This window comes from Kitasatospora sp. NPDC087315 (assembly GCF_044744345.1).
In the GTDB taxonomy this organism is placed as follows: Bacteria; Actinomycetota; Actinomycetes; order Streptomycetales; family Streptomycetaceae; genus Kitasatospora.
Genome location: NZ_JBIUYD010000007.1, coordinates 59696 through 173344, shown reverse-complemented (window position 1 = coordinate 173344; position 113649 = coordinate 59696). Strand labels below are relative to the sequence as shown.

Sequence of the window (113649 nt, the reverse complement as noted above, 5' to 3'; positions counted from 1 at the left end):
GCCTCGACGCTGATCGACAAGTGCCTTCAGCTGCACGGCGGTTACGGCTACATCCTGGAGTACCCGATCGCCCGCCTCTACACCGACAACCGGGTGTTCCGGATCTACGGCGGCACGAGCGAGGTCATGCGCAGCATCATCGCCAAGTCGCTTGGTCTGTAGGTACGTTCGGACCGGCGGCGGGCCGCACCCCCATGGCGGCCCGCCGCTGCCGTCGCACGGGCCGCCATGGGGCCGCCTGGCCGCCCGGTCGGACGCGCGGCTCAACCGGGCGCGCTGCTCAGTCGGGTGAGCGACTCAGCCCGGGTGAACGGCTCAGTTGGGTGAACCGTGCTCGGCCCGCCAGGCCTCCCAGCCCGCCGAGGACGCCGCCTTCGCGCCGTGCAGCGCACGCTGCGCCAGCTCGACGGGCGGGGTCTCCAGCCGCTGCAGCCAGCTCCGGCCGGCCGTGGCCACCGCCGCGCACACCATCACCGCACCGGCCAGCCCCAGCACCGCCCCGACACCTGTGAGGATGGCACCGCCGGCCAGCAGCGGGCGGTTGACCTGGAATCCGCTGAAGAAACTCTCGTTCGCCATGCCTCCACCATGGAGGGCGTCGGCGGCCTCCGCACGCCGAGCGGCTCCGGGCGGCCCCGAGCGGCTCCGGGCGGCTCCGGGCGGCTCCGGGCGGCTCCGGGCGGCTCCGGGCGGCTCCGGGTGCGCGAGCGCACCGTGTCCGCGACGCTGGGCCGGAGGGCCCGCCGCGACGGGCGGCCCCCGCCCCGGACGCCCCGCCGGGCCGGCGCAGGAGGACACGCGATGGTCGATCTCGAACAGCTCGTCGTGGAGCACGCCGCCAAGGCCGCCGAGAGCCCGCACGGGCGCAGTGCCCATCTGGCGCTCCACGACGGCGTCCTGCGGCAGACCGTGATCGCGCTGACCGCCGGCACCGCGCTGGACGAACACAACGCGCCGACCGCGGCCAGCCTCCAGGTGCTGCGCGGCCGGGTGTCGCTGACCATCGCCGGCCGCCTGCAGGAGCTGTCGGCGGGCCAGCTGTACCCGATCCCGCAGGAGCGGCACGGGCTGCTGGCCCACGTCGACTCGGTGGTGCTGCTGACCGCCGTCACCGTGTAGCCGGTTTCGGCGCCTACCGCGCGGCCGGCTTCAGCACCGCGTCGCCGACCAGTCGCAGGCCGCGCAGGAAGTCCCGCCCGGTCGGCGCCTGTTCGGGCGCGGCCAGCCACTGGGCGGCCATCCCGGCCAGCAGCGCCTGGTAGAACATCCCGCGCGCGAGCTCCTCCTCGGTGTCGGGCACCTCGGGCAGGCCCTGGAACAGCGCCGCGAGCCCGAGTCGCCCCTCCTTCTGGCTGTCCGCGAGGGCCTTCTCCAGCTCCGGGGCGTGCCCGGTCTGCGCGATCGCCTCGAACTGGGCGGCCCACAGGCCCCGGTGCTCGGCGAAGGCCTCCTTCACGCCCTCCCAGACCGCGACGAAACGCTCCTCGGCGTCGCCCGAGACCTGGTCGGCGACGGCCACCACCTTGGCGAGCCCGCCGCCCCACTCCCCGACGGCCTCGATCAGCGCCGCGTTGAGCAGCGCCTCCTTCGACCCGAAGTGGTAGCCGATGGCCGCCAGGCTGACCCCGGAGGCGGAGGCGATGTCGCGGGCGGTGGTGCGGCCGTAGCCCTTCTCGTACAGGCAGCGCTTGGCCCCGGCCATCAGTTCTTCGCGGTTTCCCATGCCCCGATGCTACGGAAGGACTGGACGGATGTCTTGCACAACCGAGCAAGACGAATGTTTTAGACGTTTGTACTAGACGTTCGTCTGACACGTCCGTACTGTCTTCCCCATGACCGCAACCACCGGCCGCGCAGGCCGTCGCGAATGGATCGGCCTGGCCGTCCTCCTGTTGCCGACCCTCGTCCTGACCATGGACATGGGCGTGCTCTTCTTCGCCGTCCCGTACATCTCCACCACGCTGGCGCCGAGCGGCACCGAGCAGCTGTGGATCATGGACATGTACTCGTTCCTGCTGGCCGGGCTGCTGATCACGATGGGCTCGCTGGGCGACCGGATCGGCCGCCGCCGGCTGCTGATGATCGGCGCCGCCGGCTTCATCGGCGCCTCGCTGCTCGCCGCCCGCGCGGACGGCGCCGGACAGCTGATCGCCGCCCGCGCGCTGCTCGGCGTCGCCGGGGCCACCGTGATGCCCTCGACCCTCGCGCTGATCCGCACCATGTTCCACGACCCCGGGCAGCGGCAGCTCGCGCTCGGCGCCTGGGGCGGCGTCCTCACCGCCGGGGCCACCCTCGGCCCGGTCGTCGGCGGCCTGCTGCTGAACCACTTCTGGTGGGGCTCGGCCTTCCTGCCCGCCGTCCCGGTGATGGCGCTGGTCCTGCTCACCGGCCCCGCGCTGCTGCCCGAGTACCGCTCCCCGCAGGCCGGCCGCTTCGACCTGCCCGGCGCCGCGCTCTCGCTGGCCGCGATCCTGCCGCTCGTCTACGGCATCAAGACCCTCGCGGTGGACGGCTGGAGCCCGCTCCCCGCACTCGCCGTCCCGGCCGGGCTGCTGATCGGCGCCGCGTTCGTCCGGCGCCAGCGCACCGCCGCCAACCCGCTGCTCGACCTGGGCCTGTTCCGGATCCGCGCCTTCAGCGGCGCGATCAGCGTCAACACGGTGGCGATGTTCGCGATGATGGGCTTCACCCTCTTCACCTCCCAGTACCTGCAACTGGTCAAGGGCATGAGCCCGTTGACGGCGTCGCTCTGGTCGCTCGTGCCCAGTGTGGGCGTCGGCGCGGCGGTCGGCGCGGGCGCCGCCCTCGCCGGGAAGGTCCGCCCGGCGGTCCTGATGGCGGGCGGTTTCCTGATCGGCGCGGCCGGCTTCGCCCTGATGACCCGGGTCGGCGCGGACTCCCCGCTCGCGCTCGTCCTCACCGCGGCGGGCATCCTGGCGGCCGGCACCGTCGGCACCATGACCCTGACCGCCGAGATGGTGGTCTCCGCCGCCCCGGTCGAGCGGGCCGGCGCCGCCTCCGCCACCTCCGAGACCGCCGTCGAACTCGGCAGTTCCCTCGGCATCGCCCTGCTCGGCGCGGCCGGCGCCGCCGTCTACCGCTCACACCTGGACGGCGCCCTCCCCGCGGGCCTGGACGGCGAAGCCGCCGGCGCCGCCCGGGACACCCTCGGCGGCGCCGTCACCGTCGCCGCCCACCTCCCCGGACAACTCGGCACGGACCTCCTCGGCACCGCCCGCGCCGCCTTCACCGACGGCCTGCACGTCGCCGCCGTCGTCGGCCTGGTCTTCGCCGTCGGCGCCGCCGCCCTCGCCTACCGCCTGATGAACCACCTCCCCGCCGCCCGCCCCACCGAGCCGGCCACCACCTGACCCCCGCCCTGCCCCGACCGGTCCGGCCCGCCCCCGCGCGTCATCAGGAGCCCCCGCCCGGGCCTCGGCCCGGGCGGGGGCTCTCGCGCCGCTCCCGGCCGAGGACGAGCGCGGCCATCCCGTCGAGGCAGAGCGCGCCTTCGAAGCCCTCGGCCTCCGCCTCATCGGCGATCCTGTTGAGCCAGGCATCCTCGGCAACGGTCTCGGCGGCGGTCTGGGGCACGGGCTTCTCCTGTCCGGCATGGCACGGAGTACGAGGCTGATGCCATGTCAACGACTGGCGGGCACGGACGAATCCGGGCGCCCTGCGAAGCCGCGGGCGGTCCACCCGGGGGTGGAGGTGGCGGTGTCCACCCCCGGGCGGGTGTGTTCCGGGCGGGGGTGCGGGAGCTTGGTGGGGTACCCGGATCCGGCGTCGAGCGTCAGGAGTGCCCCCCATGTCCCTGCCGAGCCTGCTCGCCCTTCTCGGCATCCTCTGCTGGGTGGGCTACGAGCTGCTGCTGCGCCGCCGCGAGGATGCCGCCGCCGGCACCTAGCGGGCGGACGGCCGCGACCGGGGTTCCACCCGGCTGCTGCTCTCCTGCTACGCCGCCTCGGTGGCCGTCGTGGTGCTCTTCGGCCGGGCGTCGATCGGCGAACTCCCCGGGTGGGCGCGCTGGTTCGGGGTGGTCCTGCTCGCCGCCGGGCTCGCCCTGCGGGCCTGGGGGATGCACACCCTCGGCCGCTACTACACCCGCACCCTGCGGACCGTCGACGCCCAGCGGGTCGTCCGGGAGGGCCCGTACCGGCTGATCCGGCACCCCGGCTACTGCGGCAGCCTGCTGGTCTGGACGGGCTACGCACTCGGCCTGGGCAGCTGGCCGGCGACGCTGATCGTCGCCGCGCTGCTGCTGGTCGCGTACACCTGGCGGATCGGCGCCGAGGAGCGGCTGCTGCTGACCGCGTTCGGCGACGAGTACGCGGCCTACCGGCGGGGCTCGAAGCGGCTGATCCCGTTCGTCTATTAGGACGGGCCCGGCGGGTCGCCGACGACTCGGGACAGGACGCGCACGTGGCCGCGGGTGCCGTCCGGCCGGGGGCGATCATGTGGTCCAGACCACTGCTCGGGATCCGCTTGAGCAACACCTGGTTTTTGACCAGCGTTTCCCAGCCGGTGTATACGTTCGTCGCCGCGGACAGGCATACTGGCGAGGTCGGGCGGTTTGCCCTGCTGAGACTCTAGACAAGAAGGGACCGGTGGCCAGGGATGCTGCGGAACGGTCTTGAGCCCTGGCACCTCCTCGTGGTGCTGGCTGTCGTTGTCCTGCTGTTCGGATCGAAGAAGCTGCCGGAGATGGCCCGCGGCCTCGGCAAGTCGATGCGCATCCTCAAGGCGGAGACCAAGGCTCTGCGCGAGGACGACGCCCCGGCCGACGCCGCCGCCGCTGCCGCCGCTCCGGGTACGGCGCAGAGCACCGCCGCCCCCCAGCCGCCGGCCGCCGAGCAGCCCCGCCCGGCCGCCGTCAACCCGACCACCGTGACCAAGGCCACCGAGACCACCCGGTCCGCGACCAGCGCCTGAGCACCCGGTCCTCCGAAGGCCCCCGGCTCCCGTCCTCGACGGAACCGGGGGCCTTCGTCGTGCCTGCGCGGCCGCCGCTCCCGGGCGCTTCCCGACTGGCCGTCCTCTTTGATCCGTTATCTCCTGGTATGCACCGACCGGAGGAACGGAGTTGAGGCATGTCAGCCAGCGAGCCCACCGAGCCCGGCGAACCCGCCCGGCCCACCGGCGCCACCGGCCCTGCCGCCTCCGCCGACGAACTGGCCGAGCTGCGCGCCCGCCTCAGCGCCGTCGAGGCGCACGCCCGGCAGCCTCCCCGACACCGGACCCGGTCCTTCTTCGCCGTCCTGCTGGTCCTGCTGGCCTGCGTGCTGACCCCGGTCAGCGAGGTCGCGGTCTGGACGAAGTCCCAGGTCACCGACACCGACCGGTACGTGGCCACGATGGCTCCGCTCGCCCGGGACCCGGCCGTCCGGGCCGCCGTCACCAACCGGGTGACCGACGAGATCGTGAAGTACATCCCGGTCGACTCGCTGCTGGACAGCGTCGCCCCCGCCGACCGGCCCCAGCTGGGCGCCCTGCTCGGCACCATCGGCCAGGCGCTCACCAGCGGGCTCACCGGCTTCGTCCACACCCAGGTCGAGCGGGTGGTGGACAGCGACGCCTTCGCCGGGATCTGGACGGAGGTCAACCGGACCGCGCACGCCGCCGTCGACAAGATGCTGACCGGGGAGGGCGGCGGCGCCGTCCAGATCAAGAACGACACCGTGGTGCTCGACCTCGCCCCGCTGATCGCCCAGGTCAAGACCCGGCTGGTGGACAACGGGCTGTCGATCGCCTCGAAGATCCCCGAGATCCACACCCAGTTCACGCTCTTCCAGTCCGACGCCATCCCCAAGGTCCGCACCGGCTTCCGGCTGCTGGACCTGGCCGGCTTCTGGCTGCCCGTGCTGACCGTGGCCTGTGCGGTCGGCGGGGTGCTGCTCGCCGAACGGCGGCGGCGGGCGGTCGTCACCGTCGCCCTGGGCATGGCCGGCGGGGCGCTGCTGCTGGGCCTCGGACTGAGCGTCTTCCGGGTCCTCTATCTGGACCGGCTCCCGGCCGGGGTGGACCAGGCGGCGGCCCAGGCGGTGTACGACACCCTGATTCGCTATCTGCGCTCGGCCGTCCGGGTGGTGATCACGCTGGGTCTGCTGATCGCCCTCGGCGCCTGGATCAGCGGCGCCGGCGCGCACGCCGGAACGGTCCGGGGCCTGTGGCGGTCCGGGATCGGCGGGGTGCGGCACACCGCCGAGCGGGGCGGGGTGCGGCTCGGGCCGGTCGGCCGGTTCGTGCACCGCTGGAAGGGGTGGCTCGGCTGGGTGGCCGCCGCGGGCGCGGGGCTGGCATTCCTGCTCTGGAGCTATCCGACCGTACTGGTGACGCTCTGCCTGGCGCTGGTGCTGCTGGCGGCGCTGGCGGTGCTGGAATTCCTGGACGAGCCGGACGGGGGCGGCGGCGAGCACGTACCCCGACCGGCCTGAAGGAGGAGGCGGGGTCCCTTCCTGAGGGACGATCAGCCACGAGCGGTGCCGGCGTGGGGAGCGGTACGGGGTGAGGCGCGCGGGGCGCCCTCAGTCCCTGATGACGCAGCGGAAGCCCAGGTGGCAGGTGGTGGTGTCCTCGGACTGCGGCATCCGGGCCGGCGGGCGGTAGCGGCGGCAGTAGGTGGGCGCGCAGAGGAACGAGCCGCCCTTGATCACCCGGCGCGGGATGCCGGGCGCCGCCGCGGCGGGGTCGACGCTCGCGGCGCGGGCGTCCCCCGCGCGGCCGTTTCCGCCGCAGCAGCTCGGTGTGGTGCCGCGGTGGCGCCCGGTGTAGTGGTCGGCGGTCCACTCCCAGACGTTGCCGATCATGTCGTACAGCCCGAAGCCGTTGGCCGGGTAGCTGCCGACGGGTGCGGTGGCCCGGTAGCCGTCCGGTGAGCGGTTGGTGAGCGGGAAGTCGCCGTGCCAGGTGTTGGCCATCAGCCGCCCGCCCGGAACGAGTTCGTCGCCCCGCTCCCGGCCCCAGGCGAACTCGGTACCCTCCGAGCCGCCGCGCGCCGCGTACTCCCACTCGGCCTCGGTCGGCAGCTCCTTGCCCGCCCAGGCCGCGTACGCCCGTGCGTCGGCGAGACCGATGTGGACGGCCGGGTGGTCGCCGAGCCCGTCGATCGAGCTGTCCGGCCCGTACGGGTGGCGCCAGTCCGCACCGGGGACGAAGAACCACCAGTTGTACGCGTTGCCCAGGTCCACCGGGCGGTCCGGGCTGCGGAACACCGAGGAGCCGGCCACCAGGAGGTCGGGCAGCGCGTCCGGGTACTCCGCGGCGGTCGGCGCGATCTCGGCGGCCGTGACATGGCCGGTGGCGGCGACGAAGGCGGCGAAGTCGTCGTTGGTGACGGCGTACCGGTCGATCCGGAAGCCGCGGACCACCGCCCGGTGGGCGGGCGCCTCGTCGGGGTAGTGGTGGTCCGAGCCCATGGTGAAGGCCCCGCCGGGCAGGTGCACCATCTCCGGCCGCTGGTCCGGCATCGTCTCCCCTGCTCCCGTTTCCCGCCTTCTGCGCTGTGCCGCTGGACGTTACGGCACGCCCGGACGGAGCAGTCCGGCGGGCGGGCCGACAGCTGCGCGGCGCAGGCTGAGCAGGATGTCCGAGAACCCGTCACCAGAGCCGCGCGACCGCATCGACGTGCGGGCCTGGTTCTGGCTGTTCGGATCGTTCGCGGTGCAGATGGTCGCGTACTTCAATCTTCCGCTGCGCTTCTTCGGAGACCACCGGCCGGTGGTCAGCTGGCTGGCCTTCGCGGTCATCCTCACCGGCCTGAGCGGGCTGCTGCTGGCCCGGATCACGGACGTCCTGCGCGGCACCGGCAAGCGGCCCGGGGTGTGGCTGGTCTTCCTGATCTGCCTGTCGCTCACCTGCTTCGCCGGTGCGTACTACGTGCTGGCCGGCCACCCTGGCGAGTTCGCGGGCCTGTACACCCGGCTGGACGCGCTGTACTTCACGGTGGTCACCATGGCCACGGTCGGGTACGGCGACATCACCGCGGTCGGGCAGTCGCCCCGGCTGGTGGTGGTCCTGCAGATCGCGTACAACTTCGTCTTCCTCGCGGCCGCCGCGGGGACGCTGAGCAGGACGATCCGCAGCGGCCTGGAGCACCGGGTCCACCGGCACGACCAGGGCGTCCAGCCGACCGACCAGGGCCAGGACGGGTAGAAACCGTCCGCACCCGGATATCCGCACAGTTCCCTCGACCCGCCCGGATCCCGGCCGGTAGCGTCCCGTTCGCCGTTCGGTCGTTGCCCGGGCCCTGTCACCGGTGCGGCGGCAGGACCCGGACGACGGCGCCGGTCAGCCCATGCTCTTGGCGCCGTCCAGGGACTCCCGGACGATGTCGGCGTGGCCGGAGTGCTGGGCGGTCTCGGCGATGACGTGCAGCAGCACCCTGCGGGCCGACCACCGCGCGCCGGGCTCGAACCACGGGGCCTTGGGCAGCGGGTGGCCGGCGTCCAGGTCGGGCAGCGCGGCGACCAGTTCGTCGGTACGGCGGGCCACCTCGGCGTAGTCGGCCAGCACACCGGCCAGCGTCTCCTCGGGAAGAAGCCGGAACTCGTCCGCCCGCCGGGCCCAGTCGGCCTCGGTCATGGCGGTGAAGTCCGGCATCGCCGAGGGGCCCTCCAGAATAAAGCCCGCCCAGTTCCGCTCGACGTCGGCGACATGCTTGATGAGGCCGCCCAGGCACAGTTCGCCGGCGGTGGTCCGCAGCCCGGCCTGCTCGTCGGTGAGGTCGCGGGTGGTGAAGCGCAGGAAGTGCCGCTGCTTGGCCAGCGCCGACAGCAGATCGGCACGCTCGCCGGTCACGACCGGGGCGTCGGCCTGCTCGGGAGTGGCCAGTTCGTTGACGGTCATGATGGCTGCCTTCCGTTGTTCCTGTTCGTCGTCAAGAAGAACGCTAGAAGGGATCTAGGTCAGTTCCTGACCTCCATGACGGACGAATCGAGGGCCGATCCGAAAAAGCCCCAGCGCCCGGCGCCGGTCAGCCGCGGGCGCAGCCTCTACCGGGCAGACGACCAGGTACTGGTGAACGCGCATGTGTGGGGGGCCAACGCCTTCGGAGCCCCGGTATGGCACCTACGCCGGACCAGGGCCGGGGCGCTGTTCGACACCTGTGCTGCGAGCTTCGACGCGGTGTGGAACACCGCCCTACCGGTTGAGGAGAGCTGATCACGTGGCACGATTCGACAGCAGTTCGACGTCTGCTTCACCGCGCGCATCACGGGCGGGGAATTGCGGATCTCCGATGAGTCCACCGACCTTCAGTTCGTGAATCCGAGCGACATTGAAGGGCTGCCGATGCACCACACTCAGCGCCTCCGGCTGCAGCACTTCCTAGAGCACGGGACGACCCCCTACCTCGGCTAGGAGCTGTCCGGCCGGTCATGCGACTCGCTGGACTGCAGCCCCGTTCGAAGAGTGGGTGCGGGCCTGAGCGGACGGTGGCGGAAGTGGCTGATCGGGCTCTGGCCTATCAGCCCTTCGCGCCGTGAAGGAGCCTCAAACCCTCATCGGCCACACCCACCCGGACCAGGGCAATCAGGACTGGCACAGCGTCAAACTCGTGGCTGTCCACGATATCCGGGGCTCCAGGAGGCGAAGAGGATGTGTCGCGGGGCGCCCTCCCCCAACGTCACCCCTTCGAACCTGGAGCGTACTTATGAGCCCTACCCGTCGTGACGTCCTGAGGTGGGGAGCCGGAGCAGGCGGTGTGGCAGCCGCCGCCGCGTTCGGTCTTCCGAGCGTGGCCGGCGCCGCAAGCTGGTCCAGCCGGAACTGGATGAGCAACCTGCCCGACAGCCTCCCGCTGACCAGGATGACGATCCCCGGCACCCACGACACCTGTGCCAACAACGCCAACAACGGCACCATGTGGGCCAAATGCCAGAACTGGAGCATCTGGGACCAGTTCGAGAAGGGCATCCGCTTTGTCGACATCCGCCTGAACGGCCTGCAGGGCACCGCGAACGAAATGGGTGTCTACCACGCCAGTTTCTACCAGGACATCCGCTACCAGGACGTGCTCAACGCCTGCGACAACCACCTTCGGAACAATCCGAAGGAGGTCGTCATCATGCGGGTCAAGAACGAGAACTCGGGCGGCCAGGCGCTCGGCGCGGCGGAGTTCCGACGCCGGTTCAACTTCTACCTGGACGACCCGTCGATGAACTTCCGTCCGCGGTTCTGGACCAACCCCTACTGGCCCACCCTGGGGCAGGCTCGCGGCAAGATCGTGCTGGTCGCCGACTTCGACAACCCGTGGACCGTACTCCAGTGGTCCAGTGGCTCGAACAGCTTCTTCCGGACGCAGGACATCTGGGACGGGAACGGCCAGGGCATCGAATACAAGAAGAACAAGATCATCGAGTGGTTCGACGAGGCCTACTTCCACCAGAACGCCGCCGAGATGTACGTGAACCACACCAGCTACGCCAACGGCGTCTGGCCCAGCACCAACGCGGGCAACATCTTCCCGGTGGTCCGCTACTACCTGGACCAGCGGAAGACCGAGCGAATCCACTTCGGCATCGTCCCGATGGACTTCCCCGACTACGACACCGAGGTCCTGCGGCTCTTGATCGACAAGAACTTCATCTAGCCACCCTGCGGGACGCCGGCGCCCGATCCCGGCACCTTCCGGCGAGTGCCCTCGTGTGCGGCCGTTCCTGCCGGCGAGCAACGGCCGGCACGGGCGGTGACGTGATCACCGCCAGGTGATCGCGCCAACACCCGTACCGATTACCGGACTTCGGAAGATGCGGCAGGAGCCGCGTCCACTCGTCGTTCGTCAGATCGCCTCGCCCCGCGACCAGAACGAAGATCCCGGGGCGAGGCGGTCACATGATCCGCCGGACAGTCTGCGGTCAGCGGCGTTGCAACGGACACTGCGGGGGTGTCTCGCCGGTCGGGTTGAAGGTTCGGGGGCACGACACGGCCGAGACCGATCGGAGCTGCCGGCCGGGAGTCCAGTACGTCCACATCACGTCGTGCGGGAAGGTGCCGAGGAAAGTCCGGGCGTGCTCCAGCCGGATCGCCGGATCGAGGTCGGTCTCCAGCGCCGGGGAGTCGGCGAGTTGCTTGCCCAGCCACTCCAGTGTCCCGGCCGGGTCGTTCGTGGTGAGCTTGATCTGCGCCGCCGGCTTGGCGAGCCAGTGCATGACCTCCAGCGGTGGAACCGGGCTCGACCACGCGGGCCGTGCGCCGTTCTGCGTCTCGGGAGGCCGTCGCTCGACATCGTCGGGACGCTTGTTGCCCGACCAGGCGTAGCAGTGCCAGTGCAGGCCGGGCCTGTTCCAGTGATCCATGAGCGCTCCACCCTGGTCGGGGGCGGGCCCCGCTCCCAGTTGCGCTGGGAACGGGTCCCGCCTTTCCGGTGTGCGTCAGACGGTAGTGGCGAAGCGGGCCGGGTCGATGCCCGACGCGCCCAACTCCGCCGTGTCGAACCGCAGTTCACGGCCGGGGCCCTTGACCTCGCCCATGACCCACAGGCCGCCGGCCACGCCGGGCACCTCGCGCAGGGTCGCACCCTCAGGTGCTCAGGTGCGGGGAACGCCCCAGTCGTCGAGGATGCGGCCCGCCTCGCCGCCCAGCTCGGGGTGGTGCAGCAAGGTGCGGACCAGGTCGGCCCGTTGGGCGGACGGGCCGGCCTGCCGGACGGCGAACAGGGCGTTGTCGGGGACGAGCGGGTCGCCCTCGTGCTCACCGAGGGCGGCGGCCAGCGCCCGGTGGACGGCCGGGTCGTCGGCGTAGGGGCCGAACGCCATGGCCACGTGCTGCCGCACCAGGTCCTCGTCGCGATCGGCGAAGGCGGCGAGCAGGGCGTCGGCCACCTCCCGTTTCGCGGCGGGGTCGGCCGGCGGCGAGAGGCGGAGGACGGTCGCGCACTCGACGCGGGCGAGTTCGTCCTCGGCCGGGTCCGCGACGACGGAGGCGAGGAAGGCCGCGACGGCGGGGTCGGCCACCGCGTCTTCGAGCGCGGCGACGATCCGGACCTTGTCGTCGCTCCCCGACGGCAGCGAGCGGAACCGCGCGACGAGACGCTCGGCGGGCGAGAACGGCGAGTGACCCTCCCGACGGGTCGGCCCCCGGGAGCCGCGGCGCCCTCCGGGCCAGGACGGGCCCTTGGCCTTGGGGGTCGGAATGTCGCTCACCGGCTCAGCGTAGTGCGGCTCGCCCCGGTCCCCTCGCCGGATCGACGAGGGGACCGCGGGATTCGGCCGTCAGGCGGGTATGCGGTGACGCCCCTGGGGGGTGGGGTTGTGGGTTTCGGGGCCGTAGTGGCCGGCCTGGCGGGCGATCCAGGCGTATTCGGTGGTGCCGTCGGGGAGTTGGCGCAGTTCCCAGCGGCCGTGGCGGGTGATCGGGGGCGGTGGCGGGGTGGCTGCCCGTTCGCTGGGGTGCGGCATCCTCAGGGTCGCGAGGACGCCGAGGGCGACGGTGGCGATCGCGAGGGCGAGGAGGGCCACGAACGCCGCGCCGATCAGGAAGTTGACGGTGCCGGGTGTCATCGGCGGATCCCGGTCACGCGGGTGCCGAGGTGGGCGGCGAGGCCGTGGAGGAGTTCCTCGGCCTGGTCGCGGGTGAGGGGGAAGGCGAGCTGTTCGCCGGGGCCGGCGGCCACGTCGAGGTCGACGGCGAGGCGGAGCTGGACGGTGGCGTCGGGGACGTGTTCGACGGTGAGGTAGGGGACGGTGGTGCGCTCGACGTGCACGGCCTGGGTGGAGCTGGTGGCGAGGGGGATCACGACTCCCACGGGTCACCGCCCCGCCCGGCTTCGCGGAGCAGGTGGAGGAGGTTGAGGAGCGTGCTGACGGGCGCGTTGCCGAAGTCGATCAGGACGCGGCCGTCGACGGTGCCGTTGTGGGTGGTGGCGGAGCCCCAGAGGATGCCGTGGAGGCGGCCTCGCTCGCGGAGTTCGCCGAGGAGGGCGGTGACCTGGGCGTCGGTGTAGTCGCGCATCCGGGGGTCGTCCGGGGCGAGGGGCTGGTGGCGGGCGTTCACGCGGCGGCGTCCAGCTCGAACCATACGATTTTACCGTTCTTGCGGGGCGTGGTGCCGAAGCGGTGGGTGAGCTCGCGGACCAGGTGCAGGCCCCGGCCGGACTGCGCGTAGGGGTCGGCGCACTCGCGCGGCTCGGGCAGCACGGGGTTGTCGTCGCTGACGCAGACGCGCAGGCTGCGGCCTTCGAGGAGGAGGATGACGACGGTCGGCGCGGGGCTCCCGCCGTGCTTCCACGCGTTGAAGTACAGCTCGTGGAGGGCGAGTTCGGCGTCGTGGATGGCGTCGTCCGGCCATCCGGCGAGGGACATCGCGTCACTCAGCTCCGCACGGGCGGCGGACCAGTCGGGGATTTCGGGCAGGCTGAAGGCACACATGAGGGGAACCTCCGTGAGGGTGCGGGTGTGGGGTTCGTCGTTCACCGGCGGAAACATCGCCGTGAGCCAGGCCAGAACGGGACTGGTGACGCCACGCATGGCTGCTCTGCGGTGCGGGGGCAGCAGGCGCCTACTGCCCTGATAAAAGGCATTACTGACGATCCGTCGGACCGACCGTGAGATAGACCATAGCGCACCCCTGACTCCAAATTGAGGCAAATCTCAGAGGTTCACTCGCAAGTGGACCCACCCCCGACAAGCACGGCAGACTGGTCTCACGTCACGCCGAAAGGACCGCTATGCCCCTCCGACGCAACCCGACTCTTCGTCAGCGTCGACTGGGTGCAGAGATGCGAAAGATGCGCGAGCAGGCAGGCCTCGGCGGCAGCCAACTCGCCCGAGCACTCGGCATGGACCCCGCGCAGGTAACCCAGATGGAGACCGGCCGGATCGGCGTAAGCTCCGATCGGCTGCGCACGGTCGCCGCAGCCTGCAGCTGTGCCAACCAGCCCCTCATCGACGCACTCGCAGACATGATCGCCGAACGGAACAAGGGCTGGTGGGAGGAGTATCGCGGAACCCTGGGAACAGACTTTCTTGAGGTGGCGGAGATGGAAGGCAATGCACGGAAGCTTGCCACTTGCACGAGCACATACATTCCGGGACTACTGCAAACCAGGGCCTACGCCACGGCGGTTTTCGCTCGAATCTACCCACCTCTCCCCGCCCACGATGTCGAGGTGAGAACCACCTTTCGGATGCGGCGACAACAGGTTGTCCGCTCCGGCAGGGTGCCCTACCGTGCGTTCATCCACGAGGCTGCGCTCCGCATGCAGTTCGGCGGCCCCAAGGTACTCGCTGAACAACTCGATAGCCTCAGCGAAGCCTCCGAAGTCCCAGGAATCTCAGTGCGAGTAGTACCGTTCGAGACCGAAACCTTCCCAGGCTCCAGCGAGAACCTGACCTTCGCGGAGGGGCCCGCCCCCGAGCTGGATACCGTACAGATGGATGTCCCTCACGGCGGCCAGTTCTTCGACTCCCTCGCTCACCTCGAAAGTTACCGGGTGATTTTCAAGCGAATTGATTCAACTGCGCTCTCGGATGATGAATCACGAGACTTCATCCGGCAGATCAAGAAAGAAAAGGAAAACAAGGATGACTGATTTCGGCTGGCAGAAGTCCAGTTACTCCGCTGCGACCAACGAATGCGTCGAGGTGCGTACCGCCAACGGCCTGGTCGAACTCCGCGAGTCCGACACCGGCGACATCATCGTCCGCACCACCCCCACCAAGTTCGCCAAGTTCCTCCAAGGCGCCAAGGCCGGCGAGTTCGACCACCACGCCAACCACATCGCCTGACCCCACAACCACCAGCCGCCCCTCGCTCACCCGAGCGAGGGGCGGCCGCAGAACGGGTCAGCACAGCCAGCCGATCCGGGCCCGAAACGACGAGGCCTGAACCCCGGTCGGCAGGATTCCCGATCTCCTTCATGAAGAGCCGCCAACCGCAGCGCGACTCCTTCGGCCGGACCGAAAGGGAGAAGCAGGACCCACCCTGGCGGACGACCGTTTCCAGAATCATCGCCGAGGGCTCAGTCCCCGAACTAGATACCATCGCAATAGACTTATCCCAGGGCGCACTCTTCTTTGACTCGCCAGCTGACCTGGCCAAGCATCAGGCCACCTTCTCGCGCCTGGACTCCACCGCGCTCTCCGAAGAAAGCTCGCGCGAGTTCATCCGATCAATCATGAAAGAAGTGGAAGCCGCGAATGCCTAACTCAGAGTGGCAGAAGTCGAGCTTCAGCGCCTCAAACAACGAGTGCGTCGAGGTGCGTACCGTCGACGGGCTGGTCGAGCTCCGCGAGTCCGACACCGGCGACATCATCGTCCGCACCACCCCCGTCAAGTTCGCCAAGTTCCTCCAAGGCGCCAAGGCCGGCGAGTTCGACCACCACGCCAACCACATCGCCTGACCCCACAACCACCAGCCGCCCCTCGCTCACCCGAGCGAGGGGCGGCCGCAGAACAGGTCAGCACAGCCCGCCGATCCAGGCCCGAAACGGCAGGGCTGGAACCTAAGGTGTGCTGTCTCGGGACGCAGCGCGACCGCGTCCCGCTTGAACTCCCCCGAGTACCTCGCAGCACCCATGAGGACATCCTGTTCACGGACCCGAAGATCCGCTTCTCAGAAGTGTCCACAAACAGGGATAAAGCCCCACGTTCACCGACCCCCGGCTCTGCGCGGCCATCGCGGACCGGCTGACCTTCCGGTTCACCCTGATCGAGACCGGCATCGAGTCCTACCGCCTGGCCGCCACCGAAGCCGAGCACCAGCCGAGCCGGGAGCGGAGGACCGGCGGTCGAGGTGACGCGATGTCACGGCTGCCCGCCGAGCCCGAGCTTCTTCACCCCGAACGGGGAGAAGATCATGTGGGCAGCCCAGCCGTGGTGGATGAGAGCGATCTGGGAAGGCACCGGCGTCACCGGATAGATGGCCTTGCCCCGCGACCAGTTCGCGAGCAGGCCCTCGGTAGTGTCGACCGCGGAGACGACCATCGTCACCTGGAGCTTCCCGTCGCCCCACGTGTTCCAAAGGGCCCACCCCTCGGGCCGGGCCTCGACTCCGAGGCGGGCGCACGCCTGCTCATAGGTCTCCCCCATGCCATCCGGCATCGCCCCGGGCCGCAGAATCACCACGCCCGCGAGTTTCAGCTCGGGGCGTTCCGCCTCATCGTCGAGGCAGCCGTCCCCGGGGAAATGGTAGTGGCGAAGCTCCCGGGCCAGCGCGTTCACCGCCCGCTGCAAGCGCGTCGCGTCCTCTGCTTCGGGCTGATACGAGAGCCAGCCCTCGGCCGAGGCGGCGCCCGCGACCACGCTGGCGAGCCGTTCTATCTCTCGCAGGTGGTCGAGTTCGGAGAGTTCAGGTCGTGTCACGGCTGCCAGTCTCGCAGCGGCGCACGGCCGGGGCATCCCAGTTTCCACGCGCCTCGGAGACGAAACCGGGCCCTCGCCGGCCGGGCCTGTCAGGGGCCGAGAAATCCGCGAGGCCCTGCGGACGCTTCCCCCCCCCCGGCACGGACGACGCCCGGACGCGGGTCCTGGCCCTGTGGGTCGGCATCGGTCTGGTGAGCCTGGGCGACTACCACGACGCACGCGCGTTCCTGTGCCAGGCGCTCGACCTGGCCACAGCCAGTGGCAACATCCGGGCCGTCATCGCCACCGAACTCAACCTCGGCGACGCCTACCGCTACGCCGGTGAAGCAGAGACCGCTGACGTGCTCTACCGCAAGGCCCTGAACACTGCCCGGAGCCGGCACCCGGAACTCGTCGACTTCGCCCTCCAGCACTTCGGCAAACACCTCATGGAACAAGGCGACCTTGTACCTGCGCGCGCCCACCTGCGGGAAGCGTGGCGGCTGCGGATCGCCAAGGGTGACACCGGGCTGATCGAATCCACCCAGGCCGCACTCGACCGCGTCGAGCTACTGATCGGACAGGCAGCCACCGGCACGGCCGCTCCGGCGGCTGGTGACGCAGAAGCGACACAGTGGAGCAAGCGATGGACCTCATGACTCCGATCCCGCACCACGGCCCGAACCCCGGCCCGGTGGGCTGAGGAGTTCCCCGCTGTGCGGGACGCCGTGCACTCTCTCACCGCACACGAGCGCGTACGGCCCCGCCACCTGCGTGATCAGCCGTTCCCCGTGGAGTTGATCACCACAATGGCGCAGGAGGCGGAGAAGGTCCTGGCCGCTGACGGATACCTCCACAACGGCAAGTGGAACGCGGCCGTCGGTGACGCCGCGAACCGCTTCGCCGGACAAGTCGATCTCGCCTCAACCGTAGCGCGGTCCACCGGTCTGGAGGTCGAGCAGCCGCACACCGGCGTCTACATCGCCTACCTGGAGGAAGGGCAGTTCCTCGACTTCCACGTTGCCGAGTTCGGCTTCGGCGAGGCCAACCTGATTCTGTGCCTCAAGCACGAGCGCCTCCCCGCAGCTCCCATCGTGAGCACCACCGTCTTCATCGGCGCCGACGGCTACCTTGAATGCGATCTCACACCGGGGGACTGCGTTGTGTTCGATGGAGCGATCACCCCGCACGGAAGGACGCCCCTCAGCGCCGGAGAGAGCGTCACCCTCATCAGCTTCGGCTTCCGTGCGCGTGATCAGGCCACGCTTTCGGCCACCCACCTCCCAGCGGCCCCGCGCTGAGGATGGCGAGCGCCTGCACTCCGCGTTGATGGCGGACCGCCCCGAGGCCCTAGCACTTCTCCTGGTCGATCCGGATCACCCAAAGGTCCAAGCACACGTGGCTACCGACCCGCCGGGACAGAAGCGCCTTGACCTCGACGCTGGCCCATACCTCTACTGTCGCCAACGCGGCCCTCCACCCCACAACCATTTGCGCCCAGCGCTCCCCGTCGCTGGGGGGGAACTAGAGTAGATCGACTGGGATTTCCGTGTATTCCTTACGGAGTTGTTCGATCACGGGATGTGTTTCCGGGAAGGTGGCGCCGTCGACCGCGCCGATTGCCCGGACGCCGATGCCGATGTTGGTGGCGAAGACGGCGTCGAAGTCGGCGAGGTCGCCCAGCCGAACGGTCGCGGTCGACGACGGGTGAACCTGACGCAGCAGCTCCATCGTGGTGCCGACCAGGCACTCGGCGCCCGGCCAGATGACCTGATCTCCCTTGACGAAGCCGACGTTCCAGGTGCCGCCTTCGGAGATCACGGACTCGGCGTCCGTGAAGAGCGCGTCGTCGAAGCCCGCCCGTTGGGCGTTGCGGCGGTGGCGGAGCGAGCCGAACAAACCGACGCTCTTCACAGCCGGCATGTCGCGGGTGTACACCACGGACTGGACACGTATCGCGGGAAGCGGCAGCGCCCCGGCCGGACGAGTCGTCACCAGGAGCTGGGGGTGGGCGTCGCTCCCGACGTGACCGAGGTCGAGAGCAGGATCGAAGACCGTCACCCTGACCACACAGGCCCCCGAGGGCGGCGCGGCACGTCGGACAAATTCCCGGACACGGTCGAGGTCGAGGTCCACGTCGAAGACGGCGCGACAGTCACGGGCCAGACGCGCCATGTGGAGGGAGAGGCCGCGTACGTGACCGTCTTCCACACGGATCGAGGTGAAGTGCCCGTAGTTCGTCAGGGCAAGGGCCTGGAGATGGTCCAGGCTGATCGGGCTACCGTTCAGTTCCGCCATGGCGCCAAGCATGGCATCGGCCCTGGAGAGCGGCGCCCGGTTCCGGCTGGTGGGGCACCTAAGTTCGGTGAAAGTCCAGTGCCGGGGCAGTGTCAGGACGTACCGGAGCAGTCACCATCAGCGCCAGCCTAGTCACACAACATTGGCTTCCCGGCAGGACAGTTCAAGGTCTGCATCCCTCGAACGGGGTGGGCGCGACCCGCGCGGCGAGCCTTCACCCCAAGCAGCTCCCGACCTGGGAGGACCCCCTGTGTCACAAACACGCTCCGGTTTCAGCCAGTTGGCGCTGGCCGACACTCTGAACGCCGTCGCATGGGCCCGGCGGCACGCCGTTGACGTGCTCTGCCGTTGGCGAGTCCCGCCCGACACCATCCAGACAGCCCGACTCATCGTGTCCGAGCTGATGACCAACGCCATACGGCACACGCACACCGACGAGGAGGTCTCGCCGTACTCGCCGCTGTCACCGGTGCGAAAGGTCACCCTGACCCTCTGGCTCGAACGCGGACGCTTGTACATCCTCGTTCACGACAGCGACGGTCGCCCGCCCGTGGTCAGGGTGGTGGGGGAGGACGCGGAGAGCGGCCGCGGGGTCTTCCCGGTCGAGGCGCTGAGCGAGCGGTGGGGCTACTACCCTCCCGGGCACGCCGGCAAGGTCGTCTGGTCCGAACTGCTGGCTGTCGCGCGAGACCCCAGGTTCAAGGGCGACGACACCGGGAGTGGTTACCGCACCAACGGCGAGGCTGCGGCCGGGCGATCCTACGAGGACACGCCGTTGGTGGTGGCACGCGCGCTGGTGGCACTCCGTGAAATCTGCCCTGAGGAACGCCCACGCTCAGTGGGCCTACAGGTGAGTGGTCGGCGCCGAGACCCCCACAGCGACGGCCACTCCGAGCACCCCCGCGTCCCCATCGTGAACTCGAACCCCCGCGATTCGTGTGAGGCAGTGGGGGCGCTCACCCCCCTCCGACCAGCACGTTCGAAGATGGCGAAGTCTCAATGACCGTACGGTCGGCAGCATGAAGGAGCAACGTGCGACACAGAGCGCAGCGGGAAGGGGCGCTCGACCCGCCCCTTGCCCCGAGCTGCCCGTCGCGCATTGGCTAACCTGCGGAGCATGATTCGTGCGGTGGTATTCGACGTGGGCGAGTGTCTTGTTGACGAGACCCGGGAGTACGGGACGTGGGCGGACTGGCTGGGGGTGTCACGGCACACCTTCGCGGCGATGTTCGGGGCGGTCATCGCGCAGGGGCGCGACTACCGTGAGACGTTCCAGGAGTTCCGGCCCGGGTTCGACCTGACTGAGGAGCGAGAGAAGCGCGCGGCTGCTGGCAAGCCGGAGTGGTTCGGCGAGGATGACCTCTACTCGGACGTTCGGCCCACCCTTGCTGCCCTGCGTGAAGCAGGGCTGTGGGTTGGCATCGCCGGGAACCAGACCGTGCGGGCCGGCGGTCTGCTGCGAGGGCTGGACCTTCCTTCCGACATGATCGCCACCAGCGACGATTGGGGGGCGTCAAAGCCGGACGTGAGGTTCTTCGAGCGTGTCATCGAGGCGACGCCTGCTGAGCCTGGCGAGATTCTGTACGTCGGTGACCGGCTCGACAACGACATCCGGCCTGCTGTACAGGCGGGCCTCCTGACTGCTCTCATCCGGCGCGGCCCCTGGGGCACGATCCAGCAGCGCGATCCGGACGCGGATGCGATCACGACGATGCGCATCGATTCGCTGACGGAACTGCCGGAAAAGATCATCAAGTTCAACGCTGAAGTGCGCTGACCGTCGTGCCCCAGTCGTAGAGGCGATCATCGAGGTTCCGGATGCACTGCTCGTTCTGCCAGGGAGCGAGCGTGCGCCGGACCTCGCGGATGCGATCCATACCTGTGGCGTACCAGGTGATGGCCAACTGGTCGAGGGCCATGATGGCGTATCTGCACGCCTCCTCCGGCTTACCGTCTGCGGCTTCGACGGCAGCGAGGTCGCCAAGGACGACGGTGCGCTGTTTGTCCGACTCGGGTGGCAGACCGTCGAGTACGTCGTGGAGCGTCTGACGGGCCTGTGGCAGGTGGCCGGCCTTCAACTGCGTGTTGCCTTTGAACGCAGACAGACGGACGGGGCTGAACCAGTCCACCCAGTCGGGAGTGGCATGTTCGGAACCTGCGGAGAGTGTGTCCTCGGCCCGGCGGATCAAGCGGAGGGCTGCGTGAGGATCGCCGCAGCGGGTCTCACATTCCGCCTCTACGGCGTCCAGCCACGCCCAGAACTCGGCCGACGCCTGCCCGCGGCGAGCGTAGGTACGGGCGGCAAGCATGCGCTCGACGGCTGCTTCCCGATCGTCCGCCCAGCCCGGGATGAAGGCCATGTGCGCAAGGATGGCCGCTCCGAGCAGCGGATCATCCGCTTCTCCGGCAGCCTGTAGAGCCCGAAGGAGAGTCTCCGAAGCCTGCCCTGGCTGTTGCAGGTCGAAGAACTCGATGCGGCCGGCCAGCAGGTAGGACTCGGCCAGTGCGGCCGCGACGGTCTGACGGGCCGGGTTCGCCGTTTCTGGGAGGAGGGCGCAACCCAGACGGGCATGCTCCAGGATCGCCGGATGGAGCACGGCAGGGGCGACGGACCAGTACAGGTGCCGATGCGCGCGGGTGACAGTCTCAAAATCCGTGCCGACAGTCGCCGGCTGTGTTGCGGCTCCGCCTTGAGCGGGAACGGCAGCGAGTCTGGTTCCGGCCAGGGGCGCTCGCGGGGTGCTGCCGGTCGCGGAGCTGGGCTGGGTCCATGCGCTTCCCCACGGAGGTGTGAATCCGAGGTCTTCCATGCTCTGTCCCAAGAGGTGGGTCAGGACCCGGTGCACATCGGGCTGTGGCCAGGGCGGTGAGGCGGACTCCCAGCGTCGGACCTGTCGGACGCCGACAGCCAGGCCCCTGATGCCGAGGCTTGGCGCCACCTTGGTGATGGCGTCGGCCAAGGCTTGCTGGGAGTTGTATCCGGCGGCCAGCCGGGCGGCCTTGAGCCTGATGTTGCCTGCGGGACGCGCCATGGATCTCCTCCGGGACGAGCTCTCGTGAGAGAGCGACATGCGATGTCCTCATCGTGGCGCAAAACTCACCCATCAGGCAGCAACAACGCCCTATACAAGTCCCTTTGATGACCTGTCAGAGTCCTCGAATAGGACTTCACATGTCAGCATGATGTCACCACGTCACTGCGAAGCCACGTCTCACTGCGCTGCCGTTCACCACAGAGCGGCGAGGCTGGCGACCGGGGGCCTTCACAACCCCGAGCCTTTCGTAGTGCTGCCAAGCGCCGCCCCGCCCACGCTCCCCGAGTGAGGCGGTACCCGCCGGTCTCCGGTGGTTGTTCCAGCCCATCCAGCACACAGGAAGGATCAGCCATGCCCCAAACCAGGCGAGAGAAGAAGGACCACCTGATCTACGCGGACGTCGTGGACTCCAAGTCCAAGGCGGGCGTGTGGATGGGTGAGCGCGCCTCCTTCCAGGAGAAGCAGGGCCGCGTCATCGAGGCGCTCAAGGAGCGCACCGACTGGGTCGAACTGAAGAACGCGATCATGGTCATCGGCACCGACCCGGCCGGCATCACGGTGATCGCGCCGAACCCGACGCTGCCCGGTGTGATCGTCCTCGCCGACGGTGGCTCCCCGGCCACCTCCGCGAAGCTCCAGGCCGCCGCCGAGGAGAAGGTCCGCGAGGTCATGGGCGAACTCGGGATCGCCGAAGAGGAAACGGCGGCCTGACCACCATGGCCGTCCCCCGGATGCTGTGGGGGAAGTACTTCCAGTACGAGCGGGACGGGGAAGCGGTTCTCCTCGATCCGGTCGCGCTGGACAGTGTGTTCATCGACTCCGGCGAGGTCCATGACCTCGCCGGGGTCCCCCCGACCGCGACCCATGAAGCCCTCGCAGGGCTCGGCTTCACCCCCGGCGGCCCCGTGGCCGACCGGCGCGAAGCACTCCGTGACCGTCTTCGACTCCTCGGCCTCGACGCCAGCCCCTGCCGCATCAGCGGTCTGCGCGTGGTCCTCACCGACCGCTGCAACATGGCCTGCACCTACTGCTTCGTCGACACCAACACCGGCAAGCCGGACATGACGAAGAAAGAGCTCGCAGAAGGGCTGCGGTTCCTGTTCGAGCAGAACGCCGGGCAGGAAGAGGTGTCCATCCAGTGGTTCGGCGGCGAGCCGACCATCCGCTTCGACCTCATGCAGTACGGCGACCAGCTCGCCGACACCCTCGCCGAACGCTACGACGTGGCCAGGGTACGACGCACGGTCGTCACCAACGGTGCCCGCCTGACCGACGAGGCCCTCGACCACCTCGTCGCCTACGAGTACGGAGTCGGCATCTCCATCGATGGCCCTCCGGGAATCAACTCCGCGCACCGGCTCCTGCTCGGCGGTCAGCCCGCAGACGACCGGATTCGCCGCAACGTCACCCGGCTCGTCGAGGCCGATGGGCTGCACGTGGGCTGCAACCTCACCCCGACCGCCGCGAACATCGGACGCCTCGCCGAGACCGTCCGGTGGATCATCGATGACCTCGGGCTGAAGTTCATCTACGTCAACACTCCCATCCCGACCGCGGGCCGCTGGCAAGTCGACGGCGCCGACTTGGCGCGCGAGTTGTACGAGGCCCGGCTAACCGCCCTGGCACGGGGCGGGATGCTGTTCTCCGTCCTGGACCGCGCCTTCCAGGCCCTGGACACCCGCCGGCCGATGCTGTTCGACCACATGCAGGGCGACCGCAGTCTGAACGCCGCCCTGCTGCCCGGCAACCGGGTCAGCCTGTGCGACATCAACTTCACCGAGCCGTCGTTCCTGCGCACCCTCGATGAGCTGCGAGCCGATCCGGACAGCCTGACCGGCGTGGCGAAGAAGGTCGCTCCCATCCACGAGTGCGGGAACTGCCCGGCGCTCGCGATCTGTGGCGGCCCGTCCCGCAACGAGCAGGCCCTCATCGGCGGCAATACCCCGGACCCCGAGATGTGCGCATTCTACACGAGCACCGTGGAGATCGCCGTGTGGGACAACACGGGGGTGCAATGAACACCCACGTTCGTACGGCGCTGATCTCCACAGCCGGGCACTGCAAGGTAGCCTGCGGATTCTGCTTCCGGGCAGACCGCGCTCACGGCTTCCTCGACACCGCGACCTACGCCCGCACCCTGTCGCGGCTGAAGGAGATGGGCGTGGACGGGGTGTGCCTGACCGGCGGCGAACCGACCCACCACCCGCAGCTCAGGCAGCTCGTGCGGCTGGCCCGCCAGTTCGGCATGTCGGTGTCGATGGTGACCTCGGCTCGGGCCGTGGCGGAGGTCGTCACGCTCGCCACGGTGGCGCACCTGTTGGCCAACGTGACCGTCTCCACCGACTCAAAAGGCGCGATGCTGCTGGGACGCACTACCCGCACAGCTGCTTCGGGCATCGACACGCTGCGAACGATCAGCACCGAGACGAAGATCCTGCACGTCACCTGTTGGGGCCTGAGCGACAGCGAGTGCCGCGACCTGGCCGGCCTCGCATCCGGCGCGGGAGTGGAGGTCCAGTTCAGCCCTGTGGTCCTCGACGAGCATGCCCTGCGCCGCGACGGCAAGTCGGTGCAGGACTATCTGGTCCAGCAACATCGCGACGCCGACGTGCTGGGCCGCTACTTCGATCTGTCCAACCGGTACCGGGAGTACCTCGGCGAGCTGCGGGATCTCCAACTGCCCGCCACAGGGGGCGAGCGCTGGTCCTGCCGCTCGGCGACCGCGTACGTGTCCGCCGACGGCCACATGCGGCGCTGCCCCTACGGCCAGGCGTCGGTCAGCGTCCACGCACCCCGTGCCGAGATCAGACAGTTCCTGACCACTCCGGCGCAGGACCGGGTGACCCCGGACTGCGCTGCCATCTGCCGCTCTTCCACCGTGTACGACGAACGCAGTGCGTCGCGTGCCGCGCGGGCGTGAGGGCGGGCTGCCGGCACACGACTCCATGGACTGCCCTATGACGATCACGACACCCGACGACTTCGCCCATCGATGGCGGCAGCCACCGAATTTCCTGCTGGACGTTACTTTCGACTACACGTTCAGGCCCGCCATCGAGGTGCTGGACCACGTCCGCAAGGACGAGGAGGTCCGGTTCACCATCCTCGGGGACGACGACTGGCAGGTGCGCATGGACCGTACGGCCGCCTTCCGCACCGCCCCTCTCGAAGAGATCGTCACCTGGCCCTTCCGACTGGTGCACTTCAATCTCAGTCGCTTCTACGACCCCCTCCTGCGCGGCTTACAGGAGGGGGTCATGATTCCCTGGCGCACCCACCTGTCTGCCCGGGGCTTCACCTGGCAGCGACTGGCGCCCATCCTGTTCCTGTCCACCAAGGGTGCGTCCTCGACGTACCACAGTGACAACTCGCACGGACTGGTTTGGCAGGTCCACGGCACCAAGACGTTCCACAGCTACCTTGACCCCGGCAAGCGCCTGTCAGCCAACGCGGCGGTCCTCGGCGAGACGACCGGCGAGGAACCGCCCGAGCACGACGAGGTCGATCGCCACTCCGTCACCATGCGGCCCGGAGAGCAGCTCTGGAGCCACGCTCTGACACCCCAGTGGGACACAACCGAGTCGGCGCTCGCGATGAGCGTCACCCTCTCTCACGGCGGCCTGTGCCACCAGGGACGCTTCTCCGAGCGGGAGTTGGCATTGCGGGCCTACTGGGACGAGAACCCCGCCGAGGCATGGATGCATGACCTGCGCAATGTCCGCTACTGAGACGGCGTCCCACGGCACGGGATCCTGCCCGTGCCGTGGGACGCCGTCATAACCGGGTTACGGGGTAAGCCGGTTCGGCCCGCGGAACAGGAAGGTCGCCTCGCGGATCGAGGTCAGGCCGAGCATGACCATCAGCACCCGGCCCAGGCCCATGCCGAGGCCCCCGTGCGGCGGGCACCCGTACCGGAACGCGTTCAGGTAGTCCTGCATCGGCTCCGTGCTCATGCCCTTGTCGGCGGCCTGTTTCAGCAGCACGTCGTACCGGTGCTCGCGCTGTGCGCCGGTGGTGATCTCCAGGCCCTTCCACAGCAGGTCGAAGCTGAGGGTCACGCTCGGGTCGTCGGCGGGCCGCTTGTGGTAGAAGGGCCGGATGCCGACCGGGTAGTGCGTGATGAAGACGAACTCGTGCCCGGTGGCTTCCTTGATGTGGGCCGAGATGGCCCGCTCGCCCTCCGGGTCCAGGTCTTCCTTGACCCCTTCGGGGTCCCAGCCGCCCTGGCGCAGGATCTCGTGCGCCTCGGCCATGGTGATGCGGGGAAACGGCGATGTGGGCACGGTGACCTCGAGGCCGAAGTGCTCAGCGATCGCCTCGCCGTGCACGTCGGCGACCTTGGCGATCGCGTGGGCGAGCATCTGTTCCTCGAACGCCATCACGTCCTCGACCCCGTCGATCCAGGCCAGCTCCACGTCGACGCCGGTGAACTCGGTGGCGTGCCGGGAGGTGAACGACGGTTCGGCGCGGAAGACCGGCCCGATCTCGAAGACCCTGTCGACGCCGGCCGCGATCGCCATCTGCTTGAAGAACTGCGGCGACTGCGCCAGGTAGGCGCTGCGGCCGAAGTAGCCGAGCTTGAAGACCTCCGCGCCGGACTCAGAGGCGGTACCCATGAGCTTGGGGGTGTGCATCTCGGTGGCGCCCTGCGCGTAGGCGTACTCGCGCATGCCCTGTTCCAGGGTGGTCTGCACGGCGAACAACAGCTGAGTGGCGGGACGGCGGCGCACGTCCAGGAACCGCCAGTCCAACCGCTGCTCCATGCCAGTGTGCTCGTCGATCGGCAGCGGCGTAGCGGCCTGGTTCAGGACCTCGACCGCCTCGGGAACGATCTCCAGGCCGCCGAGCTTGACCTGGCCCGCGTCGACGACGCGGCCGGTGATCCTCACGGCGGACTCGGATGTGAGGGCTTCGAGCTGGGCCTCCAGTGGCCCGTCGTCACGCTTGTGGGTCACCTGCACCATGCCGGTGTTGTCCCGCACGATGACGAACTGCATCTTGCGCTGCAAGCGGAGGGTGTTCACCCATCCGCAGACGGAAACGGTACGGCCGACGTGTTCTCGCAGGTCGGAGACACGTACGCGGCTGTGGATCATTGCGGTCCTCCGAAGGACATCGTCATGATCCCTTGGGAGTGCGGGCGAGAAGGGCAACTCGCGGTACCACCGCACTTTCGCCGCCACAGAGTGGCGGCCTCATTTGGCCCGGTGACGGGGGCCGGCCGGCGGGGCATTGGACCACCAGGCGGGGTCGTTCCTCCCCGCGCTCAGGAGGGTCTTCACCTCGGGGCGCGAGACCGCCTTCCCAGCTTCCGGCGGCTCTCTCTGCTCGCGTGATCCCTGGCTACTCGTCTCCGTCAACGCGTTGCCCAGCAGGATACGGAGAGTGTGGCAGTGATGGCAATCAAGTAACTCACGTGGATTGGAGAACCTGTCTGAGCTTCCCCCTCCGAGCGGGAGGTGGCGATTACCTGGTCGGGACGGGTTCGGGTGGTTGGACAGCCACTGGTTCGGCCGTCGCCTGGTCGGCGTAGTGCCTCGCCTCGTACTCGTCGGGGCTGAGCCAGGCGAGACGCTTCTGGATGCGGCTGGTGGGGCGCCGAAGTTCGGTGGAAGTTCGGTGCCGGGGCAGTGTCAGGACGTACCGGAGCAGTCACCATCAGCGCCGGCCCCGGGGATCTCGACCAGGCCTTCGCCCTCGGGCGGGGTGAAGACGCCGGCGCGCAAGGACGCGTCAACCCTGGAGGCCGCCGCCCACCGGGTTCTCTCACGTTGTGGTCCTACTGGTAAGCCACTCCGTGCTCCAGGTAGACGGTCTCGGAACGTGTCCTGGCTCCGCAGGCGGCGTGAACTCGGCGGGCCAGACGAGGGATGAGGACGGAGTCGATCTGGTCGCCGGCGTGGAAAGCGTGCTCGCTGATCTCGACCTGGTCGACCGTGATGCGGTCAAGTTCGTCAACCGGGAGAACGCCTCCATCGAACACGAGGAGGAGCTTGTCGCCCTCGGTGGGATGGGGCGCCCAGTCGACGACGAGGAGCCGGCCGATCGGCGGGGTGATGCCGAGTTCTTCCTCGACCTCCCGGGCCGCGCCTTCGCTCGGGGTCTCGCCCGCGCGCAGGTAGCCGCCCGGAATCTCCCAGCCGGGCTTGTAGGTCGGTTTGACGAGGAGCACGCGGCCGTCCTCGTCGAAGAACAGCACACCGGCGGCGGTACGCGGCCGGGCTACGACCTCATGAGGCGGGGAGTCACTCATGGTGACGACTCTAGTCACCCGGCCTCCGTCACCCGACGATCCGAAGCCGCTGTGCGACACCGGCCGGCAAAGAGCTTGGCTTTCATCGCAGTTGCCGAACCCAGGTGGTCACCGGGTGACGCGCGGCCGGACCCGGGGCCGACCGCGTCGAGGAGCCGCTCCACGCCCGGCGATCCGGGTGGCGTGGGCCCGTTACGCAGACGATGGTCGGCCGTGACGCGACCGGTCGGGGACCGCGACACGGCCCTCCTAGCGTCGCTGTCAACGCACCGGCCGCACCGGCCGGGCCGCGTCAGCGACAGAGGAGAGACACCGCATGAACAAGAACCGCACCCACCGCTCGTCCGCCCGCCGTGTTCTGACGGTCTGTGCCCTGACCGGGGCCGCGCTGCTGACCGCCGTCACCGGCGGGAACGCCTGGGCCGACGGGGTCAAGACCCCCGCCCCGGCCGCCCCGAGCATCGCCGGGTCCCCCGCCCCGGGCGCTGCGGTCCCGAGCGTGGGCTCCGGCGCCACGCCGGCCCGTACCGGGCAGCCCGCGCCGGCCACCCCGGTGGTGGGCGGGACCCCCACCGCCACGCCCGCCGCCGGTGGCACCGGGCCCCAGGTCCGGGAGGTGCCCGCGGGCGCCGCCCAGGCCGGTGACGGATCGGGCTCGGCCTCCACCTCCGGCCCGCTGCTGGTCGGCGGCGGCACCGTCGCCGCCCTCGGCGCCGGTGCGCTGGGCTTCGCCCTGCTGCGCCGCCGGTCCGGTGCGCGCGGCTGACACCGGCGATCCGAGGGATCTTTAGGCCGAAAAGCCGCTACCCGAAACCGGTCGTCACCCCATAGGAATGGCTTCCCGGCCTGCCTGGCCGTCCGCGATCGAAGGAGCCACCACCCATGACTCGCCTTCGCACCACGCTCATGGCCGCCGCCGGCGCCGCGACGATGTTCGCCCTGGCCGCCGCGCCTGCCCACGCCGCCCCCGGTGACGTCACCACCTCCTGCGCGAGCGTTGTCACCCCGGCCGGCTTCGTCGACGTCGGCTGGGGCTACAGCAGCAACTGCGGCACGCAGAGCTTCAGCCCGAACATCAAGCAGATCAAGCAGCTCACCGGGCTGCCCGTCGGCACCGTGGTCCAGGCGTGCGCCTCCACCTACCAGCCTGCGGGCTGGGTCCAGACCGGTTCGTACTACAGCAGCAGCTGCGTCTACTCGTCCAACCCCAGCCTCAACAACAACGCGTGGCAGTTGAAGCGCGTCTCCTGATCCGGTGTCTCCGGGTGGCAGAGGTCTGGCCACCGCACGGGACCACGGTCCAGCCCCGGCCCGGAACAGCTCCAGGAGTGGGGAGTCGGACCCACCGACTTCCCACTCCACAACGGGCAACCGGGGCCGGACCGGAAGCAATCGCGTCCCCAAGGGGCCCGACCGTACGGCTTGGGTTCCAGGAGTCGTTGCAACACCCCGGTTCAGGGGATGCGCAGGACGGGCCAGGCCTCGGGTCCCCGCGTCAGTCGAACTGGTCGTACTGATCGAACTGGTCGTTGCCGCCCGAGGCGTGCAGGGTGGCGAGCAGGACGCCGAGGCGGGAGTTCCAGTTCAGGTACGTCGGGCCGTCGATGGCGTGCTTCTTGGCCAGGTCCCGGACGATCTTCTGCGCGTTCTTCAGCTCCTTGGCCGCGTCGTCCGGCTTGCTCTCGATGAGGCGGGCGCTCGCGTCGTCGAGGGTACGGAGGAGCTCGACCTGGCGATCGCGGTCCTTGGTCACCTGGGTCTGGGCGACGGACTGGCGCAGGGCGTTGATCTGGACGGCCGAGGACTGGCTGTTGGCCGGCATCGTCGCGCTCGGCGTCGGCGTCGGTGTCCGGGGCGGGAGCGTCGTGGGGGTGGTGGGCGGCGGGGTCGTCACGGTGGGTGTGGGCGTGGGAGGCGGAGTGGTGACGGACGTCGCGACCGGGTGCGCCACCTTGTTGCCGGTGGTGTCGTTCGCGGGCCCGTCGAAGGCGGTGAGAGCGAGGACGGAGGCCCCGGCGACACCGGCCAGGCCGAGGGCGCCCAGCAGCAGGGGCTTGCGGCGGCTCTCCCGCACGGGCGGCCCGGCCGGGACGGGCGCGCCCGGCGCGACGGCCGGGGGCTGCGCCGGAACGGCCGCCATCACCGAGGTGGCGGCCTGCTGGGGTGGCAGGAAGGTGGTGTGCTGCTGCTCGGAGAAGCCGACGGGTACCGGCGGCAGCACCTGGGTGTGCTGAGCGGCGGCAGCGGCGGCCAGCAGTTCTCCGGTCGGGTCGCCGACGGCCAACCCGGGTATGGTCGCCAGCAGTTCGGCCCGCGCCAGCGCGGCGTGCGCCGGCCGGTCGGCCGGGTTCTTGGCGAGCAGCCGCAGCACCGCGCCGTCCACCGCCGACGGCAGCCCGGGGCGCAGCGCGGACGGCGGCAGCGGCTGCTCGCTGACGTGCTTGAAGGCGATCGCCACCGGTGTCTCCGCCATGAACGGCGGTGCGCCGGTGAGCATTTCGGTCAGCACGCAGCCCACCGCGTACAGGTCGGTGCGGCCGTCCAGCTGGGAGGCCGTGGCCTGCTCGGGCGAGAGGTACGCCGCCGTGCCGAGCACGGTGGCCGTCTGGGTGAGGTTGCTGGAGGACCCGGCGCGGGCGATGCCGAAGTCCACGACCTTCACGCCGCCGTCGTGCGTGATCATGATGTTGCCGGGTTTGATGTCCCGGTGCACCAGCCCGGCGCCGTGCGCGACCGTCAGCGCCTCGCAGACCGCCGCCGCGATCCCGACCGCCCGCTCGACCGGCATCCCGCCCGGCTGCTGCGCCAGCAGCGCGGCGAGCGAGTAGCCGTGGACCAGTTCCATGACGATGTACGGCGAGCCCTGGTCCACGCCCGAGTCGAAGACCATGACGATCCTCGGGTGCACCAGCATCGCCGCGTGCTGCGCCTCGCGGCTGAAGCGCTCGGCGAAGCGCGGGTCGTCGGCGAGGCCCCCGTTGAGGACCTTGACGGCCACCTGACGGCCCAGCACGTGGTCCACCCCGCGCCAGACGGTGGCCATGCCGCCGACGCCGAGTATCTCGACGAGTTCGTAACGCCCGTTCAGCGCCCGTCCGATCACTGGAACCGCTCCCCTCACGTGCCCTGCCCAAGGTCCTGGAGCGCCTCGTGCACCTGTGCACGATAGCCGCCCCGCCGAAACGGACCGCCGGGCGGTGAGGCGGCCGAGGGACCGGGCAGCGATCCCCCGGCCGCCGGCACGGGGTGGTGCGGGTGCGGCCCGCCCGGCTGTGAGCGGGCCGCACCGGCAGGGCCCGGTCCGGGCCGGCGGCGCGTCCGGGGTGCGCCTGCCGATCCGGTCCGGGGCCGACCGGGTGGGCGGCGGGCCCAGGGAGCCGGCCGGCCACCCGGGATCCGCGGGTGGAGAGGGTGGTACGGGCACTGCGGTGGTGCGGTGGTGCGGTGGTGCGGTGGTGCGGTCCGGGTGGGCGGCGAGCCCGGGGGGATTCGCTCGCCGCCCACCCGGAGTTTCGGGGTTACCTCCGGGGTGAGGGATCGTCGGAGCGGTCGGGTCGGGGGTGGGGGTCGGAGAGGGGCGGCATCGCCGGCAGCGGGGTTTCCCGGTCCTTGCTTCCGTTGCCGGAACCGTTGCCGGAACCGCCGTTGCCAGAGCCGCCGTTGCCGGAACCGCCGCTACCGGAGCCGCCGTTCCGGCCGTTGGCCGCGTCGTCCTTCCCGTTCCCCTGTCCACTGCCCTTGTCAATGTCGTTACCGTGGCCGTCACCGCGGCCGTTGCGGTTGTCCTCGCCGCCCCGGCCGTTGCCGTTGCCATTGCTGTTGCCATTGCCGTTGCCGTTGCCGCGCGGCGGTGAGCCGGCGCCCTGGTGGCCGTCGCCGCGCTCGCGCCCGAGCGCCGCCCCGCAGTAGTCCTCCACCCGGTCCGGGCCGCCGGCCGCCTCGACCAGCGCGCCGAACTGCGGGTCGGCGACCAGTTGGCGCGGGCGCTCGCCCTTGCCCACCCGGTCGGCGAACCCCCGGCAGAGGTCAGTCAGCGCGGCCTGGGCCGACAGTCCCCGGGTCTCCGCCGAGGCGGAGGGGGACGGCGAGCCAGCCGACGGCTGCGCCTCGGACGACGGTCCCACGGCCTTCGCCCCACCGCCGGACGACCCGGCGGTGGGCGGCCACGACGCCCCGTCCCCCGGACCGGGCTCGGCGGCGGTGACGGCGGACGCACCGGCGTCGCCCGGTGCGAGCAGCGCGCGGTCCGGCTGGCGGGAGCCACCCCCCAGGGGGGACGGCAGGTTGCCGGTGCCGGCCGCGACCGCGACACCGCCGAGCACGGTGGCGCCGAGCACGACGGCAGCGGCCTTCGTACTGAAGGCCCTGGCCAGCGCGGCGGTCGCCATCGATCGTCTCCGGACGGGTGCGGGTACAGCGGGTACAGCAGCGGATCCGGCGGATCCGGCGGGTACGGGCGCGAGACGGGCCTCCCGGAACGCGGCCAGAGCCGCCTCCTCACCGGCCAGTTCGTCCGCCGTCGCCGGGGCGGCGGCAGCGGCGAGCACCTGGGCAACCCCCGTACGCCCGGTACCGCCGTCCTGTCCGGTGAGCGAGGCGCCCTGCCCGGCCGACGGGCCGCCCACGGCACCGCCGAGCAGGTGCTCAGCAGCATCACGGTCGATCCGACGGGATCGGTTGGTGCTCATCTCATGTCCTTCAGCGTCGCGGCCCGGTGTTCTGTCACACCCTGCGGAGGAATTTTTTTCGCGGCCTGCGCGGCCTGCCCCGCCCCGCCCGACCGCCCGGCACCGGACCGCCCGGCACCCGGCTGGACGACCCGGGGCCCCGACGGCGCGGCGGGGATCCCCACCCCCGCCGCGAACGACTGCTCCAGCAGCTTGGCGAGCCGTCGCAGCCCCCGGTGCGCGGCCATCCGTACGCTGCCGGCCCGCTTGCCCAGCACCCGGGCGGCGCTCTCCGCGTCCAGTTCCATCACCACCCGCAGCAGCACCGCCTCGGCCTGGTCCGGTGGCAGCCGGGAGATCAGCGCCAGCGCGTCCGCGGTGCCGACGGCCGCGAGCGCCGCGCCCGCGGTGTCGTCCCCGGCGGCCAGCTCGGCCAGGTGGTCGAACGGCAGGTCCGCGACCGGACGGCGGCGCCGGGCGCGCAGATGGTCCAGCGCGCGGTTGCGGGCGACGGTGGCGGCCCAGCCGCGGAAGCCGTCCCCGTCACCGGAGAAGGTCCGCAGGTCGCGGGCGATCTGCAGCCAGGCCTCGGAGGCGATGTCCTCGGCGTCCTGGGCGTCCTCCGGGCGGCCCCCGACGAGCACCCGCAGGTAGCGCAGCAGGCCCGGCTGGACGGTCCGGAACAGCAGCCGGAACGCCTCCTCGTCCCCCTCCTGCGCGGCCCGGACGGCCGCCGACAGGTCGACGACCGCGGCCGGGGAGGCCCCGGGAGGCGGGCCCGATGGAGGTACTGGGCCGGACGGGCCGACCGGGCTGCCGGTGCCCGCTCCGGGGCGTTCTGCACTCTGCACCCGCCACATCATGCGCCATCCGGGCGGGCGGGCCGACCTGTCGGGGCGGCTCACCGGACCGGCGTATCGTCCGGCATCCGGAATGCCCCGTACCGGTATTCGGAACGCAGGAGCGGCCGGACCAAGGACCGGCGGGCGCCGGGCAGAAGGTCCCGTCAGCTACTGCCGTTCGCCCGCAGACCCGACTTCCGCCCCCCGCCTACGTTGTCAGTAGGCGAAGCAGTGCACCGGCCCCACCGGCCGAGCCTGATCGGCCGCCCGCCGTCACCCCCCGCCCAGCACGAGGCGCGGCGCCCGTCCGGACGCCGCTCTCCGCACCTCGGACCCGACGGCCCCTGCCCCGACACGACCTCCGGCATGCCCCCGCACGCCGCGTCACGACCCGACCAGGAACGACCGCGATGACGACCGCCCACGAGCTCCACGCACGGGGCCTGCGCGAGCACCTCGCTCCCGCCCTGCGCGGCCTGGGCTTCACCGGGTGGCGCCGGACGTTCAGCCTCCCCGACGAGACCCACTGGGCGCTGCTCGGCGTGGTCGAGAGCCACACCGCCGACCGGGTGCGCTACACCTTCGACCTCGGCGTGATCCGCAAGGCGGACTGGACCGCCGCCTTCCCCGGCCCGCGCCCCGACCCCCGCGCCGTCTACGGCATCGAGACCTGGCGCGCCCGGATCGGCGAGGTGCTGCCGGTCGGCGAGGACGTCTGGTGGGAGGTGCTGCCCGGCCCGCGCTGGCAGGTCGCGCTGGACGACTCGGTCGCCGCCGTCCGCCACTACGGCCTGCCCGAACTGCTGCGCCGGGTCGAGCGGGACCGCGGCGGCGCCGGCGAGACCTATCTGTCCCCCGCCGAGCTGGAGCAGGTCAACGGCGTGCTGCTGGCCGCCTCGGTGGCCCGGATCCAGCGCGCCGAACTGTCCGGCCGGGTGCTCTTCCTCACCGGCGCCTGGACCAGGGCGGACGCGGTCGCCCTGGCCGTCCTGCGGGGCGTCGCGGACGGGTTCCTCTCGGCGCGGGACGAACGGTTCCGCGCGGTGCGCTGCCTGGACACCCTCGGCCGGGAGCTGTGGACCTTCCCGGAGTGAATCCCCAGGTCGGAGACGTTGTCATGACGCACACCGTGACAACTGTCATGCGGATCCCGCAACGGACGACACTGCCCTGACGGAGGGTCGGCTCGGAAGACTGGAGGCACGACGCGGGCACCGGCCCGCAGGCCGAGCACCAGTCCGGGGAGGACCCCACCGTGAGCCAGACCCTCAGCGCCCCCGCTCTCACCAGCACCGCCGTCGTCGCTCCGACCACGACGACGACCACCACCACCGCCACCACCACCGCGCCGAACCCGGTGGCCGCCGCCCTCCGCCCGCTCGCCCTCGACGTGGCCGCCCCGTTGGCCGGCTACTACCTGCTGCACTCGGCCTTCGGGATGAGCGAGTTCGCCGCCCTCGCCTGGAGCGGCGTGATCCCGGCCGCCCGCACCGTCTTCGGGCTGCTCCGCGAGCGACGGCTCAACCTGTGGGCCTCGATGATGCTGGGCGTCAACCTCGCCGGCCTGGCGCTCACCACCGTCACCGGCGACGCCCGGCTGATGATCGCCAAGGACGGCGCGCTCAGCGGCACCCTCGCGCTGGCCGTCCTGGTCTCCGCGCTGATCGGCCGGCCGCTGATGTCCCCGATGCTGATGCCCTTCGTGACCAGGGGCGACCGCGGCCGCGCCGACGCCTGGGAGCGGCTGGCGGGTGGCCGGGCGGCCCGCTCGCGCTCGTTCCGCCGCTACGAGCGGCTGTTCTCCGGGATCTGGGGCACCGCCCTGCTGACCGAGTGCGCGGCCCGGATGGTCGGCGCCTTCACCCTGCCGGTCTCGACCATGGCCTGGCTCTCCACCGTGTTCCTGATCGGCGCGATCGCGGCCGGTTCGGTGCTCGGCCAGTCCGCCGCCGAACCGCTGGCGAAGCTGGTGCAGGCCGAGGCCGCGGAGCCGACCACCCGCTGAACCTGCCCGCCCGACCACCCGCACCGCCCGCCGCGCACGGAACCATCCGGGCGCCCCCGGAGTCCTCTTATAACGAGGGGGTAACGGACCCCCGGTCTGAAACGGGGAGCCTGATGAGCCGGACGCACGCGCTGACCACCGCCACCGAGGACCGCACCCTGGTCTGGGACGGTTGCCTCAACGTCCGCGACCTCGGCGGCCTCCCCACCACCTCCGGCGCCCGCACCGCCCGCCGCGCCGTCGTCCGGGCCGACAACCTCGACCGCCTCACCGCCGAGGGCTGGGACACCCTCCTCGACCACGGCGTCCGCACCGTCGTCGACCTGCGCAACGTCGAGGAGTACAAGCCGCTCCTCCCGCTCCCCGCGGGCGTCGAGCTGGTCCGCGTCCCGCTGGACGACCTCGCCGGCCCCGCCTGGTGGAAGACGTACGGGCACCTGGACGGCACCCCGCTCGCGCTGCGCCCCTACCTGGACCACTGCCCGCGCGCCGCCGCCGAACTGATCACCACCATCGCCGGCGCCCGGCCCGGCGGCCTGGTCGTCCACTGCGGCGCCGGCCGCGACCGCACCGGCCTGGCCGCCCTGCTGCTGCTCGCCCTCGCGGGCGTCGAGCCGTCCGAGATCGTCGCCGACTACCTGCTCAGCGCGCCGAACGTCCGCCCGCTGTACGGGATGCTCGGCCTGCCGGACCAGTACCGCCGGATCGACGCCGTGCTCGCCGAGGCCGGTACCACCGCCGAGGCCGCCCTGTACGCGGCCCTCGAAGGCTTCGAACCGGCCGGCTACCTGCTCGCCGCCGGCGTCGACCCGTCCGATCTCACCGCCGTCCGCACCCGCCTGCTCGACTCGTAGCGCCCTACTCGTCGTAGCGCCCTACCAGAGCCGGTCGATCTCCCCCGGGTGGAGGGCGATCCGGCTGCCGGGGAAGTCCGCGCGGTGCCGGACGGCGTGCCCGCTGAAGAACCCCGCCATCGTCACCTTGTCGAAGCCGGCGCCGTCGCTGGGGAACGGCTCCTCGGGCGTGCCGCCGACCAGCACCGTGCCCGGCAGCGGCTCCCAGCCGGCGCTCTCGTAGAACCCCTGGAGCCCGCGGTCGCAGGTGAACAGCGCGAGGTCCGCGCCGCTCTCCCGGACGGCGGCGCGGGCCGCCGACACCAGATGCCGCCCGTGGCCCCAGCCGCGCCGCGCCCGGTCGGTGACCACCCCGCTCAGCCCGCTCGCGGCGTACGTCCGTCCGGCGTGGGCCAGTTGCTTGGAGAGCACGTCGAGCGCGGCCACCACCCGGTCGCCGTCCAGCAGCAGCATCGACAGCGGCCGCAGCGCCGGGTCGTGCACCGGGACGGTCGACGGCGCCGGCGGTCCGGGCCAGGCCTGGTCCTGCAACTCGGCGACCTGGAGCTTGAGTTCGCCGGGCACCTCGGCCTCCGGCAGTGCGAGTACGCGCATGCTCCCCCCTCGTCTGCCAGACTCCCGGACGTGATCTTCCGGACCGCCACCCGTCAGGACCTGCCCGCCATCATCGCGCTGCTCGGCGACGAGGAGCGGGTGATCGACCCGGCCACCGTGCAGGTCGACGAAGCCTACGCCCGTGCGTTCGCCGCCGTGGAGGCGGACGCCCGCAACGAGATGCTCGTCCTCGACGAGGGCGACGGCACCGTGCTCGGCTACCTCCAGCTCACCCGCATCCCCGGCCTCGGCCGGCACGGCCAGGAGCGCGCGCTGATCGAGGCCGTCCGGGTGCGGGCCGACCGCCGGGGCGCCGGGCTCGGGCGCGAGCTGCTGACCAGGGCCGTCGCGCGGGCCCGCGAGCACGGCTGCACCCTCGTCCAGCTCACCAGCGACAAGCGCCGCACCGAGGCCCACCGGTTCTACGCCTCGCTCGGCTTCGCGCGCAGCCACGACGGCTTCAAACTGACGCTCTGAGGCCCGGATTCGCCGGATTTAATCGCTCGCCCGCCGCCCGGGGCGGCGGCGATACTGCACCGCATGGCGGACTTCTCCGACTTCGACACTCGCGACTACCCGATGGTGGACGTCCGCACCGGCTACGCGCAGTGGGTGGAAACGTACGAACGGACGGTCGAGGACGCGATGGACCTCGCGGTGCTCGACCGGCTCACCGCGCCCGCCTGGGCGGAGGTCGGCCGCGCCGCCGACCTCGGCTGCGGCACCGGCCGGACGGGCGCCTGGCTGCGCGGGAAGGCCGCGGCGGGCCTGGTCCTGGACGGCGTGGACCTGACGCCCGAAATGCTGGCGGTCGCCCGGGAGAAGGCCGCGCACGACAGCCTCGCCGAGGCGGACGTGGCCGACACCGGCCTGCCGGGCGGCGGGTACGACCTGGTGATCTCCTCGCTGATCGACGAACACCTGGCCGACCTCGGCCCGTTCTACCGCGAGGCGTGGCGGCTGGCCCGCCCGGGCGGCCGGTGCGTACTGGTCGGCCTGCACCCGTACTTCATCATGGCGGCCGGCATGCCCACCCACTTCACCAGCGCCGCCGGGGAGTCCATCGCCATCACCACCCATGTCCACCTGGTCAGCGACCACCTCACCGCCGGGCTGGCGGCCGGCTGGACGCTGGTGGAGATGGCCGAGGCGGTCGTGGACGACGCGTGGATCGCCCTGAAGCCCAAGTGGGAGAAGTACCGCAGCCACCCGGTCTCGGCGGCGTACGTCTGGGAGAAGAGGGCCTGAGACGGGGGCTGCCGAACTCAACTCGCCACAGCGTCAACCGATGGTTGACGATCCGGGATCGACAACCTACGGTTGACGCTATGGAGAATCCCGTTGTTCCCAAGACCACTCCGCTGCGCCTCGACGACCTGATCGACGCGATCAAGAAGGTCCACAGCGACGCGCTCGACCAGCTCTCCGACGCGGTCATCGCCGCGGACCACCTCGGCGACCTCGCCGACCACCTCATCGGCCACTTCGTCGACCAGGCCCGCCGCTCCGGCGCCTCCTGGACCGACATCGGCCACAGCATGGGCGTCAGCAAGCAGGCCGCCCAGAAGCGCTTCGTCCCCAAGGACCCGGGCGCCCCCGCCGACCTCGACCCCAACCAGGGCTTCAGCCGGTTCACCGACCGGGCGCGGAACGTCGTGATGGCCTCGCAGGAGGAGGCCAGGGCGGCCGGCAACGCCGAGATCGGCGCCGAGCACCTGCTGCTCGGCCTGCTCGCCGAGCCGAAGGGCCTGGCCGTGAAGGCGCTCGCCGCCCAGGGCGTCACCCCGGAGGCCGTCCGGACCGCGGCGACCGCCGCGCTGCCGGCCGCCGCCGGGGAGGTGCCCCCGCTGATCCCGTACAACGGGCAGGGCAAGAAGGCGCTGGAGCTGACCTTCCGGGAGGCCCTGAAGCTCGGGCACAACTACGTCGGCACCGAGCACATCCTGCTGGCGCTGCTGGAGCTGGAGAACGGCGCGGGCGTGCTGGCCGACCTGAACGTCGACAAGCACGAGGCCGAGACCTTCACGGCGGAGGCCATCGCGGCCTTCGTCGCGGCACAGGCCACCGGACAGCAGTGACCGGCGGATCCGGCCCCGGCGGCGGCGTCCGCCCGGGGCCGGAAGCCGCGGGCCGGACACCGCGCCGGAAGCCGCGGGTCAGAAGCCGGACACCTGCGTGGTGACGATCCGCACCCGCCCGTCGGCGGCCGCCTCGATCGCCGCCCGCAGGCGCAACGACCGCGCGGGACCGAGGAGTTCGATCGCCTCCTGGTCCGTGACCCAGCGGTGGTCGTCGAGTTCACCGGCCGGGACGGTCACGGGGGTGCCGTCCGGGACGGTGCCGAAGTCGAACAGGAAGTGCTGGGCCGGGTGGTCGAGTTCGGCCGACGCGTGGGTCCAGGAGATGGCCAGCAGGTCGCCGGCCTCCCCGACGAGGCCGGTCTCCTCGGTCAGTTCCCGCGCGGCGCACTCGGCCGGCCCCTCCCCCAGGTCGATCGTCCCGCCCGGGAACTGCCAGTGCTCCCGGTAGCCGGCCTTCACGATCAGGATCCGCCCGGACTCGTCCCGCAGCACGCACCCCGCGGCGGCGTAGATCCGCGGCAGGGACGCCAGCCACTCTTCACGGGACTTCAAGGGCTCAGCCGACACAGCGGGCCTCCTACGGCGCGGGGGGAATTCCGCGCCCCACTCTGCCACCCCCGCCCGCCAGGACGGGCGGGGGTGGACAGGCCCCTAGGCGGACAGGTGCTCGACCAGCCGGTCGAAGCTGGAGTTGAGGCCGGCCTCCGCCTCCGGGCCGCAGTACATCTGCGGCACGGCGGTCTGGTGCAGCACCACCTCGGTACGGCCCTCGCCGAGGTCCCGGAAGGTCAGGGTGGAGCGCATCCCGGTGCTCCCCTCGGCGATGGCGATCAGCTCGCCCGCCCGGATCTCGGTGATCTCGCTCGTCATCGGGTACCGCTCCCCGGTCGCGTCCATGACCATGGTGCTGTCGTAGCGCCCGCCGACCCTCGGCTCGATGGTCACGGTGTCCAGCGGGACGTGCGTACCGACCGGCCCCCAGAAGCGGACGAACTGCTCGGGCTCGGTGTACGCGCGGAAGACGGCGTCCGGGGTGCCGGGCAGCTCGCGGGTGATGGTCAGTTCGCCGAGGTTCTCGGTCATGGTGTGCTCCTGGTGTTCATGGTGCGGTGGGTCGCTTTCACAGGGGTGGACCGGGGGCGCGCACGAAACTCATCGCCCCTCGGGAAAGTTTTTTCGAGAAGTTTCCCCGGAGCCGGTGAGCCGGGGCGGGAGCCCGAAGAGCGGGAAGAGCGTGTCGGTGTCGAGGAAGTTGGTGAGACCGGTGATCCGCCCCTCCGACACCTCCGGCACGATCAGCGACCACGGCTCGTGACCGCCCGCCGGGCCCGGCCGGTACTGCCCGAACGCCGGGCCGCCGTTGGCCGTCACCGGGACGAGCCGCGAGCCCCGGCAGCCGTGGCCCGGACCGAGCATCCACGCCCGGAGCTCGGCGTGGCCCCGCAGCCACAGCGCGTACGGCGGCATGTTGAGCGTGACGTCCTCGTGCAGCAGCGCGGCCAGCCCGTCCATGTCGTACCGCTCGAAGGCGGTGACGTAGCGGGCGAGCAGCGCGCGGTGGTCGTCGTCCAGGTCCGGGGTTGGGCGGGCCGCGGCGCCGTCCGCGGCGAGCACCGCGCGGGCCCGCTGCAACGCGCTGTTGACGGAGGCCACGGTGACGCCGAGCAGTTCGGCGACCTCGGCGGCCCGCCAGCCCAGCACCTCACGCAGGATCAGCACCGCCCGCTGCCGGGGCGCGAGCCGCTGCAGCACGGCGACGAACGCCAGCCGCACCGAATCCCGCTGGGCGGCCACCTCGGCCGGGTCCCCCGTCTCGGGCAGGATCCGGCCGTCCGGCGCGGGCCCGATCCAGGTCACCTCGGGCAGCTGGGCGTCGGTCGCGGTGGCGACGGTGGAGGGACCGGCCAGGTCCATCGGGCGGGCGCGGTTCCGACGGCCGTTCAGCGCGTCCAGGCAGACGTTGGTGGCGATCCGGTACAGCCAGGAGCGCAGCGCGGCCCGGCCCTCGAAGCCCTGGTGGCCGCGCCAGGCGCGGACCATCGTCTCCTGCACCGCGTCCTCGGCCTCGAAGAGCGAACCGAGCATCCGGTAGCAGTAGCCGGTCAGCTCCGTCCGGAACCGCTCCAGCCGGAGCTCGACCGGCTCCTCCGTCATCAGGTCGGTCATCGCACGCCCCCCAGGTCCGCCGCACCACCGGTGATCGGCCCGAACGTACCGCGGCACACTGACAATCACCCCGGGGAACACCGCTGAGCGCGCGTCAGGGGCGGGAACCCGCGGACGGCCCCCGCCCCTGACGCAGGACGCCCTCGCTCAGTGCGCGGAGTGCTTCTCGGCCCCGCGGTGGCGGTGGCCCTTGAGTTCGGCGTGCATCGCGGGGGCGGCGTGCGGGGCCGCCGCGCCGGCCTCGCGTCCGCCGTGCCGGAAGGCACCGCCACCGCCGTCCGCGCCGGTGTCGAGGCGCGGGGCGCTGGTGCGCAGCTGCGGTACGAGCGGCTTGGGGGTCATCGCCATCCCCCGGCGTTCCAGCAGTTCCTGGGTGCCCCGGCGCAGTTTGCCGCTGCTGCTCGGGGTGTGCCTGGTCATCGTCGGCCTCCCGTCGGCGGTCGCCCGCCACCCGGGTGGTGGCCGGGGCGACCACACGGGCGTTATGTCCGCATTTCGATCGGGTTACACCTGAACGGAGCAAGGGCCGCCGCCCGGGCGGGGCCGCTCAGCCCATCAGCTCGTGGACGAAGCACCAGCGCCAGTCCTCCCCCGGCTCGTAGGAGCGGATCACCGGGTGGGAGGTGTCGTGGAAGTGCGCGGTGGCGTGCCGCTGCGGCGAGAAGTCGCAGCAGCCGATGTGGCCGCAGTCCAGACAGAGCCGGAGGTGCACCCAGTCCCGCCGGCCCTGGGCGAGGCACTCGGCACAACCGTCCACGGGCGGGATCGGCGCGATGTCCAGGGGGGCCGCGGTGAGGTCTTCGCAGGCGCTCATGAACGCAGGGTAGTGACGGCGGGCCCGGCCCGCGCTCCAAGACACGCCCCGGGCCGCTCGCTCGGCGGCGGCCGGGGCGCCGGAGGCCGTCCGGCCCGGCGCGGCCGGGTGGTACCGGCCTTCCCAGGATCCGCCGGCCCAGGACCGGCTTTCCCCGGAACGACACGGCCTGGGCGGGCCGTCCGGGCGCGAGCAGAGTGATCCCCGTCAGCCCCGCCGGAACGATCCGCAGACCCCTGGAGCACCCGATGAGCCACCCCGCACTCGCCACCCGTACCGCCGTCGTCACCGGCGCCGCCAGCGGGATGGGCGCGGCCACCGCCCGGCTGCTCGCCGCGAACGGCGCCCGGGTCGCGCTGCTGGCCCGCCGCACCGAGCGGCTGGACGCGCTCGCCGCCGAGATCACCGCCGCCGGCGGGCAGGCGCTCGCCGTCACCGCCGATGTCACCGACCAGGCCTCGGTGGACGCCGCCGCCAAGGCCGTCCACGACGCGTACGGGCCGGTCGACCTGGTGGTCAACAACGCCGGGGTGATGCTGCCCAACCCACTCACCGACGGCCGGATCGACGAGTGGACCCGCATGATCGACACCAACCTGACCGGCGCGCTGCGGATCGTCCGCGCCTTCACCGCCGACCTCGTCGCGGCCGCCGCCGAGGGCCGCACCGCCGACCTGGTCAACGTCTCCTCGATCGCCTCGCACGTCTCCTTCCCCGACTACGCCGTCTACGGGGCCACCAAGGCCGCCGTCACCCAGCTGTCCGCCGCCCTGCGCACCGAGCTGAGCCCGCGCGACGTCCGGGTCAGCGCCGTCGAACCCGGGCTGACCGACACCGAGCTGGCCGGGCACATCGACAACCCGGTCCTGCGCGAGCAGCTCGGCGGGCTGTTCACGATGGTTCCGGCGCTGACCGCCGACGACATCGCCGACCTGATCGTCTACACCGTCAGCCGCCCCCGGCACGTCAACCTGCGCCACCTGGTCGCCCTGCCGACCCGCCAGGCCTGACGGCCGGACGGGGACGACGGGCGGGGAACCCGGCCACCGGGTTCCCCGGCGGCTCCGAACGCGGCCGTGGGAGCATGCCACCCGTGGCGATCGTGACGGGGAGAACAGACAGCGACACCGGTGGTATCCGTACCGCCGGAACCGCCGGGGCGGCCGACCCCGGGGGCCCGCCCGCCCCCGGCATACCCGGTGGCGGCCGGGGCCCCGGGGAAGTGGCGCCCGGCACCGGCCGGATCCGGCAGCCGGCGGCCCTGATCCGGCTGCTGGTCGGCCTCGGCGCGATCGTGCTGACCCTGCTGCTCGCCGACTACGCCCGGGCCACCACCGGCGGTATCGCCGCCGACGTCGCCCAGGCGGCCCGGCTGGTACCCCGGCCGCTGGCCAGACTCGCCGGCGGGCTGTCCACCGCCGCCGTCCTGCTGGTCCCGGCCTCCTCCGCGATCCGCCGACTGCTCGGCCCGGACCGGCGCCGCGCCCTCCAGCAGGTCGCCGACGGGCTGCTGGCCGCCGTCCTCGCGTTCGGCCTCACCCTCGCCCTGGACCTGTGGGCCGACGGCCTCGCCCCCGTCTCGCTGCTCGCCGCGCTCACCCAGGACCTGCCCGGCGGCGTCCTCGGCCACACCGACCCGGTGTACGGCTACCTCGCCCCCGTGCTCGCCTTCATGGCCGCCTCCGGCGCCCGCGAACGGCGGCTGCCGTGGACCGTCCTCGCCGTCTCCGGCCTCGCCGGGCTGGCCGGCGGGTACGCCACCCCGACCGCCCTGCTGCTCGGCCTGCTGATCGGCTGGACGGTCGCCCACGGCACCCTCTACGCCGTCGGCACCCCCGACCCCCGGCCCCGGCCCTCGCAGATCCTGCACAGCCTGCGCGGAGCGGGCCTGCGCCCGGTCACCGCCCGCCCGGACGGCCCCGACCGCTACCTGGTCCGCCAGGAGGCCGGCCGCCCCGACCTCGACGTCCAGGTGCTCGACCGGCAGGCCGTCACCGCCGCCCTCGTCCGGCGCACCTGGCGCCGCCTGCGGCTGCGCACCGCCCCGCACCCCCGGGCCCTGCGCTCGCTGCGCACCGGGCTGGAGCACGAGGCCCTGATCTCGTACGCGGCCCTCGCGGCCGGCGTCCGCACCCGCCGGATCGCCGCCACCGTCGGGCTCGGCCGGGACACCGCCCTGGTCGCCTACGAGCACCTGGCCGGCCGCACCCTGGACCGGCTCGCCGACGACGAGCTCACCGACGAACTGCTCACCGACGCCTGGACCCAGCTCGCGCTGCTCCAGCGGCGGGAGATCTCGCACCGGTCGCTGGTCCCCTCCTCGGTCCTGGTCGACGAGGCGGGCGCGGTGCACCTGGTGGACCTCGCGGACGGCGACATCGCGGCGAGCGAACTGGTGCTCCACTGCGACCTCGTCCAGCTGCTCACCACCTTCGCGCTGCGGACCGGCGCCGAGCGGGCCGTACGCACCGCCGTGGCGGTGCTCGGTCCGGACGCCGTCGGCGCGGCGCTGCCCCTGCTGCAGCCGATCGCCCTGGCCCGTACCACCCGGGACGCCCTCAAGCGGGCCTCCGCCGCCGCCCGGGCCGGTCGCAACGCCGCCACCGCCACCCCCGCCCCGCAGCCCGTCGAACTGCTGGACGAGATCCGGGCCGAGGTGCTGCGCACCCAGCCGCAGGCGCCGGTACGGCCGGTCAGGCTGGAGCGGCTGCGGCCCCGCACCCTGCTGGCGGTGGTCGGCGGGGTGGTGGCCGGGTGGCTGCTGCTGCCCCAGCTGTTCGCGAGCGAGCAGAACCCGATCTCCGCCGTGGCCGACGCCGACCCGGCCTGGCTCGCGCTGGCCCTGGCGGCCGCGGTGGCGAGCCACTTCACGGCCGCACTGGGGTTCATCGGCTTCGTGCCGGAGCGGCTGGTCTTCCGCAACGCCGTGTTCGCCCAGGTCGCCGGGGCCTTTGTGAAGCTGGTCTCGCCGGGCGGGGTCGGCGGGGTCGCGCTCAACACGCGCTTCCTCCAGCGGGCCGGCATCCCGACCGCGCAGGCGCTCTCCAGCGTCGGCGTGGGACAGCTCTTCGGACTGGTGCTGCACCTGCTCCAGCTGGGCGCCTTCGTCTATCTGATGGACCTGGAGCCGGGCGGCTCCGAACTGGACGCGCTGCCGATCGTGGTGGGCGGGCTCGCCGCGGCGGCCGTCCTGCTGGCCGCGGTCTCGGCCGTACCGCCGACCCGCCGCTGGCTGGCCACCCGGCTGCGGCCGCTGACCTCCGAGGTGCTGCCCCGGCTGCTGGAGCTGCTGCGCAGCCCCGGGCGGCTGGCGGTCGGCGTCGCCGGTCAGCTGCTGGTGTCGATCTGCCTGGTCGCCTGCCTCTACTGCTGCACCCGGGCGGTCGGGCGGGAGCCGGCCTTCGCCTCCGTCGCGGTGGTGTTCCTGGTCGGCAACGCGGTCGGCAACGCGGCGCCGACCCCGGGCGGGGCCGGCGCCGTGGACGGTGTGCTGGTCGGAATGCTGGAGCAGACCGCCGCGATGGAGGAGGGCGGCGCGCTGGCCGCCGTCGCGCTCTTCCGGCTGCTGACCCTCGTGCTGCCGGTGCTGCCGGGCTGGGCGGCGTTCGCCTGGCTCCAGCGGCGCGGGGCGCTCTGACCCCGGGGACACTCCGGCCTCAGGGACACTCCGGCCCCGGGGCGCTCACACCGCCGGCCGCTACGACCGGTACTCGTCCTCGTCCAGCTCGACGATCCGGCTCTGCTCGGCGGCGTCCGCGACCTCGGTCGCCGGATCGGCGCCCAGGGCGCGGCGCTCGACCAGCTCGTCGTACTCGTCGCCCTCGGCGGCCTCGTCCTCCGGCTCCACGGCCTCGGCGACCTCGTCCAGGTAGTCCTCGTGATTCTGCGGCATGGTGTCCGTCCTCACTGCTCGGAGGCTCCCACGGGCCCGTTGGAGGTACTGGAAGTATCCGCCGTCGGTGGCACGGACGCGATGTGCGGCCCGGCGCTCGGCGTGTTGTCCGAGCCCTCCCGCGCCCCGGAATTGACCCATGGATCTCGTCGGGAAATGCACCATGGACGGGGTGCACCGGCCTCCTAGGGTCGAAGCATGACGACGAACGAGACCACCACCGCCACCGCCCGCCTCGACTACGCCCGGACCGCCCCCAAGGCCTTCCGCGCGATGATCGCCCTGGACGCCGCCGCCCGCGAGGGCCTGGACCCGGCCCTGGTCGAGCTGGTGCAGATCCGCTCCTCCCAGCTGAACGGCTGTGCCTACTGCCTGGACATGCACGTCAAGGACGCCCGCAGGGCCGGCGAGAACGACGAGCGGATCTACCTGCTGCCGGTCTGGCACGAGGCCCCGGCCGGCGTGTACAGCGAGCGCGAGCGGGCCGCCCTGGCGCTCGCCGAGGAGATCACCCGGATCAGCGGCGGCGTCTCCGACGAGGTGTACGGGCGGGCCGCCGCGCACTTCGAGGAGAAGGAGCTCGCCCAGCTGATCTCGCTCTGCTTCACCATCAACGCCTGGAACCGGATCAACGTGACCACCCGCAAGACCCCGGGTACCCGGTAGCACCCCCGCCCAGCTGCGCGGATGCCGGGCCGCAGGCCACCGGGGGTACGATCAGTGCCGTACCAGCAGGGCTTACCCACACCCACCCGGTGGCCCCGAGGCCCTTACGAACGACGGGGAAATCATGTCCGGCTCGCACTACTTCACCGGTGCACCCGAGGTCGCCAGCGAGCGCCGGCCGATCACGGTCACCCTGCCGGACCTCACCCTGGAACTGACCACCGACACCGGGGTGTTCTCCCGCTCCCGGCTGGACCCGGGCACCCGGATCCTGCTGGAGCACGCCCCGCAGCCCCGGGTGCGCGGCCCGATCCTGGACGTCGGCTGCGGCTACGGCCCGATCGCGCTGACCTGGGCGAGCCGGCGCAAGCGGCTGCCGGTCTGGGCGGTGGACGTCAACACCCGTGCGCTGGAGCTGGTCAGGCTCAACGCGGACGCCCTGAAGCTGGGCAATGTGCAGGCCGCGCTGCCGGAGGACGTCCCCGAGGACCTGCGGTTCGCGGCGATCTACTCCAACCCGCCGATCCGGATCGGCAAGGCGGCGCTGCGCCGGCTGCTGCACCAGTGGCTCGGCCGGCTGACCCCGGACGGCTCGGCGTTCCTGGTCGTCCAGCGCAACCTGGGCTCGGACTCGCTGATGCAGTGGCTGAACGACCAGGGATACCCGACCACCCGCGTCACGTCGGTCAACGGGTTCCGGATTCTTGAAGCGCGGCCCCGCCCGGAGGGCGCGGGCCCCGAGAGTGGACGAGGTACGACGTCGTGAAGCAGCTCCGCGGGACCGACCTGAAGCGACTGCACCGCCAGTGGCGGCGCAGCAGCGGGTTCAGGCTGGCGATGATCCTGGAGAACCTGCAGTCGCCGTTCAACGTCGGCTCGATCGTCCGGACCGCCGCCGCGATGGGCGCCGAGAAGCTGTATCTGACGGGCGACACCCCGTCGGTGCGCTCCTCGGGCGCGCAGAAGGCCGCGATGGGCACCGACAAGTACCTCAAGGTCGAGCACTTCCCCACCGTCGCCGAGGCGGTGGCCGCGGCCAGGGCGGACGGCTTCAAGGTCGTCGGCCTGGAGCTGGCGGACGAGGCGGTGCCGCTGTTCGCCGCCGAGCTGACCCCGGCGGTCGCCTTCGTGCTGGGCCACGAGGACCGCGGCATCACCCCGGACGCGCTGGCGCTCTGCGACTCGGTGGTGTTCGTCCCGCAGCTGGGCCGGGTCGGCTCGCTGAACGTCTCGGCGGCCGCGACGGTCGCCTGCTACGAGGCGCGCCGCCAGGGCTACGCGATCACCGGCACCCCGGACGGCAGCGACCCCGACGGCGGCGACCTGGGCGGCCTCGACGAGGACTGACCCGGGGCCGGGCGCCCCGGGTGAAACCCGGGCGGGAGAGGGCCCCGCGCCCTCCCCCGCCCGGGGGTTCACACCTCGACCAGCACCTTGCCCCGGTTGGCCTCCCGGTTCGTGTAGAGGCTCCGGTAGGCTTTCGGGATCTGGTCGAAGCCCTTGTGGACGGTCTGGTGGTAGCGGATCTCCCCGTTCCGGACCAGCCCGCCGAGGTCCTCGTGCATCTCGGCCAGCTTCGGCTCGGTGAACCACTCCTGGGCGAAGATCCCGCGGATGGTGGTGCGCGGGAACATGATGTACGGCAGCAGCCGGGGCCCGGTCAGCTCACCGTTCACCGTGGTCGCCCACTGCCAGCAGACGGCGACCCGGCTGTCCACGTTGAGCATGGTGAACACCGCGTCGGTGACCGTCCCGCCCAGGTTGTCGAAGTAGCGGTCGACGCCGTCGGGCGCGGCCGACAGCAGCGCCGCGCGGACCTTCTCGGCGTCGTCCGCCTGGTCGTAGAGCACCACGTCGTCGAAGCCGAGCGACTTCAGGTACTCGGCCTTGCCCGGCGAGGCGGTGGTGCCGACCACCCGGCCGGCGCCGGAGCGCCTGGCCAGCTGGCCCACCAGCGTGCCGACCGAACCGGAGGCACCGCTGATCACCACGGTGTCGCCGGGCCGGACGTCCAGGAACGTGGTGAGCGTGCCCCAGGCCGTCATGCCGGGCGCGCCCATGATGCCGAGCGCGGTGGAGAGCGGCAGCCGCTCGTCGTAAAGGGCCGGGTCGAGCCGGCGGTAGGCCGGGAAGACCATCGGGAAGATGCCGGTCTGCCACAGCTCCTCGGCGCCGTTGTGGACGACGTGGCTGCGCCAGCCGCCGAACCCCTGGACGAGCTCCCCGACCTCGAAGGCGGCCTCCGGACCGGCCTCCAGCACCTCCATGATCGAGTCCGCGCCCATGTGGTGGCCGATCGGCGTCTCCAGCGCGAGCCCGTTCTGGTACGGGTCGACGGAGACGTACCGCGTCCGGAACAGCATCTCGTCCGGCCGGAGGTCGATGTCGGCCTCCTCGACCACCTTCCGGTAGATCCGGTCGACGTCGGGCACGCCGTCGAGGTGCTCGCGGACCACCCACTTCTCGATCTTCATGCCAGGGCCCCTGTCGATACGGCGTCGGAGGAATCGGTACTGGACGGGATCTTCTCGACCGGCCCGGCCTGGTGCGGCGGCCGGCCGACGGGGAGGATCAGATGGGTGGGCAGCGGTGCGCTGTCGTCGATCTCGGCGGTGAACTCCCGCCCGTCGTCCCGGCAGACGAACTGCATCACGTGCCGGCCGGCGGCGGCGGCCCGGATCAGACCGCCGATGGTGGCCCAGACCCCGGAGAGGTAGAAGTCCGAGAGCCCCGGCAGCACCGGGCCGTTCTTCTTGATCTCCTCCTCGACGGTCTCGCTGCCCTCGACGAACGGGTTCCAGCCCGGGAAGGTGCCGTCGTAGACGCCGGTGTAGCGGACCTGGGTGAGCGGGGTCGAGACGTCCGCGACCGCGACGGCGGCCTTGAAGCCGGGGAAGCGCTCGTCCAGGAAGGAGACGATGCCGTTGCGGACCTTGCGCTTGGCCGCCATGTACTCCCGGCCGTGCTTGACCGGCAGGGTGTGCAGCTCCTCGCCGCGCCGCACCCGGGAGGACTGCTCCGGCCCGTCGTGCAGCGCCCGCCAGGGAGCGATGTCGGAGAAGTAGGTGGCGAACACCACGGTGCTCTCCCGGGGCGCCAGCTCCGGGTAGTGCCGGGTGCGGAACTGCACGTTCATGCTCGGGCAGCGGATTCCGGTGAGCTCGCCCGTCTGCTGCTCCGTCAGCAGGTAGGTGGTGCACGGGTCCCCCTCCGGGAAGGGCTTGCGCAGCCCCAGGAAGAGCGAGACGTAGCCGGGCGACAGCTGGCCCGGCTCGTCGATCAGCGAGGTGTAGAGCCGCCGGTAGGTGTCGTTCAGATAGCGGCCCTTGAGCAGCTTCATCACCGTGGTGTGGCCGTCGGCCGCGGAGACCACGATGTCGGAGCGGAACACCCGGCCGTCGCTGAGCCGGACGCCCACCGCCCGGTCGTCCTCGACCAGGATCTCCTCGACCTTGGCGTTGTAGGTGATCTCGCCGCCGAGCTTCCGGTAGCGCTGCTCGATCGAGCGCGCCAGGCCGAGCGAGCCGCCCTCGGGCACCCCGGCGGCCTGGTTGGCGTGCGAGGCCAGCTGGAAGTAGAACGGCAGCACCGGGAAGGCCGGGTGCCTCTCGTAGAGGATGAAGTTGAACGCCTCGCGCAGCAGCGGCTCGCGGAAGCGCTGCGAGTAGTCCGTCATCAGGACGGTGATCGACTTGCGGATGGTGTTGAAGTACGGGAGGAACGAGGCCAGCATCCGCCAGCGCTCGATCCGGCCCATCAGCCCGACCGGCTTGAGGAACGGGTAGACCGCCAGCGCCCTGCGGAAGGTCCGGATGCCGTTGCAGAACTCCCGGATCGGGGCGGCGTCGGCCGGCGAGATACCCAGCAGATGGGCCTCCAGCCGGTCCGGGTCGGAGTAGAAGTACACCGCCCGGCCGTCCCGGCCGCGGACGATGTTGAACACGTCGAAGTGCCGCATCTCCTTGCCCTGGAGGGCGCCGAGCTCCAGCCAGATCTGGTACATCTCATTGCCCGGGCCGTTGCCGAGCAGCCAGCTGATGCACCAGTCGAAGGTGAAGTCGCTGCGGTCCCAGCCAGTGCAGGACCCGCCGGGGATCTCGTGCATCTCGAAGATCTGGGTGCGGTACCCGTTCATCCGGGCGTAGCAGCCGGTGGAGAGCCCGCCGAGGCCGCCACCGATGATGATCATCGTCTCTCTGGTCCGTCTGTTCTCTGTGCCCTTGGGCATTCCGAGGCCTCCTCGTCGTCCTTGCCCCTGCTCGGTGGCGGTCACCGGGGGTTGGTGGTCACCAGACTCACCGGGCTCACCAGGCGACCGGGAGCGCCTGCAGCCCGTTCACCATCGCGTCCGCTTTCCAGCGCAGTTCGTCCTCGGGGACGGCCAGCCGCAGGCCGGGCAGCCGCCGCAGCACCGTCTCGATCGCCACCTGGAGCTCCAGCCGGGCCAGATGGGCGCCGATGCAGTAGTGCACGCCGTGGCCGAAGCCGATGTGCGGGTTGCCGGGGCGGTCCAGGACGAGCCGCTCCGGCTCCTCGAAGACCTCCGGGTCGCGGTTGGCGGCGGCGGTGGCGATCATCACCGCGTCGCCGGCCCTGATCGTCACCCCGCCCAGCTCGACGTCGGCGGTGGCGTACCGGGGCAGGCTGAAGCCGGTGAGCAGCGGCACATAGCGCATCAGCTCCTCGACGGCCTTCGGGATCAGCTCCGGCTGCTCCCGGAGGCGCCGCAACTCCTCCGGGTTGACCAGGAGCTGGTAGAAGAAGTTGCCGATCTGGTTGGTGGTGCTGACGAAGCCGGCGATCAGCAGGTCGCAGGCGATCGAGAGCAGCTCCTCCTCGCTGATCAGGCCCTGCTCGCGGCAGGCCCGGACCAGCACGGTGAGCAGGTCCTCGCCGGGCTCCCGGCCGCGCAGGTCCAGCACGCCGGCCATGTACTCGATGAACGCCTGGCCCTCGGCCGCGAGCACCTCGCCGGGCGTGACGGCGGAGAGCACGGTCTCGGCCCAGTCCCAGAGCATCCGGTGGTCCTTGGCCGGGATGCCGAGCACCTCGCAGATGATGGTGGTCGGCATCGGGATCGCGAAGTCCTCCACCAGGTCGGCCGGCTGACCGGCGGCGAGCATGCCGTCGATCAGCTCCCCGGCCAGCTCCCGGGCCCGGGCACGCAGCCGTTCGACCCGGCGGGCGCTGAACTCCCGGGCCACCAGCGAGCGCAGCCGGGTGTGCTCGGGCGGCTCGGTGGAGAACAGGCCGGCGCCGCTGCGGGCGACCGGGCGCATCCGCGGCTGGTCCTGGCCCATCGCCTCGGCGAGGCTGAAACGCGGGTCCGCCAGGACGGTCCGCACGTCCTCGTAGCGGGTGACCAGCCAGGCGCCGTCGCCGTACGGCAGGCTGATCCTGGCGAGCGGCTGGTCGCGCAACTCGGCGTAGCGGGGGTGCAGTTCGAGACCGAGCGGCTCGAACGGGTAGGACAGCGGCTGGTGCTGCCTGGGCATGAGGTGGTCCACCTCTCGTGTGGGACTGCCAGGACTGCCGGAACTTCCGGAACTGCCGGGGATTTCGGGACGGCCGGGGCTTTCAGGGCCGCCGGGGCTTTCGGGACGGCCGGGGGCGCGGGTGGTCTCAGGAGGCATGGACGGCGGCTCCGGTGAGGATGTCGCGGGCCAGACCGGCGTTGCGGCCGATGAACTCGCGGTCCAGCATCTCGGCATGGGCGCCGAAGCCCTTGAACACGGCCGTCCCGGTCGTCGAGCTGCCGTGCCAGGCGCCGCGCTCCCCCGCCGCGTACAGGGCCACCTTCTCGTCGTCGGAGATCACGCTGACCGGCGCGGTGATCACCCCGAGGTTGGGCGTCCGGCTGCAGAACCGCAGGTAGTCCTGGGCCTGTTCGCGGGTTTCCTGGGCGACGATGTCCGAGCCGGTGTGCCGCTGGAGGTGCTCGGCCAGCTCCCGCTCGAAGGCCTGGACGTGCTCGTCACCGAGGGTGAAGGACTCCGGGATCCGGTGCGAGTCCATGATCACCACATTGGGGACGGCCCGGCCGCGCAGCTCCAGCTCCTTGGCCACCTCGAAGGCGAGGTTCCCGCCGAGCGAGTAGCCGAGCAGGGCGCAGGGGCCGTCCGGCTGGACGGCCTCGACCAGGTCGGCGTACCGGGCGACCTTGTCGTCGCCGGCCACGTAGTTGAAGGCGACCATCCGGTACTCCGGCAGGTGCGCCGCGAACTGGCGGTAGACCAGGCCGTGTCCGCCGGCCGGCGGGAAGCAGAAGAGGGTCTGCTGCTGCTCCTGGTTGAACCAGAGGTAGGGCTGGGCGCCCTCGATCCGGCCGGTGATGATGTGCTCCACCGTCCTGGCCATCCCGTGCAGGGTGGTGACCTTGAAGAGCTGGCTGACCGGGATGCTGATGTTGAACTCGCTCTGCAGGCCGTGGATCAGCTCGATCAGCTTGATCGAGCTGCCGCCGGACTCGAAGAAGTCGTGCTGGAGGCCGACCTCCTCGATCCCGAGCAACGCCCGCCAGTGCTCGGCCATCCGGACCTCGTAGAGGGTGACCGGAGGCTCGGCCGCCTCGGCGCCCGCGTCGGCCCGCGGCGCGGGCAGCGCGGCGACGTCCACCTTGCCGTTGGCGGTGAGCGGCAGGGCGGGCAGCTCGGTGAAGTGGGCGGGGATCATGAAGGTCGGCAGGTAGCCGGCCAGGTGGCGGCGGAGCTCGCGGCGGTCCAGCGTCCGCCCGGGGGCGGGCACGCAGTAGGCGCAGAGCACGTTCTCGCCGCCCGGGTCGGGCCGGACGGTGACCACCGCCTCGGCCAGCTCGGGCCACTCGGCGAGCTGGGTCTCGATCTCGCCCAGCTCGATCCGGTGGCCGCGCACCTTGATCTGCGAGTCGGCCCGGCCGAGCAGATGCACTCCGCCCTCGGTGTCCCAGCGGGCGAGGTCCCCGGTGCGGTAGAGCCGGACCGGCTCGGTGCCGTCGGCGCCGCCGAGCGGCAGGGTGACGAAGCGGCGGGCGGTCTGCTCCTCGTCGCCGACGTAGCCGAGCGCCACACCGGAGCCGCCGATCCACAGCTCCCCGGGGACCCCGGGCGGGACCGGGCGGCCCTGCTCGTCCAGGAGGTAGAAGGCGCTGTTGGGGAACGGCCGGCCGATCGGGACCATCCGGCTGGGCTCCAGGGTGTCGGCCGGGCCCTCGAACCAGGCGCTGTCGATGGTGGCCTCGGTCAGGCCGTAGGAGTTGACCAGCCTGGTCCGCGGACCGCAGAGCGCCCGCAGCCGCTCGTACTCCTCCACCTTCCAGACGTCCGAGCCGACCACCAGCAGCCGCATGAAGTCCAGCCGCCGGCCGGCCCGCTCGCAGTGGCTGATCAGGGTGCGCACCACGGCCGGGACGAACTCGCCGGCGTCCACCCGCTCGGCGCGCATCACCTCGTACAGCCGGGCGGTGTTGAACAGCAGCTCCCGGCCGACCAGCACCAGGGTGCCCCCCGAGCAGAGCGCCCGGACGACGTCCCCGGTGAAGACGTCGAAGGAGAGGCTGGCCATCTGGAGGTGGACCCGGGCGTCGGTGTCCAGCCGGTACTCGGCGCGCCAGGCCTGGTAGGCCGAGGCCAGGTTGCGGTGGCCGACCCGGACGGCCTTGGGGCGGCCGGTGGAGCCGGAGGTGTAGATGACGTAGGCCGGGGCGTCGAGGTCCGCCGGCTGGTCGGTGAAGTCCGGGGCCGGCCCGTCCGGTTCGGCCGTCCGCTCCAGTTCGGCCGTCCGCTCCAGTTCGGCCGTCCCGACCACCCGGGCGGGCAGCCCGCCGAACCGCTCGGTGTCGCCGACCACCAGGGCGGCGCCCGCGTGCTCGACCATGTAGGCCAGCCGGTCGGCCGGGTGGCCCGGGTCGAGCGGCAGATAGGCGGCGCCGGTACGGAGCACGGCCAGCAGGGCGACGATCTGCTCCGGCGACTTGTCCAGGCAGAGCGCCACCACCGAGCCCGGGCCCGCACCCAGCGCGCGCAGCCGGGCGGCGGCCCGCCGGGAGCGCTCGGCCAGCTCGCCGTAGGTCAGCCGGGCGGTCGGGCCGGACTCGGCGGGGGCGGCCACCGCGAGGGCGCCGGGGTCGGCCGCGGCCGCCCGCAGGATCAGCTCGTGCACCGGCTCGTCGTGGGCGACCTGCCGGTCGGCGCCGCTCCACTGCCGCAGCACCACCGCGCGCTCCGCGCTGCCGAGCAGCTCCAGCCCGGTGGCCGGCTCCCCGGCGCCCGCCCGGGTCAGCCCGTCCAGCAGGTTGACGTAGTGCCCGGCGAGGCGGGCCATCGTCGCGGGCAGGAAGAGGTCGGTGTTGTACTTGAAGACGCAGTGGAAGCGGCGCTCCGCCTCGTCCTCGTAGGCGGACAGGGTGAGGTCGAACTGCCCCTCCTCCTCGGGTAGTTCGATGTACTCCAGGCGGTAGCCGTACTTCTCGGTGGCGACCTTGTGGGTGAGCAGGATGAACATCGCCTGGAAGACCGCCGAGCGGCTCGGGTCGTGCTGCAGACCGAGCTTCTCCACCAGCAGGACGAACGGGTACTCCTGGTTGTCCAGCCCGCCCAGCACGGTGGTGCGCACCTGGGCCAGCAGCTCGGCGACCGTCGGCGAACCGGCCAGACTCGCGTGCAGCGGCAGCGGGTTGACGAAGTAACCGTAGACGCCGGCGAACTCCTCGTCGGTGCGGCCCGTCACCGGGCTGCCGACGATGATGTCCTCCTGGCCCGAGTAGGCGTGCAGCAGCAGGTAGTAGGCGCTGAGCAGCACCATGAAGACGGTGACGTTGTGCTCCCGGGCCAGCGCGTGCACCCGGGCGCTGAGCTCCTCGTCCAGGACGAAGAACTCGGAGGCGCCGTTGTGGGTCTGGACGGCCGGGCGCGGCCTGTCGGTGGGCAGGCTGAGGATCGGCACCTCCGCGGGCAGGTGCGAGCGCCAGTAGTCGAGCATCCTCGGCGCCTCGCGGCCGGCCAGGAACGCGTTCTGCCGGTTGAGGAAGTCCAGGTAGCGGGCGGCGACCGGGGGCAGTTGGGGCGCCCGGCCCTGTCGCAGCCCCTCGTAGACGGCGAGCAGCTCCTCGATGAAGGTGAAGGTGGAGATCGCGTCCGAGATGATGTGGTGAACGGCCTTCATGATCACCCAGCGCTCCGGCCCGCGTTTGAACAGCCGGAACCGCACCAGCGGATCGCGCTCCAGGTCGTACGGCTTGCGGTACTCCCGCACGATCATCGCGTGGATGTCGTCCCACTCCAGGCCCTGCACGTCGAACACGCCGAAGTCCGGCTCGACGGCGGCGGAGACCCGCTGGACGGCCTGGCCGCCGTCGAGCACGAAGTTGGCCCGCAGGCTGGGGTGGCGCTCGACCAGCGTCCGGAAGGCGGTGGCCATCAGCTCCGGCTCCAGCTCCACCCGGACCTCGACCGCCCCGCCGATGTTGTAGGCGAAGCCGTCCGGGTTGAGCTGCTTGAGGAACCAGAGCGCCTTCTGGTTCTGCGTCAGCGGGTGGTTCGACTCGTCCTCGTACCGGACCACCTCACCGCCGGCACCGCCGGTGCCGTCGTCCTCCAGCAGCTCGGCCAGCCCCTCGTAGAGCTGGGCGACCAGCTCCCGCACCGGCGCGTTGCCGAGCAGCGCCACCACCGGCAGGGCGGTGCCGAGTTCGGTGTTGAGCCGGGCCCTCAGCTCCATCGCGAGCAGCGAGTCCAGGCCGAGGCCGCTCAGGCCGGTGGCGGGCTCGATCTGTTCGGCGGGCACCCGGAGCACGGCGGCGGCGAGCGCGGCGAACCGCTCGGTGAGCAGCGCCCGGCGCTCCTCCTCGCCGGCCGCCCGCAGCTCCTCCAGCAGGCTGCTCCGCGGGGCCGGGGCGGCCTCGCGGGCGGCGGCGGCCAGCTCGGCGACCAGCGGCGGCGGGGCCGGGTACCAGGAGAGGAAGGTCGGCCAGTCGACCACGGTGGCGACCAGCAGCTGGGCGCGGTCCTGGCCGAGCACCCGCTCCAGCACCGCCATCCCGGCCTCGGGGGCGAGCGAGCTCATACCCCGGCTGTTGCGGTAGTGGTCGATCAGGCCAAGTTCCTCGATCATGCCGGTGGCCCACGGCCCCCAGTCCAGACTGAGCGCGGGCAGGCCGAGGGCCCTGCGGTGGTGTGCGAGCGCGTCGAGGAAGGCGTTCCCGGCGGCGTAGTTGGTCTGGCCCGCGGTGGTCAGCAGCGAGGCGATCGAGGCGAACAGCACGAAGTGGTCGAGTGGTTCGTCCGCCAGCTGCCGGTGCAGCGCGAAGGCCCCGAGCACCTTGGGGCCGTGCACGGCGTCGAACACCTCGCGGTCCAGCTCCGGCACCAGGGTGTCGCGGACCTGCCCGGCCAGGTGGAAGACGCCCCGGATCGGCGGCGAGGCCAGCGCCCGGTACCCGGCCAGCCAGGCGGCGAGCGCGCGCTCGTCGGTGACGTCCAGCGCCACCGGGACGGGCTGGGCACCGAGCGCCTCCAGCTCCCGCAGGAAGGCGACACCGCGCCCGGCGGGGCTCTGCGGGTCGAGGTCGCGCCACTGCTCGCGCGGCGGCAGCGGGCTGCGGCCGGCCAGGATCAGCCGGCGGGCGCCGCGCCGGACCAGCGTGCGGCAGAGCAGCCGGCCGAGCGCGCCGAAGGCGCCCGTCACCAGGTAGCTGCCGTCCGGGCGCAGGCTGGGCGGCAGCGGCCCGGTCAGCCCCTCGGCCGGGCGCAGCCGGCTGGTCAGCCGGCGGCCGGCGCGCAGCGCGATCTCGTCCTCGTCGGCGCGGGCGAACTCGCGCAGCAGCGCGGCCGCCTCGTCGGCCGGCGCCCCGACCGGGCCGAGGTCGATCAGCTTGCCCGGGTGGCCGGGCAGCTCCTGGTGGCGCAGCACCCGGCCGATGCCCCAGGCGGGGGCGCCCAGCGGTTCGACCGGCTCGCCGGGGGTGGTGGCCTGGGCGGCCCGGGTGACGATGTGCAGCCTGCTGCCGGGCAGTTCGGCGGGCAGCAGGGCGGCGAGCGTGATCAGGCTGTACGCGCCCGCGGCGGTGTGGCCGGCCACGGTGGCGTGGTCGGCGTCGGCCAGGACCGGCCGGTCGAGGTTCCATAGGTGGACGACGGCGGCCGGATCGGGGGCGCCGCCGGCCCGCCGGTCGGCCAGCAGCCGGCCGAGGTCCGCGGCGGAGCCCGGCTCGACGGTGGACTCGTTCCCGTCGGCCGAGCGGTGGTAGCCGGTGCCCGCGCGGACCAGGTGGCAGCTGCCGCCGCGCGCGGTGATCCGGGCGGCCAGCTCGTCCGCGACACCCCCGGCGTCGGCGAACAGCAGCCAGTGGTCGGGGTGTTCGGCGAGCAGGTCGGCGTTGTCGGGCTCGTCCGCGAGCGGTGTCCAGGCCGGTTCGGCGAGCCAGCCGTCGATGGTGGCGAGGCCGACGGCGGTGGAGGCCTTCTCCACGTCGGCGGCCCGGAAGCCGCCGACCCCGCCGAGCGGGGCGCCGTTCCCGTCGTAGACGGCGATGTCGCCGACGATTTCGTCCCCGCTGTCGCGGGTGACGGTGGCGTGCACCCAGAGCGGCTGTTCGCCGACCGCGTCGAGGCGGACCTCCTCGATCGAGAGCGGCAGCTTGATGCCGGTGCCCGCCGGGCCGGCGGTGAGCAGCTGCGGCGTCAGCAGGGTCTGGAAGAAGGCGTCCATCAGCACCGGGTGCACATGGTGGCCGCCGCCCTGCCCGGCGATCGCGGCCGTCGGGCGGACCAGCGCCAGCGCCTCCCCGGGGCCGATCCAGACCTCGGCGATGCCCCGGAACGCCGGGCCGTAGTGGTAGCCGAGGGCGGCCAGCCCGGTGTAGCAGTCGGGGCCGGCCAGCCGGCGGGCGGCCCGGGCGCGGACCAGGTCGGCGTCCAGCCGGTGGGCCGGGCGGCGGCGCTGGCCGGGGCGGATCGTTCCGGCGGCGTGCACGGTGCGCTCCGGCCCGTCCCCGGTGAGGGTGCTGACGGTGAAGCCGCCGTGCTCGGCGGAGACGGTCAGCTGGACGGCGCGGCTCTCGTCGTCGGGCAGGAAGAGCGCCTTGCGCAGCTCGATGCCGGCCAGGGCGGCGTCGGTGCCGCCGGTCAGCGCGCGAACCGCCTGGACGGCCATCTCCAGATAGCCGGCGGCGGGGAAGAGCACATTGCCCTGGATCCGGTGGTCCTCCAGGTAGGGCAGTGCCTCGGCGTCGAGCCGGGCCTCCCAGGCCGGTTCGGCACTGGCCAGGCGGCGGCCGAGCAGCGGGTGGTCCAGCAGGCCCCGGCGGACCTGCTCGACCGACCGGGGCTCGACCCAGTGGCGGTCCCGCCTGAACGGGTAGCGCGGCAGCGGCACCGGCCGGCCGGCGGGCTGCAGGACGGACCAGTCCACCTCGACGCCGAGATTGTGCAGGGTGGCCAGCGAGGCGGTGAAGCAGGCCCGTTCGTCCTCCTCCCGGCGGATCGAGGACAGGGTGCGGACCGCGGGCCGGTCGGCGTCGCCGGGGCGGGCCTCCACGGTCTCCTGGATCGCGCGGCCGAGCACGGGGTGCGGCCCGATCTCCAGGAAGAGGCTGTACCCGTCGTCGGCGAGCCGCTCCACGGCCTGCTGGAAGCGGACGCTGTCGCGGACGTTGCGCCACCAGTAGGCGGCGTCCAGCTCGGTGCCGTGCGCGGTGCCCTCCCGGCCGGTGAGGTAGAGCGGCACCTGGGCGGGACGGGCCTTGAGGTCGGCGAGCGCGTCGAGCAGTTCGTCCTTGATCGGGTCCATCTTGGCGCTGTGATAGGGCACTTCGACGGTCAGCGGACGGGCGAAGACCTGCTCCGCGGTGAGCGCGGCGGCCAGCTCGGCCAGCGCGGACTCGTCCCCGGCGAGGGTGAGCGAGGTCGGGCTGTTGATCGCGGCCACCGAGACGGCGCCACCGTACGGGCGCAGCCGGCGGACCGCCTCGGCCTCCGAGAGGGCGACGGCGAGCATGCCGCCGGTGCCGGCCAGCCGCTGCTGGAGCCGGCTGCGGTGCACCACGACCTTGACCGCGTCGGCCAGGTCGTAGACACCGGCCTGGTGGAAGGCGGCGACCTCGCCGGTGCTGTGGCCGACGATGGCGTCCGGGCGGACGCCCCGGCTGCGCCAGAGGGCGGCGAGACCGGTCTGCAGGGCGAAGTTGGCGGGCTGGGCGAGCCAGGTCTCGGCCATCCGGGAGCCGGCCTCGTCGGCGGCGAGCTCGTCGAGCAGCGACCAGCCGGCGAGTTCGGCGAGGTGCTCGGCGCAGCGCTCGACGGCCTCGCGGTAGACCGGCTCGGTCTCGAACAGCCGGCGGCCCATCGCCCACCACTGCGGGCCCATGCCGGTGAAGACCCAGGCGAGTCGGCGGTGCCGGGCCTCACGGCACTGGTCGGCCAGCACCCGGGGGTGCGGCTCGCCGCGCCGGTAGGCGGCGAGCGCCTCGTCCAGCGACGTGCGGGAGTCGTACACCACGGAGAGCCGGGCGTCGAGGTACTGGCGGCGGTGGGCCAGGGTGTGGCCGAGGTCGGCCAGGGCGACGGGGGTGCCGCCGTAGCCGCCGGCCAGCTCGGTCTGGATGCCGGCGGCCAGCTCGGGCAGGGCGGCGGCGTCGCGGGCGGTGAGCGGCAGGACGGTGCAGCCGGTGTGCCGGTCGTCGGTGGGCCGCTCGGCTGTGAGCCGGTCGTCGGTGGGCCGCTCGGCCATGGACTGGTCGGCGGTGGGCTGGTCGGCGGTGGGCTGGTCGGCCGGCTCGGGGGCGGCCTCCAGCAGGACGTGGGCGTTGGTGCCGCCGAAGCCGAAGGAGTTGACCCCGGCCCTGGCGGGGCCCTCGTGGGCGGGCCAGGGGGTGGGCTCGACCGGGATCCGGTACGGCAGGGTGGCCGGGTCGATCGCCGGGTTGAGCCGCTCCAGGTTGATGTGCGGCGGGATCACCCGGTGCTTGAGCGCCAGCGCGGACTTGATCAGCCCGGCCAGGCCGGAGGTCGACTCGGTGTGCCCGATGTTGGTCTTGACCGAGCCGACGTAGCAGATGTCGCCCGGGCGGCGGCCGACCGCGAGCGCGCGGGCGAGGGCGTTGGCCTCGATCGGGTCGCCCACGGGGGTGGAGGTGCCGTGCGCCTCGACGTACTGGAGGCTGCCGGGGACGATGCCGGCCTCGGCGCAGACCCGCTCGATCAGGGCGACCTGGGCGTCCGGGTTGGGCACGGTGATGCCGTTGGTGCGGCCGTCCTGGTTGACGCCGCTGCCGATGATGACGGCGTGGACCGGGTCGCCGTCGCGCAGTGCCTCCGAGAGCCGCTTGAGCGCGACCACGGCGACGCCCTCGGCCCGGACGTAGCCGTCCGCCGAGGCGTCGAAGGTGCGGGAGCGGCCGTGCGGGGAGAGGAAGCCGCCCTTGGTCTCGGCGATGGTGTACTGCGGCGCGATGTGCAGCAGGGTGCCACCGGCCAGCGCGAGGTCCGTCTCACCGCGCAGCAGGCTCTGGGCGGCCAGGTGGACGGCGACCAGGGAGGAGCTGCAGGCGGTGTCGAGGGAGACGCTGGGGCCGCGGAAGTCGAAGCAGTGCGAGATCCGGTTCGACACCATTGTCATCATGGTGCCGGTGGCGGTGTGGGCGGCCAGGGTCTCGAAGGAGAGGTCCGAGAACTGGACGATCTTGTAGTCCAGGGTGAACGCGCCGACGTAGACGCCGACATCGCGGCCGGCCAGCTCGCCCGGCTTCTGCCCGCCGTCCTCCAGCGCCTCCCAGGCGACCTCCAGCAGCTTCCGCTGCTGCGGGTCCATGTGGTCGGCCTCCCGGCCGCTGATCCCGAAGAACGCCGGGTCGAACTCGTCGAAGCCGTCGATGTAGCCGCCCCGGCCGCCCACCAGCCGGCCGGGCTTCGCCTTGTCCCGGCTGCCCAGGGTGGCCACGTCGTAGCGGCTGCGCGGGGTCGGCGTGAGGCAGTCCTTGCCGTCGACCAGGTTCCGCCAGAACGACCGGTGGTCATTGGCTCCGCCCGGCAGCCGGCAGCCGATCCCGATGATCGCGATCTTCTCCGGCTCGCCGGTGGAGACCGCGGAGGAGGCGGGGCCGGTGGGAGCGGCGGCGACGGCGGTGGCGATGACGGAGGCGGTGGCGGGAGTGGGAGTGGGACTGAGGGCGGCGGGAGTGGCCAAGGTGGCGGAGGCGGAAGGGCCCGAGGTGTCGGGGCGGCCGGTGGGGTCTGGGGAATCAGCGGGGCCGGGGGATGCCGCAAGGCATGAGTCCGTCATGGTCGAGTCCTTGTGTCGCTGCGTTTCGCGCGCGCGGAAGAGCCGTGGGAGGCCACGCGGGCATGGGGACGGAGGCCGCGCTCCGCTCCCGGACGGGCCGAGGGCCGGCCGGCCGGAGAACCGGAGAAGAGGGCCAGGAGAGAGGCAGAAAGGAGGCAGGGAAGGCGCGGACGAAGGGACGGTTCGGGGTGCGGCGCGGTCAGGCCGGCGCGTCGTCGGCCCGCGCCGGGCGTCTCCAGGGCTGGAGATGACTGGCGATCACCGCTTCCGTCCGGGGGAAGTCGGACGGGTACTGCAGCCCCACCGCGATCGGCCGACGGCCGGGGTGCCAGGTGAAGCTGCCGAAGGCGTGGTCCCAGACGGAGAGATCGGAGCCGTAGTGTCCGGCCTCGGCCAGGTCGACGCTGTGGTGCAGCCTGTGCTGCTCGGGCCCGGCGAAGACGTGGTTGAGCAGGCCGATCCGGACATCGATGTTGGCGTGGACGAAGTAGCCCTGGGCCACCACGAACAGGCCCACCACGAACACCGACTCCGCGGAGAAGCCGGCCAGCGCGAGCGACAGCTGGACGACGCCCTGGGTGAGCAGCACGTCGACGATGTGGTTGACGCCGTTGTTGGCGACGTTCACCTTCTCCGGCACGTGGTGCACCCCGTGCAGCCGCCAGAGCCACGGATTGGTGTGGCACCAGCGGTGGACCAGATAGTTGGCGAGCGAGCCGAGCAGCATCGCCGCCGGGATCTCGGCCCAGAGCGGCAGTGCCGGATGCGGCGGTGCCAGCCAGCCGACGAGGGCCTGCACCGGCACCTGAGACAACCCCCCGCCGATCATTGTGAGGACGAAATAGACGCCGTACCAACCCCATTCACCGGCGCTCGGCTGCCACTCCGGCTCGTAGGGGATCATCCATTCGAGTAGGGTCAGATATCCGATGGTGCCGACCAGGAAGATCTGGCTCGCCCGGCCGAGATCCCATCGCCAGCGCAGGGCTGCGACCGATATCGACAGAAGTATGATCAGCAGGATCGGGTACGCGACATGCCGCAGCACCGATCGTAGCTGCCCACCCATGGCGACCCCCTTCGCGATCCACCACCGAACGATCACCGAAAGCATTCGTTCTGATACTAACGGTGGCTGGAAGATGATGCGAGGGATTTCCGAAAAGAATCACAAGCAACGGTAATTGTCTGATGATAAGCGGGCGCATTATTCGTCAGATAATGCCCCCTGAAAGTCTTTTACAAGAATAGTCAGATGACCGGCCCGCTCGGATCGGGCGCCCGGCAGCAGCCGACGACTGCCGGACAGCGAGACACCGGCCGATCTCTCCCGAACGGCAGATGTCGACGCCCCGGGCCGGCCGCGAGCATGGCGGCATGAAGAAGCCGACCGCCATACCGGCCTGGGTGGCCGCACTCCCTGCCCTGGCCGCCGCCCTCACCGGCTGCGGTGTCACCGACGACCTGGCCGCCCAACCCCGCAGCGATTCCCAGGACTTCGCCGTCCACGGCGATCAGTTCACCGTCGAGACCGACCAGGACGTGACACTGCTGCCCGCCGACGGGAAGGCCGTCAGGGTCGACCGCCACCTGACCGGCCGGGCCGCCCAGGACGGCAACGCCACCTGGGTGCTGGACGGCACCACCCTCAGACTCTCCGCCACCTGCAGCGGCATCGCACTCAACTGCCAGGCCGACCACACCGTCCACGTCCCGCGGAACATGGCCGTGACCGTCCGGGGCACCGGCCCGGCAGGCGTCACCGCCAAGGGGATCGACGGCAGACTCGATGTGACGACCGGGCAGGGCGGCGTGGACATCGACACCGCCTCCGGGCCACTGCGCGTGCGCACCCGCTCGGGCCACATCACCGCGAACGGCCTGACCTCTCCCGAGGTCGACGCGGCCAATGACCACGGCAGCGTGAAGCTCGCCTTCCGCACCACGCCCACCGCCGTCAGCGCCGGTTCCACCACCGGCAGCATCACGGTGTCCGTACCCAAGGACGGCACCCGGTACCGCGTCTCGGCCGCCGCCGGCTCCTCCCGCCCCCACGTCGACGTGGACCAGGACCCGGGCTCCCCCCGCACCATCACCGCCACCTCAAAGGTCGGCGTCGTCCGCGTCAACACGAAGGACTGACCGCCGGAACCCGATCCCCCACCCCTCACCCGACGGCCCGCGCCGCACCGTGGAACACCTGCCGAACGTGCCACTCCCGATGCCGGCCCGCGACCGCCGGAAGGCCCGGCTGCGGCCCGATCACCGACCGCCCGGCGAGCGCCAGCACCTGCTGCCGGCTGGCCTCGCCCCGCCCGACGAACCGCTGGGAGACCAGGATCCGGTGGTCCTCCCCCAGCCCCATGACCCCCTTGTCGAAGAGCTTGTGGTGCAGCGAGCAGAGACAGAGTCCGTTGTCGACGGTGTCCGGCCCGTCGTACGACCACCAGCGCACATGCGCGGCCTCCAGCCCGACCACACTCCCGCCGAGCGCCCCGTCGTACCCGCAGAACGCACACTGGAACTCGTAGGCGGTCAGTATCAGTTCACGCATCCGCCGATCACGCTGCCGCCGCGAGCCCCCGCCCCCACCACCGGGCACCCCGGTCTCGACCCCCTCCAGATCGAGCCCGACCGCCTCGCACAGCTCGACGTGCAACGACGGCGGAAAGTAGCTGTCCAGCAACACCCTGACCAGCCGCCCCAACAACGACGGATCCCTGGCAAGCGCCGCCCGCAGCCCGGCCGCCAGCCTCCCGGTGGCACCACTGGCCCGCAACTCCCGCACCCCCGTCCCCGGACTCCCCTCCCCCCGGTCGGTCCTGACCTCCCACACCCCGTCACTGACCAGATGGTGAAACGGATACGCCGGCGTCGTGGCATGCGGCGGCCCGTACTCCACGAGCAGCCGCTTCAACTCCCCCTCGACCACGCCGTACCGCAGCCCGCCGCCGGCATCCTGCTGATAACTCCCCAGCGCGTACAACAACAGCAACGGCTTGTGCGACGCCCGCACCTCATTGCTCCCCCACCGCCGCAGCGCCCCCACCCGATCAAGCCAGTCCATACCCGCCACCGTAACCCGCCCCCTGACACCTCTGCCCCTGCGCGAAGGGCTGGCAGACACTGGCGTGGCATCAGACATCCACTCCTGCGGCGAGCCCGCTTGACACTCCCGACATATGACGACTCATCAGGCAGTAGGTGGCCGAAGTGCCGCGAGGCGGCCCGACGGCCGCCCGGGGTCTTACGTCCGCACCTACACCTACGACGACCACGGCAATGAGACGTCGGCCGGCGACGCCCGAGGGTTCACCACCGTCAAGTCCTACGACAGCACGGACAACCTCCGGTCCGTGATCGACCCGAGCGGACTCCGGACCGCCTACGTCTACGACGAGGCCGGCCACATCGCGACCGTCGGCGGCACCAACACCGGAAGCGAGGGCTTCGGGCTGCTCACCAGCGTCGTCCGCCAGCCGGTCAGCGAGTCGCTGCCGGCTCGGACGACCGCCGTGTACTACGACGACGCGGCCCACCCGGGTGACACGACCCGCACGGTCGATCCGCGCGGCAATGTGAGCCGCAAGACCTACGACCCGACCGGCGCAGTCACCAGCGCGACCGACGAACTGGGCAACGTCACCAAGTACGGGTACAACACCGCCCGCGGCCTGCTGACCAGCGAGGTGGCACCGGACGGTGTCGCCGCCGGTACGTCACCGGGCTGCACCGCGCCGGCCAAGGGCTGCACGACCTACTCCTACGACGCGTGGGGCAACCGGACCGGAGCCGTCGACCCGCTCGGCCACGCCAGTACGTCCGCCTTCGACGCGGACGGGCACCGCACCTCGATGACCGACCCGAAGGGCAACACCACCCAGTACACGTACGACGCCCTCGGGAACCAGACCAAGGTGAAGCGGCCCGACGGAACGGTGCTGAGCACCGACTACAACCCCGGCGGCACGGTCGCCAGAACGGTCGACGCACTCGGCGCGGCCACCGTCTTCGCGTACGACGCCCAGAAGCGGCAGACCCTGCGCACCGATCCACTGGGCCGCGCCACCGCGAACGCCTACGACGCGGCCGGACGCCGCACGACATCGACCGATCCGAGCGGACGCGTCACCACCTTCACCTACGACGCGAACAGCCAGCCCGTCTCGGTGGCCTTCTCGGACGGGGCCACTGCGCCAGTGACCGCGATCAGCTATGACGCGGCCGGCCGGCAGAGCTCGATGACCGACGGCACCGGCACCTCCCGGCGCGTCTACGACGCGTTCGGCGAGCTGGTCTCGACGACCGACGGCGCCGGAGCGGTAACCGGCTACGGCTACGACGAGAACGGCAACCAGACGTCGATCACCTACCCCGGTGGAAGTTCCCAGACGGTCACCCGCACCTTCGACAAGGCGAACCGCCTGACCTCGGTCAAGGACTGGAACGGAAAGACCACCGGGTTCGGCTACGACGGCGCCGGCCACTGGACCTCCACGGCCTTCCCGAACGGAACCACCGCCACCACGACGCTCGACGACTCCGGGCAGCCACTGACCGACCGGCTGACCGGCGGCAGCTCAACGCTGGTCTCGCTCGCCTACACCCGGGACAACACGGGCCGCGTCAGCTCGGAGAGCCCGAGCGGCGTGCCGGGCAGCGCCCTGACCTACCAGTACACGGCGCTGAACCAGCTCAAGTCCTCCACCGCGGGGTCGGCCACGACCGACTACGCCTACGACGCCGCCGACAACCCTGTCCGGACCGGAGCCACCGGGCAGGCCTTCGACGCGGCCAACCAGCTCTGCTGGAGCACGCCGGGCTCGATGCCGGCCGTGCCGTCCTGCACCGCTCCGCCGAGCGGCGCGACCACCTACACCTGGGACCCGCAGGGCAACCGCACGAAGGCGACCACCGGGAGCACCGTCGTCACTCACACGTACGACCAGGCGAACCGCCTGACCGGTGTGAGCAGCGGCGGGACCACCAGCGCCTACACGTACAACGGCGCCGGCCTGCGGACACAGAAGACCACCGGGACGACAGCTGTCTCCTGCACCTGGGACGCGGAAAAGATCCCCAACCTGCTCTCCGACGGCTCGTCCTCGTACATCTACGGACCGGATGACCTACCGGTCGAGCAGATCACCGGCACAGGGACCCTCTGGTTCTTCCACGACCAGCTGGGCTCCACCCGCGCCCTGACCGACGCCGCGGGCTCGGTGGCCGGAGCGTACGCCTACACGCTTCTGCTGGAGGGCCGCGACGGGGCGCGCTGCCGGATCCCGCTGCTGGCCGTGCGGCGGCGGGACCGGCAGCGGCTCGTCGCCGCCCTCGAACGGACGGCCCCGCCCGGCGTCGTCCGAGAAGACCGGGCTCTGCGTGACCTGCGGGGCTTCCCGAGCTGACAGTTCCGCTGGAGGTCGTAGCCGGGTTGGATCCGCAGGTTCTTACCGGTCCTCAAGGCGGTCCAGCGCTCACGCAACGGGCAGTCGATGCAGCGGCGGTCGAAGTTCGCGGTGCCGGCGAGTGTGGGGGCCGCGGTCGGGTGACAGCGCGACGGTGTAGCCGGCCGTACCGCAGGCGGGCGCATTCGGAAGTTCCCGAGGGCCAAGCCGCCCGTAGTGCCGGGCCGTTGGGCGGGCTGGAAGAACAATGTGTGTCCGGCCTCGCCGAGGGCCTGGCGCGCGGTTCCGGTGGAGCAGAAGGTGTCGCCGAACGCCTCGACGGGCCTGTCCTCGCAGGCGAGCAGGTCTACGGCGGTGTTCGCCTCTGCGACCGCCGGCGGGCGGTTGTGTCCGCGAGCTCGCGAGTGCCGCCTGCGACCGTTGGCGCCGCTCGACAGATCCGATTAACTCGAACCGGTGCCGAAGGAGCGCAGTTGGTAGTAGTCGCCGCCGTACGAGGCATCGCGTGCTTTCTGCAGCACGGTCGCGACCGGGCCGGAACGGTGGAGCGGGCTGTCGATGACGGTGCCCTGTCCGGACGCGAAGGCGTTGGCTACCCGGGGTTCCATGGCGTCCAGCCAGGCCGTGGCGGACGCCGGCGCCGCCCCGGGGTGGTCCAGGCTCGCGCAGTCGTGCAGAAAATCGGCGCGCTTCGTGGCCGAGGCCGTCACAGAACAGGACAGGGAGATCAGATCTCCGTCGAGGCTCCACACCGCGGCGATCGATGTCGCCACCTCCCCGCTCCGTTTGACGCCCGACGTGTGCCAGACGGTCGGCCGGCCGGGAAACTCGACCTTCTGCCGGGTGTCCAGGGTTATGCCCCAGGTGGCGGCGAAGCGGTTCAGGTATGACTCGCCGGTGTACCCACGCTTGATCACCTGGCTTTTGACGACTGGGACAGCGGTGCCCGGTGCCGGTTCGCTGGGCCAGTCCGTCAGGCTCTGCGAGTCCGGGGCGGCACTGGACGAGCCCGCCGAGCTCGCCGGGCCCGCCGGGGCCGGTGAGTCGGGAACCGTGCCGGACTGGGTGACCGAGCCCGTCGGGGACGACGAGCCCGGGCCCTCACCCGGGCTGATTCGGGTGGCGGCTTCGGCTCCGGGCCGGTTCGGGTCCTTGTCGTGCGAGGTCGAGCATCCGGCCAGGACGGCGAGGATCGCGGCGGCCGCGGCTGCGCGCGTCAGGGGGTGGGTGGGGCTCAAGGACGGCTCCTTCGGGCTGGCGGTGTCGTGCGGTTGGCCGGAACGGCCCCGGGACGCCCAAACGCGTCCCGGGGCCGCTTGCGGGTCAGGCCGGCTGTGGGCTTGACGTCACGTCAGTCTTTCCAGCAAAGGGCGGTACTGGATGGGGACGAGGCCGGAACGAAGGCCATGGCATCGAACGCCATGGCTTCGCCACCAGTCTGGATGGAGGGGCCCCGGAGTGTGGACACTAGTGCTATGCGGCGAGTGCCGGCGCAGCTGATCGTTGTTCGAACTCGATCGGACTGAGGCAGTTCAGCGCGGAGTGCCTCCTGCGGGTGTTGTACCGGGTGATCCACCGGAAGACCGCCGGGCGGGCGGCACGGGCTCCAGCCCAGCGCTTCGCGCCCTGCAGAGTCTCCCGCTTCAGGGTCGCGTCGAACGCCCGGCGGCCGCGTTGTCCGCGCTCGTGCCGACCGCGCCACGGCCCCTGGCCACACCCAGCTCCCGGAAGATCAGGGCGAATTCATTGAACCCGACTGTGACCCGCGATTCACATCCGGCCTCTCGCGGTCCGGTGGGCCGGCGGACTCCCGGGCTCTGATGCCACATCAAGCAACGTTCGCCCCGCTGTGATTGTGATGTGCCATCCGGAGGATGCTCCGGACGGCACATGCGCGCCAAGCTGTGCGCGTGGCAGAGCGAGTACGGGTCAGAGAGATCGATGACGACGAGGGCAGACGGCTGCTGCGGCTGTCCGCCCAACGCGTGAGCGTGGCGAAGATCGCCGAGGTGACGTTCACCAGCGCGGACCGGGTCCGGGACGTGATCCACAACTTCAACGCCGACGGCTTCGAATCGCTCTATCCGAAGTACCGGGGTGGACGGCCGAGGACGTTCACGCTGCCCGAGCGCCGGGAGATCAAGAAGATCGCCAAGTCCAGGCCGACCGAACACGGCCCGCCGTTCTCGACCTGAAGCCTGGCCAAGCTGGCCGACTTCCTGGTTACCGGGGGTGGTCTACGACATCAGCCACGAGGGCCTGCGGGTCCTGCTCCGCGAGGAAGGCGTCTCCTTTCAACGCGTGAAGACCTGGAAGACCTCCCGCGACCCGGACTACGCGGCCAGGAAGGCCCGGGTCGAGCACCTCTACGCGATCGCCGACGGTGAGGTCATCCCCGAGGAAGGCGAGCCCGAAGTCGTCTTCTGCCTCGACGAGTTCGGGCCGCTCAACCTCCAACCCCACCCCGGCCGGAAGTGGGCGGAGCGCGGCGGCCACCACAAGGACCCCGACCGCGAGCCACGGCCACGGGCGACCTACACCTGCCCGCACGGGGTTCGGCACCTGTTCGCGGCCTACGATCTGGCCAGGGACCAGCTCTACGGTCTTTGCCCCATCTCATGTCTCGGGACACCGTCGATGGATCGCGGCCGAGGCGTCGCGCGGTCTCCCGGACTCCGATGCCCTGCGCTTTGAGGATCGCGATCTCTTCACGCTCGTGGAAGGACAGGTACCGGCCGGACTGTGGGGCAAGATCCATCGGTGGCATGCCGCCACCGTGCCGAAACCACCTGCAACCCGCTGCCTGGGATACGCCAGCACCCCCTTCGCGATCTCCCGCCAGAACTGGCGTTCCACTTCCCGCCGAAGCGCTGGCGCACCCGGGGATTTCATCGGCGACCGCCCGGTCAACGCCGCCATCCACCCTGCTGGCCTGCCCATCAACACCTCCGAGGACGAGGTGTTGCGACGACCGATTGAATCCGCACCGGGCGCCGTGGTCCGAGTGAAACACCACCCCGCGCACGTCCCCGCCCCGGACACCGGCCGCCGAGCGGACCGCGTCGACCACCAGGCCGGAACGCATGTGCTCTGCCAACGCCTGCCGGCCGGTCAAGGAACAACAAAAGACCCAGGTCAGAGGCTATCTGCCCTGGGCCTTCACTGAGCCGCCTATGGGATTCAAACCCATGACCTACGCATTACGAGACCACGAGGGTTCGTGATGCCTGGTTCCAGCTCGTGCTCTGCGGTGCCGTTTTGCCTGATCAGAGCACATGCGATCAGTTGACCCATCCCACCTCGTGTTACCCCGTCCAAAGGCGTCCGGCCGCACACCGGCCGCACATGTCACACCAGACTCTCCAGCCCTTCGGCGGCCCGCGCTTGTCGATGCCCCACAACTGACTAGCTCGTTGGGACCAGTGGCCCGCCGCTATAGCGGCCGACACTGACCCGGCCGGGGGGGCTGCGCGTACGCTGCATGCTGGACCGGGCGACGCTCGACCGGTCCGGAGGGGACGGAGATGAGCACGCGCAGGGGGCCATCGGCGGGGTGGTCCCGTCCGGGCCGGGCCGCACCCAGAAGCGACAGAACCCAGCTGACGGCCACCGTTGGCGGCTGGGGCCGGGAGGCCGCGCAATGACGAACTTCGTCTTCGAGGCGACAGGGCCTGGGTCCGTCGCCGCCCACCGGATCGGCACCGCGATTACCGGCCCGGTCACCGTCCTGTCGGCCGAACTGTTGAACTCCGCGCGCGACGTACAGGCCCCCGTAGGGCTCACCAACCTGCCGCCGCTCCCACTATGTCTCGGCCGAGCAGATGCGCTGGCCAGGCTGCAGGGCACGTTCACAGCGGAGCATGGGCAACCGGCCACTGGGGCGGCTATCGTCCATGGCCTCGGCGGCGTCGGCAAGAGCACCGTGGCACTCGCGTATGCTCACCGGCACCGTCGCGATCACAGCGTGGCGTGGTGGATAAACGCGGCTTCGCCTGCCCATATCGAGCAGTCACTGGCCGCCCTTGCCCTGCGGCTGATCCCCGCCTGGGCCAGCCATGCCGCCATCGAGGAACGCGCCGCCTGGGCGATGATGTGGCTGCAGTGGCACCCCGGTTGGCTGCTGGTTTTCGACAACGTCGAGGACCCGGCCGACCTGCGGCCCTATGCGAGCGCACCGGACGGCTGTGTCATCGCCACCAGTCGGCGGGCGGTCGGCTGGCCGGTCGGCCTCCCGGCGCTCGCCCTGGGTCTCCTCGACCTGGCCGAGGCGAGCGAGCTCCTCTGCCGGCACGTGCTCGGCGAGTCTGCGCCCACCCCCCGACAGCTGCAGGAGGCCCGGGCCCTCGCCTCCGACCTCGGGCGGCTACCCATCGCGCTGGAGCAGGCCGGTGCCTACCTCTCGCAGAACCCGACGATAGGCATCGAGAGCTACCGCCGAAAACTGACGGCCAAGTTGGACAAGGGCTCGGACGGACACGATCCCGAACGCACCGTCGCCCGGATCTGGCGCCAGACGATCAGCACCCTGACCGAGCGCAGCCCGTTGGCGGTCTCCCTCCTGTCCATACTGGCGTGGCTCGCGCCCGACGATATCCCGGTGGACCTGCTGGCCCCGGCCGCCACTGAAGAAGACACCGACGACCTGCACGAGGCCCTCGGGCTGCTCCGCGCCTACTGCATGATCACCCTCACCCGGGACACCGTGAGCGTCCACCGACTGGTGCAGGCCACCCTCCGGAATCAGCCGGCCCTCGGCGGCACGGCCCCGGCCGGCCGGCTGGAGGCCGAGCGGCTGCTGACCGCCGCGGTCGTCCCGCTGGGCGAACCACCGAGTTCCGGTCGGTCCCCCGCCTGGGAGCGGCTCCTCCCGCACCTCGTCGCGCTTGCGGCCACTACTCCTGACGGCCACTCGGACACCTTTCCCGCCGGACGGTACGCCGCCGCTGCGACCTACCTCACTGACCTCGGCCACGACGCCCGCGCCGTTCCGCTGCTCAAGGCGGCCTTGGCTGGCTGCGAAGCCCTCGCCGGGCCCGCGCACGAGCTCACCTTGAAAGTCCGCGCGAACCTGGCCAGCGCTTACCACGGCGCCAGGGAGTTCGGCCGGTCCATCGCGGTCCTCGAGCCGTTGGTCGCCCAGTGCGCGCGGGTCCTCGGCGACTCGCACCCGGGGACGCTCACGGTCAGCTCCAACCTCGCCAACTCCTACCGTGATGCCGGCGACCTGGAGCGCGCCCTCACACTCCACGAGGCCACCCTGGTCCACCGCCGGCAGACACTCGGCGACGATCATCCCGACACCCTCGTCAGCTGCGAGGAGCTGGCCTGCACCTATCAGGCCGCCGGCGACTTGGACCGCGCCCTCCCCCTGCACGAAGCGACCCTGGCGCAGTACGAGCGGTGGCTCGGACCGGCTCATCCGGCCACTTTGACCAGCCGAAACCACCTGGCCGCAGCCTGCCTCGCCGCCGGCGACCTGGACCGTGCCATCCCCATGTACACCGCAGTCCTCGCCGAGCGGCAGCAAGCGTTCGGCGACAGCGATCCTGACACCATCACCAGCCGAAACAACCTCGCCTACGCCTACGTGATCGCCGGACGCCCCGACCGAGCGGCGCAGCTTCTCGAGACGGCCCTGGTCCGGAGCGAGGAGGTGTATGGGGAGTCGCACCCGGAGACCATCGCCGTCCGCGCGAACCTCGGCTGCGCCTACCGGGACGGCGGGCACGCGCCGCGTTCGCTCCCGCTGCTGGAGACCGCGGCCGCGCAGAGCGCCCACCTGCTCGGCGACGCCCACCCCCAGACCCTGACCACCAGGAACGGGTTGGCAGAGGCATACCGAGTCGTCGGCGACCACGAACGGGCAATCGGCGAGTACGAAGCCGTCCTCGAGTACCGTTCCACGCTGCTCGGCGAGACCCATCCCCACACCCTCGCCACCCGCAGCGGTCTCGCCAAGGTCTACCTCGTGGCGGGCGACCCGGCCCGCGCCGTCCCGCTGTTCGAGGCCGTCGTCGCCCAGTGCGAGCAGGTCTTCGGCGACTCCCACCCCGACACCCTGGCCAACTGCGTCAGTCTGGCCGATGCCCTACGCCTGACCGACGATCCAGCGCGTGCCGTCACCCTCGGGGAGACGGCGCTGGAGCGGTGCGTCCGGTCGCTCGGCGAGGAGCACCCACACACCGTGCTGTGCCGGAGCAACCTGGCCACCGCATACCTCACGGTCGGCGACGCCCAGCATGCCCTCCCGCTCCTCGAAATTACCGTGCGCAGCACCGTCCGCCTCTTCGGCGCCACCCACCCTCACACCGTCGCTGGCCGGACCAACCTGGCCGCCGCCCACCTCGAGTCCGGTAACGCGGCCCAGGCCCTCGCCCTCCTGGAGGAGCTCCGCGCTCAGTTGGACGCCGAACTCGGCGGCACCCACCCGGAAACGCTCCAGTGCACTGCCATGCTGGCCCGCGTCCTCGAAAGGTCTGGCGGCCTCGCCCGCGCGACCGAACTTCTGGAACACAGCGTCGCGCTCGCCGAAGTGGAGCTCGGCGCCACCCACCCGGACACCCTCGAGCAGCGGCGGCACCTGGCCGAGATCTACCGGGCCGACGGCCGTCCCGATCAGGCCATGCCGCTTTACGAAGCCGCCCTCGTCCACTGGCAGCAGACCCTCGGCGACCACCCCAACATCCTGGTCACCCAACTCACCCTGGCGGATACCTATCAGGAGGCTGGCGCCCCTCGGAAGGCGATCGCCCTCTACCGGGCAGCCCTGGACCGGATCGAGCCCGCCCTGGATCCGGACAACCCGCTCATCGCACAGATCCGCGCAAGGATCGACTCAGCCGGGTCGGCGCCTTCGGGGGCTGGCCGTTAGCATGCCGCGACAGGTCTCCGTTTTCCATGGTGAGCGGCCTGGCACTGGGGAGTGCAGCCAGGCTGCCTCAGGGGCAGGAAGGTCTTCGCTTGACTCGCGTGGAGTGAGGCCGACCGGCGGGCGGCGAATTGCAGAGTTACCGCGTAGGCGCTGGCTGGGCGTCCTAGTCTGACGTCCTAGCACCAGTCAATGGCAGGAAATCAGAGGTGTCTTATGGAAGCGGAGATCGTGGAGTTTGTGGAACAGGCAGGGTCGTATCTAAGCGCGGCCTTGGGTGCCTATGGTGCGGGGGTGCTGGCCCGGGCTGAGGACGCTGCGGTGGGAGCAACGGCGAACGCAGGGCGCAATATATTGCACGCGATCTGGCGGCGTCGGAGCCCCTCCGGGCGCCCGGAGCTAGAGGCGGCGGTACGTGAGGCGGCCGAGGACCCGGAGGACACCGATGCCGCCGCCGCGCTACGCCAGCAGATCAAGCGGACGCTACGGGAGGATCCGCAGTTGCTTGCCGAACTGACCGCCCAGCTTCCCGCAGCCGGTACGGTGACGATCACCGCGTCCGGTGAACGATCCATCGCCGCACAGACAATCGGCACGGCCGTCACCGGCGACAACACCACGATCCGTCCGTGCCCCAACCCCCTCCCCTAACTCGGTGCCGTAGTGGTCACGGCAAGCGGCTGAGGTAAGCCGGGGCCGTGGTGCGGATGGTTTCCTCGGGGATATCACCGGCGTGGGCTTCAACGGCCAAGCTGACACCAGGAGTCGCAGGAACACCGAAGGCCCGGCTGTACTGGTGACCAGTCTGAGCGAGGCCAGCGACGAGCGAATGCCGCGTTCGGGCGGTCAGAACAGGCGCATGCCGATGGGCACCTCGGTCTCCGCGGCGTTGCTGATCCCGACCGGCACTGGGACACCGAGTTGGACCGCGGTCGGAGTGTAGAGATCAGCGGTGACCTCGGACGTGCTCAGCGAGACGAGGAGCGCGTAGGGAACCGGGCGACCGACACGGTCGCTGCTGTTGTGGTACTTCCACCAGCCGCCGGCGGGGAAGACCGCGAGGACGCCGCAGTCAGCCAGGTCGCGGGCGGTTCCTCGCCAGATGTCAGCATGCAGGGAACCGCGGTCGCGGTTGGTCTGACCGATGAGCCAGTCACGGTCAGTATCGAATGGCTGGATCCTGGTCCGAGAATCGTCCTCCGCCTGGGCATGTTGGGCGATGCGCCGCTCGAACGCGGCCACGGTCTCGGTAGGACCCTTGAGAGCAAACCGTAGGCGGTGCGAGGCGTAAGTGTGCTGGCCCAACATGCCTCGGCGGCCGGGGTTGGGCTCAACGAAGTAGGAGAGCGTCACGCGCAGCCTGACTTCTGCCGCATCGAGGTCGAGCAACTGTTCGCGAGGCCACGGAAGCTCATGGAGCTTGAGCTCGCCGAGGTGGACTGCCCCATCGTCACGGCGGAACGGCACCAGGGAGTTCTGGACAATCAGGGTGACGGCGTTCGCAGTGCTCGCCAGAACCCGCTCTTCGGTAGGAACGCCCCAGCCGTAACGGCGCAGTAGCGTGCGGGCGAGATTGCCCGCACTACCTTTGCGACGGCCGTTTCGGTTGTAAAGGCCTTCCAGCATGACCGGAGTCCACTCCGCTTCGTGAACCAGCAGACCGCGAATAGCTTCGGGTCGTAGCCCGGGATAACGGGCGTAGGCGAGAGCCGCCAGGCGGGCGGCCTGAGCAGTTGCCGGGCTGGTCGCGTGCACAGTGGTCAGGTGGCGGCCGAGGTCGCGGCGGTCGGTGGTGGTCAGCTGCACGACGTCGTGGCCGGTGACTTGGGTGAGGTCAGCGTCGATGAGGAGGTTGCCGCCCTCCATGACGATGTCGGGCTTGATGGGTGCCGCCTCGGGGAACTGCACGGAGGTTCGACTATGCGGGGAGAGCTGGCCAGAAGCAGCCACGGGTCGATACCCCTGGAAGCTCGGATCCGTGGGGACGTCATCGCGCTCGGTGTAGGCGCCCACGGTGAGGATGTTCCACGCCTGTGCGGGGGTCTTCGATGCGAGACGTATCGCACAGGGTGAGATGGTCAACAATTCCGTCAGCGTTGACGAGATCGGCGGCGCGGTGATCTCGGACGTTGTCGGCGGAGACGACGATCAGCCGGGCGAGTTCTGGCTCGGGTGGTCCGATCAGGTCGAGCCGGTCATCAGTGACAACGACATCGGTTCCTGCCGCAAGTGCGTCCAGGGAAGCGGACCACAGCGTGGCGGTGCCGTCGGTGCCACCCATGCCGTCCCCGGATTCCACGGTCACTGCCATGGAGTAGACCCGGCTGCGGACTGGCTCGGGCTGAGCGGTTTCCGCGGTGGTCACGGCGACTGCGGTGACCTCGCCGTACGGGCGAAGCTGGTCTCTGCCTCGGCGGGGCAGGACCTTCACGGACTCAAGGTGGTGTTCCAGCTGGACAGCACCGTGTGAGTCGAGCGCTTCTTCAAGAGCGTCGCCGAACAGGGCAAGGCCGCCCATCTGGGTGCCGTGGCCGGCGTTGTCACCAGGTCCCTCCCCCTCGATGACGCTGTGGGCTCCGATGATGCAGGCGCGCAACAACGCGTGCTCCTGGTCGATGCCGGTGTCGAGCAAGGTCACCGCAGGGGCTCCCGGGGCTGCGGGACTGAGTCGTTCGGCAAGGTCAAGGACGAAGTCATGATGGAGATCACGCAGGTCTCGGCTGTGGAATTCCTCGGCGAAGGTGGGTTTGCGAATCTCGGACGGGCAGGCGTTGGTGGTCAGTACCCGGGCGAGTTCGCGTGCGATGGTGCTGACCTGCGCCACACGAAAGTGGCCGATGCCAATGCTGCGGCGGAGCATGGACCAGCCGTGGGCGTCGGCCAGGGCACGGAGGCTTTCCACCTGATCGGCATCGGTGAGTGCGGGGTCGAACCACAGCTCCCACCATGCTTCGGTTTCGGGGCCTGGGAGCGGCTCTTCTTCCTGCCACAGGCTCTGGATAGTGGCCTGCTCGATCTGCTCAATATTGGCAATCAGCTCGTTGTTCTTGGGCCTCCCGTAGCGGGTGTCCTCGGTGAACTGTTCTTCAGAAAGGCCGGGGCAGCACCATCGGGAATCCATACGGGCCCGGGGCTGTTCACGGTCAGTGCCGTCGCGTACGACCGGCTGTTCACCTTCGCCGAGGAGCGGTCCTACCGGACGCGGGCGATGATCCACTCGCACCCGGAGGAGGCTTTCCTGTCGCGGACCGACCGCCTGTACTCGCTGCGGGTGCCGGGGTTCGTCAGCGCTGTCGTCCCGACCTACGCGGCACCGCCCGCGGACCCGGCGGCGTGGGGGTGGTGGCGCTTCGACCGGGACTGGGTGCCCTGCTCTGCCCCGGTCGTCGATGGGGCGCTGCCCCCTGTGCTCACGCTGCTGTTCGACGAGGAGGGTGTCCGTGCGTACTGACTACAGCCGCAGCGTGCGCTTGGGCGGCCTGGCCGCCGGCGTGGACGAGTCCACCCTTCGGGAGCGGATGGAGGGGAGCCTCGTCCACCTCACCGCAGACGGGCGCCTGCCCGCGGTCGCCGAGACCCTCGAAGTGCTGGTGGCCGACCTGCGCCGGTGGCCTGTCCGGCTGAGCCTGGACCCCGGCCGCAGGCCGGGACGGCTCGACGACGCACTCGTCCGCCAACTGGTGGAGACAGCGGCCGGGATCGACCCGAACCTGCCGCTTCGCATCGGCGAGGCCCTGGGCGAAGCGCCGCTGCGTCTGCATGTGGGCACCGAACCGCTGCCGGACGTCGCGGTGGCCGGTGCACCGGACGGGCACGGGACCCGACTGCGGCACGCCGGCCATCCTTTCCCCAGGCTCAACGCACCCGGTACCGGGCTGGGCGCGGTCCTCACCGCGGCGATGCTGGTCGGCGAGGCGTTCAAGGTCGTCGCCGGGCTGCCGGAGGGGAAGTTCCAGGTCACCCCAGTGGTGGACTTCTGTCCCGTCCTGCCCGGCGAGCAGCCCGGGACTGCCATCGTCCCGCCGCCAGTGCTGGAGCAAGTGCTGCTGGGCGGTGGCGGTGCGATCGGCACCGGCATCGCCTTGGTCCTGGACCTGCTGCGGGTCTCCGGTGAGCTGACGGTGGTGGACAAGGAGGTCTTCGAGAAGCCGAACGTCACCTCCTACAGCACTGGCACCCTGGCCGACGCGGCCGCGCTCCTGCCGAAGGTGCGGCTGATCGCCGCGCGCCTACGGCGGATCGAGGTGATCCCCTTCCACAGGACGATCCAGGACTCCATCGAGGCCGTCGACACCGGCACCCTGCCGTGGCCCCGAACCGTCCTCGGCGGACTGGACAGCATCGGCGCCCGACATGACCTGCAGCGCCTGCACGCCGACCTCACCCTGGACGGCAGCACCGGCGGCCCAGTCGGCACCACCGTCGCCCTGCACGAAGCGCTGCCCACCGGCCCCTGCCTGCGCTGCTACTACAAGGCCGACCACTCCGGGAAGAGCGCGGAGCAACGACTCCACGAACTGACCGGGCTCCCGCTTGCATGAATCGCCCATGGCCAGGAGCCGCTGACCGAACAGGACTTGGAATGCCTGGACGATCAACAGCGTGAACTCGGGCGGCAATTCCTCGGGCGGCCAGTGTGCGGGCTGATCAACTCGGCGGAGCTGAGCGGCGGGACGGACGACACTTTCCGGCCCTCGGCCGCGTTCGTGGCCCAACAGGCCTCATGCTTGGTCGTCGGCGCCTGGATCGCACGCAGTACGGGCCTGGTCGACGGACCCATGCGGCGCATCGAGTACGACACCCGCTTCGGCCCCCGGCCCGATCAGATGACCGACTACTGGCCCCCACCCCCGGATGTACGTGCCAGAAGGACGCCGGCCTCATCAGCCACGTCCGGGAAACTCGACGCACCATCAGTTGACTTCAGGGAAAGCAAATCTCAGCAGCCATCCTGTTGTCGCTACCAGGGTCCGACGGGACTTTCGAAGTTGCCAGTACATCGCTACCCGGAGTGGCAGGCTGGATGCGGAACCCTCTCAGTGGCGGGCGGGTGCCGGCGAATGGAGGATGCTGAGTGGACCGGGGGGCGTGTCGCCGCACGCGGCTACCAGTATCAGTACCTGCGCACGTTGGAACAGCTGATCGCGGTGATCGACGATGAGCAGGTGGCGTGTGTTCGTGTGGAGGGGCCCTCCGCCAGCGAGGGAGCCGAAGATCAGGTGGACTTCGATGTCGTCGAGCTCGACGGCTCCCTGCGATCGGTCGTCCAGGTCAAGAGCAAGGTTGCGGGCGGCACGATCAGCGGGGCAACGGCTCTGGGCATCCTCCTGGACATGGTGGGCGGTACCCAAGAGGCTCGCCAGTACTGGCTGTTGACCAATGGCCGACGCGGTGCCCTCAGCGACCAGCTCAATGACATCCTCTCCTCACAACCGGAGCCCTCGCAGCTGCGCGGCCACCTGCTCAAGCTGTTCCGCGCCGCGCCGCAGCGGCACAGGCAGCTGGAAAGCCTCAACGAGGAGCAACTCGCCCGACTGGCGCGCTGCCGGGTGGCCTACGACCAGCGTGACGACGAGGAGATCCGCGAAAACCTACGCGAGGCACTGCGAGCGTTGCGCAACCGCGCACGATATGGGCTCGGGGAACAGTCCGCTGGTCTGCTGACCGGATACTTGATCTCCGAGATCCTGGGCCGAGCCGCTGACGTCACCGGCAACCGGGCGAGCTTTCCGGTAGAGGAGTTGCGCAGGCTCGTGCTGGTCGATGGCGAGACCTTGGCCTGCTCGATCGGGTTCCGGGACTGGGGCACACTGGTCGGGTCGATCCCCACAATCCCCGATGTTGAACGACCTACGCTGCTCGTACCGCTGGAGAGAGCGTTCGAGGTAGTTGCCCGGCAGACCGTGCGCCGTGCGACGCTGGTCGGCCCGTCAGGCATCGGGAAGTCGAGTGCCGCTGCGCTGTTCATCGCGGCCCATGCTGATGGGTACGACCTCATTGGGTGGATCGACTGTGAGACGGAGTCCTCGATCCGGACGTCTTTCGATCGCGTCGTCGCCGCAGTTGATCCAGCTGCTGCGAACACCCTGCGCGGGGGTCCGATCTGGGCACTCCAGCAGGCGGTGCAGGATGTTCTCGGCCGACTGGCGGGGCGCTGGCTGCTGGTTCTCGACAATGTGAACTCGGCTCGGGAGGTTGAGAGGTGGGTGCCGAAGGTGGGTCGTGGTGATGTGATCGCCACCACTCTCAACGGGGCGTCCCAACCTGGTGGTGGTGCAGTCATCGCGGTGCCGGTGATGGAGCGTGACGAGTCCGTTGAGCTGTTGAGTCGGCGCCTTCGGCTCAACGATGATGAGCGTGCCCTCTGGGAAGCGGTTCTCGGTCGCCTGGCTCAGGCGTTGGGCGACTGGCCGCTGGCTTTGGAACTGGGTGCCGGCTACCTCTACGGCTGTGATCACGGGCCCGAGTACGTCGACAGCTACCTGGAAGAGCTGGCGGTCCGCTCACTCAGTGACGAGGACTCCGTTCCTCTCGGATATCCCAATACGCTGGCGGCGGCACTCAATCTCTGTATCGACCGCCTTGAAGCCCGTATTCGGCCCGGCGTCGCTGACCTGCCGACGCTGGCCCTGAACATGCTCTACGCATCTGCATATCTGGCGTCACACCGTATCCCGGGACACCTGCTCCTGGCAGCCGCACTCACCGACATCGACTCGCAAGAGAGCGAGCACCGCGGGTACTTCCTCGTCTCGCCCAAACTCGCCAATCTCGGTGAGACGCTTAGGGAACTCAACCGCTTCTCGCTGATCAAGAACGACCTCCCGCTGCCATCCACCATCGGAAAATCCCTGCCGGACGCGGACCGAACTTTCGCCGTCAACACTGTCAGCCAGGCCATGCTCCGAGCACGACTGCGGGCGCACTACGAACTGCCCGCCGCTCTGGACCGGCTCCTCGGACACCTTGAGCGCTGGCTCTACTGGCCGTTGCAGCTCGGAGAACTTGAACGGGTACAGGCGATCACCCCCCATGCCGAGACCTTGCTGTTCCGCATCGAGCAGATGCGGTTCTCCAGCACACGCGTTGCCCACCTGTACGGCAATCTCGCCGGCTCCCATCACACTCAGGGAGATGTACTCCGCGCAGAGGCGCTATTCAACCTCGAACTCCAGCACCTGGGGCGCCTCGACCCCACGAACGATGTGCTGCTTGTACAGACTCGACAATCCCTAGCCCTGATCTATATCCAGGCCCAAGAGATAGGCGGTGACCTGAAGGCCAACCTCACGACCACCTTCCAAGGGGCGGTAGAGCACCTGGAGTTCATACTCCAGCAAGCCAGAGCCTGGGCGTTCGACGCCCCGAAGGCCACTCTCAAGCTGGCCATCGACTCGCGGATAGCAATCCAGTACGCGCATCTGCCGCAGGCCGAGGCAGCACGGCTTGCACCGCTGGCGCTCGCCTTCGCCGACCTGGAGGGAAGAATCGAACCGTCCACCTACTCCACCAGCCACAGGACTATCGAACAAGCGAATCAGCTGATCCATCAGGGCCAGTATGCCGAAGCAGAGCGGTGCTGCCGGAAGCTACTGGACGACGGACTGGTCGGCCCGACCGCGGGGGAAGCCCAACGCTTCATGATTGAGGCTCTCGCCCGGCAGGCGAAGTGGCGTGAAGCCATTGAGGAGGTTCGCTTCTGGAAGCTATCAGCCGAGGGTCCCCGCCTGTTTCGGCACTCCGTCATCGACCTCCTCCGCAACGCCGGCCACGCCTGCGCCGAGGCGTTGAAAGTTGGTGACATGCGCTCCGTAGCCCTGCTGAGCGAACTCATCGACTGGCCGGACCTTGACGACTTTCTCGCTGTGGGAAATGACGACGATCGATTCGTAATCCACGCCATGCGCTCCCTGCACGAGAGTCTCCAAGGAAACTGACATCGAGTACCGGCTCTCTCCGGGAACCGGCAGTTGGACCAAGGCAAGGCGGCGCGGCAAAGCACCGACGGCGGGTCCTCTCACCGCGGGGGAGGTGCTCACTGAACTCGGCGGTGGGCCGGGCCGACTGTCGGCGGACACCGGCGTCACACGGCCCGCCCCGCCTCGAACAATGTCGGCTGGTCGCTCGACGGTGCCGAAGGCGGGACCAGGGTGCTGCCGACTTGGTGATCCTTGAGCGTCTGCCCGCTCTCGTCGACCCAGGCCACGCGGCCGTTCAAGTTCACCCCCGCCATCACGCTGGCTGCCTGGGACGGGCTGCCGAACACGTGATCGCGCGCCAAGCGCAGGTGCTTCTTGTCCGACGTCTCCACCAAAACCTGGTCGTCGAGAAGCTCCTGCCGGCGCAAGCGGTAACCGGGCGACAGCTTCTCCGCCTTGCCAATCCTGCCCAGTGCTCCTTTGCGTACCAGGAACCCGTCAGAGCACTCGAAGCCCCGGCATGACGTGCCCTTGGGCTTCAGCTGGTACTGCACGCCCTCGGCATCGGCGGGAGCGACCGTGGTGGCGGGCTCCTCCAGACACACCACGCCCAGGACACCCATCAGCAGCAACACGTCCTCGAACAGCCGGTCGTGGACGGACTGCTCCTCGGCACGAGGCGGCGTCGGACTCGGCGTCACGTCGTTGTCTACGATCGCAACGCCGGCTGCGCGCGCCTGACGGATCAGCCGCGCCTCCAGCTGTACCACATGAGCTTCGGTCAGACCGTTCTTGTTGTCCGTGGTAAACGCGAAGCCCTGGGTCCAGAAGTCCTTCTTCCGCTGGTGATCGTCGAGTCGCGTCGTTAGGACCTGCCCGCGCCCCATGTAGACGCGCTGCTTACCTGGGTGGTCGGGGTCCGGCCCCTGCACCAGGTAGACGCCAGTTCGAGACAGCTCCTCGCGCATGCGGGCCTTGGGGTAGTCCGCCCGCCCGAAGGCGATGCAGATGCACGAGCGCTCTGCGCTGTATGCCTTCCGAATGCCGCTCGGCCGGCCGTCGGCCAGAGCGATATGGACAAGAGTCTCTTTGCTGGTCACGGCGGAAACGATCGCACACTACCCGTAGGCAGCTCGGACGTGGCCTACGCGCGCTGCGAAGTCGAGCGCCCCCTCGGCCACGGCCGCCGAGCCGATAGGGCGCCTGACCTGCTGCTTAGCCTGTCCTTCATGATCGACAGCGTCAGTCCCGAGCCCCCTCCTGCGCAAGGAGCATTTTCAGCTCGGCTCTCTTCGAATCCCTCCTCGACAGCCCATTCGTGCGGCCCGCCGTAGACGACGCGGCCCTCCAACAGCGCAACGTCGACACCCTCCGCAAGAACGTGGCCGCCCTGGCCGAGGCTCTGGACACCGCTTCGCGGTCGGTGATCCTTACCAGATGCCACGAGGTCCAGCTGCGAACCTTCGAGGCCCTGACGGCAGAGGCGGAGAACGGTCGGCGGCTCACCGACCGCCCGGGGCGGCGCCGCCTCGCCTCGCACGACCTCGGAACCGGAAGACGCGCTCGTGGACGACATCGACGCCTGGTCACGACCGCTTCCACGGCGGACCGCCTGCACTCCTTCTCGCTGACTGGCGCACCATCGAGCCAGACGGCGCGCAGCCGCCCTGTCACGGGTGCCCCGGTCAACTGTGCGGCGCTGAGCCACCCTCTGCTCAGTGGTGGCCACGTTAGGCGCGACTGCCGCCAGCCCCGCTTAAAAATGTCACTGCCCGCAACCACTGTGCAGGCGGATTCGTGAAGGAACGGCGCCTTCCCGATCCGGCCTCGATACATGCCTCGGGACACGCGGGCACTCTTCGGGCACTTTTTGGACCACTACAGCATCAGAGTCCAGTGATAATTCAGCTACATGGAGCGACAAGCCGCAGGTCAGCGACCTACTAGAAGGCGACTAAGAGAGGGGCCATCGACGCAGAGTGGCTACCGATCCACGCATCCGACATGCGTTGGTTTCGTGCGCCGATAGTCCTACGAAGTATCGGTCACAGGATGGCAAAAACCCCAGGTCAGAGGCCCAACCTGGGGTTTACCTTGGAGCCGCCTATGGGATTCGAACCCATGACCTACGCATTACGAGTGCGTTGCTCTGGCCAACTGAGCTAAGGCGGCACCGTTGACGCAGTGCAGCGGCAACGGCGGCAAGTCTACACAGGTTCGGAGGTGATCCGTACCGGGTAACGGTGGCGGGGCTCAGGTCGAGGAGACGGCGAGCTTGGCGGCGAAGCCGGCGAAGAGGACGGCGACGCCGCTGGTGAGGCCTGCGGAGAGCCGCTTGCGCCGGCGGAAGGCGGTGGCGAGGGTGGTGCCCGCGAAGATCAGCATGGAGAGGTAGAGCAGGCTGAAGGTCTGCAGGACGCCGCCGAGCAGGGCGAAGGAGAGGGCGGGCCGGCCGTAGGACGGGTCCACGAACTGCGTGAAGAAGGAGAGCAGGAAGAGGATCGCCTTCGGGTTCAGCAGGCTGATCACCAGGGCCCTGCGGAACGGGCGCTCGACGGCCTCCGGGGCGGGCCCGGCAGCGGTTGCGGCGGGGTCGTCGGCACGGCGTTCGCGCCAGAGCTGGCGGGCGGCGCGAAGCATGCCGATGCCGATCCAGAGCAGGTACGCGGCGCCGCCAAACTTCACCACGGCGAAGACGGCCGGGTTGGCCTCCAGCAGCGAGGCGGCGCCCAGCGAGGTGAGGCTGATCAGAGTGAGATCTCCGACGAAGACGCCGGCGGCCGCGGTGTAGCCGGTCCGGACGCCCTTGCGGGCGGCGACGGACAGCACGTACAGGGAGTTGGGGCCGGGGAGAAGGACGATGACGAGGGCGCCGAGGACATACGTCGCCAGGTCGTTGACTCCGAGCACGGTGCGCTCCGATGAGGGTGTGGGGTGCGGCAGGGGGTGGCGGGCGCTCATCGTAACTTCGCACCGGGCGGCGGTTGAAGCGAATATCAGCCCCCGCAGCGCTTCCCCTTCTCGGGCGGCCCGCCCCCCAGCAGATAGGCGTTGACGGCGTCGTCCACGCAGGCGTTCTGGCGGCCGTACGCGGTGTGGCCGTCGCCGTCGTAGGTCAGCAGGTGGCCGGACTGCAGCTGCCCGGCCAGCGACTGCGCCCACGCGTACGGGGTGGCCGGGTCGCGGGTGGTGCCGACGACGACGATCGGGGGGGCGCCGGCGGCCCGGACTGTGTGCGCGGCGCCGGTGGCCTTGACCGGCCAGTAGGTGCAGGTCAGCGCCATCCAGGCCATGTCGCGGCCGAAGTGCGGCGAGGTCCGCTCGAAGGCGGGCACCGCCTGCTGGGCCTCCGCCGGGCCGGTGAACGGTGCGGGCAGGTCGAGGCAGTTCACCGCCGTGTTGGCGAACATCAGGTTGGGGTACGAGCCGTCCGGGCGGCGTCCGTAGTACGAGTCGGACAGCTTCAGCAGACCGGTGCCGTCGCCCGCCTTGGCCTCGGCGAGCGCGGCACGCAGATCGGGCCAGAGGAAGTCGGCGTACATCGCCTGGATGACGCCGGTGGTCGCCCGGGACTCGGTCAGCAGGCGGCCGGAGTCGGGGGTGACCAGCGGCTGGGTGTCGAGCGACTTGAACAGGGCGGTGAGCTGCTCGCCGACCTGCTGCTCGGTCCGGCCGAGCGGGCAGTCCTCGTGCTTGGCGCAGTCCTTGGCGAAGGCCGCCCAGGCGGTCTCGAAGCCGCCGGCCTGGGTCAGGTTGCCGTCGAGCGAGTCGAGCGACGGGTCCATCGCGCCGTCCAGCACCATCCGGCCGGTCCGGGTGGGAAAGAGCCCGGCATAGGTGGCTCCGAGGAAAGTGCCGTAGGACTTGCCGACGTAGTTCAGCCGCTCGTCGCCGAGCAGCGCCCGCAGCACGTCCATGTCGCGGGCCGCCTCGACGGTGCCGAGGTGGCCGAGCTCGGCACCGGCCCGCTCCTCGCAGCCCTCGGCGAACTCCTTGTCCGCGGCCACCAGGGCGTCCGTCTCGGCCTGGTCGTCGGGGGTGGTGTCGACGGCGGTGTAGGCGTCCATCCGCTGATTGCTCAGGCAGGTCACGGGGCTGCTGCGGCCGACCCCGCGCGGGTCGAGGCCGACCAGGTCGTACCGGGCGCGCACGCCGCTGTCGTACGTCCCGGCGACGGCCTTCACGTAATCGACCGCCGAGCCGCCGGGGCCGCCGGGGTTGAGCAGCAGCGAGCCAAGCCGGCGGCCTGATCCCACCGATCCCTCGGGTCCCTTCGACACCCCCGACGCGCCCGGCGCCCCCGGCTCGACCGACTCGGCCCGGACCCGGACGGCCGCCAGGACGAGGTCCCCGCCCGCCGGGTGGTCGTAGTCCAGCGGCACCCGGAAGGTGGCGCACTCGAAGCCCTCGTCGCACGGCTGCCAGGCGAGCCGCTGGCCGTAGTACGACGCCAGCGCGGCGGGCACGGCCGCGGGCAGCGGCTCCAGCGGCGTGACCCTGGGGCGGGACGCCCCGGCGGAGGGGGAAGCCGGGCCGGAGCCGGAGCCGGCGGCAGCGGGCCCGGCGGCGGCCGAGGGGGGCGCCTCCGGCCCGGAGGAGGCGGAGCTGCACCCCCCGGCCAGCATCCCGGCCGCGGCCAGCACGGCCGCCAGGGCGTGCCTCGCCACCGGAACACGTCGCACGGCCGGAACGCGTCTCATGCCCGGAGCACGTCCCACGGCCGGGGCCTGCCTCGCGACCGGGGCGTGCTTCGTGGCCTTCATCTGGTCCCCTCAGGTGTTCGAGTCCGGTGGCCCCGGGACCGCCCGGGTACCGCGAAGCGTGGTGGCCGCCGCAGCGGTGATCAGGATGCCTTGGCCAGCGTCTCGGCCAGGTACTGGGCCGCCTGCCGGACCAGCCGCAGCCGTTCCCGCTCCGGCGAGTAGTCCTGCACATTGTCGGAGATCCGCACATCGGCGCGGGCCGCCGAACCGGTGCCGCCGCGCAGCGCGGCCTGGAGCTTGCGGGCCGCGTCCAGCCCCGCGCTGTCCGCCTTGGCGGCGGCCAGCAGCAGCCGGGGAGCGGCGTCGGCGGGCGCCTCGGCTCCGGTCCGGGCCAGCGCGGCGGTGTCGTACCGCCCGGAGATCGCCGCGGCCGCGCCGTACAGATCGGGGCGGGCCAGCCCGGCGGCCGCGGCGCAGGGCGCGCCGCCCTCGACGCCGAGGGCGGCCCAGGAGGCCGGGCCGGGCGGCAGGGTCCGGAAGGCGGCGGCGATGGCCGAGCGCAGCGTGGCGTCGTCGGCGACGGCCTGCGGGGCGGCGGCGACCAGGTCGCAGGGGTGCGCGGTGCCGTTCGGCGCCTCGGGGGCGACCAGGATGAACGGGCGGGCCTTGCCGGTCTGGACGGCGGAGCTGAGGCCGTCGAAGACGTCGGGGACCTCGGCGTCGGCGGTCTTGCGCGGGGTGGCGGCGTGCATCACCACCACCGGGAAACGGGCGTTCTGGTCATTGGCGTACTGCGCGGGCAGCCAGACCCGGACGTTGCGCGGCTGCCCGTCCGGGCCGAGAACGACGGACTGCAGCAGTTCGCCGCCGCTCGGGTGGCCGACGCTGTCGAACCGGCTGACCACCTGGGCGGCGGCGGGCGGAGGAGCGGCCTCGGGGACCGCGGCGGGGTCGGGGGCCGGGACCCCGGCTGCGGGCGGCGCTGCCTGCCGGGCGCCGCCACCGACGGTCCCGGCGCCCCAGTCGGCCTCGTCCTCGACGGCGAGCTGTGCCCCTTCCTGCCCCGAGTCCGGTCCGCCGAGGCTGCCGAGCACCCCGAAGGCCGTCAGCAGGGTCAGCGCCGTGACGCAGACCCCGCACGCCATCGCCCCGAGCGTCCGAAGCAGCATCGGCCGCCGGTCGCTGGTCAGCTCGTACGTCTCGGCGGCCCGCAGGTCGCGCCAGCGCAGCAGCGCACCGCGCGCCAGCCAGACACCGCCCACGGCGGCCGCGGCCAGCAGGGGAACGACGAGGAGCGAACGGACCATGGGACGCACCACCTCGGGACGAGGGCCGGACACCGGACCGGCCGGCGCCGTACGGGACGCGACGGCCCCGGCGTCGGGGCGCAGTCGGCCCCCAGCGTGCAAGACGACCCGACGGTCACACGCGGGTGTGCCCGGCGCGTACCGCCCGTTCACTCGAAGGTGGGACAACGGATAGGACGTGAAGCCGTACCCGGCGGCCCGACGGCCCAGCAGCCCGGCCGGACCGGCGAGGGCCCGGCGGTCCCGGACCGGCCTCAGCCCGCCCGCAGGGCCACCGTCATCGCCTCGACGGCGAGCAGCGGGTCGACGTTGCGGTCCAGCGCCCGCCGACAGGCGAGCACCGCCTCGATCCGCCGCAGCGTGCCCTCCGGCGGACCGGCCGCCGCGACCCGGTTCAGGGCCTGGCGCTGATCCTCGTTGGCCAGCGCACCGGTCGAGCCGAGCTGGAGGGCGAGCACATCCCGGTAGAAGCCGAGCAGGTCGAGCAGGGCGACGCCGAGCGTCTCCCGGCGGGTCCGGGTGGCACGGCTCTTCTGCCGCTTCTCCAGTTCCTTGACCGCCCCGGCCATGCCGCGCGGGGCCTTGCTGCCCTCGGCCGCGCCGTACGCGGCCTTCAGGTCGTCGGTCTCCTTGGCGTCCTGCGTCTCCGCGAGCGCCTCGGCGTCGGCCTTGGCGGTGTCGACCAGGCGCTGGGCGGCCGCCAGGCAGCCGCCGATGTCACCGACCTCCAGCGGGATGCGCAGCACCTCGGTCCGGCGGTTGCGCGCCTGCTCGTCGACGGCCAGCCGGCGGGCGCGGTCGACGTCCCCCTGCCCGGCGAGCGCGGCCAGCCGGGCCGTCTCCGGGTCGACGCCGTCGCGGCGTACCAGCGTGTCGGCGACGGCCTCGGCGGCGGGCGTCCGCAGCACCAGCAGGCGGCAGCGTGAGCGGATGGTCGGCAGTACGTCCTGGACCGAGGGCGCGCAGAGCAGCCAGACGGTGCGCGGGGACGGCTCCTCCACGCCCTTGAGCAGGGCGTTGGCGGCGGCCTCGGTCAGCCGGTGGGCGGCGTCCACCAGGATCACCGACCAGCGGCCGCCGGTCGGGTAGCTGGAGGCGCGCAGGACGAGGGCGCGCATGTCGCCGACGCCGATCGACAGACCGTCGGTGCGGACGTACTTGACGTCGGCGTGGCTGCCCGCCATCACGGTGTGGCAGCCGTCGCAGAACCCGCAGCCGGGCGTGCCGCCGAGCGCGAGGTCCGGGCTGGTGCACTGCAGGGCGGCCGCGAAGGCGCGGGCGCCGGTGGTCTGGCCGGCCCCGGGCGGGCCGGTGAACAGCCAGGCGTGTGTCATCAGGGAGGCGTTGGTGCCCGGCTCCGGTGCGGCACCGCGCCCGGCGGCGACCGCCGCTCCGGCCGCCCGGGCGGCGGCGGTCAGCTGTTCGACCACCCGGTCCTGACCCACCAGGTCGTCCCAGACGGCCACTGCTGCTCCCAAGCTCGGTACGGCTGCGCTCCCGGCGCTCTTCCCCGCCGTCGAGCATACGTGCCCGCCACGACAGCGGGCGGCGGCGCCGGAGACCCGCTCCGACCGCACCGCCCGCGTCCTACGCCCAACGCCCCGGGGGCCGACCCCGGCCGGGTCAGCCCCGGCGGCCCCAGCGACGGCCCTTGCCCTTGCCCTCACCCCTGTCGCCACTCCGGGCCCCGCCGCCCTGACCACCCTGACCGCCCTGGCCGCCGTACGGCGCACCCTGGTTCTGCGGGCCCTGCTGGTCGGCCGGGCCGCCCTGGTTCCAGCGGGCCCATTCGTCGCGCGAGCCGAGCAGGGTGTCGGTGAGGCTCGGCAGGTCGTCCATCGGGGTCTCCTCGGCCCAGGACGGCCGGGGGCGCGGCTCGGTGGCCGGCGGCTGCTCCTCGACCACCGGCAGCTCGCGGGTGCTGTCGGCCGGCTCCTCCCGCCAGAGGCCCGGCGGGAGGCGGTCGGCCGGGCGGTCCGGCTCGACCCGGGGCAGCACCGCGGTCCGGTCGGCGTCGGCCGAGGGCACCCGGGGCAGCACGGTGGTCTCGTCGGCCGCGGCGGCGGGAACGACCGGCAGCTTCGCCGTCTCGTCGGCCGCGGGGGCCGCTGCGGCCCTCGCCGCCTCCGCTTCCTCGGCCGCCCGGGCAGCCGCCCGGCGGTCCCGCTCGGAGATCTCCTGGGTGGCCTCGTCACTGTCCTTCACCACCCGCAGTTCGGTGGTCACCGCGTCCCCCGGAGCCGTCCGGTCGGCCCGGTCGGCCGTGCTCTCGGCGGCAGCAGCGGCCGCGGCGAGCGCGGCGGCCTGCGCCAGCCGGGCCTCCTCGGCCCGCTGCAGGGCCTCTTCGGCCCGCCGCCGCTGCTCCTCGCGCTGAAGATCGCGCTGCCGCTGGAGCTCCGCCTGGACGGCGGCCTCCTCAGCACGCCGCTTGCGCTCGGCGGCCTCGGCGGCCAGCCGGGCCTCCTCAGCGGCCCGCAGCTTCGCCTCCTCCTCGGCCTGCCGGCGGGCTTCCTCCTCCGCCCGGAGCCGGGCCTCCTCGGCCGCCTTGCGGGCGGCCTCGGCGGCGACCCGCTCGGCCTCCTCCTTGGCCAGCCGTTCCTTCTCCGCCTGCTCGGCCCGGAGCTGCTCCAGCAGCTCCAGCCGCTTGCGCTCGGCGGCCTCCGCCTCGGCCTTCTTCCGGGCCTCCTCGGCGGCGCGGCGCTCGGCCTCCTCGCGGGCCAGCCGCTCCCGCTCGACGCGGGCGGCCTTCTCCTGCTCGGAGAGCGGCAGCTCGCGGTCGAGCCGGTGCCGGATCGCGGTGGTGACGAAGGCGGGCTGCTGGCTGCCGTCGACGACCAGGTAGCGCGCCGGGTCGGCGGCCGCCAGGGCGAGGAAGCCGGACCGCACCCGCTGGTGGAACTCGGTCGGCTCGGACTCCAGCCGGTCCAGCGCCTCGGTGAACCGCTCCCGGGCCTTGCTCGGATCCACGTCCAGGACGACGGTCAGGTCGGGCACCAGTCCGCCGGTCGCCCAGCGCGAGATCCGGGCCACCTCCGTCGCGGCCAGGTCGCGGCCGGCGCCCTGGTAGGCGATGGAGGAGTCCATGTACCGGTCCGTGATCACGACGGCGCCGCGGGCCAGCGCGGGCCGGATGACGTTCTCGACGTGCTCGGCGCGGTCGGCGGCGTAGATCAGCGCCTCGGCGCGGTGCGACAGTCCGGTGTTGCCGACGTCCAGGACGAGGCCGCGCAGCCGCTGCCCGACCGGGCTGCCGCCGGGCTCGCGGGTGAGCACCACCTCGTGGCCCTTGCCCCGGATCCACTCGGCGAGCGCCTGGGCCTGGGTGGACTTGCCGGCGCCGTCGCCGCCCTCCAGGGCGATGAAGAAGCCGGTGCCGGTGGTGCGGTGCGAGGCGAGCCCGGTGCCGCCGCGTACGGCGTCCACCAGCTCACGGACGAAGGGGGTGGTGCCCCGGCGGTCGTCGGTCTTGAGCAGCACGACGGCCGCGAGGACGAGGGTCAGCAGCCCGGTGGTGGCCACCGCGAGGGCCGCACCGCCGTGGATGAAGGTGAACGAGCCGGGCTCGATCCGGCCGTACTCGACGTCCCCGTAGGCGGCGGCGATCAGCGGGACGGCAACCAGCGCGGTGCCCACCACGGCCCGCAGCACCGCGTGCAGGTGCTCGGTGACCTTGGGCAGCCGGGCCTCCTCGACCTCCTGGGCGAGCAGGGTACGCCCGGCCGAGACGGTGATCCCGGCGGCCAGCCCGGCGAGCACGGTCAGCAGCAGGACGAGGACGAAGTCCAGCACCAGGCCGGCCAGGATCAGCGCCACGCCCTCGGTCAGCAGCGCCAGCGCCAGCAGCCGGCGGCGGGAGAGCGCGGGCAGGGTGGCCCGGGTGAGCCGGGCGCCGAGCGCGGGCGTGGCGGCGGCGACGAGCACCAGCAGGCCGTAGCCGATCGGCCCGGCCCGGTGCTCGGCGGCGGTCAGCAGCGCCAGCGCGGCGACGCCCGCCATCGAGGCGTACCCGGCGGCGACGGAGAAGGTGAAGTACGGGGCGGAGCCGGTGCGGCCCTTGTTCAGGGCGGGGCCCGGCGTCGTGTCGGTCGGGGCGCGCAGGCCCTGCAGCGGCGAGTGCGGGGCGACCGGCACCGGACCACCGGACAGCTGCTGCAGGTACACCCGGACGGCCGAGGCCGTGAACAGGGCGGCCGAACCGAGGGCGGCGAAGGTGAGCTGGTGGGCGCGCAGCCAGTCCGAGCCGAGGGCCGCGAAGATGTTGCCGACGAGGGTGAGCGCGATCAGCGCGGCGGCCGCGACCGGCACGGTGGCCCAGCCGGTGCGACGGTCCAGCGTCCGGACGGTCTCCAGGTTGGCGGCGGACGGGCGCTGCTCGGCGGCCGGAGCGTACGGGTTGCCCGGCGGCAGCAGGCCGGGGACGGCGGCGGCCTTGGCGATCGCCCAGACGCGTTCGGCGGCCCCGGTCAGGAAGACGGTGGCGAGCAGGACGTACGTCGCACCGCCGGAGGGCTTCGGGCCGGAGCCCAGCCAGACGACCCACCACGGCGCGACGCCGATCAGCACGGCGCGCAGCGCGTCCGCGCCGAACAGCGTCCAGCGGCGGTCCAGCGGGCCGGTGAGCAGTCGGTGCACCGGGCCGAGCAGAGCGGCGCCGACCAGCACGGTGGCGGCCAGCCGGGCGGCGAAGACGGCGGCGACGGCGAAGCCGAGGCTGCGCGGCAGGTCGCCGAACTGGCCGCCGAGGGCGGCGGCGGTCACGGTGAGCGCGAGCAGCACCAGCAGACCGAGCCGGTCGGCGGTGCCCCCGATCAGCTGGGTGGTCCAGAGCCGGCGGTACGGGCGCGTCCGCAGCAGCGCGCGGGCCCGTTCACCGGGGGTCCCGGCGGGCGCGACCTCGGGAAGGTCGGGCGCGCCGGCTCTGGCGGCCGGGGCGGCGCTGGGGGTGGGCTGCTCCTCGCTCGTCATACGGTCAGCGTAGCGGTCGGCGCTTGCCGCAAAAGGGTGAGCGGGGTTCCGGATCCCGGTCATTGCACGGTTGTGACGCTCCGCGCACACGGCGCGGGCCCGCGCCTCCGGAGCGGAGGCGCGGGCCCGGTGCCACTGGCGGAGGGTCAGCCCTCGTCGGTGACGGTGGTCTTGCCCGCGGCGGCCTTCTTGGTGGCCGTCTTCTTGGCCGCGGCCTTCGCCGTCGTCTTGGTCGCCGTCTTCGTCGCCGTCGTCTTGGTGGCCGCGGTCTTGGCCGCCGCCGTCTTGGTGGCGGTGGCCTTCTTCGCGACCGTCTTCTTCGCGGTCGTCTTCTTGGCCGGGGCCTTCTTCGCCGTCTTCTTCACCGGTCCGCGCGCCCGCTTCTCGGCGAGCAGCTCGTAGCCGCGCTCGGGCGTGATGGTCTCGACCTCGTCGTCCTTGCGGAGCGTCGCGTTGGTCTCGCCATCGGTGACGTACGGCCCGAAGCGGCCGTCCTTGACCACCACCGGGCGCTCGCTGACCGGGTCGGTGCCCAGCTCCTTGAGCGGCGGCGCGGCGGCGGCCCGGCCGCGCTGCTTGGGCTGGGCGTAGATGGCCAGGGCCTCCTCGAGGGTGACCGTGAACATCTGCTCCTCGCTGGTCAGCGAGCGCGAGTCGGTGCCGCGCTTGAGGTACGGGCCGTAGCGGCCGTTCTGCGCGGTGATCTCCACGCCCTCCGGGTCCACCCCGACCACGCGCGGCAGCGAGAGCAGCCGAAGCGCGTCCTCCAGGGTGACGGTGTCCAGCGACATCGTCGTGAGGAGGGAGGCGGTGCGCGGCTTGACGGCGTTCTTGCCGGTCTTGGGCGTGCCCTCGGGCAGGATCTCGGTGACGTACGGGCCGTACCGGCCGTCCTTGGCGACCAGCATGTTGCCGCTGACCGGGTCCGGGCCGAGCTCGAAGTCCCCGCTGGGCTTGGCCAGCAGCTCCTCGGCCAGCTCGACCGTCAGCTCGTCCGGCGGCAGCTCGTCCGGGATGTCGGCGCGCTGGCCGGGCTCGCCGTCCACCACGGAGGCCCGCTCGACGTACGGGCCGTAGCGGCCGACCCGCAGCGTGATGTCGTCGCTGACCTTGAACGAGCTGATCTCCCGGGCGTCGATCGCGCCGAGGTCGGTGACCAGTTCCTTCAGCCCGCCCAGGTGGTCGCCGTCGCCGTTGCCGGCCTCGGCGGCACCGCCGGTGGCGTGGCCCTCGCCCTCACCGAAGTAGAAGCGCTTCAGCCACGGCACGGACTGCGCCTCGCCGGCCGCGATCCGGTCGAGGTCGTCCTCCATCTTCGCGGTGAAGTCGTAGTCGACCAGCCGGCCGAAGTGCTTCTCCAGCAGGTTGACCACGGCGAAGGAGAGGAACGACGGCACCAGCGCCGTCCCCTTCTTGAAGACGTAGCGGCGCCCGATGATGGTGTCGATGATCGAGGCGTAGGTGGAGGGGCGGCCGATCTCGCGGTCCTCCAGCTCCTTGACCAGCGAGGCCTCGGTGTAGCGGGCCGGCGGCTTGGTGGCGTGGCCCTCGGGGGTGAGCTGCTCGGCGGAGAGCGGATCCCCCTGGGTGACCTGCGGCAGGCGCCGCTCGCGGTCGTCCAGCTCGGCGTTCGGGTCGTCGGCACCCTCCACGTAGGCCTTGAGGAAGCCGTGGAAGGTGATGATCTTGCCGGAGGCGGAGAACTCGACGTCCCGGCCGTCCGAGGCGGCGCCACCGACCTTGACGGTGACGGACTGACCGACCGCGTCCTTCATCTGGGAGGCGACGGTCCGCATCCAGATCAGCTCGTAGAGGCGGAAGTCGTCACCGCTCAGGCCGGTCTCGGCGGGGGTGCGGAAACGGTCGCCGGACGGACGGACCGCCTCGTGCGCCTCCTGCGCGTTCTTGACCTTGCTGGCGTAGGTCCGCGGCGCGTCCGGCAGGTAGTCGGCACCGTAGAGCTGGGTGACCTGCGCGCGGGCGGCCGCGATCGCGGTGTCCGACAGCGTGGTGGAGTCGGTACGCATATAGGTGATGAAGCCGTTCTCGTACAGCTTCTGGGCCACCTGCATGGTCCGCTTCGCGCCGAAGCCCAGCTTGCGGCTGGCCTCCTGCTGGAGCGTGGTGGTGCGGAACGGCGCGTACGGCGAGCGGCGGTAGGGCTTGGACTCGACGGCGCGCACCGCGAAGGCGGTCTGCTCCAGGGCGGCGGCCAGCGTACGGGCGGCCTGCTCGTCCAGGTGCAGCGTGTTCGCACTGGCGCTCTTCAGCCGGCCGTCCGAACCGAAGTCGCGGCCGCTGGCGATCCGCTTGCCGTCCACGGTGGCGAGCCGGGCGCCGAAGGTCTCCGGGTTGGCCGCGTCCGCGGGGGTGCGGCCGGTGCCGAAGGTGCCGACCAGGTCCCAGTAGGACGCGCTGCGGAAGGCCATCCGCTCGCGCTCGCGCTCGACCACCAGACGGGTCGCGACGGACTGCACGCGGCCCGCCGACAGCTTCGGCATGACCTTCTTCCACAGCACCGGCGAGACCTCGAAGCCGTAGAGACGGTCGAGGATGCGGCGGGTCTCCTGGGCGTCGACCAGGCGCTGGTTCAGCTCGCGCGGGTTGGCCACGGCCTCCTGGATCGCCGTCTTGGTGATCTCGTGGAACACCATCCGGTGCACCGGCACCTTGGGCTTGAGCACCTGCTGGAGGTGCCACGCGATGGCCTCGCCCTCGCGGTCCTCATCGGTGGCGAGGAAGAGCTCGTCGGACTCCGCGAGCAACGACTTCAACTTGCTGACCTGGGACTTCTTGTCCGCGTTGACCACGTAGATGGGCGCGAAGTCGTGGTCGACGTCCACGCCGAGGCGGCGTACCTCGCCGGTGTACTTGTCCGGTACCTCGGCCGCCGTGCTGGGCAGGTCGCGGATGTGCCCGACGCTCGCCTCGACGATGTAGCCGGGGCCAAGGTAGCCCTTGATCGTCTTCGCCTTGGCCGGCGACTCGACAATGACGAGTCGCTGTCCGTGCGCGGTCTCGCTGCTCGGGGACACCTTCGCTCTTCTCTCCCGGTCGTTATGTGAGCTGGTCGGCGCTGGCAGCACGGGCTGCGCTCCGCCCGACCCCTCCACCGTCCCGGGGCTGCCGCTGTACGACGACCCCACCAGCGGAGTGTGACCGTACCCCGGCCACCCTTGTCAAACGGACGGATCCCGCTTTTTCACCGGCTAGGCCGACCGACGCCACTCGAACGGTAACCCGATGATGGAGGATCGCGCCCCGTGGAGGGGGGCTTCGGCGGGTTCCGAAGGATGGAATGACGGATTTCAAAATCTGTCAACAAATAATCGGTGGGCCGCCCGTCACCCGGGACGGCCGGTGCGACGGCCGTCCACCGGCCCGTGACGGATCGTACGACGGCCGCCCACCGGACCGCGCCGGCCCCCTGCGACGGACGCCCACCGGACGGGCCGGACCGTACGACGGATGCCTGTCAGACCGTGCCAGCGACAGCCAGCAGGCAGGCACCGGCGGCCAGGCTGCCGACGCCGAGCGAGCTCCAGAGCAGGTCCGTCAGCGCGACACGGCCCGTCTCGGCCGCCGCCAGCACCACCCGGGACGGGCGGCGCGGATCGTACGAGATCCGCACCGCGGTGCCGGGCGAGAAGCGGACCGGGCGGCGCAGCGGGGTGTGGCCGCGCGGCCGGGTGAGCACCGCCTCGGCGCACCGGCCCGCCCCGGGGCCGCCGACCGATGCCATCGCGGAGAAGGAGAGCAGCGGCGCGCTGTCGAGCTCGCCGTGTGCGTGGGCCTCGACGACCACGGTGGCGACCGCGGGCACGCCCCGGCGGCGCACGAGGTGGCGAAGGCGCACTTCGGCGGCGCACCAGAGAAGCAGGGCGCTGCCGAAGAGGGCGAGCACGATGCCGCCCACCGTCGCCGTCGTCGTCTCCAACCCCGCGCCCCCAGCTCTGTCCACAGCCTGTGGACAGAGCCTCACAGTCGGGGGCCAACGGGAGGCAGCCGCTCGGCGGCCGACGGACGAACCAGGGGGTACGGCGAGGTGAACCGGCCCCCGGCCCGAGCGGCCGGCCCGGGCCGGGGACCGCGGGACTCGTCAGTCCACGCTCGTCAGTCCACGGGCCGGATGAACCCCTGCTCGGTGAGCAGCCGCAGCGACTCCGGTACGCGGTCCCGCAGCACCACCCGGTCCTCTCCGAGCAACTGCGCGATGGCGTCGACGATCTCGCCGGCCGACAGCGTCCCGTCGCAGACCCCGACGAAGCCGGCGCCCACCGTGTCCACCTTGGTGGCGCGCCGCATGCCCCGGTTGTGCCGCAGGATCACGTGCTCCGGGTCCTCCGCCCCGGGCGCGCCGACCTGCTCCTGGACGACCTCGTCGGCCAGCACGTAGTGGGCCGCGAGCAGCCCCGCGTCGTCGTGCGTCCGCAGGTAGTCCTGCCGGTCGAACCACTCCTCGATGTGCGGACCGAGCGGCTGCTCGACCGGGTGCGGCCACTCCTCCACCCGGACGGTCGGCCGGTCGGCGCCGCCCGCGCGCAGCGTGATCCAGCCGAAGCCGATGCCCTCGACCCGGCCCGCCTCGAAGGCGTCCAGCCACTCCCCGTACCGGGCCTGGTAGTCGCCGCCGGGGCCGCGGTGGTCGCCGCCGTCGCGCAGCCACAACTCGGCGTACTGGGCGACGTCCTGGACCTCCCGCTGGACGATCCAGGCGTCCAGGCCGGTGCCCGCGACCCAGCCGGCCAGCCGGTCGTGCCAGTCCTCGCCCTTGACGTGCTGCCAGTTGGCGAGCAGCTGGCAGTAGCCGCCGGGCTCCAGATGGGCGGCGGCGGTGCGGACCAGGCTGCGGCACAGGTCGTCGCCGGCCATCCCGCCGTCCCGGTAGGTGAAGCGGCCGGCGGGCGAGATCACGAACGGCGGGTTGGAGACGATCAGGTCGAACTTCCGCTCCCCGACCGGCTCGAAGAGGCTGCCTACGGCGGTCTCGGTGTTGTCGAAACCGGAGAGCGCGAGGGTCAGTTCGGTGAACCGCAGGGCGCGGGGGTTGAGGTCGGTGGCGGTGACCCGCTGGGCGTGCCGGGCGGCGTGCAGCGCCTGCACGCCGGAGCCCGAACCGAGGTCCAGGGCGGCCCGGACCGGCCGGCGCACGGCGAGGTTGGCCAGCGTGGTGGACGCGCCGCCCACCCCGAGCACCAGATCCTTGCGGGCCACTCCCTGCGCGGTCTCACCGGAGCCGATCCCGCCCGCGCCGCCGACCGCGCAGCCCAGGTCGGAGACCACCCAGGCGTCCGAACTCGGCAGGCCGGCGACCTCATTGGCGTACGGACGGATGTCCACGGTGGCTCGCACCAGGTCGCCGTCCGGACGCAGCCAGCCGTCGGCCAGGCAGTCCTCGACGGGCAGGGCGGCAGCGGCCGCCCGGTACGGGACGGGCTGCTGCAACAGGAAAAGCCGCACCAGCGTCTCCAGCGGGCTGCCGCCGCGGGTGGCGCGCAGCGCCGGGACCGCCTCGCTGCGGGCCAGCGCCGCGTACCCGGTGGGCCCGAGCAGGCCGAGGCAGCCGTCGGCGGTGTACGAGGCGGCGAGCAGTGCCTCGCGCAGCTTGGCGAGGCGGGTCTGGTCGAGAACGGGGCTACTGATCACCCCGCCATTGTCTCCCGACCCGCCGCCGCCGACCGCTCGCCGGGCCACGCCCGAACGGGCCCGCCTGGGCAGGCCTCAACGGATCTCCATGGGTCTCAGTGAGTCTCAGTGAGTCTCAACGGGTCTCCGCAGTCAGCGGCCCCGGCGGCCCCGGCGAGTCTCGACAGGTCCCCAGCGGCCTCAGCTCGCCGAGGGGGCGGGTGCGGGCGGGGTCGACGCCGCACCCGTGTCCGTCCCGGTGGGGCTCGTGGCCGGGCTCGTGCCGTCCGTGGCGCCGGGGGCGGGCGTTCCGCCGGCGCCGTCGGTGGCCGGGGCACCGCTCGCCGGGGCGTCAGTGGCCGGGGCGCCGCTCGCCCCGGTGGTCGGGGCCGCACCGGCCGCGCCCGGCTTGCAGCCCTCCTGCTTGGCCATCGCGGCACCGAGCTCGCCGCGCTGCAGCTTGGCCTGCGCCTGGGTGGACAGCGAGGCCAGCTGCTGCACCTGGTCAGCGACGCTGCGCAACCCGTCCGCGAACTTCGCCTGGTCCGTATTGGGCAGCGCGTCCACCTTCTTCTGGACGTCCAGGTAGCCGTCCGCCGCCTTGTTGAGCTCCGCGACGGTGTCCTTCTGGAGGTTCGCCCCGTCGTCCACCTTGGGCGCTCCGGCCGAGTTGATGGCCGCGGCGATGTCCTGGTTGGTCTTGGCCAGGCGGCCTATGTCCGTCGAGAGCCGCTTCTGCAGGTCGCCCGGGGCCTCGCCGGTCTTCACCTGGCCGGTGTCCGCGAGTGCCGTCTGCGCCTGGGCGATCGGGTCCTTGGCCGCGCCGCAGACGTTCGCCGCCCAGGACTCCAGCTGCTTGCTGTTGTCGTCGCCGCAGCCGACGGCGCCGAACGCGAGCAGCGCACCGAGCGCGGGTACGGCCAGCAGTCGCTTGTTCACCGGAGAAGCCCTTTCGGTTTCGGTCGTCGAACTGCGAACCTACACGGCCACCGCACCGCCCCCGGTTCCCGCCCGTATTCGGCCACCCGCTCCGCGCCGGGCGCCGGTTCGGGCCCGCCCACCCCGGATTCGGACCGCCTGCCCAGTCGTCTGCCCCGCCCACAGCCCCCGGGCACCGGTACGGACGGCAGCGCGAGACCGTCCCGGTCCGGCCAGAACGCCGAGCAATGGCGTCAGCGCCGGGGAGGCGGTCGAGAGCAGGCACCGGCTCAGAGCAAGGCAAGGCACGACAGCGAGCCGTGAACAGATACCCGGGACCAGCGCTCGGCCGGCCGGTACCCGGCAGGTCGGCGTTCGGCGGGTCATTGCTTCGCGGGTCAGTGCTTCGCAGGCCGGTGCTTGGCGGGCCGGGACCCAACGAGCCGACGCCGCTGGATCAGACCGTCACCGCGTCGACCGAAACCGGCCAACTCATCCGGATCAGGCCGCCACCGGCTCCGCTGGTGACCTCCAGGTCCTCGACCAGGCCGGTGATGACGGCGAGGCCCAGGGTGTCCTCGTCCGGGTCCGCGCCCTCGGTCGCACCCGGAGGCGGGACGGTAGCGGGACCGGCTTCGTCCTCGACCTCGATGAGGAAACGCTTCTCCTGGTCGGTGAGCGCCACCCGGACCGCGCCGGTGATGCCACCGCGCTGGTGCAGGCCGACGGCACGGGAACACGCCTCACCCACGGCGAGCCGCACCTCGTCGAGCACCGACTCGTCGACGCCGGCACGTCTGGCGACTGCCGCGGCGACCAGCCGGGCCGTACGCACGTGCTCGGGAAGCGCGCTGAATCGAAGTTCGACGGTTGCCATCTCTCCCCCTCGGGGTACTCCGACCGGGGCCGACCATGCGGCCCGTACGGGCCGGTCTCCACCGGCCCCGGGGCGACCGGAGGCGACCGGGGCACAGGGCCCCGGGCACCCCGGACGCGTGAATCGGGCGGGCCGGCCGCTGGGCCGGCCCGGCCGCGTCAGTCGGTCGAGTTGACCGCGTCGTCCACCGAGGTGTGGATCGGGAAGACCTTGGTCAGGCCGGTGATACGGAAGATCTTCAGGATGCGCTCCTGGTTGCACACCAGGCGCAGCGAGCCCTCGTGAGCGCGCACTCGCTTGAGACCGCCCACCAGCACGCCCAGACCGGTCGAGTCGAGGAAGTCCACGCCCTCCATGTCGACGACGAGGTGGTAGTTGCCGTCGTTGACGAGCTCGACCAGCTGCTCGCGCAGCTTCGGGGCGGTGTACACATCGATCTCGCCGCCAACCTCGACGACCGTGCGGTCGCCGACTGTACGGGTCGACAGGGACAGGTCCACGGAACCTCCAGCACCTTGCCTTGCTACGTCATTGCGATCCTCGGCCGGACGGCCGTCACCGCATGGTCACGAACGCCGGACACACCCAGCCAACGCGTGGCGAGCCTCAGCGCTGCGACCCCCGGCCGTACGGCCGTCACGGCCACATTCAACCACCTGCGACCATGCCCGCACGATGGCTTACGACGATTCTGCGTCACGCCGGTGACACACTGGGTCCTCATGCCGCCCCGACACAGCCTGCCCGAGGCACTGCTCACGACCCTGTCCACCACCAGGGGGCGGTCCGACCGACTCACCCATACGGAGCACCTTCCCGCCCGACCCGCCCGTTATTCGCCGTGGCCCGACTCGATCCGGCCCGAGATCGTGGCCTCCGCCCTGGCTCTGGGCGTGGAGCAGCCCTGGGCTCATCAGGCAGAAGCGATGAATCTGGCCAAATCCGGCCATACTGTGGTGATCGCCACAGGCACCGCTTCGGGCAAGTCGCTCGGCTACCTGGCCCCGGTGCTCAGCGACCTGCTGGACGGCACCGAGGCCCGCAACGGGCGCGGTGCCACCGCCCTGTACCTGGCCCCCACCAAGGCGCTCGCCGCCGACCAGCGCCGCCGGGCCGCCGAGCTCGCCCCGCCCCGGGTCCGGCCCGCCCTCTACGACGGCGACACACCGCCCGAGGAACGCGAGTGGGTGCGCCAGTACGCCTCGTACGTGCTCACCAACCCGGACATGCTGCACCGCGGCATCCTGCCCGCCCATCCGCGCTGGGCCTCCTTCCTCAAGGCGTTGCGGTACGTGGTCGTCGACGAGTGCCACAGCTACCGGGGCGTGTTCGGCTCGCACGTCGCCCAAGTGCTGCGGCGGCTGCGCCGGATCTGCGCCCGGTACGGTTCCACGCCCACGTTCCTGCTCGCCTCGGCCACCACCGCGGACCCGGCCGCCACCGCCCGACGGCTCACCGGACTGCCCGCCGAGGCGGTCACCGAGGACGGTTCTCCGCGCGGCCCGGCGGTCTTCGGGCTCTGGGAGCCGCCGCTCACCGAGAACGTCGGCGAGCACGGCGCGCCCGTCCGGCGGACGGCCACGGCCGAGGCCGCCCACCTGTTGACCGACCTGGTCGAGAACCAGACCCGCACCGTCGTGTTCGTCCGTTCCCGCCGGGCCGCCGAACTCGTCGCGCTCCAGGCCCAGGACCGGCTCGGGCGCCCGCTCGCCGACCGGGTGGCCGCCTACCGAGGCGGCTACCTCGCCGACGAACGCCGGGCCCTCGAACGCGATCTGCACACCGGGCGACTGCTCGGACTCGCCTCCACCTCCGCTCTCGAACTCGGCGTCGACATCTCCGGTCTGGACGCCGTCCTGATGGCCGGCTACCCCGGTACCCGGGCCTCGCTCTGGCAACAGGCCGGACGGGCCGGGCGCGAGGCTCAGGGCGCGCTCGCCGTCCTGATCGCCCGTGACGACCCGCTGGACACCTATCTGGTGCACCACCCCGAGGCGCTGTTCGCCACACCTGTCGAGGCCACCGTGCTCGACCCCGACAATCCGCACGTCCTGGCCCCGCATCTGTGTGCCGCGGCCGCCGAACTTCCGCTCACCGATGCCGACCTGGACCTCTTCGGCCCCTCCGCCGCCCCGCTGCTGCCCGTCCTGGAACGGCGCGGGCTACTGCGCCGGCGCAGCGACGGCTCCTGGTACTGGACCCGCCGTGAACGCGCCGCCGACGCCGTCGACCTGCGTGGCAGCGGGGGCAACCCGGTGCAGATCGTCGAGTCCCCGACCGGCCGTCTGCTCGGCACCGTGGACGCCTCCGCCGCCCACACCACCGTCCACACCGGAGCCGTCCACCTCCACCAGGGGCGCAGCTACCTCGTCCGGGAGCTCGACCTGGAAAGCTCGGTCGCTCTGGTCGAACCGGCCGACCCGCCCTACACGACGGCCGCCCGCGACATCACCTCCGTCTCCGTGCTCTCCACCGACACCTCGGTCGAGTGGGGCGAGGGCCGGCTCAGTTTCGGTTCGGTGGAGGTGGTCAACCAGGTGGTCGGCTATCTCCGCAAGCGGATCTCGACCGGGGAGATCATGGGCGAGACCAAGCTCGACCTGCCGCCCCGCACACTGCGCACCCGCGCGGTCTGGTGGTCCGTCACCGAGGACCAGCTGCTCGACGCGGACATCCCGCTCGACCAGCTCCCCGGTGCCGCCCACGCCGCCGAGCACGCCTCGATCGGCCTACTGCCGCTGTTCGCCACCTGCGACCGCTGGGACATCGGCGGCGTCTCGGTGCCGCTGCACCCCGACACCCAGTTGCCCACCGTGTTCGTCTACGACGGCCACCCCGGCGGGGCCGGCTTCGCCGAACGCGGTTTCCAGCGGGCCGTGCAGTGGCTGACGGCCACCCGGGAGGCGATCGCGGCCTGCGAGTGCGAGCGGGGGTGCCCGTCCTGCGTGCAGTCGCCCAAATGCGGCAACGGGAACGACCCGCTGGACAAGGCTGCCGCCATCCGGCTGCTGGACGTGCTGCTCGCCGGAGCCCCGACGACGGACCAGGACGCCGGCACCGGGAGAGCCGGGGCCGGCAGCAGGACGCACGACGGGGAGGGCGAGAAGGACGGCGGGGACGGACGCCGGGAAGCCAGCCGGTAGGCCCGGTCCGGCGCCAGGGGCTCGTGAGTCACCCGCCTTCGCGTCGAGGCTCTCCTCCGCCAGACCGGTCACCGCCCGGACCGGTCCGGCGCGGGCCCGGGCACGCGCCGGACCGACCGGCAGATGCACAGGCACTCCCCGGACCGGCACCTCTGCCACCACCTCAACGGCGTCCGCCTCCCGGTCCACCGCGCAGAACACCACCGTGGCCCCCTGAGCGGCGGCGATCCCGGCCGCTCGGCCGCATCCGCCGTCCTGGTCCAGGAGCAGCCGGTCGGCCGCCGCGAGGGCAGCCAGATCGGCGGCGGCCTCCGCCCGGTGCCGGGCCCCGACCACCGCGCCGACCGAGAGGATCGCGGAGAACACCGCGCAGCCGAGCACCGCGAACGCGACCAGCCAGACCGTCGCGGAGCCTGTGTCCGGCCCGCGACCTGCCGCCGCCGCCCGGGCGGCACAGGTGGTACGGGCCCTGCGGGCGCACGCACCGCGGCGCACTGTTGCCGCGACGCGGCTCAGGACGGCCATGACCCGGCACCTCCGCCGCCCACCAGGGTGTCCTCCCGCGCCGCCACAGCGGTGGCGCTCAGCCGGACGGAGAGCACGGCGGCGAGCCTCCCAGGGCCCGCGCACGGCGCGTCCACGGTGACCCGCACCGTGTCGGTCTCCACGCCGACCTGCACCGCCGCCCCGGGTGGGGCGGCCGAGCGGGCGATCGCGGCAGCATCCGGCTCGCCGCGCGCGGCCGCCCTGGCCCCGACACGAGCCGCGTCCACGCAGCGGATCTGGGCGGCCGCCGCGAGTACACCCCAGATCAGCATCGCGGCAAGCAGTACCAGTGCCGGCAGCGCCACCGCGGTCTCCGCCGTGGCGAAGCCCGCGTCGCCACGACCGCGTTGCCGACGAGCCCGCCCAGTCCGGGGACGGGGACGGGGACGGGGTTGGTGCCAGGTTCGGGTTCGGGTTCGGGAACGGCGGGGGAGCGGCCAGGCCACCGATAGTCCGTCAGGTCGCATGAAGCGCCCGGTCCAGGAGCTCGGTCAGCGCGCCGATGACGGCCGAACTGGTCACCACCTTGTACAGGCCGGCGGCGAAAGCACACGCCCCGAGCGTGCCGACCGCGTACTCGGCCGTGGTCATTCCAGCGTCCGATCCGGCCCTGGCGCGAACCGCCCGACGGATCTGTCCGGTCGCCCAGCGGCCTCTACGACGGCACATCCCCAGCAGGTCCCGATGCGCGCGTCCGACAGCGGGCCCGGGAACGATCACTACAGCCATGAATCTCTCCTTGATGATGATGGATTGGCACGAAACCGCGCTTCAGAACGAACAGCCTCGACCAACAACTCGAATATAAATAAGCATTCTTGAGGTCTCGTCACATCGACTGCGCAAAGCGCGCGGTGAGCCCGATAACCACCGGAACAACGCTGATCAGTACGAACGCCGGCAGGAAGCAGAGCCCGAGCGGCGCCGTGGCGAGTACTCCGGCGCGGCGGACACGGACGTGCGCCGCTCGCGCGGCCGCTTTCCGGTGGCCGTGCGCGAGCCCGACGAGCGGCTCGGCCACCGGCGCCCCGCTGAGGCTCGTCCGGGCCAGGCAGCGGGCCAGTGGCGCCAGCGCCGGGCGTTCCTCGCCCAGCCTGCTCCAACAAGTCTCCGGCGGTGCGCCCAGGGCCAGTTCGGCCGCGATCGCGCCCAACCGGGGCCCCATCGGGGCACCCACACTCCGGCCGACAGCCGCGACCGCCACAGCCGGCGAAGCAGCCGATCCGAGACAAGCCGCCAGCAGCTCGGCCGTCAGTGGAAGTTGCCGGGTGAGCCGCTCCTCCTCCAGTACGGACCGCCGCTCCACCGGGGACCGCGCCCGAGGCAGCCACCGGTTCAGCCCGAAGGCCAGCAGGACGCCCGCCACCAGGCCGACGCCACCGCCGACCATCAGGGCCGCACCGAGTGCCGTGCAGCTCACCACCGCCAGGTGCTGTGCACGGCCGGCGGCATCGGGACTTCGCGCCGTCGCCCCGGCCCGGCGGCCCGGGCGGCTCCCGGCGAGTCGCCCGGCCTGTCCGCTACGCGGCCGGGCCCGAGGTCGAGGCCGCCCCCGGGGCCGGAACCACACCGCCGCCCTCCGTCGGCCCCGGTGCCGAGCCACCCGCCACCACAGGAGCGATGCTCCCACCGCCATGGCCGACCCCCAGCCGGCCCATTCGGCTTCCCTGGTCACCCCGACATCACCTCCGCCCGGAACGATCCGCTGGGCCGGCCGGGACGGGCTCGCGTCCGCGAGATCCCACACCGCCATCCACCGCCGTCCCGCCGCTCGTCGGGCCCGGGCCTCGCCGCGACCCGGCGACCGTTCTGGGGAGCCTCCAGAGCGCCCTGTGAGGCACTCCGGACGATGCGCGACGTCCACGCCAGGCCCAGCCATTCCAGCACCGCGCCTACGGCCAGGCAGGCGAGCCCGGCGGGGGTGTGGAGCAGAACGTCCACCGGCCGGGCCCCGAGCGCCACGCCGAGCAGCAATCCGGCCGCAGGCAGGACAGCCAGAACCGCGATCGTCGTCCGCGGCCCGGCCAGCTCGCCGGCGATCTCCTCGGCCAGCGCGCGCTCGCCGCGCAGCGCCTCGGCGACCCGGTCCAGCCCGGTGGCCAGGCCCGAACCGCTGTCGGAGGCGACCCGCCAGCAGGCGGCGATCGCGGTCGCCCCACTCCCGCCCGGCAGCTCGGCGAGCAGTTGGAACGCCGAGGGCACGTCCCCTCCGTATCGGCCGGCCGCCAGCCGCGCCACGGGCTCCTCGCCGATCCGGCGCAGCATCTCGCGATCGGCGGCGATGCGCGCGGTGACCACGTGCAGCGCCTGCTCCGGTGTCGCCCCGCTCCGCAACTCCCCCGCCAGCCCGGCGCAGAGCTCCACCACCGCCCCGGCCCGCTGCCGGGCCTGCGCCTCCGTGCCGCGCCGCAACCGCCATCGTCGAAGCGGGAGGACAGCCAACGCGGCGGCGAGCGATGGCACGGGCGACGCCGTCGCCTGCCCGGCCGCCAACCCTCCTGGCAGAAGAAGCAGTTCTGGTGTCAGCCAGGCCCATCGGCGAAGCGCCGGCACCCCTGATCCGGGGGCGGCCGAACGTCGGCGAGCCACCATACGACCGCCGCCGTCGCCCCCATCTCCTCCCCCTCCTCCGCCAGGATCGCCGGCCAGCAGAAGCCCGTGCCGCCGGACGCCCGCCACCTGTCGCTGCAATGAGCGCCAGCCCGCCAGCGCCACCACACAGAGCACCAACGTCCAGCACAAGGCAATCTGATGAATCGTCATGTCAAATCCCTCTTTCTTCCGGGTCGGCCATTCCTGCCCCGTACCCCGAGCAGCGTCAGGGCGCCGGCCACACATCCGCACAGCAGCAGGACGAACGCCACCTCCGCCGGCCGGACGCTCGCACCCGCCAGCGCCGCCGCCTCCGCCGTCACGGCGGACCGTCCGTGAGCGTCACCCCGCGCGTCGCGAGCAGCCGGGCGAGCCGCTCCCAGCCCGCCCCGGGCACCGTGGCTCCGTCCGCCGTGAACGTCACCGCCGGGGTGGTGACGGCCAGACCTTCGCGGTCGCCGGCCAGTGTGTGGATCTCGGCAACCCTCCGCCGGCCGGTTCCCGGGTCCCTCACCAGGTGCACCACCAGGTCGAGTGCGGCCCGGAGTTGGCTGTGCAGCGACGGCCGGTCGAGCCCCGCGAGCGACCCGAGCGCCTCCAGCCGGACCGGGACGTCCGCCGCCGTGTTCGCGTGGACGGTCCCGCAACCGCCCTCGTGCCCGGTGTTCAACGCAGCCAGCAGATCCGAGACCTCAGCCCCTCGGACCTCACCGATGACCAGCCGGTCGGGGCGCATCCGCAGCGCCTGGCGGACGAGATCCCGCAGGGTGAGTTCGCCGAGCCCCTCCTGATTGGGCGGCCGGCTCTGCAGACGGACCACATGCGGATGAGCCGGTTGCAGCTCGGCGGAATCCTCGGCGACGACGATCCGCTCGGTCGGTTCGGCCAGGCCGAGCAGTGCCGCCAGCAGGGTGGTCTTGCCCGTCCCGGTGCCGCCGCTGACCAGCAGGGACAGCCGCGCCCGCAGGATCCCGGCCAGGAGTTGGGCACCGCCCGCCGGCAGTGCCCCACCGGCCACCAACTCGTCGAGCGTGAACGGACGGGGCCGGCAGACCCGCAGGGAGATGTGGGTGCAACCGGCCGCGATCGGCGGCAGCACCGCGTGCAGCCTGGTGCCGTCCGGCAGTCGGGCGTCCACCCAGGGCCGGGCGTCGTCGAGCCGCCGCCCGGCCGCGGTGGCGAGCCGGTGGGCCAGCCGCCGTACCGCGTCCGCGTCGACGAAGCGGACCCCGGTGGCCCGCCGTAGGCCGCTACCCCGGTCGACCCACACCTCGTCCGGGCCGTTGACCAGAACATCCGTGACACCGGGCGCCGACAGCAGCCGGTCCAGCGGGCCCGCACCCACCAGCTCGGCCCGCAGCGAGCGCACGGTGTCCAGGACTTCGCCGCCACCGAGCGGGGGCCGGGTGGCCCGCAGTGCGGCCGCGACGGACCCGGCCGTCGGAGCGGCCCCCGACTCGGCCAAGCGCAAGCGCACGGCGTCCACCAGCGCCGCCGTCCGTTCCTCCCTGGCCGTCCGCCCATAGGGGTGCGGCTCCGGCCGCGATTCCGGCTCCGGCGGCCGGGCGTCCGCCGCCACGCTCCTGAGCGGCCGGTGCTCGCGCACATAGCCCCGGCGGCTTTCAGCGCTGCCCACGACGCGGTTTCCACGCAGACGGACCATCAGTACACCCCTCCTCCGGCCACCGGCACCGGCGGCAGCACCTCGTCCAGAAAGGTCTCGCAGAACCGCGCGAGCGGACCGTTCTCACGGATCCCGGGCGGCACACCCTTCTCGACATCGGCGGCCAGCCCGGGCTCCGGATCCAGCTCTCCCGCGAGTTCGAGCCGAAGCCCCCGGGCGATCCGGCGGGCCGGGAGGCCGAAGGGCCGCAGCGGGCGCACCACCACCCGTACGTCGCCGAGCCGCATGCGGGCCGCTGCCGCGACCCGGTCGGCGGCCGCCACCGCGCGCAGTTCGGCCGGCACCACCAGCAGTGCCAGGTCGGACTGTTCCAGCGCCTGCCCGGCCGCCGGATCGAGGTGGCGCGGTACGTCGATCACCACGAGGCCGCCGCGTCGGCGGGCGGCGGCCAGCACACTGCGCATGGCCTCGGGCGGCACGGTCAGGGTGTCGCCACGGTCCCAGGACAGGCAGGACAGGGCCGTCAGCCGCTTCAGGACCGGCAACGCCTTGGCCAGCTCGGCACCGCTGACCCGGCCCCGCGAACCGGCCAGGTCGGGCCAGCGCAGACCACCGGCCGCCTCCCCGCCGAGCAGGATGTCGAGCCCGCCGCCGAGCGGATCACCGTCGATGAGTATGGTCCGGCGGCCGGTCCGCGCGGCCGTGGCCGCGAGCGCGCAGGCCAGGGTGGAGGCACCGGCACCGCCCCGGCCTCCGAGGACCGAGAGGGTGAGCGCCGGTGTCCCGACGCCTTCGGCCGCGTCCGCGATCCGGTCGAGCAGCCAGGCCTCGGCGTCGGGCAGGAACAACACGTGCTCGGCGCCGAGTTGGACGGCCCTGACCCACACCTCGGGGTCGTCCAGGTCCAGTCCGAGCAACAGCACCCCGTTGCGGCGGGGCAACCCGGCACACCGGTCGGCCTGGTCGTCCCCGACCAGCACGAGTGACGAGCCCTCCCAGAGCCCGCGCGGCGGCGAGGCTCCCCGGATCAGCTGGGGTTCGGTGCCGGCGGCCGCGCAGAGCCGCAGCAGGTGCTCTGCCAGGCCCTCGTCCTCGGTGACGACGAGCGGGCCGGTGGCCTCGGGGCCGTCGGCGGCGGTGTGGTCGGCGGTGGGTGTCGACATGGCGCTCTCCCCTGTGCGGCGCCCGTCCGCACGGAGCGGTCCGGGCGCACATCCGGATGGTCCCGGCAGGCGGTTGCCCGGCCCGCCCCGCAGGACGAGCCCGGCAACCGCTGCCGACCACCACGGTGGAGCGCGATCGGGGTTGCGTCAGCCCGGTTCCGAATCCCTGTGGACAACTCGGGGCTGTGGATAACTACGTTCACCCGGGCGGGGGGCTATTGAGCAAAGAATTGACGAAACGGGCTCACCGAGAAGAACCGGCACGCGGCTCACACGATCCCCGGCCGACGTCGGCCGACCTCACTTCGGGACGTCTGCGAGGCCTATTCGGCGCGCCGCCGGGCCATCGACAACTGAGAGTAATCAGCAACGCAGAGTGACGAAATCAAATCCCTGGACGCCCGCCCCGACACCCCTTGTACGTGCCGCCCGGACCATCGGCGGCATCCTCGGAGCGAGGCTTTCAAACCCTGAAAATGGCCCCGGACGTGCGACGACCCCCGCCGGGGGGGAGAGCGGGGGTCGTCTATCCACAGCCCGACTCGGGGGGGAGGAGCCGGACCGGGTTAGCACGGTCGCGAACGATCCGTGACTTCCATGGTGTACCCGAGCGGCCAGAAACACAAACCCGCGCGCTCACGAGTACACCGAATGGCGGGGTGTTTTGCGGTGCCCTCTATCCTCGGTTCCCGTGGACACCACCGAGAACGCCGACGAGTACGCCGACGAGTCCCCGAACGGCACCACCAGGACCGGTGGGGCCTCCTCACCCGCCCATCCGCGGACGGGCGGCCCGCGCACGGCGGCCTTCTTCGACCTGGACAAGACCATCATCGCCAAGTCGAGCGCGCTGGCTTTCAGCCGGCCTTTCTACCAGGGCGGTCTGATCAACCGTCGGGCCGTACTCCGCAGCGCGTACGCCCAGTTCGTCTTCCTGGTCGGCGGAGCGGATCACGACCAGATGGAGAAGATGCGCGAGTACCTCTCCGCGCTCACCCGGGGCTGGAACGTCCAGCAGGTCCGCGAGATCGTCGCCGAGACCCTGCACAACCTGATCGATCCGATCATCTACGACGAGGCCGCCTCCCTGATCGAGCAGCACCATGCGGCCGGCCGCGACGTGGTGATCGTCAGCAGTTCCGGTTCCGAGGTGGTCGAGCCGATCGGCGCCCTGCTCGGCGCGGACCACGTGATCGCCACCCGGCTGAAGATCGAGGACGGTTGCTACACCGGCGAGATCGAGTACTACGCCTACGCCGAGAACAAGGCGGCGGCCATCCGGGAGTTGGCCGAGGTCGAGGGCTACGACCTCGCCGCGTGCTACGCCTACAGCGACTCGTCCACCGACCTGCCGCTGCTGGAGGCGGTGGGTCACCCGTCGGCGGTCAACCCGGACCGCGCCCTGCGCAAGGAGGCGGTGGCCCGCGAGTGGCCGGTACTGGTCTTCGACCGCCCGGTGGAACTGCGGCGGCGGCTCCCGGAGTTCTCGGCACCGAGCGGCTCCGTCCTGACGGCCGTGGCCGTCGGCACGGCCGTGCTGACCGCCGGGGTGATCTGGTACGCGGCCAGGCGTCGGCGGCCGGCGGCCTGACCTCTCTCCGGGCCTGACGCCCGCCGCTCCAGGACGGCAGGGCCGACCCGCCTAGGACAAAACGGTCAAAAGGCGAAGACTTCCCATTTCGGGTTCCCCTTTCGCCCAAAACGCGATACAAATGAAGCACGGCCCGCGAGACCCGGTCAGGACCTAAGAGGTCAAACCGACAACGCAGTTCAGGCCACACGGACCGCGCGTACGGATAACTGAGCACCCACATGCAGCCGACCCGCTGTCGGGCCGCCGCACCAGACGAACGGGCAGGATCCCCGTCTGATGGGCACTTCCGGTGCATGCATGGTCACCCGGCATCTGTACCAGCGGCGGCACCCGGCAGGATCGAGTGCCGCCGCATCTTCCGCCTCTCCTCGGACCCGGGCCTCACGGCCCGGGTCCGTCGCGTCGGGCCCTCGCGCCGGACCCGGCTCAGACCATGCCGCGCTGCATCGCCTCGCAGACCGCCGTACTCTCCCGCACGCCCAGGCGCAGCGCCCGGCCGCAGTGGCCGATCCAGTCCGCCAGCCCCTCCGGGGTGCCCGCCAGATAGCCGGCCAGCGACCGCCGGTAGGCGTCCGTGCCCAGTTCCGCCAGGCCGACCTCGACCGGACAGATCGCCTTCGGGTCGAGCCCCTCGGCGATCAGTACGATCCGCTGCGCGGCGCGCGCGATCACGCCGTTGTGGGAGGCGAACGGCCGCAGCGCCAACAGCTCCCCGTGCACCACCGAGGCCACTACCAAGGCCGGCGTCCCCACCCCCTGCCCCTCCCCGCGGGCGATCAGCAGCCGGGAGAGCTGGTCGAGCCGGGCGGCCACCTCGTCGGCCCCGGGGGCTGGAGACAGTTCGGCCACCGGCCCGCCGGTCGCGGCCTCGACCTCGACGCTCTCCACCGGCTTGAGCTCCAACGGGAACAGCGCCTCGGCGGTCTCCCCGGACTGTCGCGGCCGCCCGGCCGACGCGTCGGCGTCGCCGACCGCCAGCAGGTGCAGCCGGGCCAGCACCTGAAGCGGCGAGTGCCGCCAGGCGCTCAGCAGCTGACCGGCCTCGGCGGCGATCCGCAGGGCCGCGCCGACCGTCCGGGCATCGGGGTCCGCGCCGAAGTCGCTGCGCCTGCGAACCTCCTCCAGCGGCCAGTCCGCCCCGGCCAGTGCCGCCGAGGCACGGGCGCCGCGCAGCGCCGACTCGGAGGTGACCTCGGCCGCGCGGCGGCGCATCACCCGGTGACCGTAGAGGCGGTCGACGGCCTTGCGCACCTCGGCCACCGCGTCGGGCACTCCGGGGAGCTGGGCCAGCGGGGCGAGGGGATCTGTTCCAGTGCTCACCTACCCGAGAGTAATGAACGGAGGGCATTTCCCGGAACAGCAACCCCATATCACCCGTTCGAGGCAATCCTCACTTCCCTTCGACGAGGAACCCGAAACCCTGGATAGCATGGCCACTATCGGAGACGATAACGGTTTCCAGGTTTGGGGACCGTCGACCTCGGCGCACGAGGCCGCGAGCAAAGAGGCCCGGAGCGAGGGCCCAGAGCGAGAGCCGGAGTCCCAGATGAAGATCGCCTTCGTCGGCAAGGGCGGCAGCGGCAAGACCACGCTGTCCTCACTGTTCATCCGCCACCTGGCCGCCACCGGCCGCCCGGTCCTCGCCGTCGACGCCGACATCAACCAGCACCTCGGCCCCGCACTCGGACTGACTGACGCCCAGGCCGCAGAGCTGCCCTCGCTCGGCGCACGCCTGCCGGAGATCAAGGAGTATCTGCGCGGCAGCAACCCCCTGATCGGCTCCGCCGCAGAGATGATCAAGACCACGCCGCCAGGCCGGGGTTCGCGACTGCTCCGGATCGTCGAGGAGAACCCGGTGTACACGGCCTGCGCCCGCCCGGTCATGCTCGACGAGGGATCCGTGCGACTGCTGGCGACGGGCGCCTTCACCGAGGAGGATCTCGGGGTGGCCTGCTACCACTCCAAGGTCGGCGCGGTCGAACTGCTGCTCAACCACCTGGTGGACGGCCGGGACGAGTATGTGGTCACCGACATGACGGCGGGCTCCGACTCCTTCGCCTCCGGCCTGTTCACCCGCTTCGACCTCACCTTCCTGGTGGCCGAACCGACTCGCAAGGGCGTCTCCGTCTACCGCCAGTACAAGGACTACGCCCGCGACTTCGGCGTCGAGCTGCACGTGGTCGGCAACAAGGTGCAGGGTCCGGGCGATCTGGATTTCCTGCGCCGCGAGGTCGGCGACGACCTGCTGGCCACCTTCGGGCAGTCCGACTGGGTGCGCCGCCTGGAGCAGGGCGCCGAACCCCCACTGCGGGTTCTGGAGCCGGCCAACCGCGCCGTCCTGGAGCGGCTGCGGGTCGAGGTCGACGCCGCCTACGACCGCCGGGACGCCCGCCGCTACACCGAGCAGGCCGTCCTCTTCCACCTCCGCAACGCCGAGAGCTGGGCCAACGCCAAGGTCGGCCTCGACCTCGCGAGCCAGGTCGACGGCGAGTTCGTACTCGGCGGCGAGCAGAGCACAGCGGCCGGCGCACGCGCCTGACCGGCGGCCACAGGGCACATCCGACACCGAACGGGCCGCCGGGGCGCCCCCCCCCCCCGGGGGGCCCGCCCCCCCCCGCCCCCCCCCCGCCCCCCCCCGGCCCGCCGGGGGGGGGGGCCCACCCCCCAGGGGGTGAGGGGGGGGGGGGGGCCCCCGCCCCC

General features: G+C 71.7%; 97 protein-coding genes, 1 tRNA gene and 7 pseudogenes (1 of these 105 running past the window's edge). 47 read left to right on the top strand and 58 right to left on the bottom strand.

The features are described from left to right. Positions 1-162, top strand: partial view of an acyl-CoA dehydrogenase family protein gene (locus tag ACIO5D_RS12510; RefSeq protein WP_400756287.1) — the final stretch only. It extends 996 nt beyond the left edge of the window; the window shows 162 of its 1158 coding nt (coding positions 997-1158); its start codon lies beyond the left edge, outside the window; its stop codon occupies positions 160-162. Between the two features lie 153 nt (positions 163-315). Here the strand turns inward: ACIO5D_RS12510 and ACIO5D_RS12505 are convergent, their stop codons facing one another. Continuing rightward, a complete protein-coding gene (locus ACIO5D_RS12505) occupies positions 316-579 on the bottom strand; it encodes a hypothetical protein (protein WP_363612433.1) in 264 nt (87 codons plus the stop codon). A 222-nt stretch (positions 580-801) separates the two neighbouring features. Here ACIO5D_RS12505 and ACIO5D_RS12500 point away from each other — a divergent pair, with 222 nt between their 5' ends. Beyond that, the gene (locus ACIO5D_RS12500) at positions 802-1119 is read left to right on the top strand and encodes a cupin (RefSeq protein ID WP_363612431.1); all 318 of its coding nucleotides are present in this window, start codon (positions 802-804) and stop codon (positions 1117-1119) included. Between the two features lie 13 nt (positions 1120-1132). On the opposite strand, the gene ACIO5D_RS12495 is transcribed toward ACIO5D_RS12500, so the two are convergent. Continuing rightward, a complete protein-coding gene (locus ACIO5D_RS12495) occupies positions 1133-1723 on the bottom strand; it encodes a TetR/AcrR family transcriptional regulator (protein ID WP_400795000.1) in 591 nt (196 codons plus the stop codon). A gap of 109 nt (positions 1724-1832) precedes the next feature. On the opposite strand from ACIO5D_RS12495, the gene ACIO5D_RS12490 reads away from it, so the two are divergent. Then, positions 1833-3371 (top strand): MFS transporter, encoded by a 1539-nt coding sequence (locus tag ACIO5D_RS12490; RefSeq protein ID WP_400659930.1) that lies wholly within the window; start codon positions 1833-1835, stop codon positions 3369-3371. Between the two features lie 43 nt (positions 3372-3414). On the opposite strand, the gene ACIO5D_RS12485 is transcribed toward ACIO5D_RS12490, so the two are convergent. Further along, positions 3415-3594 carry a hypothetical protein gene (locus ACIO5D_RS12485; protein ID WP_400794998.1) on the bottom strand — a complete coding sequence of 60 codons (180 nt, stop codon included), beginning with the start codon at positions 3592-3594 and terminating at the stop codon, positions 3415-3417. A 373-nt stretch (positions 3595-3967) separates the two neighbouring features. Here ACIO5D_RS12485 and ACIO5D_RS12480 point away from each other — a divergent pair, with 373 nt between their 5' ends. The 3 genes from ACIO5D_RS12480 to ACIO5D_RS12470 all read left to right on the top strand — a co-directional run bounded on the left by ACIO5D_RS12480 (position 3968) and on the right by ACIO5D_RS12470 (position 6434). After that, entirely contained in the window at positions 3968-4378 is a 411-nt protein-coding gene (locus tag ACIO5D_RS12480; RefSeq protein WP_400794996.1) for a methyltransferase family protein, read from the top strand. Positions 4379-4617: 239 nt separating this feature from the next. Continuing rightward, positions 4618-4932, top strand: coding sequence for a Sec-independent protein translocase subunit TatA (gene tatA / locus ACIO5D_RS12475; protein ID WP_363612422.1), 315 nt, complete (start codon positions 4618-4620; stop codon positions 4930-4932). A gap of 158 nt (positions 4933-5090) precedes the next feature. Further along, positions 5091-6434, top strand: coding sequence for a hypothetical protein (locus ACIO5D_RS12470; RefSeq protein ID WP_400660214.1), 1344 nt, complete (start codon positions 5091-5093; stop codon positions 6432-6434). A 90-nt stretch (positions 6435-6524) separates the two neighbouring features. Here the strand turns inward: ACIO5D_RS12470 and ACIO5D_RS12465 are convergent, their stop codons facing one another. Beyond that, a complete protein-coding gene (locus ACIO5D_RS12465) occupies positions 6525-7466 on the bottom strand; it encodes a formylglycine-generating enzyme family protein (RefSeq protein WP_400794994.1) in 942 nt (313 codons plus the stop codon). A gap of 115 nt (positions 7467-7581) precedes the next feature. Between ACIO5D_RS12465 and ACIO5D_RS12460 the strand changes: the two genes are divergently transcribed. Continuing rightward, positions 7582-8151, top strand: a complete 570-nt coding sequence (locus tag ACIO5D_RS12460; protein WP_400660209.1) for a potassium channel family protein — start codon at positions 7582-7584, stop codon at positions 8149-8151. Positions 8152-8286: 135 nt separating this feature from the next. Here the strand turns inward: ACIO5D_RS12460 and ACIO5D_RS12455 are convergent, their stop codons facing one another. Beyond that, a complete protein-coding gene (locus ACIO5D_RS12455; RefSeq protein WP_400794992.1) occupies positions 8287-8844 on the bottom strand; it encodes a DinB family protein in 558 nt (185 codons plus the stop codon). 141 nt (positions 8845-8985) lie between these two features. Between ACIO5D_RS12455 and ACIO5D_RS12450 the strand changes: the two are divergent. The 3 genes and pseudogenes from ACIO5D_RS12450 to ACIO5D_RS12440 form a co-directional block, all read left to right on the top strand. Continuing rightward, positions 8986-9159, top strand: a pseudogene (locus ACIO5D_RS12450) (XRE family transcriptional regulator); the annotation flags it as partial. Between the two features lie 6 nt (positions 9160-9165). After that, positions 9166-9357 (top strand): annotated as a pseudogene (locus ACIO5D_RS12445) (DNA mismatch repair protein MutT); the annotation flags it as partial. Positions 9358-9769: 412 nt separating this feature from the next. Continuing rightward, positions 9770-10588 (top strand): phosphatidylinositol-specific phospholipase C, encoded by an 819-nt coding sequence (locus ACIO5D_RS12440; RefSeq protein ID WP_363614582.1) that lies wholly within the window; start codon positions 9770-9772, stop codon positions 10586-10588. A gap of 265 nt (positions 10589-10853) precedes the next feature. Here the strand turns inward: ACIO5D_RS12440 and ACIO5D_RS12435 are convergent, their stop codons facing one another. The 6 genes from ACIO5D_RS12435 to ACIO5D_RS12410 all read right to left on the bottom strand — a co-directional run bounded on the left by ACIO5D_RS12435 (position 10854) and on the right by ACIO5D_RS12410 (position 13364). Continuing rightward, positions 10854-11294 (bottom strand): hypothetical protein, encoded by a 441-nt coding sequence (locus tag ACIO5D_RS12435; RefSeq protein ID WP_400794990.1) that lies wholly within the window; start codon positions 11292-11294, stop codon positions 10854-10856. A 231-nt stretch (positions 11295-11525) separates the two neighbouring features. Then, the gene (locus tag ACIO5D_RS12430) at positions 11526-12140 is read right to left on the bottom strand and encodes a hypothetical protein (RefSeq protein ID WP_400794988.1); all 615 of its coding nucleotides are present in this window, start codon (positions 12138-12140) and stop codon (positions 11526-11528) included. 69 nt (positions 12141-12209) lie between these two features. Next, positions 12210-12497, bottom strand: coding sequence for a hypothetical protein (locus ACIO5D_RS12425; protein WP_400794986.1), 288 nt, complete (start codon positions 12495-12497; stop codon positions 12210-12212). Further along, on the bottom strand, positions 12494-12742 hold the full coding sequence (locus tag ACIO5D_RS12420) for a hypothetical protein (RefSeq protein ID WP_400794984.1): 249 nt from the start codon (positions 12740-12742) through the stop codon (positions 12494-12496). The genes ACIO5D_RS12425 and ACIO5D_RS12420 overlap by 4 nt, the downstream gene beginning before the upstream one ends. Further along, complete coding sequence (locus tag ACIO5D_RS12415; protein WP_400794982.1) at positions 12730-12990, bottom strand: hypothetical protein; 261 nt, start codon at positions 12988-12990, stop codon at positions 12730-12732. Before ACIO5D_RS12415 ends, ACIO5D_RS12420 begins: the two co-directional genes overlap by 13 nt. Then, complete coding sequence (locus ACIO5D_RS12410; RefSeq protein ID WP_363614591.1) at positions 12987-13364, bottom strand: ATP-binding protein; 378 nt, start codon at positions 13362-13364, stop codon at positions 12987-12989. The genes ACIO5D_RS12415 and ACIO5D_RS12410 overlap by 4 nt, the downstream gene beginning before the upstream one ends. Before the next feature lie 299 nt (positions 13365-13663). On the opposite strand from ACIO5D_RS12410, the gene ACIO5D_RS12405 reads away from it, so the two are divergent. From ACIO5D_RS12405 to ACIO5D_RS12385, 5 genes and pseudogenes are all read left to right on the top strand, one after another. Next, positions 13664-14527 carry a helix-turn-helix domain-containing protein gene (locus ACIO5D_RS12405; RefSeq protein ID WP_400794979.1) on the top strand — a complete coding sequence of 288 codons (864 nt, stop codon included), beginning with the start codon at positions 13664-13666 and terminating at the stop codon, positions 14525-14527. Continuing rightward, positions 14520-14723: a DUF397 domain-containing protein gene (locus ACIO5D_RS12400; protein ID WP_400794977.1), complete on the top strand. Its 204-nt coding sequence runs from the start codon at positions 14520-14522 to the stop codon at positions 14721-14723. Before ACIO5D_RS12405 ends, ACIO5D_RS12400 begins: the two co-directional genes overlap by 8 nt. Positions 14724-14854: 131 nt before the next feature. Continuing rightward, positions 14855-15142, top strand: a complete 288-nt coding sequence (locus ACIO5D_RS12395; RefSeq protein ID WP_400794975.1) for a Scr1 family TA system antitoxin-like transcriptional regulator — start codon at positions 14855-14857, stop codon at positions 15140-15142. Next, positions 15135-15338: a DUF397 domain-containing protein gene (locus tag ACIO5D_RS12390; RefSeq protein WP_400794973.1), complete on the top strand. Its 204-nt coding sequence runs from the start codon at positions 15135-15137 to the stop codon at positions 15336-15338. Before ACIO5D_RS12395 ends, ACIO5D_RS12390 begins: the two co-directional genes overlap by 8 nt. A gap of 244 nt (positions 15339-15582) precedes the next feature. Next, positions 15583-15690, top strand: a pseudogene (locus tag ACIO5D_RS12385) (AAA family ATPase); the annotation flags it as partial. A gap of 51 nt (positions 15691-15741) precedes the next feature. On the opposite strand, the gene ACIO5D_RS12380 reads toward ACIO5D_RS12385, so the two are convergent. Then, positions 15742-16299, bottom strand: coding sequence for a hypothetical protein (locus ACIO5D_RS12380; protein ID WP_400653555.1), 558 nt, complete (start codon positions 16297-16299; stop codon positions 15742-15744). Here ACIO5D_RS12380 and ACIO5D_RS12375 point away from each other — a divergent pair. Together ACIO5D_RS12375 and ACIO5D_RS12370 are read left to right on the top strand one after the other, a co-directional pair. Next, positions 16293-16937 carry a tetratricopeptide repeat protein gene (locus ACIO5D_RS12375; RefSeq protein WP_400794971.1) on the top strand — a complete coding sequence of 215 codons (645 nt, stop codon included), beginning with the start codon at positions 16293-16295 and terminating at the stop codon, positions 16935-16937. The genes ACIO5D_RS12380 and ACIO5D_RS12375 overlap by 7 nt on opposite strands. 132 nt (positions 16938-17069) lie before the next feature. Beyond that, the gene (locus tag ACIO5D_RS12370) at positions 17070-17579 is read left to right on the top strand and encodes a hypothetical protein (protein WP_400794969.1); all 510 of its coding nucleotides are present in this window, start codon (positions 17070-17072) and stop codon (positions 17577-17579) included. Positions 17580-17802: 223 nt separating this feature from the next. Here the strand turns inward: ACIO5D_RS12370 and ACIO5D_RS12365 are convergent, their stop codons facing one another. Beyond that, positions 17803-18576 carry an aminotransferase class IV family protein gene (locus ACIO5D_RS12365; RefSeq protein WP_400653540.1) on the bottom strand — a complete coding sequence of 258 codons (774 nt, stop codon included), beginning with the start codon at positions 18574-18576 and terminating at the stop codon, positions 17803-17805. A 280-nt stretch (positions 18577-18856) separates the two neighbouring features. Between ACIO5D_RS12365 and ACIO5D_RS12360 the strand changes: the two genes are divergently transcribed. After that, on the top strand, positions 18857-19579 hold the full coding sequence (locus ACIO5D_RS12360) for an ATP-binding protein (protein ID WP_400794967.1): 723 nt from the start codon (positions 18857-18859) through the stop codon (positions 19577-19579). A 114-nt stretch (positions 19580-19693) separates the two neighbouring features. After that, on the top strand, positions 19694-20353 hold the full coding sequence (locus ACIO5D_RS12355) for an HAD family hydrolase (RefSeq protein WP_363604183.1): 660 nt from the start codon (positions 19694-19696) through the stop codon (positions 20351-20353). Here ACIO5D_RS12355 and ACIO5D_RS12350 read toward each other — a convergent pair. After that, a complete protein-coding gene (locus tag ACIO5D_RS12350) occupies positions 20334-21608 on the bottom strand; it encodes a transcriptional regulator (RefSeq protein WP_400794964.1) in 1275 nt (424 codons plus the stop codon). The genes ACIO5D_RS12355 and ACIO5D_RS12350 overlap by 20 nt on opposite strands. Positions 21609-21962: 354 nt before the next feature. On the opposite strand from ACIO5D_RS12350, the gene ACIO5D_RS12345 reads away from it, so the two are divergent. Genes ACIO5D_RS12345 through ACIO5D_RS12330 form a run of 4 tightly spaced genes read left to right on the top strand, consistent with a single transcriptional unit; the run spans position 21963 to position 25339 of the window. Further along, a complete protein-coding gene (locus ACIO5D_RS12345; RefSeq protein WP_363604180.1) occupies positions 21963-22322 on the top strand; it encodes a hypothetical protein in 360 nt (119 codons plus the stop codon). Positions 22323-22327: 5 nt separating this feature from the next. Continuing rightward, entirely contained in the window at positions 22328-23629 is a 1302-nt protein-coding gene (locus tag ACIO5D_RS12340) for a radical SAM protein (protein ID WP_400794961.1), read from the top strand. After that, positions 23626-24531: a radical SAM protein gene (locus ACIO5D_RS12335; protein WP_363604177.1), complete on the top strand. Its 906-nt coding sequence runs from the start codon at positions 23626-23628 to the stop codon at positions 24529-24531. The genes ACIO5D_RS12340 and ACIO5D_RS12335 overlap by 4 nt, the downstream gene beginning before the upstream one ends. Before the next feature lie 37 nt (positions 24532-24568). Then, complete coding sequence (locus ACIO5D_RS12330) at positions 24569-25339, top strand: hypothetical protein (protein ID WP_363604176.1); 771 nt, start codon at positions 24569-24571, stop codon at positions 25337-25339. A 57-nt stretch (positions 25340-25396) separates the two neighbouring features. On the opposite strand, the gene aspS is transcribed toward ACIO5D_RS12330, so the two are convergent. Both aspS and ACIO5D_RS12320 read right to left on the bottom strand, forming a co-directional pair. After that, entirely contained in the window at positions 25397-26707 is a 1311-nt protein-coding gene (gene aspS / locus ACIO5D_RS12325; protein WP_363604175.1) for an aspartate--tRNA(Asn) ligase, read from the bottom strand. A 683-nt stretch (positions 26708-27390) separates the two neighbouring features. Then, positions 27391-27864, bottom strand: coding sequence for an NUDIX domain-containing protein (locus ACIO5D_RS12320; RefSeq protein ID WP_400794958.1), 474 nt, complete (start codon positions 27862-27864; stop codon positions 27391-27393). A 316-nt stretch (positions 27865-28180) separates the two neighbouring features. Between ACIO5D_RS12320 and ACIO5D_RS12315 the strand changes: the two genes are divergently transcribed. Both ACIO5D_RS12315 and ACIO5D_RS12310 read left to right on the top strand, forming a co-directional pair. Beyond that, entirely contained in the window at positions 28181-28630 is a 450-nt protein-coding gene (locus ACIO5D_RS12315) for a hypothetical protein (RefSeq protein WP_363604172.1), read from the top strand. A 116-nt stretch (positions 28631-28746) separates the two neighbouring features. Beyond that, the gene (locus ACIO5D_RS12310; protein ID WP_400794956.1) at positions 28747-29115 is read left to right on the top strand and encodes a hypothetical protein; all 369 of its coding nucleotides are present in this window, start codon (positions 28747-28749) and stop codon (positions 29113-29115) included. A 244-nt stretch (positions 29116-29359) separates the two neighbouring features. Here ACIO5D_RS12310 and ACIO5D_RS12305 read toward each other — a convergent pair whose 3' ends face one another. From ACIO5D_RS12305 to ACIO5D_RS12295, 3 genes are all read right to left on the bottom strand, one after another. Next, positions 29360-30967, bottom strand: coding sequence for a protein kinase (locus ACIO5D_RS12305; RefSeq protein WP_400794954.1), 1608 nt, complete (start codon positions 30965-30967; stop codon positions 29360-29362). Between the two features lie 415 nt (positions 30968-31382). Then, positions 31383-32552, bottom strand: a complete 1170-nt coding sequence (locus tag ACIO5D_RS12300) for a hypothetical protein (protein WP_400794952.1) — start codon at positions 32550-32552, stop codon at positions 31383-31385. Continuing rightward, positions 32549-33391 (bottom strand): RNA polymerase sigma factor, encoded by an 843-nt coding sequence (locus tag ACIO5D_RS12295; RefSeq protein ID WP_363604206.1) that lies wholly within the window; start codon positions 33389-33391, stop codon positions 32549-32551. The genes ACIO5D_RS12300 and ACIO5D_RS12295 overlap by 4 nt, the downstream gene beginning before the upstream one ends. A gap of 392 nt (positions 33392-33783) precedes the next feature. Between ACIO5D_RS12295 and ACIO5D_RS12290 the strand changes: the two genes are divergently transcribed. The 3 genes from ACIO5D_RS12290 to ACIO5D_RS12280 all read left to right on the top strand — a co-directional run bounded on the left by ACIO5D_RS12290 (position 33784) and on the right by ACIO5D_RS12280 (position 36232). Then, positions 33784-34467, top strand: coding sequence for a DUF4304 domain-containing protein (locus ACIO5D_RS12290; protein WP_400794950.1), 684 nt, complete (start codon positions 33784-33786; stop codon positions 34465-34467). A 161-nt stretch (positions 34468-34628) separates the two neighbouring features. Continuing rightward, positions 34629-35378 carry a VC0807 family protein gene (locus tag ACIO5D_RS12285; protein WP_400794948.1) on the top strand — a complete coding sequence of 250 codons (750 nt, stop codon included), beginning with the start codon at positions 34629-34631 and terminating at the stop codon, positions 35376-35378. 113 nt (positions 35379-35491) lie between these two features. After that, entirely contained in the window at positions 35492-36232 is a 741-nt protein-coding gene (locus ACIO5D_RS12280; protein WP_400760779.1) for a tyrosine-protein phosphatase, read from the top strand. A 21-nt stretch (positions 36233-36253) separates the two neighbouring features. Here ACIO5D_RS12280 and ACIO5D_RS12275 read toward each other — a convergent pair whose 3' ends face one another. Beyond that, the gene (locus ACIO5D_RS12275; RefSeq protein WP_400794946.1) at positions 36254-36826 is read right to left on the bottom strand and encodes a GNAT family N-acetyltransferase; all 573 of its coding nucleotides are present in this window, start codon (positions 36824-36826) and stop codon (positions 36254-36256) included. 30 nt (positions 36827-36856) lie between these two features. Here ACIO5D_RS12275 and ACIO5D_RS12270 point away from each other — a divergent pair, with 30 nt between their 5' ends. The 3 genes from ACIO5D_RS12270 (at position 36857) to ACIO5D_RS12260 (ending at position 38904) form a co-directional block, all read left to right on the top strand. Next, on the top strand, positions 36857-37303 hold the full coding sequence (locus tag ACIO5D_RS12270; protein WP_363604162.1) for a GNAT family N-acetyltransferase: 447 nt from the start codon (positions 36857-36859) through the stop codon (positions 37301-37303). Between the two features lie 63 nt (positions 37304-37366). After that, a complete protein-coding gene (locus ACIO5D_RS12265; protein WP_400794944.1) occupies positions 37367-38074 on the top strand; it encodes a class I SAM-dependent DNA methyltransferase in 708 nt (235 codons plus the stop codon). 80 nt (positions 38075-38154) lie between these two features. Next, positions 38155-38904: a Clp protease N-terminal domain-containing protein gene (locus ACIO5D_RS12260; protein WP_363604159.1), complete on the top strand. Its 750-nt coding sequence runs from the start codon at positions 38155-38157 to the stop codon at positions 38902-38904. 78 nt (positions 38905-38982) lie between these two features. Here the strand turns inward: ACIO5D_RS12260 and ACIO5D_RS12255 are convergent, their stop codons facing one another. The 5 genes from ACIO5D_RS12255 to ACIO5D_RS12235 all read right to left on the bottom strand — a co-directional run bounded on the left by ACIO5D_RS12255 (position 38983) and on the right by ACIO5D_RS12235 (position 41887). Beyond that, a complete protein-coding gene (locus ACIO5D_RS12255) occupies positions 38983-39459 on the bottom strand; it encodes an NUDIX domain-containing protein (protein WP_400653523.1) in 477 nt (158 codons plus the stop codon). Positions 39460-39558: 99 nt separating this feature from the next. Continuing rightward, on the bottom strand, positions 39559-39990 hold the full coding sequence (locus ACIO5D_RS12250; RefSeq protein WP_363604156.1) for an SRPBCC domain-containing protein: 432 nt from the start codon (positions 39988-39990) through the stop codon (positions 39559-39561). A 69-nt stretch (positions 39991-40059) separates the two neighbouring features. Further along, the gene (locus ACIO5D_RS12245) at positions 40060-41073 is read right to left on the bottom strand and encodes a sigma-70 family RNA polymerase sigma factor (protein WP_400794942.1); all 1014 of its coding nucleotides are present in this window, start codon (positions 41071-41073) and stop codon (positions 40060-40062) included. Positions 41074-41220: 147 nt separating this feature from the next. Further along, the gene (locus ACIO5D_RS12240; RefSeq protein ID WP_363604154.1) at positions 41221-41493 is read right to left on the bottom strand and encodes a hypothetical protein; all 273 of its coding nucleotides are present in this window, start codon (positions 41491-41493) and stop codon (positions 41221-41223) included. A gap of 127 nt (positions 41494-41620) precedes the next feature. After that, positions 41621-41887 (bottom strand): UBP-type zinc finger domain-containing protein, encoded by a 267-nt coding sequence (locus ACIO5D_RS12235; protein WP_363604152.1) that lies wholly within the window; start codon positions 41885-41887, stop codon positions 41621-41623. 248 nt (positions 41888-42135) lie between these two features. On the opposite strand from ACIO5D_RS12235, the gene ACIO5D_RS12230 reads away from it, so the two are divergent. Next, positions 42136-42897 carry an SDR family oxidoreductase gene (locus ACIO5D_RS12230; RefSeq protein ID WP_400794940.1) on the top strand — a complete coding sequence of 254 codons (762 nt, stop codon included), beginning with the start codon at positions 42136-42138 and terminating at the stop codon, positions 42895-42897. A gap of 83 nt (positions 42898-42980) precedes the next feature. Further along, positions 42981-45524, top strand: coding sequence for a lysylphosphatidylglycerol synthase domain-containing protein (locus ACIO5D_RS12225; protein WP_400794938.1), 2544 nt, complete (start codon positions 42981-42983; stop codon positions 45522-45524). 60 nt (positions 45525-45584) lie between these two features. Here the strand turns inward: ACIO5D_RS12225 and ACIO5D_RS12220 are convergent, their stop codons facing one another. Beyond that, positions 45585-45779, bottom strand: a complete 195-nt coding sequence (locus ACIO5D_RS12220; protein WP_363604148.1) for a hypothetical protein — start codon at positions 45777-45779, stop codon at positions 45585-45587. Positions 45780-45977: 198 nt separating this feature from the next. Here ACIO5D_RS12220 and ACIO5D_RS12215 point away from each other — a divergent pair, with 198 nt between their 5' ends. The 3 genes from ACIO5D_RS12215 to ACIO5D_RS12205 all read left to right on the top strand — a co-directional run bounded on the left by ACIO5D_RS12215 (position 45978) and on the right by ACIO5D_RS12205 (position 47792). After that, positions 45978-46445: a carboxymuconolactone decarboxylase family protein gene (locus ACIO5D_RS12215; protein WP_400653513.1), complete on the top strand. Its 468-nt coding sequence runs from the start codon at positions 45978-45980 to the stop codon at positions 46443-46445. A gap of 124 nt (positions 46446-46569) precedes the next feature. Next, positions 46570-47211: a methyltransferase gene (locus tag ACIO5D_RS12210; protein WP_363604146.1), complete on the top strand. Its 642-nt coding sequence runs from the start codon at positions 46570-46572 to the stop codon at positions 47209-47211. Further along, entirely contained in the window at positions 47208-47792 is a 585-nt protein-coding gene (locus tag ACIO5D_RS12205) for a TrmH family RNA methyltransferase (protein ID WP_363604145.1), read from the top strand. Before ACIO5D_RS12210 ends, ACIO5D_RS12205 begins: the two co-directional genes overlap by 4 nt. 68 nt (positions 47793-47860) lie before the next feature. Here the strand turns inward: ACIO5D_RS12205 and ACIO5D_RS12200 are convergent, their stop codons facing one another. The 5 genes from ACIO5D_RS12200 to ACIO5D_RS12180 form a co-directional block, all read right to left on the bottom strand. Further along, a complete protein-coding gene (locus tag ACIO5D_RS12200) occupies positions 47861-48919 on the bottom strand; it encodes an NADP-dependent oxidoreductase (RefSeq protein WP_363604143.1) in 1059 nt (352 codons plus the stop codon). Beyond that, complete coding sequence (locus ACIO5D_RS12195) at positions 48916-50673, bottom strand: phytoene desaturase family protein (RefSeq protein WP_400653511.1); 1758 nt, start codon at positions 50671-50673, stop codon at positions 48916-48918. The genes ACIO5D_RS12200 and ACIO5D_RS12195 overlap by 4 nt, the downstream gene beginning before the upstream one ends. 76 nt (positions 50674-50749) lie before the next feature. Then, positions 50750-51940, bottom strand: coding sequence for a cytochrome P450 (locus tag ACIO5D_RS12190; RefSeq protein ID WP_363604141.1), 1191 nt, complete (start codon positions 51938-51940; stop codon positions 50750-50752). A 127-nt stretch (positions 51941-52067) separates the two neighbouring features. Further along, positions 52068-61697 carry an amino acid adenylation domain-containing protein gene (locus ACIO5D_RS12185; RefSeq protein ID WP_400794936.1) on the bottom strand — a complete coding sequence of 3210 codons (9630 nt, stop codon included), beginning with the start codon at positions 61695-61697 and terminating at the stop codon, positions 52068-52070. A gap of 199 nt (positions 61698-61896) precedes the next feature. Then, complete coding sequence (locus tag ACIO5D_RS12180) at positions 61897-62766, bottom strand: sterol desaturase family protein (RefSeq protein WP_363604139.1); 870 nt, start codon at positions 62764-62766, stop codon at positions 61897-61899. A gap of 308 nt (positions 62767-63074) precedes the next feature. Between ACIO5D_RS12180 and ACIO5D_RS12175 the strand changes: the two genes are divergently transcribed. Continuing rightward, positions 63075-63839, top strand: a complete 765-nt coding sequence (locus ACIO5D_RS12175; RefSeq protein WP_363604138.1) for a DUF4097 family beta strand repeat-containing protein — start codon at positions 63075-63077, stop codon at positions 63837-63839. Positions 63840-63864: 25 nt separating this feature from the next. On the opposite strand, the gene ACIO5D_RS12170 is transcribed toward ACIO5D_RS12175, so the two are convergent. After that, a complete protein-coding gene (locus ACIO5D_RS12170) occupies positions 63865-64764 on the bottom strand; it encodes a phosphorothioated DNA-binding restriction endonuclease (RefSeq protein ID WP_400794933.1) in 900 nt (299 codons plus the stop codon). A 115-nt stretch (positions 64765-64879) separates the two neighbouring features. Here ACIO5D_RS12170 and ACIO5D_RS12165 point away from each other — a divergent pair, with 115 nt between their 5' ends. Continuing rightward, a complete protein-coding gene (locus ACIO5D_RS12165) occupies positions 64880-67105 on the top strand; it encodes a hypothetical protein (RefSeq protein WP_400794931.1) in 2226 nt (741 codons plus the stop codon). A 443-nt stretch (positions 67106-67548) separates the two neighbouring features. Here the strand turns inward: ACIO5D_RS12165 and ACIO5D_RS12160 are convergent, their stop codons facing one another. Continuing rightward, entirely contained in the window at positions 67549-68343 is a 795-nt protein-coding gene (locus tag ACIO5D_RS12160; protein WP_400794929.1) for a hypothetical protein, read from the bottom strand. Between the two features lie 235 nt (positions 68344-68578). Next, positions 68579-68850 (bottom strand): annotated as a pseudogene (locus tag ACIO5D_RS12155) (integrase core domain-containing protein); the annotation flags it as partial. 165 nt (positions 68851-69015) lie between these two features. On the opposite strand from ACIO5D_RS12155, the pseudogene ACIO5D_RS12150 reads away from it, so the two are divergent. Then, positions 69016-69709: pseudogene (locus tag ACIO5D_RS12150) on the top strand (helix-turn-helix domain-containing protein); the annotation flags it as partial. Here ACIO5D_RS12150 and ACIO5D_RS12145 read toward each other — a convergent pair. Further along, a pseudogene (locus ACIO5D_RS12145) lies at positions 69696-69872 on the bottom strand (helix-turn-helix domain-containing protein); the annotation flags it as partial. The pseudogenes ACIO5D_RS12150 and ACIO5D_RS12145 sit on opposite strands and share 14 nt — an antisense overlap. An 873-nt stretch (positions 69873-70745) precedes the next feature. Between ACIO5D_RS12145 and ACIO5D_RS12140 the strand changes: the two are divergent. Then, positions 70746-73976: a tetratricopeptide repeat protein gene (locus ACIO5D_RS12140; protein ID WP_400794927.1), complete on the top strand. Its 3231-nt coding sequence runs from the start codon at positions 70746-70748 to the stop codon at positions 73974-73976. A 213-nt stretch (positions 73977-74189) separates the two neighbouring features. Further along, positions 74190-74624, top strand: a complete 435-nt coding sequence (locus ACIO5D_RS12135) for a hypothetical protein (RefSeq protein ID WP_400794925.1) — start codon at positions 74190-74192, stop codon at positions 74622-74624. A gap of 195 nt (positions 74625-74819) precedes the next feature. On the opposite strand, the gene ACIO5D_RS12130 is transcribed toward ACIO5D_RS12135, so the two are convergent. Next, positions 74820-75986, bottom strand: coding sequence for a S8 family serine peptidase (locus ACIO5D_RS12130; protein ID WP_400794923.1), 1167 nt, complete (start codon positions 75984-75986; stop codon positions 74820-74822). Next, positions 75961-77190 carry a S8 family serine peptidase gene (locus ACIO5D_RS12125; protein WP_400794921.1) on the bottom strand — a complete coding sequence of 410 codons (1230 nt, stop codon included), beginning with the start codon at positions 77188-77190 and terminating at the stop codon, positions 75961-75963. The genes ACIO5D_RS12130 and ACIO5D_RS12125 overlap by 26 nt, the downstream gene beginning before the upstream one ends. Here ACIO5D_RS12125 and ACIO5D_RS12120 point away from each other — a divergent pair. From ACIO5D_RS12120 to ACIO5D_RS12110, 3 genes are all read left to right on the top strand, one after another. After that, positions 77182-77424 carry a hypothetical protein gene (locus tag ACIO5D_RS12120; protein ID WP_400794919.1) on the top strand — a complete coding sequence of 81 codons (243 nt, stop codon included), beginning with the start codon at positions 77182-77184 and terminating at the stop codon, positions 77422-77424. The two genes, ACIO5D_RS12125 and ACIO5D_RS12120, sit on opposite strands and share 9 nt — an antisense overlap. Then, positions 77414-78514 (top strand): ThiF family adenylyltransferase, encoded by a 1101-nt coding sequence (locus ACIO5D_RS12115; RefSeq protein WP_400794917.1) that lies wholly within the window; start codon positions 77414-77416, stop codon positions 78512-78514. The genes ACIO5D_RS12120 and ACIO5D_RS12115 overlap by 11 nt, the downstream gene beginning before the upstream one ends. 519 nt (positions 78515-79033) lie before the next feature. Then, complete coding sequence (locus ACIO5D_RS12110) at positions 79034-81910, top strand: hypothetical protein (protein WP_400794915.1); 2877 nt, start codon at positions 79034-79036, stop codon at positions 81908-81910. A gap of 146 nt (positions 81911-82056) precedes the next feature. Here the strand turns inward: ACIO5D_RS12110 and ACIO5D_RS12105 are convergent, their stop codons facing one another. The 13 genes from ACIO5D_RS12105 to bldG all read right to left on the bottom strand — a co-directional run bounded on the left by ACIO5D_RS12105 (position 82057) and on the right by bldG (position 100787). Further along, positions 82057-82992, bottom strand: coding sequence for a GIY-YIG nuclease family protein (locus tag ACIO5D_RS12105; RefSeq protein WP_400794913.1), 936 nt, complete (start codon positions 82990-82992; stop codon positions 82057-82059). Between the two features lie 995 nt (positions 82993-83987). Next, a tRNA-Thr gene (locus ACIO5D_RS12100) sits at positions 83988-84064 on the bottom strand. 81 nt (positions 84065-84145) lie between these two features. Beyond that, positions 84146-84802 (bottom strand): leucine efflux protein LeuE, encoded by a 657-nt coding sequence (leuE, locus tag ACIO5D_RS12095; RefSeq protein ID WP_363604120.1) that lies wholly within the window; start codon positions 84800-84802, stop codon positions 84146-84148. Positions 84803-84888: 86 nt separating this feature from the next. After that, positions 84889-86592: an alpha/beta hydrolase gene (locus ACIO5D_RS12090; RefSeq protein WP_400760722.1), complete on the bottom strand. Its 1704-nt coding sequence runs from the start codon at positions 86590-86592 to the stop codon at positions 84889-84891. A gap of 143 nt (positions 86593-86735) precedes the next feature. Then, positions 86736-87902 (bottom strand): hypothetical protein, encoded by a 1167-nt coding sequence (locus tag ACIO5D_RS12085; RefSeq protein ID WP_363604118.1) that lies wholly within the window; start codon positions 87900-87902, stop codon positions 86736-86738. Between the two features lie 254 nt (positions 87903-88156). Then, on the bottom strand, positions 88157-89368 hold the full coding sequence (locus ACIO5D_RS12080; protein WP_400794911.1) for a DNA polymerase III subunit delta': 1212 nt from the start codon (positions 89366-89368) through the stop codon (positions 88157-88159). A 157-nt stretch (positions 89369-89525) separates the two neighbouring features. Beyond that, entirely contained in the window at positions 89526-92867 is a 3342-nt protein-coding gene (gene tmk / locus ACIO5D_RS12075) for a dTMP kinase (protein WP_400794909.1), read from the bottom strand. A gap of 146 nt (positions 92868-93013) precedes the next feature. Next, on the bottom strand, positions 93014-95902 hold the full coding sequence (gene topA, locus ACIO5D_RS12070) for a type I DNA topoisomerase (protein WP_400653459.1): 2889 nt from the start codon (positions 95900-95902) through the stop codon (positions 93014-93016). Positions 95903-96342: 440 nt separating this feature from the next. Next, positions 96343-96804 carry a DUF3592 domain-containing protein gene (locus ACIO5D_RS12065; protein WP_400794907.1) on the bottom strand — a complete coding sequence of 154 codons (462 nt, stop codon included), beginning with the start codon at positions 96802-96804 and terminating at the stop codon, positions 96343-96345. Positions 96805-96980: 176 nt separating this feature from the next. Continuing rightward, a complete protein-coding gene (locus ACIO5D_RS12060; RefSeq protein ID WP_363604111.1) occupies positions 96981-98513 on the bottom strand; it encodes a methyltransferase in 1533 nt (510 codons plus the stop codon). A 180-nt stretch (positions 98514-98693) separates the two neighbouring features. Then, entirely contained in the window at positions 98694-99431 is a 738-nt protein-coding gene (locus ACIO5D_RS12055) for a small secreted protein (protein ID WP_400794905.1), read from the bottom strand. A gap of 436 nt (positions 99432-99867) precedes the next feature. Beyond that, entirely contained in the window at positions 99868-100287 is a 420-nt protein-coding gene (locus ACIO5D_RS12050) for an ATP-binding protein (protein ID WP_363604108.1), read from the bottom strand. A gap of 158 nt (positions 100288-100445) precedes the next feature. Beyond that, positions 100446-100787: an anti-sigma factor antagonist BldG gene (gene bldG, locus ACIO5D_RS12045; RefSeq protein ID WP_148644090.1), complete on the bottom strand. Its 342-nt coding sequence runs from the start codon at positions 100785-100787 to the stop codon at positions 100446-100448. 222 nt (positions 100788-101009) lie between these two features. Between bldG and ACIO5D_RS12040 the strand changes: the two genes are divergently transcribed. Further along, a complete protein-coding gene (locus ACIO5D_RS12040) occupies positions 101010-103430 on the top strand; it encodes a DEAD/DEAH box helicase (protein WP_400653454.1) in 2421 nt (806 codons plus the stop codon). A 141-nt stretch (positions 103431-103571) separates the two neighbouring features. On the opposite strand, the pseudogene ACIO5D_RS12035 reads toward ACIO5D_RS12040, so the two are convergent. From ACIO5D_RS12035 to ssd, 7 genes and pseudogenes are all read right to left on the bottom strand, one after another. After that, a pseudogene (locus ACIO5D_RS12035) lies at positions 103572-103955 on the bottom strand (Rv3654c family TadE-like protein); the annotation flags it as partial. Continuing rightward, positions 103943-104443, bottom strand: a complete 501-nt coding sequence (locus ACIO5D_RS12030) for a TadE family type IV pilus minor pilin (protein ID WP_400794903.1) — start codon at positions 104441-104443, stop codon at positions 103943-103945. The gene ACIO5D_RS12030 and the pseudogene ACIO5D_RS12035, both read right to left, overlap by 13 nt. After that, positions 104433-104645, bottom strand: coding sequence for a DUF4244 domain-containing protein (locus ACIO5D_RS12025; RefSeq protein WP_363604203.1), 213 nt, complete (start codon positions 104643-104645; stop codon positions 104433-104435). The genes ACIO5D_RS12030 and ACIO5D_RS12025 overlap by 11 nt, the downstream gene beginning before the upstream one ends. Before the next feature lie 160 nt (positions 104646-104805). Beyond that, positions 104806-105366, bottom strand: a complete 561-nt coding sequence (locus ACIO5D_RS12020; RefSeq protein WP_400760708.1) for a type II secretion system F family protein — start codon at positions 105364-105366, stop codon at positions 104806-104808. Between the two features lie 281 nt (positions 105367-105647). Further along, positions 105648-106388, bottom strand: coding sequence for a type II secretion system F family protein (locus ACIO5D_RS12015; RefSeq protein WP_400794901.1), 741 nt, complete (start codon positions 106386-106388; stop codon positions 105648-105650). Between the two features lie 499 nt (positions 106389-106887). Continuing rightward, the gene (locus tag ACIO5D_RS12010) at positions 106888-108057 is read right to left on the bottom strand and encodes a TadA family conjugal transfer-associated ATPase (RefSeq protein ID WP_400795076.1); all 1170 of its coding nucleotides are present in this window, start codon (positions 108055-108057) and stop codon (positions 106888-106890) included. Positions 108058-108230: 173 nt separating this feature from the next. Further along, complete coding sequence (gene ssd, locus ACIO5D_RS12005) at positions 108231-109355, bottom strand: septum site-determining protein Ssd (RefSeq protein ID WP_363604102.1); 1125 nt, start codon at positions 109353-109355, stop codon at positions 108231-108233. 691 nt (positions 109356-110046) lie between these two features. Between ssd and ACIO5D_RS12000 the strand changes: the two genes are divergently transcribed. Then, positions 110047-110946, top strand: coding sequence for an HAD family hydrolase (locus ACIO5D_RS12000; RefSeq protein ID WP_400653444.1), 900 nt, complete (start codon positions 110047-110049; stop codon positions 110944-110946). A gap of 429 nt (positions 110947-111375) precedes the next feature. On the opposite strand, the gene ACIO5D_RS11995 is transcribed toward ACIO5D_RS12000, so the two are convergent. Then, positions 111376-112269, bottom strand: coding sequence for an oxidoreductase (locus tag ACIO5D_RS11995; protein WP_363604099.1), 894 nt, complete (start codon positions 112267-112269; stop codon positions 111376-111378). A gap of 226 nt (positions 112270-112495) precedes the next feature. Here ACIO5D_RS11995 and ACIO5D_RS11990 point away from each other — a divergent pair, with 226 nt between their 5' ends. After that, complete coding sequence (locus ACIO5D_RS11990) at positions 112496-113488, top strand: ATP-binding protein (protein ID WP_363604098.1); 993 nt, start codon at positions 112496-112498, stop codon at positions 113486-113488. Positions 113489-113649 lie beyond the last annotated feature (161 nt).

Coding starts and splice junctions, on each gene's coding strand:
- ACIO5D_RS12505 (WP_363612433.1), bottom strand. CDS start 579: ATGGCGAACGAGAGTTTCTTCAGCGGATTCCAGGTCAACCGCCCGCTG.
- ACIO5D_RS12500 (WP_363612431.1), top strand. CDS start 802: ATGGTCGATCTCGAACAGCTCGTCGTGGAGCACGCCGCCAAGGCCGCC.
- ACIO5D_RS12495 (WP_400795000.1), bottom strand. CDS start 1,723: ATGGGAAACCGCGAAGAACTGATGGCCGGGGCCAAGCGCTGCCTGTAC.
- ACIO5D_RS12490 (WP_400659930.1), top strand. CDS start 1,833: ATGACCGCAACCACCGGCCGCGCAGGCCGTCGCGAATGGATCGGCCTG.
- tatA (WP_363612422.1), top strand. CDS start 4,618: ATGCTGCGGAACGGTCTTGAGCCCTGGCACCTCCTCGTGGTGCTGGCT.
- ACIO5D_RS12470 (WP_400660214.1), top strand. CDS start 5,091: ATGTCAGCCAGCGAGCCCACCGAGCCCGGCGAACCCGCCCGGCCCACC.
- ACIO5D_RS12465 (WP_400794994.1), bottom strand. CDS start 7,466: ATGCCGGACCAGCGGCCGGAGATGGTGCACCTGCCCGGCGGGGCCTTC.
- ACIO5D_RS12460 (WP_400660209.1), top strand. CDS start 7,582: ATGTCCGAGAACCCGTCACCAGAGCCGCGCGACCGCATCGACGTGCGG.
- ACIO5D_RS12455 (WP_400794992.1), bottom strand. CDS start 8,844: ATGACCGTCAACGAACTGGCCACTCCCGAGCAGGCCGACGCCCCGGTC.
- ACIO5D_RS12440 (WP_363614582.1), top strand. CDS start 9,770: ATGAGCAACCTGCCCGACAGCCTCCCGCTGACCAGGATGACGATCCCC.
- ACIO5D_RS12435 (WP_400794990.1), bottom strand. CDS start 11,294: ATGGATCACTGGAACAGGCCCGGCCTGCACTGGCACTGCTACGCCTGG.
- ACIO5D_RS12425 (WP_400794986.1), bottom strand. CDS start 12,497: ATGACACCCGGCACCGTCAACTTCCTGATCGGCGCGGCGTTCGTGGCC.
- ACIO5D_RS12410 (WP_363614591.1), bottom strand. CDS start 13,364: ATGTGTGCCTTCAGCCTGCCCGAAATCCCCGACTGGTCCGCCGCCCGT.
- ACIO5D_RS12405 (WP_400794979.1), top strand. CDS start 13,664: ATGCCCCTCCGACGCAACCCGACTCTTCGTCAGCGTCGACTGGGTGCA.
- ACIO5D_RS12400 (WP_400794977.1), top strand. CDS start 14,520: ATGACTGATTTCGGCTGGCAGAAGTCCAGTTACTCCGCTGCGACCAAC.
- ACIO5D_RS12395 (WP_400794975.1), top strand. CDS start 14,855: ATGAAGAGCCGCCAACCGCAGCGCGACTCCTTCGGCCGGACCGAAAGG.
- ACIO5D_RS12390 (WP_400794973.1), top strand. CDS start 15,135: ATGCCTAACTCAGAGTGGCAGAAGTCGAGCTTCAGCGCCTCAAACAAC.
- ACIO5D_RS12365 (WP_400653540.1), bottom strand. CDS start 18,576: ATGGCGGAACTGAACGGTAGCCCGATCAGCCTGGACCATCTCCAGGCC.
- ACIO5D_RS12355 (WP_363604183.1), top strand. CDS start 19,694: ATGATTCGTGCGGTGGTATTCGACGTGGGCGAGTGTCTTGTTGACGAG.
- ACIO5D_RS12350 (WP_400794964.1), bottom strand. CDS start 21,608: ATGGCGCGTCCCGCAGGCAACATCAGGCTCAAGGCCGCCCGGCTGGCC.
- ACIO5D_RS12345 (WP_363604180.1), top strand. CDS start 21,963: ATGCCCCAAACCAGGCGAGAGAAGAAGGACCACCTGATCTACGCGGAC.
- ACIO5D_RS12340 (WP_400794961.1), top strand. CDS start 22,328: ATGGCCGTCCCCCGGATGCTGTGGGGGAAGTACTTCCAGTACGAGCGG.
- ACIO5D_RS12335 (WP_363604177.1), top strand. CDS start 23,626: ATGAACACCCACGTTCGTACGGCGCTGATCTCCACAGCCGGGCACTGC.
- ACIO5D_RS12330 (WP_363604176.1), top strand. CDS start 24,569: ATGACGATCACGACACCCGACGACTTCGCCCATCGATGGCGGCAGCCA.
- aspS (WP_363604175.1), bottom strand. CDS start 26,707: ATGATCCACAGCCGCGTACGTGTCTCCGACCTGCGAGAACACGTCGGC.
- ACIO5D_RS12320 (WP_400794958.1), bottom strand. CDS start 27,864: ATGAGTGACTCCCCGCCTCATGAGGTCGTAGCCCGGCCGCGTACCGCC.
- ACIO5D_RS12315 (WP_363604172.1), top strand. CDS start 28,181: ATGAACAAGAACCGCACCCACCGCTCGTCCGCCCGCCGTGTTCTGACG.
- ACIO5D_RS12310 (WP_400794956.1), top strand. CDS start 28,747: ATGACTCGCCTTCGCACCACGCTCATGGCCGCCGCCGGCGCCGCGACG.
- ACIO5D_RS12300 (WP_400794952.1), bottom strand. CDS start 32,552: ATGAGCACCAACCGATCCCGTCGGATCGACCGTGATGCTGCTGAGCAC.
- ACIO5D_RS12295 (WP_363604206.1), bottom strand. CDS start 33,391: ATGTGGCGGGTGCAGAGTGCAGAACGCCCCGGAGCGGGCACCGGCAGC.
- ACIO5D_RS12290 (WP_400794950.1), top strand. CDS start 33,784: ATGACGACCGCCCACGAGCTCCACGCACGGGGCCTGCGCGAGCACCTC.
- ACIO5D_RS12280 (WP_400760779.1), top strand. CDS start 35,492: ATGAGCCGGACGCACGCGCTGACCACCGCCACCGAGGACCGCACCCTG.
- ACIO5D_RS12275 (WP_400794946.1), bottom strand. CDS start 36,826: ATGCGCGTACTCGCACTGCCGGAGGCCGAGGTGCCCGGCGAACTCAAG.
- ACIO5D_RS12265 (WP_400794944.1), top strand. CDS start 37,367: ATGGCGGACTTCTCCGACTTCGACACTCGCGACTACCCGATGGTGGAC.
- ACIO5D_RS12260 (WP_363604159.1), top strand. CDS start 38,155: ATGGAGAATCCCGTTGTTCCCAAGACCACTCCGCTGCGCCTCGACGAC.
- ACIO5D_RS12250 (WP_363604156.1), bottom strand. CDS start 39,990: ATGACCGAGAACCTCGGCGAACTGACCATCACCCGCGAGCTGCCCGGC.
- ACIO5D_RS12245 (WP_400794942.1), bottom strand. CDS start 41,073: ATGACCGACCTGATGACGGAGGAGCCGGTCGAGCTCCGGCTGGAGCGG.
- ACIO5D_RS12240 (WP_363604154.1), bottom strand. CDS start 41,493: ATGACCAGGCACACCCCGAGCAGCAGCGGCAAACTGCGCCGGGGCACC.
- ACIO5D_RS12235 (WP_363604152.1), bottom strand. CDS start 41,887: ATGAGCGCCTGCGAAGACCTCACCGCGGCCCCCCTGGACATCGCGCCG.
- ACIO5D_RS12230 (WP_400794940.1), top strand. CDS start 42,136: ATGAGCCACCCCGCACTCGCCACCCGTACCGCCGTCGTCACCGGCGCC.
- ACIO5D_RS12220 (WP_363604148.1), bottom strand. CDS start 45,779: ATGCCGCAGAATCACGAGGACTACCTGGACGAGGTCGCCGAGGCCGTG.
- ACIO5D_RS12215 (WP_400653513.1), top strand. CDS start 45,978: ATGACGACGAACGAGACCACCACCGCCACCGCCCGCCTCGACTACGCC.
- ACIO5D_RS12210 (WP_363604146.1), top strand. CDS start 46,570: ATGTCCGGCTCGCACTACTTCACCGGTGCACCCGAGGTCGCCAGCGAG.
- ACIO5D_RS12200 (WP_363604143.1), bottom strand. CDS start 48,919: ATGAAGATCGAGAAGTGGGTGGTCCGCGAGCACCTCGACGGCGTGCCC.
- ACIO5D_RS12195 (WP_400653511.1), bottom strand. CDS start 50,673: ATGCCCAAGGGCACAGAGAACAGACGGACCAGAGAGACGATGATCATC.
- ACIO5D_RS12190 (WP_363604141.1), bottom strand. CDS start 51,940: ATGCCCAGGCAGCACCAGCCGCTGTCCTACCCGTTCGAGCCGCTCGGT.
- ACIO5D_RS12185 (WP_400794936.1), bottom strand. CDS start 61,697: ATGACGGACTCATGCCTTGCGGCATCCCCCGGCCCCGCTGATTCCCCA.
- ACIO5D_RS12180 (WP_363604139.1), bottom strand. CDS start 62,766: ATGGGTGGGCAGCTACGATCGGTGCTGCGGCATGTCGCGTACCCGATC.
- ACIO5D_RS12175 (WP_363604138.1), top strand. CDS start 63,075: ATGAAGAAGCCGACCGCCATACCGGCCTGGGTGGCCGCACTCCCTGCC.
- ACIO5D_RS12170 (WP_400794933.1), bottom strand. CDS start 64,764: ATGGACTGGCTTGATCGGGTGGGGGCGCTGCGGCGGTGGGGGAGCAAT.
- ACIO5D_RS12165 (WP_400794931.1), top strand. CDS start 64,880: ATGACGACTCATCAGGCAGTAGGTGGCCGAAGTGCCGCGAGGCGGCCC.
- ACIO5D_RS12140 (WP_400794927.1), top strand. CDS start 70,746: ATGACGAACTTCGTCTTCGAGGCGACAGGGCCTGGGTCCGTCGCCGCC.
- ACIO5D_RS12135 (WP_400794925.1), top strand. CDS start 74,190: ATGGAAGCGGAGATCGTGGAGTTTGTGGAACAGGCAGGGTCGTATCTA.
- ACIO5D_RS12120 (WP_400794919.1), top strand. CDS start 77,182: ATGATCCACTCGCACCCGGAGGAGGCTTTCCTGTCGCGGACCGACCGC.
- ACIO5D_RS12110 (WP_400794915.1), top strand. CDS start 79,034: ATGGAGGATGCTGAGTGGACCGGGGGGCGTGTCGCCGCACGCGGCTAC.
- ACIO5D_RS12090 (WP_400760722.1), bottom strand. CDS start 86,592: ATGAGACGCGTTCCGGCCGTGCGACGTGTTCCGGTGGCGAGGCACGCC.
- ACIO5D_RS12085 (WP_363604118.1), bottom strand. CDS start 87,902: ATGGTCCGTTCGCTCCTCGTCGTTCCCCTGCTGGCCGCGGCCGCCGTG.
- tmk (WP_400794909.1), bottom strand. CDS start 92,867: ATGACGAGCGAGGAGCAGCCCACCCCCAGCGCCGCCCCGGCCGCCAGA.
- ACIO5D_RS12050 (WP_363604108.1), bottom strand. CDS start 100,287: ATGGCAACCGTCGAACTTCGATTCAGCGCGCTTCCCGAGCACGTGCGT.
- ACIO5D_RS12040 (WP_400653454.1), top strand. CDS start 101,010: ATGCCGCCCCGACACAGCCTGCCCGAGGCACTGCTCACGACCCTGTCC.
- ACIO5D_RS12030 (WP_400794903.1), bottom strand. CDS start 104,443: ATGCGACCTGACGGACTATCGGTGGCCTGGCCGCTCCCCCGCCGTTCC.
- ACIO5D_RS12025 (WP_363604203.1), bottom strand. CDS start 104,645: ATGTGCCGTCGTAGAGGCCGCTGGGCGACCGGACAGATCCGTCGGGCG.
- ACIO5D_RS12020 (WP_400760708.1), bottom strand. CDS start 105,366: ATGGTCGGCGGTGGCGTCGGCCTGGTGGCGGGCGTCCTGCTGGCCTTC.
- ssd (WP_363604102.1), bottom strand. CDS start 109,355: ATGTCGACACCCACCGCCGACCACACCGCCGCCGACGGCCCCGAGGCC.
- ACIO5D_RS11990 (WP_363604098.1), top strand. CDS start 112,496: ATGAAGATCGCCTTCGTCGGCAAGGGCGGCAGCGGCAAGACCACGCTG.